This is a genomic window from Streptomyces sp. NPDC051664, assembly GCF_044453545.1.
In the GTDB taxonomy this organism is placed as follows: Bacteria; Actinomycetota; Actinomycetes; order Streptomycetales; family Streptomycetaceae; genus Streptomyces.
Genome location: NZ_JBITCU010000002.1, coordinates 1 through 115343 on the forward strand (window position 1 = coordinate 1; position 115343 = coordinate 115343).

The 115343-nt window shown below is 69.1% G+C and carries 96 protein-coding genes and 4 pseudogenes (1 of these 100 running past the window's edge); 65 read left to right on the top strand and 35 right to left on the bottom strand.

The window, feature by feature from the left end:
- Nucleotides 1–557: 557 nt before the first annotated feature.
- Nucleotides 558–1493, top strand: coding sequence for a hydroxymethylbilane synthase (gene hemC / locus ACIA8E_RS03315; protein WP_399293844.1), 936 nt, complete (start codon nucleotides 558–560; stop codon nucleotides 1491–1493).
- Between the two features lie 76 nt (nucleotides 1494–1569).
- Here hemC and ACIA8E_RS03320 read toward each other — a convergent pair whose 3' ends face one another.
- Nucleotides 1570–2547 (bottom strand): hypothetical protein, encoded by a 978-nt coding sequence (locus ACIA8E_RS03320; protein ID WP_399293847.1) that lies wholly within the window; start codon nucleotides 2545–2547, stop codon nucleotides 1570–1572.
- Nucleotides 2548–2794: 247 nt separating this feature from the next.
- On the opposite strand from ACIA8E_RS03320, the gene ACIA8E_RS03325 reads away from it, so the two are divergent.
- Nucleotides 2795–3442, top strand: a complete 648-nt coding sequence (locus ACIA8E_RS03325; RefSeq protein ID WP_399293849.1) for a histidine phosphatase family protein — start codon at nucleotides 2795–2797, stop codon at nucleotides 3440–3442.
- 148 nt (nucleotides 3443–3590) lie between these two features.
- On the opposite strand, the gene ACIA8E_RS03330 is transcribed toward ACIA8E_RS03325, so the two are convergent.
- Entirely contained in the window at nucleotides 3591–7439 is a 3849-nt protein-coding gene (locus tag ACIA8E_RS03330) for a GH92 family glycosyl hydrolase (protein WP_399293852.1), read from the bottom strand.
- A gap of 501 nt (nucleotides 7440–7940) precedes the next feature.
- Between ACIA8E_RS03330 and ngcE the strand changes: the two genes are divergently transcribed.
- The 9 genes from ngcE to ACIA8E_RS03375 all read left to right on the top strand — a co-directional run bounded on the left by ngcE (nucleotide 7941) and on the right by ACIA8E_RS03375 (nucleotide 19991).
- Nucleotides 7941–9389: an N-acetylglucosamine/diacetylchitobiose ABC transporter substrate-binding protein gene (gene ngcE / locus ACIA8E_RS03335; RefSeq protein WP_030979341.1), complete on the top strand. Its 1449-nt coding sequence runs from the start codon at nucleotides 7941–7943 to the stop codon at nucleotides 9387–9389.
- Between the two features lie 50 nt (nucleotides 9390–9439).
- The gene (locus tag ACIA8E_RS03340; protein WP_399293855.1) at nucleotides 9440–10363 is read left to right on the top strand and encodes a carbohydrate ABC transporter permease; all 924 of its coding nucleotides are present in this window, start codon (nucleotides 9440–9442) and stop codon (nucleotides 10361–10363) included.
- A complete protein-coding gene (locus tag ACIA8E_RS03345; RefSeq protein ID WP_399293858.1) occupies nucleotides 10363–11280 on the top strand; it encodes a carbohydrate ABC transporter permease in 918 nt (305 codons plus the stop codon). Before ACIA8E_RS03340 ends, ACIA8E_RS03345 begins: the two co-directional genes overlap by 1 nt.
- A 199-nt stretch (nucleotides 11281–11479) precedes the next feature.
- Nucleotides 11480–12679, top strand: coding sequence for an ROK family protein (locus ACIA8E_RS03350; RefSeq protein ID WP_399293861.1), 1200 nt, complete (start codon nucleotides 11480–11482; stop codon nucleotides 12677–12679).
- A gap of 123 nt (nucleotides 12680–12802) precedes the next feature.
- Nucleotides 12803–13870 carry a sugar ABC transporter substrate-binding protein gene (locus tag ACIA8E_RS03355; protein ID WP_399293863.1) on the top strand — a complete coding sequence of 356 codons (1068 nt, stop codon included), beginning with the start codon at nucleotides 12803–12805 and terminating at the stop codon, nucleotides 13868–13870.
- A gap of 231 nt (nucleotides 13871–14101) precedes the next feature.
- A complete protein-coding gene (locus ACIA8E_RS03360; RefSeq protein ID WP_250967024.1) occupies nucleotides 14102–14890 on the top strand; it encodes an ATP-binding cassette domain-containing protein in 789 nt (262 codons plus the stop codon).
- Nucleotides 14887–16185: a sugar ABC transporter permease gene (locus ACIA8E_RS03365; protein WP_399293865.1), complete on the top strand. Its 1299-nt coding sequence runs from the start codon at nucleotides 14887–14889 to the stop codon at nucleotides 16183–16185. The genes ACIA8E_RS03360 and ACIA8E_RS03365 overlap by 4 nt, the downstream gene beginning before the upstream one ends.
- A gap of 175 nt (nucleotides 16186–16360) precedes the next feature.
- Complete coding sequence (gene dxs / locus ACIA8E_RS03370) at nucleotides 16361–18289, top strand: 1-deoxy-D-xylulose-5-phosphate synthase (RefSeq protein ID WP_399293868.1); 1929 nt, start codon at nucleotides 16361–16363, stop codon at nucleotides 18287–18289.
- 190 nt (nucleotides 18290–18479) lie between these two features.
- Complete coding sequence (locus tag ACIA8E_RS03375) at nucleotides 18480–19991, top strand: amino acid permease (RefSeq protein ID WP_399293870.1); 1512 nt, start codon at nucleotides 18480–18482, stop codon at nucleotides 19989–19991.
- 1 nt (nucleotide 19992) lies between these two features.
- Here the strand turns inward: ACIA8E_RS03375 and ACIA8E_RS03380 are convergent, their stop codons facing one another.
- Both ACIA8E_RS03380 and ACIA8E_RS03385 read right to left on the bottom strand, forming a co-directional pair.
- Nucleotides 19993–20400: an NTP pyrophosphohydrolase gene (locus ACIA8E_RS03380; protein ID WP_376255874.1), complete on the bottom strand. Its 408-nt coding sequence runs from the start codon at nucleotides 20398–20400 to the stop codon at nucleotides 19993–19995.
- A 38-nt stretch (nucleotides 20401–20438) separates the two neighbouring features.
- Nucleotides 20439–21539 (bottom strand): LCP family protein, encoded by a 1101-nt coding sequence (locus ACIA8E_RS03385; RefSeq protein ID WP_399293873.1) that lies wholly within the window; start codon nucleotides 21537–21539, stop codon nucleotides 20439–20441.
- Between the two features lie 394 nt (nucleotides 21540–21933).
- On the opposite strand from ACIA8E_RS03385, the gene ACIA8E_RS03390 reads away from it, so the two are divergent.
- From ACIA8E_RS03390 to ACIA8E_RS03400, 3 genes are all read left to right on the top strand, one after another.
- A complete protein-coding gene (locus ACIA8E_RS03390) occupies nucleotides 21934–22917 on the top strand; it encodes a hypothetical protein (RefSeq protein WP_399293876.1) in 984 nt (327 codons plus the stop codon).
- A 326-nt stretch (nucleotides 22918–23243) separates the two neighbouring features.
- The gene (locus ACIA8E_RS03395) at nucleotides 23244–27035 is read left to right on the top strand and encodes a CDP-glycerol glycerophosphotransferase family protein (RefSeq protein ID WP_399293878.1); all 3792 of its coding nucleotides are present in this window, start codon (nucleotides 23244–23246) and stop codon (nucleotides 27033–27035) included.
- The gene (locus ACIA8E_RS03400) at nucleotides 27028–28545 is read left to right on the top strand and encodes a hypothetical protein (protein WP_399293881.1); all 1518 of its coding nucleotides are present in this window, start codon (nucleotides 27028–27030) and stop codon (nucleotides 28543–28545) included. Before ACIA8E_RS03395 ends, ACIA8E_RS03400 begins: the two co-directional genes overlap by 8 nt.
- A 31-nt stretch (nucleotides 28546–28576) precedes the next feature.
- On the opposite strand, the gene ACIA8E_RS03405 is transcribed toward ACIA8E_RS03400, so the two are convergent.
- The 6 genes from ACIA8E_RS03405 to ACIA8E_RS03430 all read right to left on the bottom strand — a co-directional run bounded on the left by ACIA8E_RS03405 (nucleotide 28577) and on the right by ACIA8E_RS03430 (nucleotide 36335).
- On the bottom strand, nucleotides 28577–29500 hold the full coding sequence (locus ACIA8E_RS03405; protein WP_399293884.1) for an endonuclease/exonuclease/phosphatase family protein: 924 nt from the start codon (nucleotides 29498–29500) through the stop codon (nucleotides 28577–28579).
- A 139-nt stretch (nucleotides 29501–29639) separates the two neighbouring features.
- On the bottom strand, nucleotides 29640–31769 hold the full coding sequence (locus ACIA8E_RS03410; RefSeq protein ID WP_399293887.1) for a 3-hydroxyacyl-CoA dehydrogenase NAD-binding domain-containing protein: 2130 nt from the start codon (nucleotides 31767–31769) through the stop codon (nucleotides 29640–29642).
- A gap of 73 nt (nucleotides 31770–31842) precedes the next feature.
- Nucleotides 31843–33063 (bottom strand): acetyl-CoA C-acyltransferase, encoded by a 1221-nt coding sequence (locus tag ACIA8E_RS03415; RefSeq protein ID WP_030917752.1) that lies wholly within the window; start codon nucleotides 33061–33063, stop codon nucleotides 31843–31845.
- 295 nt (nucleotides 33064–33358) lie between these two features.
- Nucleotides 33359–34636: an HRDC domain-containing protein gene (locus tag ACIA8E_RS03420; RefSeq protein WP_399293891.1), complete on the bottom strand. Its 1278-nt coding sequence runs from the start codon at nucleotides 34634–34636 to the stop codon at nucleotides 33359–33361.
- Between the two features lie 117 nt (nucleotides 34637–34753).
- Nucleotides 34754–35416 carry a response regulator transcription factor gene (locus ACIA8E_RS03425; RefSeq protein ID WP_024488613.1) on the bottom strand — a complete coding sequence of 221 codons (663 nt, stop codon included), beginning with the start codon at nucleotides 35414–35416 and terminating at the stop codon, nucleotides 34754–34756.
- A gap of 259 nt (nucleotides 35417–35675) precedes the next feature.
- Entirely contained in the window at nucleotides 35676–36335 is a 660-nt protein-coding gene (locus ACIA8E_RS03430; protein WP_030917737.1) for a DUF3000 domain-containing protein, read from the bottom strand.
- A 92-nt stretch (nucleotides 36336–36427) separates the two neighbouring features.
- Here ACIA8E_RS03430 and hemE point away from each other — a divergent pair, with 92 nt between their 5' ends.
- Nucleotides 36428–37501 carry a uroporphyrinogen decarboxylase gene (hemE, locus tag ACIA8E_RS03435; protein WP_399293895.1) on the top strand — a complete coding sequence of 358 codons (1074 nt, stop codon included), beginning with the start codon at nucleotides 36428–36430 and terminating at the stop codon, nucleotides 37499–37501.
- A 52-nt stretch (nucleotides 37502–37553) separates the two neighbouring features.
- Here the strand turns inward: hemE and ACIA8E_RS03440 are convergent, their stop codons facing one another.
- The 3 genes from ACIA8E_RS03440 to ACIA8E_RS03450 form a co-directional block, all read right to left on the bottom strand.
- Complete coding sequence (locus ACIA8E_RS03440; protein ID WP_399293897.1) at nucleotides 37554–37778, bottom strand: hypothetical protein; 225 nt, start codon at nucleotides 37776–37778, stop codon at nucleotides 37554–37556.
- 75 nt (nucleotides 37779–37853) lie between these two features.
- Nucleotides 37854–39236 (bottom strand): FAD-dependent oxidoreductase, encoded by a 1383-nt coding sequence (locus ACIA8E_RS03445; protein ID WP_399293900.1) that lies wholly within the window; start codon nucleotides 39234–39236, stop codon nucleotides 37854–37856.
- 46 nt (nucleotides 39237–39282) lie between these two features.
- The gene (locus ACIA8E_RS03450; protein WP_399293902.1) at nucleotides 39283–40275 is read right to left on the bottom strand and encodes a DUF4349 domain-containing protein; all 993 of its coding nucleotides are present in this window, start codon (nucleotides 40273–40275) and stop codon (nucleotides 39283–39285) included.
- Between the two features lie 127 nt (nucleotides 40276–40402).
- On the opposite strand from ACIA8E_RS03450, the gene hemG reads away from it, so the two are divergent.
- Together hemG and hemQ are read left to right on the top strand one after the other, a co-directional pair.
- Nucleotides 40403–41878 carry a protoporphyrinogen oxidase gene (gene hemG / locus ACIA8E_RS03455; protein WP_399293905.1) on the top strand — a complete coding sequence of 492 codons (1476 nt, stop codon included), beginning with the start codon at nucleotides 40403–40405 and terminating at the stop codon, nucleotides 41876–41878.
- A 4-nt stretch (nucleotides 41879–41882) separates the two neighbouring features.
- Nucleotides 41883–42596, top strand: a complete 714-nt coding sequence (hemQ, locus tag ACIA8E_RS03460; RefSeq protein WP_399293907.1) for a hydrogen peroxide-dependent heme synthase — start codon at nucleotides 41883–41885, stop codon at nucleotides 42594–42596.
- Between the two features lie 320 nt (nucleotides 42597–42916).
- Here hemQ and ACIA8E_RS03465 read toward each other — a convergent pair whose 3' ends face one another.
- From ACIA8E_RS03465 to ACIA8E_RS03485, 5 genes are all read right to left on the bottom strand, one after another.
- On the bottom strand, nucleotides 42917–43705 hold the full coding sequence (locus ACIA8E_RS03465; RefSeq protein WP_399293910.1) for a TIGR04222 domain-containing membrane protein: 789 nt from the start codon (nucleotides 43703–43705) through the stop codon (nucleotides 42917–42919).
- 112 nt (nucleotides 43706–43817) lie between these two features.
- A complete protein-coding gene (locus ACIA8E_RS03470; RefSeq protein ID WP_399293913.1) occupies nucleotides 43818–44861 on the bottom strand; it encodes a TIGR04222 domain-containing membrane protein in 1044 nt (347 codons plus the stop codon).
- 5 nt (nucleotides 44862–44866) lie between these two features.
- Complete coding sequence (locus ACIA8E_RS03475; protein WP_399293915.1) at nucleotides 44867–46234, bottom strand: DUF692 domain-containing protein; 1368 nt, start codon at nucleotides 46232–46234, stop codon at nucleotides 44867–44869.
- Between the two features lie 114 nt (nucleotides 46235–46348).
- Nucleotides 46349–47092: a DUF4142 domain-containing protein gene (locus ACIA8E_RS03480; protein ID WP_399295032.1), complete on the bottom strand. Its 744-nt coding sequence runs from the start codon at nucleotides 47090–47092 to the stop codon at nucleotides 46349–46351.
- Nucleotides 47093–47255: 163 nt separating this feature from the next.
- Nucleotides 47256–48023, bottom strand: coding sequence for a peptidyl-tRNA hydrolase (locus tag ACIA8E_RS03485; protein WP_399293918.1), 768 nt, complete (start codon nucleotides 48021–48023; stop codon nucleotides 47256–47258).
- Nucleotides 48024–48106: 83 nt separating this feature from the next.
- Here ACIA8E_RS03485 and ACIA8E_RS03490 point away from each other — a divergent pair, with 83 nt between their 5' ends.
- The 4 genes from ACIA8E_RS03490 to ACIA8E_RS03505 are packed head-to-tail and all read left to right on the top strand — an operon-like array spanning nucleotide 48107 to nucleotide 50533.
- Complete coding sequence (locus ACIA8E_RS03490; protein ID WP_399293920.1) at nucleotides 48107–48784, top strand: AIM24 family protein; 678 nt, start codon at nucleotides 48107–48109, stop codon at nucleotides 48782–48784.
- Between the two features lie 11 nt (nucleotides 48785–48795).
- Nucleotides 48796–49659: an ATP-binding cassette domain-containing protein gene (locus tag ACIA8E_RS03495; RefSeq protein ID WP_399293923.1), complete on the top strand. Its 864-nt coding sequence runs from the start codon at nucleotides 48796–48798 to the stop codon at nucleotides 49657–49659.
- On the top strand, nucleotides 49656–50324 hold the full coding sequence (locus tag ACIA8E_RS03500; protein WP_399293926.1) for an ABC transporter: 669 nt from the start codon (nucleotides 49656–49658) through the stop codon (nucleotides 50322–50324). Before ACIA8E_RS03495 ends, ACIA8E_RS03500 begins: the two co-directional genes overlap by 4 nt.
- A 14-nt stretch (nucleotides 50325–50338) precedes the next feature.
- Nucleotides 50339–50533 carry a hypothetical protein gene (locus tag ACIA8E_RS03505; protein WP_399293929.1) on the top strand — a complete coding sequence of 65 codons (195 nt, stop codon included), beginning with the start codon at nucleotides 50339–50341 and terminating at the stop codon, nucleotides 50531–50533.
- 298 nt (nucleotides 50534–50831) lie between these two features.
- On the opposite strand, the gene ACIA8E_RS03510 is transcribed toward ACIA8E_RS03505, so the two are convergent.
- From ACIA8E_RS03510 to zapE, 3 genes are all read right to left on the bottom strand, one after another.
- Entirely contained in the window at nucleotides 50832–52211 is a 1380-nt protein-coding gene (locus ACIA8E_RS03510; RefSeq protein WP_399293932.1) for an alkaline phosphatase PhoX, read from the bottom strand.
- 126 nt (nucleotides 52212–52337) lie between these two features.
- Nucleotides 52338–52763 carry an OsmC family protein gene (locus ACIA8E_RS03515; RefSeq protein ID WP_345514065.1) on the bottom strand — a complete coding sequence of 142 codons (426 nt, stop codon included), beginning with the start codon at nucleotides 52761–52763 and terminating at the stop codon, nucleotides 52338–52340.
- 39 nt (nucleotides 52764–52802) lie between these two features.
- A complete protein-coding gene (zapE, locus tag ACIA8E_RS03520; RefSeq protein WP_399293936.1) occupies nucleotides 52803–53894 on the bottom strand; it encodes a cell division protein ZapE in 1092 nt (363 codons plus the stop codon).
- A gap of 36 nt (nucleotides 53895–53930) precedes the next feature.
- On the opposite strand from zapE, the gene ACIA8E_RS03525 reads away from it, so the two are divergent.
- The 4 genes from ACIA8E_RS03525 (at nucleotide 53931) to msrB (ending at nucleotide 57149) form a co-directional block, all read left to right on the top strand.
- Nucleotides 53931–54695, top strand: a complete 765-nt coding sequence (locus tag ACIA8E_RS03525; RefSeq protein ID WP_399293939.1) for a pyrimidine reductase family protein — start codon at nucleotides 53931–53933, stop codon at nucleotides 54693–54695.
- Between the two features lie 149 nt (nucleotides 54696–54844).
- Nucleotides 54845–55297, top strand: coding sequence for an indole-3-glycerol phosphate synthase (locus ACIA8E_RS03530; RefSeq protein WP_352264800.1), 453 nt, complete (start codon nucleotides 54845–54847; stop codon nucleotides 55295–55297).
- A 39-nt stretch (nucleotides 55298–55336) separates the two neighbouring features.
- Nucleotides 55337–56731, top strand: coding sequence for a UDP-N-acetylmuramate--L-alanine ligase (gene murC / locus ACIA8E_RS03535; RefSeq protein WP_399293942.1), 1395 nt, complete (start codon nucleotides 55337–55339; stop codon nucleotides 56729–56731).
- A 10-nt stretch (nucleotides 56732–56741) separates the two neighbouring features.
- Nucleotides 56742–57149: a peptide-methionine (R)-S-oxide reductase MsrB gene (msrB, locus tag ACIA8E_RS03540; RefSeq protein ID WP_030979272.1), complete on the top strand. Its 408-nt coding sequence runs from the start codon at nucleotides 56742–56744 to the stop codon at nucleotides 57147–57149.
- A 39-nt stretch (nucleotides 57150–57188) separates the two neighbouring features.
- Here the strand turns inward: msrB and ACIA8E_RS03545 are convergent, their stop codons facing one another.
- A complete protein-coding gene (locus ACIA8E_RS03545; RefSeq protein ID WP_399293945.1) occupies nucleotides 57189–57650 on the bottom strand; it encodes a hypothetical protein in 462 nt (153 codons plus the stop codon).
- Nucleotides 57651–58156: 506 nt separating this feature from the next.
- Here ACIA8E_RS03545 and ACIA8E_RS03550 point away from each other — a divergent pair.
- The 20 genes from ACIA8E_RS03550 to ACIA8E_RS03645 are packed head-to-tail and all read left to right on the top strand — an operon-like array spanning nucleotide 58157 to nucleotide 87623.
- Entirely contained in the window at nucleotides 58157–60007 is a 1851-nt protein-coding gene (locus ACIA8E_RS03550) for a phage tail sheath family protein (RefSeq protein WP_399293948.1), read from the top strand.
- A gap of 28 nt (nucleotides 60008–60035) precedes the next feature.
- A complete protein-coding gene (locus ACIA8E_RS03555) occupies nucleotides 60036–60560 on the top strand; it encodes a phage tail protein (RefSeq protein WP_399293951.1) in 525 nt (174 codons plus the stop codon).
- A 29-nt stretch (nucleotides 60561–60589) separates the two neighbouring features.
- Nucleotides 60590–61336 (top strand): hypothetical protein, encoded by a 747-nt coding sequence (locus tag ACIA8E_RS03560; RefSeq protein ID WP_399293954.1) that lies wholly within the window; start codon nucleotides 60590–60592, stop codon nucleotides 61334–61336.
- Complete coding sequence (locus ACIA8E_RS03565; protein WP_399293957.1) at nucleotides 61329–62051, top strand: hypothetical protein; 723 nt, start codon at nucleotides 61329–61331, stop codon at nucleotides 62049–62051. Before ACIA8E_RS03560 ends, ACIA8E_RS03565 begins: the two co-directional genes overlap by 8 nt.
- A gap of 4 nt (nucleotides 62052–62055) precedes the next feature.
- A complete protein-coding gene (locus tag ACIA8E_RS03570; protein WP_399293960.1) occupies nucleotides 62056–62898 on the top strand; it encodes a DUF4255 domain-containing protein in 843 nt (280 codons plus the stop codon).
- 33 nt (nucleotides 62899–62931) lie between these two features.
- Complete coding sequence (locus ACIA8E_RS03575) at nucleotides 62932–65094, top strand: ATP-binding protein (protein ID WP_399295034.1); 2163 nt, start codon at nucleotides 62932–62934, stop codon at nucleotides 65092–65094.
- Entirely contained in the window at nucleotides 65085–65381 is a 297-nt protein-coding gene (locus tag ACIA8E_RS03580; RefSeq protein WP_399293963.1) for a hypothetical protein, read from the top strand. The genes ACIA8E_RS03575 and ACIA8E_RS03580 overlap by 10 nt, the downstream gene beginning before the upstream one ends.
- Entirely contained in the window at nucleotides 65378–71803 is a 6426-nt protein-coding gene (locus tag ACIA8E_RS03585) for a DUF4157 domain-containing protein (protein WP_399293966.1), read from the top strand. The genes ACIA8E_RS03580 and ACIA8E_RS03585 overlap by 4 nt, the downstream gene beginning before the upstream one ends.
- Before the next feature lie 45 nt (nucleotides 71804–71848).
- Nucleotides 71849–72550, top strand: a complete 702-nt coding sequence (locus ACIA8E_RS03590) for a hypothetical protein (protein WP_399293971.1) — start codon at nucleotides 71849–71851, stop codon at nucleotides 72548–72550.
- Nucleotides 72547–73212, top strand: a complete 666-nt coding sequence (locus ACIA8E_RS03595) for a hypothetical protein (protein WP_399293973.1) — start codon at nucleotides 72547–72549, stop codon at nucleotides 73210–73212. The genes ACIA8E_RS03590 and ACIA8E_RS03595 overlap by 4 nt, the downstream gene beginning before the upstream one ends.
- A gap of 27 nt (nucleotides 73213–73239) precedes the next feature.
- Entirely contained in the window at nucleotides 73240–73566 is a 327-nt protein-coding gene (locus ACIA8E_RS03600) for a hypothetical protein (protein ID WP_399293976.1), read from the top strand.
- Nucleotides 73559–74698, top strand: coding sequence for a hypothetical protein (locus tag ACIA8E_RS03605; protein WP_399293979.1), 1140 nt, complete (start codon nucleotides 73559–73561; stop codon nucleotides 74696–74698). Before ACIA8E_RS03600 ends, ACIA8E_RS03605 begins: the two co-directional genes overlap by 8 nt.
- 40 nt (nucleotides 74699–74738) lie before the next feature.
- Nucleotides 74739–75266 (top strand): phage baseplate assembly protein V, encoded by a 528-nt coding sequence (locus ACIA8E_RS03610; protein WP_399293982.1) that lies wholly within the window; start codon nucleotides 74739–74741, stop codon nucleotides 75264–75266.
- 38 nt (nucleotides 75267–75304) lie between these two features.
- Entirely contained in the window at nucleotides 75305–75640 is a 336-nt protein-coding gene (locus ACIA8E_RS03615) for a hypothetical protein (RefSeq protein ID WP_399293985.1), read from the top strand.
- Nucleotides 75637–76014, top strand: a complete 378-nt coding sequence (locus ACIA8E_RS03620) for a GPW/gp25 family protein (protein ID WP_399293988.1) — start codon at nucleotides 75637–75639, stop codon at nucleotides 76012–76014. The genes ACIA8E_RS03615 and ACIA8E_RS03620 overlap by 4 nt, the downstream gene beginning before the upstream one ends.
- A complete protein-coding gene (locus ACIA8E_RS03625) occupies nucleotides 76011–79178 on the top strand; it encodes a putative baseplate assembly protein (RefSeq protein WP_399293991.1) in 3168 nt (1055 codons plus the stop codon). Before ACIA8E_RS03620 ends, ACIA8E_RS03625 begins: the two co-directional genes overlap by 4 nt.
- Nucleotides 79175–82927, top strand: a complete 3753-nt coding sequence (locus tag ACIA8E_RS03630) for a putative baseplate assembly protein (RefSeq protein WP_399293994.1) — start codon at nucleotides 79175–79177, stop codon at nucleotides 82925–82927. The genes ACIA8E_RS03625 and ACIA8E_RS03630 overlap by 4 nt, the downstream gene beginning before the upstream one ends.
- Nucleotides 82924–85083 carry a hypothetical protein gene (locus ACIA8E_RS03635; RefSeq protein ID WP_399293997.1) on the top strand — a complete coding sequence of 720 codons (2160 nt, stop codon included), beginning with the start codon at nucleotides 82924–82926 and terminating at the stop codon, nucleotides 85081–85083. Before ACIA8E_RS03630 ends, ACIA8E_RS03635 begins: the two co-directional genes overlap by 4 nt.
- 46 nt (nucleotides 85084–85129) lie before the next feature.
- Nucleotides 85130–86710, top strand: coding sequence for a DUF6519 domain-containing protein (locus tag ACIA8E_RS03640; protein ID WP_399294000.1), 1581 nt, complete (start codon nucleotides 85130–85132; stop codon nucleotides 86708–86710).
- Nucleotides 86711–86738: 28 nt separating this feature from the next.
- The gene (locus ACIA8E_RS03645) at nucleotides 86739–87623 is read left to right on the top strand and encodes a peptidoglycan-binding protein (RefSeq protein WP_399294003.1); all 885 of its coding nucleotides are present in this window, start codon (nucleotides 86739–86741) and stop codon (nucleotides 87621–87623) included.
- Between the two features lie 63 nt (nucleotides 87624–87686).
- Here the strand turns inward: ACIA8E_RS03645 and ACIA8E_RS03650 are convergent, their stop codons facing one another.
- From ACIA8E_RS03650 to ACIA8E_RS03665, 4 genes are all read right to left on the bottom strand, one after another.
- The gene (locus tag ACIA8E_RS03650) at nucleotides 87687–88454 is read right to left on the bottom strand and encodes an SDR family NAD(P)-dependent oxidoreductase (RefSeq protein WP_399294005.1); all 768 of its coding nucleotides are present in this window, start codon (nucleotides 88452–88454) and stop codon (nucleotides 87687–87689) included.
- Nucleotides 88455–88670: 216 nt separating this feature from the next.
- Entirely contained in the window at nucleotides 88671–91091 is a 2421-nt protein-coding gene (locus tag ACIA8E_RS03655) for a GTPase-associated protein 1-related protein (protein WP_399295036.1), read from the bottom strand.
- A gap of 243 nt (nucleotides 91092–91334) precedes the next feature.
- The gene (locus ACIA8E_RS03660) at nucleotides 91335–91520 is read right to left on the bottom strand and encodes a DUF397 domain-containing protein (protein WP_399294008.1); all 186 of its coding nucleotides are present in this window, start codon (nucleotides 91518–91520) and stop codon (nucleotides 91335–91337) included.
- A complete protein-coding gene (locus ACIA8E_RS03665; protein ID WP_399294011.1) occupies nucleotides 91517–92371 on the bottom strand; it encodes a Scr1 family TA system antitoxin-like transcriptional regulator in 855 nt (284 codons plus the stop codon). The genes ACIA8E_RS03660 and ACIA8E_RS03665 overlap by 4 nt, the downstream gene beginning before the upstream one ends.
- A gap of 160 nt (nucleotides 92372–92531) precedes the next feature.
- Between ACIA8E_RS03665 and ACIA8E_RS03670 the strand changes: the two genes are divergently transcribed.
- From ACIA8E_RS03670 to ACIA8E_RS03720, 11 genes and pseudogenes are all read left to right on the top strand, one after another.
- Nucleotides 92532–92996, top strand: coding sequence for an ATP-binding protein (locus ACIA8E_RS03670; RefSeq protein ID WP_399294013.1), 465 nt, complete (start codon nucleotides 92532–92534; stop codon nucleotides 92994–92996).
- A 20-nt stretch (nucleotides 92997–93016) separates the two neighbouring features.
- Nucleotides 93017–93180 (top strand): annotated as a pseudogene (locus ACIA8E_RS03675) (Uma2 family endonuclease); the annotation flags it as partial.
- A gap of 225 nt (nucleotides 93181–93405) precedes the next feature.
- A pseudogene (locus ACIA8E_RS03680) lies at nucleotides 93406–93828 on the top strand (SseB family protein); the annotation flags it as partial.
- 30 nt (nucleotides 93829–93858) lie between these two features.
- Nucleotides 93859–94749: a putative T7SS-secreted protein gene (locus ACIA8E_RS03685; RefSeq protein WP_399295038.1), complete on the top strand. Its 891-nt coding sequence runs from the start codon at nucleotides 93859–93861 to the stop codon at nucleotides 94747–94749.
- A gap of 131 nt (nucleotides 94750–94880) precedes the next feature.
- Nucleotides 94881–95297 carry a hypothetical protein gene (locus ACIA8E_RS03690; RefSeq protein WP_399294016.1) on the top strand — a complete coding sequence of 139 codons (417 nt, stop codon included), beginning with the start codon at nucleotides 94881–94883 and terminating at the stop codon, nucleotides 95295–95297.
- A 241-nt stretch (nucleotides 95298–95538) separates the two neighbouring features.
- The gene (locus ACIA8E_RS03695; RefSeq protein ID WP_399294019.1) at nucleotides 95539–96042 is read left to right on the top strand and encodes an Imm50 family immunity protein; all 504 of its coding nucleotides are present in this window, start codon (nucleotides 95539–95541) and stop codon (nucleotides 96040–96042) included.
- Nucleotides 96029–96436, top strand: coding sequence for an Imm50 family immunity protein (locus ACIA8E_RS03700; protein WP_399294022.1), 408 nt, complete (start codon nucleotides 96029–96031; stop codon nucleotides 96434–96436). Before ACIA8E_RS03695 ends, ACIA8E_RS03700 begins: the two co-directional genes overlap by 14 nt.
- Nucleotides 96437–96670: 234 nt before the next feature.
- Entirely contained in the window at nucleotides 96671–96961 is a 291-nt protein-coding gene (locus tag ACIA8E_RS03705; RefSeq protein ID WP_399294025.1) for a hypothetical protein, read from the top strand.
- Nucleotides 96962–97309: 348 nt separating this feature from the next.
- Nucleotides 97310–97660 carry a hypothetical protein gene (locus ACIA8E_RS03710; RefSeq protein WP_399294028.1) on the top strand — a complete coding sequence of 117 codons (351 nt, stop codon included), beginning with the start codon at nucleotides 97310–97312 and terminating at the stop codon, nucleotides 97658–97660.
- 227 nt (nucleotides 97661–97887) lie between these two features.
- Entirely contained in the window at nucleotides 97888–98328 is a 441-nt protein-coding gene (locus tag ACIA8E_RS03715; RefSeq protein WP_399294031.1) for a hypothetical protein, read from the top strand.
- A 413-nt stretch (nucleotides 98329–98741) separates the two neighbouring features.
- A pseudogene (locus ACIA8E_RS03720) lies at nucleotides 98742–99153 on the top strand (Tn3 family transposase); the annotation flags it as partial.
- Nucleotides 99154–99240: 87 nt separating this feature from the next.
- Here the strand turns inward: ACIA8E_RS03720 and ACIA8E_RS03725 are convergent.
- The gene (locus tag ACIA8E_RS03725; protein WP_399294034.1) at nucleotides 99241–100236 is read right to left on the bottom strand and encodes an alpha/beta fold hydrolase; all 996 of its coding nucleotides are present in this window, start codon (nucleotides 100234–100236) and stop codon (nucleotides 99241–99243) included.
- A 143-nt stretch (nucleotides 100237–100379) separates the two neighbouring features.
- Between ACIA8E_RS03725 and ACIA8E_RS03730 the strand changes: the two genes are divergently transcribed.
- Nucleotides 100380–101012 (top strand): helix-turn-helix domain-containing protein, encoded by a 633-nt coding sequence (locus tag ACIA8E_RS03730; protein WP_399294037.1) that lies wholly within the window; start codon nucleotides 100380–100382, stop codon nucleotides 101010–101012.
- Between the two features lie 284 nt (nucleotides 101013–101296).
- Here ACIA8E_RS03730 and ACIA8E_RS03735 read toward each other — a convergent pair.
- Nucleotides 101297–101506, bottom strand: a pseudogene (locus tag ACIA8E_RS03735) (hypothetical protein); the annotation flags it as partial.
- A 113-nt stretch (nucleotides 101507–101619) separates the two neighbouring features.
- Here ACIA8E_RS03735 and ACIA8E_RS03740 point away from each other — a divergent pair.
- Nucleotides 101620–102918 carry an MFS transporter gene (locus tag ACIA8E_RS03740; RefSeq protein WP_399294040.1) on the top strand — a complete coding sequence of 433 codons (1299 nt, stop codon included), beginning with the start codon at nucleotides 101620–101622 and terminating at the stop codon, nucleotides 102916–102918.
- 96 nt (nucleotides 102919–103014) lie between these two features.
- On the opposite strand, the gene ACIA8E_RS03745 is transcribed toward ACIA8E_RS03740, so the two are convergent.
- Nucleotides 103015–103764 (bottom strand): TioE family transcriptional regulator, encoded by a 750-nt coding sequence (locus tag ACIA8E_RS03745; RefSeq protein WP_399294043.1) that lies wholly within the window; start codon nucleotides 103762–103764, stop codon nucleotides 103015–103017.
- Nucleotides 103765–103822: 58 nt separating this feature from the next.
- On the opposite strand from ACIA8E_RS03745, the gene ACIA8E_RS03750 reads away from it, so the two are divergent.
- Nucleotides 103823–105040, top strand: coding sequence for an erythromycin esterase family protein (locus ACIA8E_RS03750; protein ID WP_399294046.1), 1218 nt, complete (start codon nucleotides 103823–103825; stop codon nucleotides 105038–105040).
- 389 nt (nucleotides 105041–105429) lie between these two features.
- Here ACIA8E_RS03750 and gap read toward each other — a convergent pair whose 3' ends face one another.
- Nucleotides 105430–106428, bottom strand: coding sequence for a type I glyceraldehyde-3-phosphate dehydrogenase (gene gap / locus ACIA8E_RS03755; protein ID WP_399294049.1), 999 nt, complete (start codon nucleotides 106426–106428; stop codon nucleotides 105430–105432).
- A gap of 101 nt (nucleotides 106429–106529) precedes the next feature.
- A complete protein-coding gene (locus ACIA8E_RS03760) occupies nucleotides 106530–107486 on the bottom strand; it encodes a GlxA family transcriptional regulator (RefSeq protein WP_399294052.1) in 957 nt (318 codons plus the stop codon).
- 463 nt (nucleotides 107487–107949) lie between these two features.
- Here ACIA8E_RS03760 and tdh point away from each other — a divergent pair, with 463 nt between their 5' ends.
- From tdh to ACIA8E_RS03775, 3 genes are all read left to right on the top strand, one after another.
- On the top strand, nucleotides 107950–108978 hold the full coding sequence (gene tdh / locus ACIA8E_RS03765; protein WP_399294054.1) for an L-threonine 3-dehydrogenase: 1029 nt from the start codon (nucleotides 107950–107952) through the stop codon (nucleotides 108976–108978).
- Between the two features lie 38 nt (nucleotides 108979–109016).
- The gene (locus ACIA8E_RS03770) at nucleotides 109017–110210 is read left to right on the top strand and encodes a glycine C-acetyltransferase (RefSeq protein ID WP_399294056.1); all 1194 of its coding nucleotides are present in this window, start codon (nucleotides 109017–109019) and stop codon (nucleotides 110208–110210) included.
- Between the two features lie 109 nt (nucleotides 110211–110319).
- Entirely contained in the window at nucleotides 110320–111234 is a 915-nt protein-coding gene (locus ACIA8E_RS03775; RefSeq protein WP_326817986.1) for a LysR family transcriptional regulator, read from the top strand.
- A 155-nt stretch (nucleotides 111235–111389) separates the two neighbouring features.
- On the opposite strand, the gene ACIA8E_RS03780 is transcribed toward ACIA8E_RS03775, so the two are convergent.
- Nucleotides 111390–111884, bottom strand: a complete 495-nt coding sequence (locus tag ACIA8E_RS03780) for a PaaI family thioesterase (RefSeq protein WP_399294060.1) — start codon at nucleotides 111882–111884, stop codon at nucleotides 111390–111392.
- Nucleotides 111885–111978: 94 nt separating this feature from the next.
- On the opposite strand from ACIA8E_RS03780, the gene ACIA8E_RS03785 reads away from it, so the two are divergent.
- Nucleotides 111979–112446: a winged helix-turn-helix transcriptional regulator gene (locus tag ACIA8E_RS03785; RefSeq protein ID WP_399294063.1), complete on the top strand. Its 468-nt coding sequence runs from the start codon at nucleotides 111979–111981 to the stop codon at nucleotides 112444–112446.
- 124 nt (nucleotides 112447–112570) lie between these two features.
- Here the strand turns inward: ACIA8E_RS03785 and ACIA8E_RS03790 are convergent, their stop codons facing one another.
- Nucleotides 112571–112960 (bottom strand): VOC family protein, encoded by a 390-nt coding sequence (locus ACIA8E_RS03790; RefSeq protein WP_399294066.1) that lies wholly within the window; start codon nucleotides 112958–112960, stop codon nucleotides 112571–112573.
- Nucleotides 112961–113038: 78 nt separating this feature from the next.
- Between ACIA8E_RS03790 and ACIA8E_RS03795 the strand changes: the two genes are divergently transcribed.
- Both ACIA8E_RS03795 and ACIA8E_RS03800 read left to right on the top strand, forming a co-directional pair.
- Nucleotides 113039–113674, top strand: coding sequence for a nucleoside/nucleotide kinase family protein (locus tag ACIA8E_RS03795; RefSeq protein WP_399294069.1), 636 nt, complete (start codon nucleotides 113039–113041; stop codon nucleotides 113672–113674).
- A 71-nt stretch (nucleotides 113675–113745) separates the two neighbouring features.
- The gene (locus ACIA8E_RS03800) at nucleotides 113746–114873 is read left to right on the top strand and encodes an aminopeptidase P family protein (RefSeq protein WP_399294072.1); all 1128 of its coding nucleotides are present in this window, start codon (nucleotides 113746–113748) and stop codon (nucleotides 114871–114873) included.
- Nucleotides 114874–115003: 130 nt separating this feature from the next.
- On the opposite strand, the gene ACIA8E_RS03805 is transcribed toward ACIA8E_RS03800, so the two are convergent.
- Both ACIA8E_RS03805 and treZ read right to left on the bottom strand, forming a co-directional pair.
- Nucleotides 115004–115129 (bottom strand): hypothetical protein, encoded by a 126-nt coding sequence (locus ACIA8E_RS03805; RefSeq protein ID WP_399294075.1) that lies wholly within the window; start codon nucleotides 115127–115129, stop codon nucleotides 115004–115006.
- 121 nt (nucleotides 115130–115250) lie between these two features.
- A protein-coding gene (gene treZ / locus ACIA8E_RS03810) for a malto-oligosyltrehalose trehalohydrolase (protein WP_399294078.1) crosses the window boundary here: on the bottom strand, nucleotides 115251–115343 show its 3' portion. 1668 nt of this gene lie beyond the right edge of the window; 93 of the gene's 1761 nt are visible here — the last part of the coding sequence; its start codon lies beyond the right edge, outside the window; it ends in the stop codon at nucleotides 115251–115253.

Sequence of the window (115343 nt, forward strand, 5' to 3'; positions counted from 1 at the left end):
GCGGGACGGGTGGCGTCACCGAAGGGGTCGTTGCCGCGCCAGCCGACGGTCCAGAGACCGAAGGTGAACTTGTCCGCGGAGGTGGGGGTGAAGCGGTCCGACATGAATCTGCCTCTTGTCGACGAGGGCCCGGACGGCTGCACCGCCGACCGACCGATTTGTTTACTGACAGTACTAATACTGCATCGCGGCGCTTGTCGCCAGCCCGTCTCCGTGACACATCAGTCACATAGGGGCAACGTGACGGCTTCGTTCTTCTCCTGACGGCGCCCAAATGGGGCATACCGGCGAACGACTCCGCTCATGTCTTGATAATTCCGCCAGATTTGTTTTGCGTACGATCAAAATCGAGATGCACGGGCGACGAGGCCTCCTGGAACCACTGCGGGGCTCGTGACGTCCAGCGGAGGCTTCCGGTGGACGCGGGACGGTGCGCCACGTCGCCACCGAAGCGGGTCGCACACCTGCCCGAGTGCTCCAACTGGCTTGACACTGCTACGACATGGGTACGCGCAGTGCGCCCGGGAACCTGCAGCGGACGGTCTATCGTGGGCGTCATGTCCGCCCCTGAACTCATTCGCATCGTGTCCCGCGACTCGCCCATGGCTCTCGCCCAGGTGGAGCGCGTTCGTGCCGAGCTGGCCGCCCTCCATCCCGGCACCGCCACCGAGGTCGTGGCCGTCAAGACCACCGGTGACAAGTGGATGGGTGATCTCGCCCAGGTCGAAGGGAAGGGCGCGTTCACCAAGGAGGTCGACGCCGCCCTCCTCTCGGGCCAGGCGGACCTCGCAGTGCACTGCGTCAAGGACATCCCGGCCGACCGGCCGCTGCCCGCCGGAACCACCTTCGCGGCCTTCCTCCAACGGGACGACATCCGCGACGCCCTCGTACACCCCGGAGGTCTCACCCTCGACCAGCTCCCCGACGGAGCCAGGATCGGCACCTCCTCCGTACGGCGCAGGGCCCAGCTCGCCGCCTCGCACCCGCAGCTCCAGTGCGTGCCGATGCGTGGCAACGCCAACCGCCGACTGGACAAGCTCGCCGCAGGAGAAGCGGACGCGCTGCTTCTGGCCGTCTCCGGACTGGAACGCATCGACCGCACGGATGTGATCACCGAAGTCCTCTCGGTCGAGGTGATGTGCCCGCCGATCGGAGCCGGGATCCTTGCCCTCCAGTGCCGTGAGGGCGACAGGGAACTGATCGACGCGATCAGCGGCCTCGGCCACCCCGCCACCCATCGCGAGGCCACCGCCGAGCGCATGTTCCTGCACGTGCTGCAGGGCCACTGCAACAGCCCCATCGCCGGATACGCCCGTACCGAGGGCAGCGGCGAACTGTCGCTACGGGCGAAGGTGTTCACGCCCGACGGGAAGGTGATCCTCAACGCCCACGAGTGGGCGGGCCGCCTCGACCCGGCCACGCTCGGCACGTCCGTCGCCGTCGCCCTCCTGCGCCAGGGCGCCCGCGAACTCATCGACGGAATCCCGCACTGACCCGGGCCGGCGCACCGGCCGGTGCCCCTGAGCGCCGGCCCGCCCTGGCCCCGCGCCGGACCGAGGGGCAGTTTGATCAGGTCCGCGAGGGCACGATGCAGACCCGGTCGTCGGCGATGTCCTTGCCCGAGTCGTACGGGTCGACGACAGGCCACGGCCGGTCTGCCCGCGCCGCCTCCCTGGAGAAGTACGGGTGGACGAAGCCGTCGGTCGTGCGGCAGTCATGGTTGCCGAGCAGTCGCCGGTACTCGAGCGGAACGAGTTTTCCGGGTGCCGCTCGCTCGTCGAGGTCCAGGACCAGTTGCCGCCGCACAACTGCGCGCGCCACCTCCTCCGTGCCCCCCCACGGCCCCGGCTCGGCGCCCGGGGCCGCACGTCCCACCGCGTACACGAAGGTGTAGTCGGCTCGTACACGCAACCGACCCGGCTCGTTGCCTGCCTCGAAGGTCATTCGGCCGTGCACCCTGACGCCGTCCTCGACCACACGGAGTTCTGCCGGGTCGAAGCGGGTGAACATCTCGGTGGGATCACCGCCCTGTGCACCCGGTTCGCGCAGATGGCGGATCAGCCGGGCGCGGGCGGAGTCCTGCGCGTCAAGCATTTTCAGGGCCTTGGTGGGCCATCCGCCATGGAGCACGGCCTGATCCAGATTGGCCGCGATCAAGAAATCCTTGGTCCGATTCAGCGCGTCGAAAACCCGCTCCTCCGGTATCCCGTTCACGGCTTTGACATCCGGCACCTGGATACCGCTGTCATCGGTCGCCCAGTCGGCGGCGTGCGAACCCCGAAACGGCAGATTGGTCGTTGCCGGCCACGCGTCGGGCCACAAGCTCTCAGGCCTCGTGCCGGCGGCGAATGGCTCGTCGGCAGGCCGCTCTCCGGACGTGCTGCTGACCAGCCATACCGCGAAACCCACCAGCGCTGCGGCCGCCGTGCCTCCCACCAGCCCCCGCTTGAGCCGGCGCCGGGACCGGTCCCTCCGCAACGTCTCCTCCCGGCCCGCGTCCTCGCGCTCCGCGCGCAGCCGCGCAACATAGTCCACCGGATCCGGCATGCCCCGCCCTACTCTCGTCCACTGTCGTAGACATCTCACGAGCCATGCCCCTCCAGCACAAGACGCCCCATCAATACGTGATGATCACGTAATCGGCGCACGGCGGGATACGGGGCCGCCGCGCTGCGAAACGACCTGCCGGCCACCCCTGCGTGGACGGTCTGGAATGCGACCGTGGATCAGCGAGTTTCGAAGCTACGCAGCAGGCGGCGCGAACGGCGCGGAGAACAGAGAGCGGACGGCACCCATGGGCGAGTTGATTCTGATCCGGCACGGCGAGACCGAGTGGTCCCGGTCCGGGCGGCACACGAGCCATACCGATCTGCCACTGACCGCCCTCGGTGAGCGGCAGGCCCGTGCTCTCGTGCCGCTGATCGCCGACCGGAAGATCGGGCTCACCCTGGTCAGCCCGGCCCTGCGGGCCCGGCGCACAGCAGAACTTGCCGGGCTTGCCTCGCCCCGTATCACCCCTGACCTGCGTGAATGGGACTACGGCGGCTATGAGGGCGTGACCACCGTCGAGATCCACCGCACCCGGCCGTCCTGGAACCTGTGGACCGACGGGGTCGCCCCGGGCCCGGAGGCGCATCCCGGGGAGACGCCGGCTCAGGTGGGGGAGCGGGCCGACCGGATGCTCACCGAGATCCGGGCGGCGGCCGAATCACTGGGGGACGCGGACATCGCCCTCGTCGCGCACTCCCACTTCCTTCGCGTGTTCACCGCTCGCTATCTCGGGCTGACGCCGTCCGGCGGCACACTGTTCCAGCTCGCCACAGGGGCCGTCTCCCGCCTCGGCACCGAGCACGGGAAGCCGGTCATCACCGCCTGGAATGTGGCCCTTCCCGAGAGTCTCTTCCGCGCGGCAGCGCCGGAGCCGGCGCAGTCGCCGGAGTGAGACGGGGCCGGTGCGCGCCGCTCCTGGCGGCGATGCCGCAGGGGCGCGGTCGCGAACGCCACGCCGCGAACGAGTCCGTCCGCACCGTGGAATGAATGAACGGCCGGTACCTCGCCCGAGGTACCGGCCGTTCACAGGAGCTCAGAGGTCAGGAGATCAGCTCCACCTCCGCCAGCGTCCCTTCACCCTCGGGCACGAGGCGGTAGTGCTCGTACGTTCCCGTCCTGCTCACCGAGAACACCCGCGTCTGCTTGTCCCACGCGAACGACTGCGCCGATCGCTTGTCGAGGTCCTTCCAGGTCGTGCCGTCCGACGAGCCCTGCAGGACCCAGCCCTTCGGGGCCTGCGCCGCCGCGCCCGATGTCAGCGTGTACTGGACCGCCTTCGTCGATGCGGGCACCGGCAGCTCCACCGGGCCGTTCACCGTCGCCGTCGTGGCCGACGTGTTGTCGTACAGGGCGCCCTCGCCCTTCAGCACGTCCTTCTTCGGCGACGGCACCTGGTCGTCCTTGGTGATCGACGTCGGCGCCGCGTCCTTGCCCGTGCCCCACGCCGACGGCTTGGCGCCCATGTCGAACTCCAGGACACCGCCCTTGGCGAGCAGGTCGTGCGGCAGCGACGTGGACGTCCACTTCTTGCCGTTGACCTTCAGGCCCTGCACATAGATGTTCTTCGCGCTGTTCTTCGGCGCCTTGACCACCAGGTCGTGGCCGTTCTCCAGGTGGACGGTCGTCTTCGTGAAGAGCGGCGAGCCGATCGCGTACTCGCCACTGCCCATCACCAGCGGGTAGAAGCCGAGCGAGGAGAAGAGGTACCAGGCCGACTGCTCGCCGTTGTCCTCGTCGCCGTGGTACCCCTGGCCGATCTCGCTGCCCGTGTAGAGACGGCCGAGGACCTCGCGGACCTTCTCCTGGGTCTTCCAGGGCTGAGACGCCGCGTCGTACATGTACGTGACGTGGTGCGCGACCTGGTTGCTGTGGCCGTACATGCCCATCCGCACGTCACGCGCCTCCGTCATCTCGTGGATGACACCGCCGTAGGAGCCGACGAACTCCGGGCCCGCCGTCTCGGGAGTGGAGAAGTACGTGTCGAGCTTCTTGGCCAGGCCGTCGCGGCCGCCGTACAGGTTCGCCAGACCGCGGCTGTCCTGCGGGGCCGTGAACGCGTAGCCCCAGCCGTTCGTCTCCGTGTAGTCGTAGCCCCAGATCCGCGGGTCGTACTTGTCGGAGGCGACCCGCCAGTCACCCTTGGCGTCCTTGCCCTGGAAGAAGCCGGCCTTGGAGTCGAACAGCTCGACATAGTTGCGGGCCCGGTTCAGGAAGTACTCCGACTCCTCCTTGTACCGCTCCTTCTTCGTCTTCTTGTAGAGCGCCTGGCCCATCTGCGCGAGGCCGTAGTCGTTGAGGTAGCCCTCCAGCGACCAGGACAGACCCTCGTGCGTCGACGTGTTCGCGTAACCCGCGAACGGGGATGTCTCCATCCCCTTCCGGCCGACGCCGGACATCGGCGGCACCACCGTGGCGTTCTTCAGGGCCGCCTCGTAGGCCGCCTCGCCGTCGAACTTCACGCCCTTGACATAGGCGTCCGCGAACGCGACGTCCGACGAGGTGCCGGTCATCAGGTCGGCATAGCCGGGGGAGGACCAGCGCGAGATCCAGCCGCCGTCCTTGTACTGCTGGACGAAGCCGTCGACCATCTCGCCGGCCTTCTTCGGCGTGAGGAAGGAGTACGCGGGCCAGGTCGTCCGGTACGTGTCCCAGAAGCCGTTGTTGACGTACACCTTGCCGTCGACGATCTTCGCACCCGTGTGGGTGGGGGTGTCGGAGCCGATCTGCGGCGAGAACGGGCTGGCGTACCGGTCCTTGCCACCGACCTGCTCGAAGCCCGAGTTCGGGTAGAGGTACAGGCGGTACAGGCTGGAGTAGAGCGTCGTCAGCTGGTCGGCGTCCGCGCCCTCGACCTCCACCTTGCCCAGGATGTCGTCCCAGGCGTGCTGCGCCTGGTCCTCGACGCGGCCGAAGGAGCGGGTGGCGGGGATCTCCGCAGCGAGGTTCTGCTTCGCCTGGTCGATGCTGATCAGCGACGTGGCCAGGCGGAGGTTGACCGTACGGTCCTTGCCGGCGTCGAAGCGGAGGTAGCCCGTGACATCGTCACCGCCGCCGCCCTTGAGCTTGCCGCTCGCGGTGACCGGGGCGTCGAAGACGCCGTAGACGAAGAGCCGGGTGGCGCCGGTGGAGAGGCCGCTCTTCACGTCGGAGAAACCGGTGAAGGAGCTGGTCCCCGGGTCGAGGGTGAGCCCGCCGTCGTTCGAGATGTTGTCGAAGACGACGGACGCGTCGTCACCGGGGTAGGTGAACCGCATCCGCGCCGCATGGTCGGTCGGCGTCATCTCGGCCTTGAGGCCGTTCTCGAACGTCACACCGTAGTAGTGCGGCTTCGCCGTCTCGTTCTCGTGCTTGAACGGCAGCGCACGCGCCGTGCGGGAGGCGTCCGGCTCGTCCTTGGCCACCGACGGCATCAGCTGGAACGTCTGCCGGTCGCCCATCCAGGGGCTCGGCTCATGGCTCGCGCTGAACGCCTGGAGCGTAGGCAGGTTGTCGTCGTTGTTGGCGCGCTGGTAGTCGTACAGCCAGCTCGTCGAGCCGGCGTTGGTGACCGGCGTCCAGAAGTTGAAGCCGTTCGGGACCGCGGTGGCGGGGAAGTTGTTGCCCCGCGAGAAACCGCCGCTGGAGTTGGTGCCGCGGACCGTCGACGCGTAGTCGGACAGGTGCGCCCGGCGCTTCTCGGCAGCCTTCGGGGCGAGCTTGATGTCGTCGATCCAGCCCTGGAACTTCGCCGGGCCCTTGGGGGAGTCGTACGCCACCAGGATCCGGTCGACGGTCTTTCCTGCCGCGACCGTACCGATGCGCGAGGCGACCTTGTTCCACTGGTTGACGTACAGCCGCTTGGCGTCGGCCTGGCCCTGCGGGGTCAGCAGACCGCCATGGCTGTCGGTGGCGCCTAGATCGCTCAGATACGTACCGTCGGTGAAGGCCAGATCGACCGAGACATGGGTGGCGGGGTACGAGAGGTCCGTCTCGCCCATCTGCGGGTAGAGGAGGTAGGAGAGCTCGGTGTCCCGGGTGACGGCCGTGTCGACGTCGAAGATCTTGTTGTACGAGTACGCGCGGCCGTCCGGCTTGTGCGTGCCCGCGTACCGCAGGGCCTTCTTTCCGGTGAAGCCCGCGCCGGCCTTGGCCGTGGGCGAGCCGGAGGGGCCGCGGTCGATCTGGCTGCGCATCTCGTCGGGGGCGGGGGTGCTGGTGTTGCCGTCGGAGAACTGGACGTCGGCGAGCTGGAGCGCGTCCGAGGCGCCGTTGTTCTTGGTGACGTCCAGGCGGTAGTGCTGGTAAGCCGTGTCGTTCGAGAAGTCGTACGACTTCGTCTGGAAGCGCTCGGAGAAGGACTGGTCGGTCCGGGAGTCGAGGTCCTTCCAGGTCTTGCCGTCGGCGGAGCCCTGAAGAGTCCAGTCCTTCGGGTCGCGCTCGTCGTGGTCATTGGCCGAAGTGAGCGCGTATGTCAGGACCTTGACCGGTTCGTCGAGATCGAACTCGATCCACCCGGTGGGCTCGAAGGTCAGCCACTTCGAGGAGGACTCCCCGTCGACGAGGTTCTCCTTCACTTCGCCGCCGCCGGTGTTCTCGCCGCTGGCGCGCAGATCCGTGACCTTGTCGGTGACATTGCCCGGTATTCCGGCGGAGAAGCCGCCGTCGATACCCGATGCCCGCTTCTTCCCGTCCGGACCCTCTTCCACGGTATTGCGCCAGTCCGGCTGCTTTTCGTTCGCTTCGAACGATGAGCTGAATGTCTGGTCGCCCGTGGGCTTTTCACCCTTTTCGGCAAAACTCGCCGACTGTGCGGCGGCCGTGGTGGGGGCGGTCACCACCAGGACCAGTGAAGCCGCGATGAGTGCGGCCGTACGGTTTTGTCTCTTACGAGAACCATGTCGGGGCTGCATGCCGAGCCATTCCTCCCGAGGAAGCACACTGGACAACGTTGTCAGGGCGATGTGCAGGATCCAGTAGGGAGGCAAGTGGCGTGATGTGTCAAGGGTGTTGGACGGGGACGCACGGGTGAATCGACCGTATTGCGGAAATCGTTACACCCGGACGAGGGCGCGCGGGGCCCATGTATCCGCGAGGTCTCAACTCGGGAAAGACTGCCGCTCAAACCTGCATTCGATCTTGCTCAGTTGGCTGCAAGTGGACTATACCTGTCGGCGTCTGCACCGCCGTTTCTACGCGGACGCGGACAAGGGGGGCCGGGGGGAACGGCCGGGGGGCGCCATCGCTGCATCCATCGGTTCGATCTCCGGAATCCCCCACTGCATCTGGCTAGCCTGCAAATCAGCACGACCCAAGCGCAACTGACCGCGGTGGCGGGGCCCTTCGCCTGAGGCGAATTTCGACGGGCGACCGGTACACACCGCCTGAGTCCTGGAGAAGGCGAGGACTTGAGCATGGGATCCACCTCCGCCCACAAGAATGAGGGCCTTGGCCGTCGCGACGTGATCAAGCGGTCTGCCGCACTCGGTCTGATCACCGTTCCGACAATGAGCTTCCTGTCGGCGTGTGCGAGTAGCGACAGCGGCACTGACGACTCGGTCAAGAAGGGCAAGACGAGCGCCAAGAACCCGCTCGGCGTCAACGAGACCGCTGCCCTCGATGTCGTCATCTTCGATGGCGGTTTCGGTCAGCAGTACGCGATCGACGCGGAGAAGAAGTACAACGCGGCCTTCCCGAAGGCCCCGAAGGTCAAGCACACCGCGACCCAGAAGATCCAGTCGCAGCTGCAGCCGCGCTTCAACGGCGGCACCCCGCCGGACCTGATCGACAACTCGGGCGCCGAGCAGATGGACATGGGTGTCCTCGTCGGCAAGAAGCAGCTGCTCGACCTGACGCCGCTGATGGACGCCCCGTCCATCGACGACCCGAGCAAGAAGGTCCGCGACACGCTGCGCCCCGGTGTCCTGGAGATGGGCCAGTTCGACGGCGACCCGGTATGGATCATGTACTACGCGTACACGGTCTACGGCGTCTGGTACTCGCAGACCGCGCTCGACAACCTCGACGCGCAGTACCCCGAGAACTGGGACGACATGCTCGCCCTCTGCGAGAAGGCGAAGAAGAAGGGCATCGCCGGCTGGACCTACGCCGGTAAGTACCCCTACTACCTGCCGTTCTCGCTCTACCCGTTCATCGCCAAGATCGGCGGCCGGGAGGTTCTCGACAAGATCGACAACCTGGAGCCGAACGCCTGGAAGGACCCTGCGGTCAAGGCGGCGTTCGAGGCGTACTACGAGCTGTACAAGAAGGGGTACATCCTCAAGGGCACCCCGGGTCTGACCCACATTCAGTCGCAGACCGAGTGGACCAAGGGCAAGGCGCTCTTCATCCCGAACGGTTCGTGGGTGGAGAACGAGGCGGCGCCCACCACGCCCAAGGACTTCAAGATGATGGTCTCGGCGCCGTCCAGCCTGGACTCGTCCGACAAGATGCCGTTCGGCACCATCTGGGCCTCCGGCGGAGAGCCCTTCGTCGTCCCGGCCAAGGCGAAGAACCCCGAGGGCGGCATGGAGCAGCTGCGCATCATGCTCTCCGAGGAGTCCTCGAAGAACTTCACCAAGCAGGTCAAGTCCCTGAGCGCCTTCAACGGTGGCACTGACGGCCTGACCCTGTCCACGGCCATGCAGGCCGGCGTCGACGCGCTGAAGAAGGCCGGCGACAACGTGGTGAACCCGCGTCTGCAGGACTGGTACGTCAAGCTCCAGAAGGAGCAGATCGGTGTCGCCGGCATCGGCGAGATGATGGCGGGCCGCGCGACCCCGGCGGAGGCCATCAAGAAGATCCAGGCCTTCGCGGACGCGGCGGCCAAGGACCAGTCCATCAAGCACTACAAGCACCAGTGAGCAACCGTCACCAGCGGCGGCACCCGCGGAAAGATCGGGGTCGGTAAACGATGCAGCACGGCAAGTACCGCTTCATTGTGGGGTTCTTGATCGCCCCACTGGCGTTGTACGCGGTCTTCGTCATTTGGCCGTTCATCCAGTCCATCTACTACTCGTTCACGGACTGGACGGGTCTGAGCCCGGACTTCAAGATGGTCGGGTTCGACAACTACACCAGGATGCTGAAGGACGACATCTTCTGGAAGTCCTTGCAGCACAGCGTGTTGCTTGTGCTGCTGCTGCCGCTGGTGACGCTGGGTCTGGCGCTTTTCTTCGCCTTCATGCTCAATGTCGGCGGCCGGCGGCGCAAGAACGCCACGGTCGCCGGCGTGCGGGGCTCGGGCTTCTACAAGATCGCCTATTTCTTCCCTCAGGTGCTCTCGATCGTCATTGTCGCCCTGCTCTTCCAGTTTGCTTTCAACCCCCGCGACGGGATGCTGAATGCGACGCTGAAGGGGATCGGTCTCGGCTCCATCCAGCCGGACTGGCTGGGGGATCCGAGTCTCGCGCTCGTCTGCGTCATGTCGGTACTGATCTGGTCGACGGTCGGATTCTTCGTCGTGCTGTTCTCCGCCGGAATGGCGTCCATTCCGAAGGACTTCTACGAGGCGGCGCTCCTCGACGGGGCCAACCGTTTCACGACGTTCTTCCGGATCACCCTGCCGCTGCTCTGGGACACGGTGCAGTCGGGCTGGGTCTACATGGGAATCCTGGCGCTCGGCGTGGAGGCGTTCACTGCCGTACAGGTCATGACCGTGGGTCCCGGTGGTCCCGACTACTCGACCACGGTCCTGCCCCTGTACGTGTACCAGACCGCTTTCCGTGACGGCCAGGCAGGATACGCAACAACGATCGGTGTCGGACTGCTCATTGTCACCATGGTCTTCGCCGCCATCGTGATGCGACTGGGCCGGCGCGAGCGGCTGGAGTTCTGATGAAGACCACTGATACCCCTCCCGCGCCTGCGGCGGACCGCGTGCCCGTGTCCAAGGTGACCGTGCCCGGCGGCAAGAAGGAGACGAGCAGCGAGGGCACCGTCCTCAACGTCTTCTCGCATGGTGTGCTGATCATCTGGGCGATCCTGGTCGTCATGCCGCTGCTCTGGGCGGTGATGGCGTCCTTCAAGACGGACGACTCGATCCTGTCGACGCCGTGGGCGCTGCCCGACAAGCTTCACTTCGAGAACTGGTCGCGCGCCTGGAGCCAGGCGCACATGAGCGAATACTTCTTCAACACGGTCGTCGTGGTGGGCGGTTCGCTCATCGGCACGCTGCTGCTCGGTTCCATGGCGGCGTACGTACTGGCCCGGTTCGACTTCCCCGGGAACCGCTTCCTGTACTACCTGTTCATCGGCGGCATGAGCTTCCCGATCATCCTGGCGCTGGTCCCGCTGTTCTTCGTGATGAACAACATGGGCCTCCTGAACACGCGACACGGACTGATCTTGGTCTACATCGCGTATTCGCTGCCGTTCACCGTCTTCTTCCTCACCTCGTTCTTCCGGACGCTGCCGAGCTCGGTGGCGGAAGCGGCGATGATCGACGGGGCCTCGCACACCCGGACGTTCTTCCAGGTGATGCTGCCGATGGCGAAGCCCGGCCTGATCAGCGTCGGTATCTTCAACTTCCTCGGACAGTGGAACCAGTACATGCTGCCCACGGTGCTCAACACCGACCCGAAATACCGGGTGCTCTCCCAGGGGTTGGTCGAACTGGCCAACAGCCAGGGGTACAAGGGTGACTGGTCCGGTCTCTTCGCCGGTCTGGTGATGGCGATGCTGCCGGTCCTTGCGGCCTACATCGTCTTCCAGCGTCAGGTTGTCGCGGGCCTGACCGCGGGAGCGGTGAAGTAGCGGCCCCGCCCTCGTACACAGACGAAACCGCCCGCCGGCCCTGTGCCGGCGGGCGGTTTCGTCTGTTTTCCGCGTTCGTCCCGTCCGGGGCAGCCCGCTCATCCGAGGCTCCCACTGCTCAAGGTCTTGACGGGGAGTGCCCCAAAACGTTCAGCTTAGAGTTCACATGTTGGAGAAACTGGCAGGAGTGAGAGAGTCGATGGAGACTCCGGGGTCGCAGACATCTCTGCATCGCGCCAACCTTGAGCGGGTCGTGCGTGCCGTGCGTATGGCGGGTTCGCTCACCCAGGCGGAGATCGCCAGAAGCACGGGCCTCTCCGCGGCAACGGTCTCCAATATCGTTCGCGAACTGAAGGACGGCGGCACCGTAGAGGTGACCCCCACCTCGGCGGGCGGCCGCCGGGCCCGCAGCGTCTCGCTCAGCGGTGACGCGGGCATCGTGATCGGAGTCGACTTCGGCCATACGCATCTGCGGGTGGCGGTCGGCAACCTCGCCCACCAGGTGCTCGCCGAGGAGTCCGAGCCGCTGGACGTCGACGCCTCGTCGGCGCAGGGCTTCGGACGGGCGGAACAGCTGGTCAAGCGGCTGATCGAGTCGACCGGGATCAGCCCGGGCAAGGTGATCGGCGTGGGCCTCGGCGTTCCCGGCCCGATCGATGTGGAGTCCGGCACGCTGGGCTCCACATCGATCCTGCCGGGCTGGACGGGCATCAACCCGAGCGAGGAGCTCGCCGCGCGGCTCGGCGTGCCGGTGTACGTCGACAACGACGCCAACCTCGGGGCGCTGGGCGAGCTGGTCTGGGGTAGCGGCCGGGGCGTCAAGGACCTGGCGTACATCAAGGTCGCGAGCGGTGTCGGCGCCGGTCTGGTGATCGACGGGCACATCTACCGGGGGCCGGGCGGCACGGCCGGCGAGATCGGGCACATCACGCTCGACGAATCGGGCCCGGTGTGCCGCTGCGGCAACCGGGGCTGCCTGGAGACCTTCACGGCCGCGCGGTACGTCCTGCCCCTGCTCCAGCCGAGCCACGGGCCCGATCTCACGATGGAACGCGTGGTCCAGCTGGCGCGGGAGGGCGATCCGGGCTGCCGCCGGGTGATCGGGGACGTCGGACGGCACATCGGCAGCGGTGTCGCCAACCTGTGCAACCTGCTCAACCCGAGCCGAGTGGTCCTCGGCGGGTCCCTCGCCGAGGCCGGCGAGCTGGTGCTCGCGCCGATCCGCGACTCGGTGTCGCGCTACGCCATTCCCAGTGCCGGAAGGCAGCTCTCGGTGCTTCCCGGAGCGCTGGGAGCCCGGGCGGAGGTACTGGGTGCGCTGGCCCTCGTGCTGAGTGAAATGGGGGATTCATCCCTTTTGGAGAGCACTCTCCCGACGACGACCCCTGCCTTCACTTAGATAACGAATGGCACCGTTGTCATCTCGTTAAGGATTTACTCCTTGACGTCGGCTTCGCGGCCGAGTTGACTTCCAGCCACCTCGGCCGCAACGCTGCGGCCTCGTCAGGGAGGCACACCCGCAATGAACGCAATGACGCGACGCATCGTCATAGGCACGGCCGCAGTTTCGATGGCGGTCTCCCTCGCAGCCTGTGGCAAGGCGGGCGACGACAAGAAGGGCTCGGCGGACTCGGGCAGCAAGACCAAGATCGGTCTGCTGCTCCCGGAGAACAAGACCGCTCGCTACGAGACGCTGGACAAGCCGCTGTTCATCGAAGCGGTCAAGAAGGACTGCGCGGACTGCGAGGTTGTCTACAACAACGCGGCCGGTGATGTCGGCCAGCAGAAGCAGCAGTTCGAGCAGCAGATAGCCGACGGCATCAAGGTCATCGCGATCTCCTCGGTCGACGCCGAGAAGTCCGCCGCGTGGGTTGCCGACGCACACAAGAAGGGCGTCAAGGTCGTCGCGTACGACCGCGCCATCGTCGGTGCCGACGCCTACGTCAGCCACGACAACGAGAAGATCGGCAAGCTCCAGGGCCAGGCCGTCCTCGACGCCCTCGGCTCCAAGGCGGCCGGCTCCAACCTCGTCATGATCAACGGTGACGAGAAGGACCCGAACGCCGGCCTGTTCAAGAAGGGTGCTCACGAGGCCCTCGACGGCAAGGTCAAGATTGCCTACGAGGCGTCCGGCGAGTGGGACCCGAAGATCGCCGGCGAGAAGATGACCGCCGCGATCTCCTCGGTCGGCAAGGGCAAGATCAACGCGGTCTACTCCGCCAACGACGGCATGGCGGGCGGCATCATCACGTCCCTGAGCAACGCCGGCATCAAGGACATCCCGGTGGGTGGCCAGGACGCCGAGCTCCCCGGTATCCAGCGGATCATCGCCGGTACGCAGACCTTCACGATCTACAAGTCGCCGAAGCAGCTCGCCCCGACGGCCGCCCAGTTCGCTGTCAACCTGCTCCAGGGCAAGGACATCGGCGCCTCGGGCAAGACGGACGGCGTTCCCTCCACGCTGCTCGAGCCGACCGTGGTGAACAAGGACAACATCGAGTCCACCGTGGTCAAGGACGGCATCTACCAGGCCTCCGCGATCTGCGTCAAGGACATCGCCGCCAAGTGCACCGCACTGGGCATCAAGTAGTCCCTCCTCGCGCCAGGGCCAACAGGCCCTGGCGCGTACGGGTTTGATCCGCGCCGCACGGCGGAGTCCGCCCGCCCCATGACTGTCCGGCCCCGGCCGGCCCACACCCCGCTGCCGGCCGGGTGCCGGACATTCTTCCCCCAGTACTTCCAGTACATCGACGCTGCCCCTCGTGGCGCGGCGTCTCCGCCGGTCAGGCGGCACATCCCCGCCGGTCAGGCGGCGAAGGAGATGGTTCACGTGTCACAGACGCCCGTGCTGGCGTTGCGTGGAGTCTTCAAGCGATTCGGAGCGGTCCAGGTCCTCTCCGGTGTCGATCTCGAAGTCCACGCCGGAGAAGTGGTCGCCCTGGTCGGCGACAACGGTGCAGGAAAGTCCACGCTGGTCAAGACGATCGCCGGCGTGCACCCCATCGATGAGGGCGTCATCGAGTGGGAGGGCGAGAAGGTGGACATCAACCGTCCGCACGACGCCCAGAACCTCGGCGTCGCCACCGTCTACCAGGACCTTGCGCTCTGCGACAACCTGGATGTCGTCGCCAACCTCTTCCTCGGTCGCGAGATCAAGAAGGGTGGCGTCCTCGACGAGGTCGCCATGGAGAAGCGGGCACAGGACCTCCTGTCCACGCTCTCCATCCGTATCCCCAGCGTCCGTATCCCGGTTGCCGCGCTCTCCGGCGGCCAGCGCCAGGTCGTGGCCATCGCCCGTGCCCTGGTCGGCAACCCCAAGATCGTGATCCTGGACGAGCCCACCGCGGCCCTCGGCGTCGAGCAGACCGCACAGGTCCTCGACCTGGTGGAGCGGCTGCGCGAGCAGAACCTCGGCGTCATCCTCATCAGCCACAACATGGCCGATGTGAAGGCTGTCGCCGACAAGGTCGCCGTGCTGCGACTCGGCCACAACAACGGCATCTTCCCTGTGGCGACGACCAGCCACGAAGAAATCATCGCCGCGATCACGGGCGCCACGGACAACGCCGTGACCCGTCGTAAGTCCCGCAGCGCGGAGGCATCCAAGTGAGCAAGATCAGCAAGACTTCGGCCGAGGTCCCGGCCCAGGCAAAGGCCACCGAGGCTCCCGTAGCAGCGGCCGGCGCAGTAAAGGTCGTCGACCCCCGCCTGCTCATCCGTGAGCAGGGCTTCAAGGGCTACTGGACCGAGTTCAAGCGCAAGGTGCGCTCGGGCGAGATCGGCTCGCTGCCTGTCGTGGTGGGCCTGATCGTCATCGGGATCGTCTTCCAGGTCGAGACCGGCAACTTCCTCACCTCGTACAACCTCGACCAGATCACGCTGTACGCGGCGGGCCCCGGCATCATGGCCGTGGGCATCGTCTTCGTACTGCTGCTCGGCGAGATCGACCTCGCGGTCGGTTCCGTCGCGGGTCTCGCGGGTTCGGTGTGGGCCGTGCTCGGCACGGACATGCCCGACTCCCTCGCCATCGTGGTCGGCATCCTGTCCGGCACGGTCATCGGCGCCTTCCACGGCATCGTCTTCGCCAAGATCGGCGTGCCCGCGTTCGTCGTGACGCTGGCAGGCTTCCTGGGCTGGGCCGGTCTGCAGACCTGGGTGATGGGCGACAAGTCCACCATCACCACCCCGCTCGGCAGCTTCGTCCGCGACCTGACCAGCTACTACTTCGCCGACGTCGCCGCCGCCTACGGTCTCGCCGTGGTCGTGATCGTCGCCTTCTACCTCGCGCAGCTGCGCGACTCGAGCCGCCGCAAGGCCGCAGAGCTGCCGCACCGCCCGCAGAGCGAGATCATCGTGCGCACCGCGCTGATCGCCGTCCTGTGCCTCCTCGCCGCGTACGCGTTCAACCAGGAGCAGGGCCTCCCGCTCTCCCTGGTGATCTTCCTCGCGATCCTGGTCATCACCGACTTCGTTCTGCGCCGCACCCCCTACGGCCGTCAGATCTTCGCGGTCGGCGGTGGCATCGAGGCAGCGCGTCGTGCCGGTATCAACGTGTCCTGGATCCGCATCTCGGTGTTCATGATCTCCGGCACGCTCGGTGCGGTCGGCGGTCTCTTCCTGGCCTCCGCGACCGGCGGCGCCGACCGTTCGCTCGGTGGCGGCAACCAGCTCATGATGTGCATCGCCGCAGCCGTCATCGGCGGTACGTCCCTGTTCGGCGGACGCGGCAAGGTCTGGTCCGCGCTGCTGGGCATCCTGGTCATCCAGTCGATCGTCCAGGGCCTCAACCAGATGAACCTGTCGTCGAACGCGATCCAGTACATGATCACCGGTGGAGTACTCCTCATCGCCGTGATCATCGACTCGGTCTCGCGCAAGACCCAGAAGACCGCGGGCCGCGCCTGACCGCGGTACCCGCGCCTGTGCCCGGCACCCTTCGTGGTGCCGGGCACCTGCGTGTTCGTATGTACGCACGCACCGATCCGCACCGGAAAACACCGCCCGATGACCTCGGTCCCGGACGGAACATTAGACTCAGCGGATCGGCACGCTCGACGAGCTCAAACGCAAGGAGGCACGGGTGGCCCTGCTGACCCGCATCGGGGGACCGCGCGACCTGGACCGGCTCAGTCCTGAGCAGCTGGAACAGCTCGCCGAGGAGATCCGGACCTTCCTCGTCGACGCAGTCTCCAAGACCGGCGGCCACCTCGGCCCCAACCTGGGTGTGGTCGAGCTGACCATCGCCCTGCACCGGGTCTTCGATTCGCCGAAGGACAAGGTGCTCTTCGACACCGGCCACCAGAGCTACGTACACAAGCTCCTCACCGGTCGCCAGGACTTCTCGAAGCTCAAGAGCAAGGGCGGCCTGTCCGGCTACCCCTCGCGCGCGGAGTCCGACCACGACATCATCGAGAACTCGCACGCCTCCACCGTCCTCGGCTGGGCCGACGGCCTCGCCAAGGCCAACGAGGTGCTGAAGAAGGACGACCATGTCGTCGCGGTCATCGGTGACGGCGCTCTCACCGGCGGTATGGCCTGGGAGGCGCTGAACAACATCGCCGCCGCCAAGGACCGCCCGCTCGTCATCGTCGTCAACGACAACGAGCGCTCCTACGCCCCGACCATCGGAGGCCTCGCCAACCACCTCGCCACCCTGCGCACCACGGACGGCTACGAGCGCTTCCTGGCCCGTGGCAAGGACATCCTGGAGCGCACCCCCGTCGTCGGGAAGCCGCTGTACGAGACGCTGCACGGCGCCAAGAAGGGGCTGAAGGACTTCATCGCCCCGCAGGGCATGTTCGAGGACCTCGGCCTGAAGTACGTCGGCCCGATCGACGGCCACGACATCGAGGCCCTGGAATCCGCGCTGCAGCGGGCCAAGCGTTTCGGCGGGCCGGTCATCGTGCACTGCCTCACCGAGAAGGGCCGCGGCTACACCCCCGCCCTCCTCGACGAGGCCGACCGCTTCCACGCCGTCGGTAAGATCCACCCCGACACCGGCCTCCCCGTCGCCACCTCCGGCCTCGACTGGACCTCGGTCTTCGGTGAGGAGATGGTCAAGCTCGGCAAGGAGCGCAAGGACATCGTCGCGATCACCGCGGCCATGCTCCAGCCGGTCGGCCTCAGCCAGTTCGAGAAGGAATTCCCGGACCGGATCTACGACGTCGGCATCGCCGAGCAGCACGGCGCGGTCTCCGCGGCGGGTCTCGCCACCGGCGGACTGCACCCCGTCTTCGCGGTGTATGCCACGTTCCTCAACCGGGCCTTCGACCAGGTCCTGATGGATGTCGCCCTGCACAAGTGCGGTGTCACGTTCGTCCTGGACCGGGCGGGGATCACCGGCACCGACGGCGCCTCGCACAACGGCATGTGGGACATGTCGATCCTGCAGTGCGTGCCGGACCTGCGGATCGCCGCCCCGCGCGACGCCGACCAGGTCCGTGCCCAGCTTCGTGAGGCCGTCGAGGTCGACGACGCCCCGACGGTGGTCCGCTTCTCCAAGGGTGCGGTCGGCCCGTCCGTCAAGGCCGTCGGCAGGGTCGGTGGCATGGACGTGCTCCGCAGGGCCGACACCGCCCGCCCGGACGTCCTCCTGGTCTCCGTCGGCGCGCTGGCTCCGATGTGCCTGGAGATCGCCGATCTGCTGGACGCCCAGGGCATCACGACGACGGTCGTCGACCCGCGCTGGGTCAAGCCGGTCGACGAGGCCATGGCCCCGCTCGCCGAACAGCACCGTGTCGTCGTCACCGTCGAGGACAACAGCCGGGCCGGCGGTGTCGGCTCCGCCGTCGCCCAGGCGCTGCGCGACGCAGGAGTCGACGTACCGCTGCGCGACTTCGGTATCCCGCCGCGCTTCCTCGACCACGCCTCCCGCAAGGAGGTGATGGCGGAGATCGGGCTGACTGCGCCGGACATCGCCCGCCAGGTCACCGGTCTTGTCGCCAAGCTGGACGGCCGCTACGACAGGGACGCCGGCACGCCCTCCGTGATCGAGCCCGCCCGGGACTGACCTGCCCGACACGGACCCTTGCCCGCACGGGTCCGAACGAGCGACGAGCGATACGGCCAATGGGACGGTCGGACCACCCTGTACGAGTGGTCCGACCGGCCCATTCGCGTGAAATCGCTCGACGTGCAGCCCTGCGCCGCCGGTGATGTCCCAATCATGGCGTTCACGACGAGTGCGTGGAGGTACGCCGGTGACTGCGCAGCAGGACACACCACCCACCAAAGGCGGGCTGTTCCGGACCAAGACGGTGGAACAGTCCATCCGTGACACCGAGGAGCCGGAGCACGCTCTCAAGAAGTCCCTCTCCGCGCTGGACCTCACGGTCTTCGGAGTGGGCGTCATCATCGGCACCGGCATCTTCGTCCTCACCGGCAAGGTCGCGAAGGAATCGGCGGGGCCTGCCACCGCACTCGCCTTCGTAGCCGCCGCCATCGTCTGCGCCCTTGCCGCACTCTGTTACGCCGAGTTCGCCTCCACCGTTCCGGTCGCCGGGTCCGCGTACACCTTCGCGTACGCCTCACTTGGTGAACTGATCGCCTGGATCATCGGTTGGGACCTCGTGCTGGAATTCGCCCTGGGCACGGCGGTGGTGGCCGTCGGCTGGTCCGGCTACGTCCGTTCGCTGATGGACAACGTCGGCTGGGACATGCCCGACGTGCTCGCCGGGCCGGATGCGGGGCCAGGCTTCGGCTTCGACGTCCTGGCCTTCCTCCTGGTACTCGTCCTGACCGTAATCCTGGTGCTCGGCATGAAGCTCTCCGCCCGGGTCACGACTGTTGTGGTCGCCATCAAGGTGGTCGTCGTCCTGATCGTGATCATCGCGGGGCTCTTCTTCATCAAGGCCGCCAACTACTCACCCTTCATCCCGCCGGCTGAGCCGCAGATGTCCGGCTCAGGACTGAACGCGCCGCTGATCCAGCTGATGTTCGGCTACGAACCGACCAACTTCGGCGTCCTGGGCATCTTCACCGCCGCCTCCATCGTCTTCTTCGCCTTCATCGGCTTCGATGTCGTGGCCACCGCCGCCGAGGAGACCAAGCTCCCGCAGCGCGACATGCCGCGGGGCATCCTCGCCTCGCTCTTCATCTGCACGGTGCTCTACGTCGCCGTGTCGCTGGTGGTCACCGGCATGCAGCACTACACCGAACTGTCCGTGAGCGCCCCGCTGGCCGACGCCTTCAAGGCCGTCGGGCATCCCTTCTACGCGGGCGTCATCAGCTTCGGAGCCGCGGTCGGCCTCACGACGGTATGCATGATCCTGCTGCTGGGGCAGACCCGGGTGTTCTTCGCGATGAGCCGTGACGGGCTGCTTCCGCGGTTCTTCTCCAAGACGCACCCGAAGTTCGGCACCCCGTACCGCCCGACCATCCTGCTCGGCGTGATCATCGCGATCGTGGCCGGTTTCACCAGCATCAACGAGCTGGCGACGCTGGTGAACATCGGCACGCTCTTCGCGTTCGTGGTGGTCGCCCTGGGGGTTCTCGTGCTGCGCCGCACCCGTCCTGATCTGCACCGCGCGTTCCGCACCCCGTGGGTGCCGCTGATCCCGGTCCTCTCGGTGGCCGCCTCGGTGTGGCTGATGCTCAACCTGCCGGCGGAGACATGGCTCCGGTTCGCCATCTGGATGGCCGTCGGGGCGATCATCTACTTCTCGTACGGGCGTCGGCACAGCCGCATCAATGACGCCGTCGGCCGGCCGTAGATCAGTCCTTGTGAGGCGGCAGCGGCCGTACGGCACGGGGGCCTGCGCACTGCGCCCCGTACGCCTCGACCCGCCGCCGCAGCTCCCGGTCGGCCGTCACCACGACACAGTCGCGGTTCGCGGGCGGAGCCGCCTCGGCGGCGACGAGGTCGACGATCCGGTCGTCCCCACTGCCGGGCGCGGACTCCACCCGTACCCCCGGCACCGATGCGATGCCACGGGCCGCGCCCTCGACGACCAGCACCAGTTCGACGGGGCCGGGATGCCCGGGCAGTCCGGCCGCGGCGAACGGGACCAGGGAGTCCCGCAGCCGTTCGGCCGCCCCGAGCCGGTCCCGCCACCAGCCGTCCGGCACCGACCCGACCACATTGGCCGCGTCCACGATCACCAGGGTCCGTTCGGTCAGCATCCCAAAAGGGTGTCACGCACCGGCCGCCGCACGGTCCGTCAGCCGCCGGTGGCGGGGGACTTCTTCGCCGACTCCGGGATCGTGCCGTCCTTGCGGATCGCCTTCCAGAGGTCACCGGCCTGCGGCTGGGCCGCCACCACCCGGTTCGGGTCCTGTTTGTCGTACGCGACCGGAAGCATGATCGTTTCCATCGTGCTCGGGTCCACGCCGTTCATCGACCGGGCGAACTCCGCGAGGGACTTCAGCGAGGCGAGCCCGGAGTCTGTGGTCAGCGACTTGGTGGCCGAGTTGGCGATCTTGTAGGAGTTCGTCGGGCTGCCCAGCAGATCCTGCGACTTGACCTCGCTCAGCAGCGCGAGGAGGAACTGCTGCTGGAGCCCGATCCGGCCCAGGTCGCTGCCGTCGCCGATGCCGTGCCGGGTGCGGACGTACGCGAGGGACTGGGTGCCGTCGAGCTTGTGCGGGCCTGCCGTGAGGTCGAGACCGGACGACGTGTCGCGGATGTCCTGCGGGACATCGACCGTGACCCCGCCGATGGCGTCCACCAGGTCCTTGAACCCGGCGAAGTTGATCTCCAGGTAGTGGTCGATCCGGACCCCGGACATCTTCTCGACAGTCTTGACCACACAGGCCGGACCGATCTGGGAGTAGACGGAGTTGAACATCACGCGGTTCGCGGACGGTGTCGTCGAACCGTCGGCCTTGGTGCACTCGGGCCGGGTGACGAGGGTGTCGCGCGGAATGGACACGGCGACGGCCTTCTGCCGGCCCTCGGGTATGTGCACCACCATCGCGGTGTCGGACCGGGCGCCGCTGACGCTGCCGCCGCCCCCCAGCTCCTTGTTCTCGGCACCGGCCCGTGAGTCGGAGCCGAGCACCAGCAGATTCTGACCGCTGGTGGGCAGCTTTTCCGGGCGGTCGTCCCCGAGCGCCTTGTTGATGTCGACGCCCTTGATGTTCCCGTCGAGCTGGCTGTACATCCAGTAGAGGGTGCCGCCGGCGGCGAGCAGCAGCACGAGCACAATGCCGAGGGTGATCTTGAGGCCGCGGTGGCGCTTGCGGCCCTTCTTACGGCCCTGCTGCGGAGTTCCTGTTCGTCGGGAGGCGCGCGGGCCCGGGGGCATGGCGTCGTGGCTCATCCTGCTCGAGTCCCTTGTCTCGTCGCCCGGAAGGGCTGGGTGGGGTGGACTCGGGTGGGGGGAGGAGCCGGTCCGTCTTTTCCTGGTGACTGTGAACTATAGACAGTCGATCGGATGTGCGTACGAGTGGCGTGAAGCGGTGTGCGGTGGACCGGCGACTTCCGGATCTCGGCGAGGCTTCGTTGTGACAGGCCACAGCTTTGGAACGCCTTTGGATACGGGGGTTTAAGATGTGGCAGATTCGAAATACTGCGCGAGTCGTCGGATGTCAGTTCTGGAAGGTGGCTGTAGACCCATGCTGGAGCACGGCACTCGTGAGACCTCAAGGGCTTCCATCGGCTCTCGTGTACTTCGGGGCGCATGGCTCACCCGGGGCAAGGATGGCCGGCTCACGGTGTACGCCTCGGCTGAGGGCGGTCTGCAGCGATGGACCGAACAGCGCCCCGGTGGTCCAGGGTGGACTCGTCCCGAGTTCTTCGCGGCGCCGCATCTGACCGACCTGTCTCTCGTGCAGGACAGCAACGGCTATGTGCATTTCATCGCCCGCCGCGAGCGGCGGGCTGCCGGCAAGTCGGCGGTGGCCGACATCATGTACGCCATCCAGTACCAGACGGGCCGCCCGGTCTCGCAGTGGCGCTCCCTCGGCAACCCGCACAAGGACGCGGAATCGTCCCGTGGGATCGGGGTGCCGGTCGGCGTGGTGACGCCGTCGGGCGTAGTGCACATCTGTCTGCCGAACGCTCATGGCGGTCTCGCTCTCCGCCGTGAACAGCCCGACGGTAAGTGGCGGGCCTGGGAGGACCTCGGGGGCAGTGGCATCGAGTCCGCTCCGACGATCGTCGCTCTCTCGACGGACCGGGTCGAGATCTTCGCGTCGACGCAGCTGGGTACCGCGCACTGGAGCCAGCAGAAGCCCGGCGGGCCATGGGGCGAAGCGCAGCCCTCACGGTTCGCGGTGTGCCCCGGCACGGCGGCCGGTCTGGAGACGGGTCCCGACCGGACCACCTACTACTGGACCGATCCCGGAGGCCTCGGTGTGGTGGCGTACCGGGCCGGAGGATGGCCGATGCCGCTCGGTGGGGCTCCGGGCGACGGTCCCCATTCGACCGTGCGTGCGTTCGTGGACGGCTACGACTGCACCTTGCTGGCTCACCGGGGGGCGAACGGCACAGCGGTGATCGGTGTGGGAGTGACCGAGGGCGAGAGCAACGGCATGTGGTGGTCGGACACCGGAATGTCCTGTTCGGGCTCGCCGGCGCTGGCTGAGGACGCCTTCGGGAGGGTGGTCATGGCCGTGATCGACGACAGTGGGGAACCCCGAGTGGCCCGGCAGACGGACGGCCCGGGACTCACGCTCGCCGAGTGGCAGACCCTCTGAGAAGAGCCGACCGGACTCTCTTTCACACTCGGTAGGCAATCTACGGCGCATTCATGACACCCCGTAAGGGTTGTACGGCGAGCGCCATGACTTCAATCACTCTCACATGTCCAGAGCGTTTCGTGGACCCTCGCGGAACCTGCACATTGACATCCTTTAATGTTCACTTAAGCTTTGCGTCTGACGCAACAGTTTCAAGAGTTGAGCGACCAGCGGTCGGTTCGGTCCGACCCTGGGCCCCCCATGGCTCGGCGAAGGCGGTGCGCAGAGTTGGATGTTGGTGGTGGCGCTGGCGCGCTCCGCCGCCGTGAACTGGAGTGTGAAGCATGGCCGACGGGCCGCGCCTGAGTGTCATCGTCCCGTTTCAGGATGTTGAGATCTATCTTGCCGAGTGCCTGGAGTCGATCGCACGCCAGACGTTCCGTGAGTTCGAAGTCATCATGGTTGATGACGGCTCGACCGATCAGTCCACCCAGATCGCTCAGGAATTCTGCGCACGGGACCCCCGCTTCCGGCTGATACGCCAGGAGTCGCACGGCCCCGGCCACGCTCGCAATACAGGTCTTCGTGCCATGCATCCGGCAGGTGAGTTCCTGGTCTTCGCCGATGGCGACGACGTCATTCCGGAATACGCCTATGAGTTGCTCATCCGCACTCTCACGGAGTCCGGTTCGGATTTCGTTTCGGGCAATGTCCAGATGATGAACTCCACCACGAAGTGGCAGTCTCCTCTTCACAAGGGGCCGATGCAGCGTGACCGCCGTGGAACACACATCACCCGGTTCGAGGCACTGATCTACGACCGAACCGTCTGGAACAAGGTGTTCCGCCGTTCTTTCTGGGACTATCATTTCATTCAGTTCCCCGAAGGAGTCATGTACGAGGACTCCTGGGTGAACATGTTCGCCCACTTCCGGGCCCAGAAGGTCGATGTCATCACCGACATCGTGTACTTCTGGCGCCGGCGGGAAGGCGGAGCCGCCCCTTCCATCACCCAGCGGCACACCGAGCTCAGCAATCTGCGTGACCGGGTCGCCGCCGTGCAGTCCGTGAGCCGCTTCCTCGGGCAGCACCGGTCGCGGTCGTTCAGGGACCACAAGCGCAAGTACGACCTCGCCTGCCTCAAGTCGGACCTCATGCTCCATCTGAAGGTGCTTCCCGACGCCGACGAGGAATATCGCGATGCCTTCATGCACTGGGCCCAGGAGTTTCTGAGCGAGGCGGACGAGGGCATCATCGAAGAGCTTCCCGCGGACGCCCGCATCAAGTGGCTCCTTGTCCACCAGGGTCAGCTCGATGAACTGCTCGACGTCGTCGAGTTCGAGCGCAAGGGTGGGCCGCTTCCGGTACGCCGCCGACTGCACCGGTACCTGAACTATCCGCATCTGGGGAACCGCAAGACGGGTCTCTACAAGCGTGACTACCGGCTCGACAAGGAACTGTCGCCCTACAGCTCGGCCACCGGGGTGCAGTGGAACGGCGAGTGGCTGACGCTGACCGGTTCCGCCTATGTGCGTTTCATCAATGTGCACAAGCGGCACATGTCAACGAAAATGCTGGCACTGCGCAACAAGAAGACCGGAAGCACCCTCGTCAACCTGGCCAAAACGACGTATTACCCCCAGGCGACCGAGCATTCCAACCAGAACCGCTACTGCTACGACTGGGCGGGCTTCGAGAGCCGCTTCGACACGACCCGGCTGAAAAAGAAGGGTGAGTGGGTCGAGGGAACCTGGGATGTTGCAGCCGGTGTGTTCAGTCGCGGGCTGTTCCGTTACAAGAGCATCGGCCGCGGTGGCGCCGGCACGGCGGCTAACCCGCCGTACCGGTACGTCGACAAGAACACCCGCATTGTTCCGTTGTTCGTGCAGGGCAGTCTGAAGCTCCGGGTGGAGGTCGTCCGGTGCCGCATCACGAGGCACCGTGTCGTCGGCGAGCATCTGGAAATCGGCGGTGTCTATCTCGGTCCGACGATTCCCGAGTGGGGCAAGTTCCGTGTCACCAGCATGAATGGTGCGGGCCGCCATGATTCCTGGCTGAGTTTCCAGCCCGGCGGCGAGGGCTGGTGCACGTTCGTCACCCGTGTCCCACTGGCCAACGTGGTGCCCGGCTCGCGGGCCACGGGCGATGCGGTGCCTCAGGCGTGGACCATGGGCAGCAACGGCTGGAAGGTCACCGTGCACGTGGAGGGGCGCAAGGCGCCTCTCTACCCGGTGATGGCAGAGGAGGCCCAGGACGGCCACTACCGCATGCCGGCACCTCTGCAGACGGAGGATGGCGACCGCGAGATCGTCGTTCACCGGAACGGTTCGGGGTATGTGGTGCTGTTCGAACGCGCTGCCCTGCCCCTCCTCTCGGATGGTGCCTGGCTCGAGGGTGGTGCGCTGGAGCTCGTCTGTGGCTACTCGTGTGCCGACCTGCTCGGTCCTGCCGAGCGGGTCGCCGCCCACGTGGTCGTCCGCTCCCGTGCTCATGGCGCCGAACGGGCCGTACCGATCCAGTGGGACGGAAACAGGTTCCGCTGTGTCCTCACCCCCGCCGCGATGAGGACGCTGGCGGGTGACATCCCTCTCGCCGCGGGCCGCTGGGACTTCTTCCTGCGCCGTCAGGACCCCTCCGTCGTAGCCCTGGACGACCGCTCGCCGGACCTCATGATCAAGATCGAGCAGGAGCTCATCGCCTCCATGCCGCAGAACGTGGAGCAAGGCGACCGGGGATACGAACTCCAGGCCGAGGCGTACGACAGGCTCTCGATGCTCGTGCAGTCCGCGATGCCCGAGGAGGCTCGGGGGCCGTACCGGCAGAAGCTCCTGCGGACCAGGGAGTACCCGCAGGCTCGACGTCAGCACATCCGGCCGGCCGTGCTCTTCGACGCCTTCAAGGGGACGCAGTACTCGGACAGTCCCCGGGCAGTGCACGAGGAGATGGTCCGGCGCGGGGTCGCGCTGGAGCATCTCTGGGTGGTGCGCGACGACCAGGTCGAGGTGCCTCCGACCGCCAGACCTGTGCGCATGTGGTCGCCGGAGTGGTACGAGGCCCTGGCGACTTCGCGCTATGTGGTCGCCAACAACCACCTCCCGGACTGGTTCCAGAAGCGTCCGGATCAGGTCGTCGTCCAGACCTGGCACGGAACGCCGCTCAAGCGCATCGGCCACGACATCGAGTCCGTGCACTTCGCGGACCAGCGGTATCTGGAGCGGGTCGAGAAGGAAGTCCAGAACTGGGACATGCTCGTATCGCCCAACAGTTTCTCCACTCCGATCCTCCAGAGGGCCTTCAGGTTCCCCGGAGAAATGGTCGAGTGCGGCTACCCGCGCAACGACATCCTGAGGCGTCACGACACAGGCCGCAGGGCGATGGAGATCCGTCGGCGCATCGGGCTGCCGCCGGGCAAGCGCGTCATCATGTACGCCCCCACATGGCGCGACGACCAGTTCTACGCACCCGGGAAGTACAAGTTCGACTTCCGTATCGATCTCGACGACGCGCGAGAGCGGCTCGGTGCGGACCATGTGCTGATGGTGCGTCGCCATCCGAATGTGGTGGACCCGGTTCCTGGCGCCGGGGACGGCTTCGTCTATGACGTCTCCGACTATCCGGATATGGCCGACCTCTCGCTCATAGCCGATGTGATGATCACGGACTACTCGTCCCTGATGTTCGACTTCGTCAACACGGGGCGCCCGATCCTGTTCTTCACCTACGACCTGGACCACTACCGCGACACACTGCGTGGCTTCTATTTCGACTTCGAGGAGAGTGCCCCGGGGCCGCTGGTCTTCGAATCCGCCGAACTGATATCCGCGATCCGGGACATCGACCGGATCCAGGAGGGCTACGCGGACCGATACCGGTGGTTCCAGGAGGAGTTCTGCGACCTGGACGACGGCTACGCCTCGGCCAGACTCGCCGACCGGATTCTGGTCGCCGGCGGGGACCTGGAGGCTGCGCAGGCGATGGCACCGGCCGTCGGGACGGTGACGCCCTACAGCTCCGGCTACAACTCCGCCCAGGCGAGGGAGCGGGCCCTCCGTGGCGGCGGAGTGGTGCCCAGGCAGCTGATGAACAGCCCTACAGCCGAGCCGGACCGGCAGGAAGTGGATTCCCTACATGTCTAATGCAGCCCCGGCCGGACGTGCCGTGTTCAGCGGTGTCGAAGCCTCCGGGTCAGTTCCCATCGAGTACAGGTTCTCCCACGCGAAGAACGGAAACCGGCATCTGCTCGTCGTTTTCGCCAACCTCGGTGCCCCAGGTGAGTGGGGATGGGCGAACGGGGTACTCGACAAGACCCGTGCGAACATATTGTGGATCCGTGACCAATTCGACGGCCAGAACAGCTATTACCTGTGTAAAGGGATGGACTTTTCGCTGGAGAGGTCTGTCATCGAACTAATCTCGCGCGTCATGAACGCACTTTCCCTGACACCGGACGACTGCACCATGTTCGGCAGCTCCAAGGGCGGCACGGCAGCACTGTACTTCGGATTGAAGTACGGCTTCCGGAACGTGGTGGCGAGTGTGCCTCAGTTCAGGGTCGGCACCTATGTCAAGGAATCGATGCCGGGCGCGGCCCGGTTGATGATGGGCGAAGTGACGGACGAGAAGGTGCACATCCTCGACTCCGTGCTCCCCAACGTGGTGGGGTCGGGAACGTATCGCGATGCCAATATTTATCTCATCTCGTCACCCCAGGACGAGCAGTACACGCGCCATGTCGAACCTTTCCTCGGGCTCTTCCAGGGATACACGAACTTCAATTTCGTCTACAACGACTCTCCTCTGATCGCGAGTCATGGAAAAGTCACTCTGCGGAATCTCCCGACCATTATGGGGCTCTTGAATCTCCTTGTCGACGGAATCACTCCCCGCATAGGCGTGGTCAGCAACGGCCAGGAGCAGCCGGAGTGCGACACATCCGCCATCGACTCATATCTCTCGTCCACTTCCCAGATGCGCGGTGATAGGTTCCCCGCGCCCGTGGTTTCTACGCCGGTGCCCCATCAGGAGGTGCCGGGAAACGCCGTACGTTTCGTCGGAAGCGCTCCGGGTGCTGTGCGCATCAGCCTGTGGGAGAACGGCAAGTACCTAGGCTCGTCGCAGGTGCTCCCCGACGGCAGCTGGAGCTGGGCACCGGACAGGACCTGGGCCGAGGGTAAGCACGTCATCAGGCTCTTCGCAGTGGACGCCAACAAATTCCACAGCGCGCGCACCGAAGCGGTCTTCACCGTCCAGGCGCAGAGCTCCCCGTCCGCGGGCCCGCACGCGGCGTCCGGCGGACAGCTCCCGGTGCAGCAGACGGCCGGTCCCTTGGCCCCCGCCCCTGTCATCTCGGTGCCGGCTCCGGGTCAGCAGGTGCCGGGCCCGGTCATCGGCTTCATGGGGTATGCGCAGGGCGCGGTGCACGTGGAGTTCGTGGAGGAGGGCATGCCGCTCGGCATGGCACCGGTGGCCCCGGACAGCAGCTGGTCGTGGGAATCGGGCTGGTCCTGGACCGAGGGGCCGCACACCGTTGAGTGCCACGCGGTGGACATGGGCGGCAACAAGTCTCAGCGGACCGCGGTCACCTTCAGCGTGGTGAACGCCTACGCCTCACCGGCCCCGGCGCAGCACTTGGCTCCCGGCTACTGACGCTGCGCCCGCAGGGGGACCGACCGCTTCGTCAGTCGGCCCTGACCCCCATGACGAGCGCCAGGTGGTCCGATGCCGCGGTCGCCCGTACCGAGCAGTGCGTTCGTGGCAGTGCGGTGAACAGGTAGTCCACCTTGTGACCGGTGAGATGAGTGGCCCGGCCGCTGCGCGAGGAGGCCGGCCCCTGGTCACACTCCCGGTAGCTGCGGTACATGTCGTACGGCCAGATCCAGCTGTCCTGGCTCCCGGCTGAAGGCGGCGCGCTGTTCAGGTCCCCGCCAAATACCGTGCGTGCGTCCGCCGCGCCCACCAGCGACGAGAGCTGGTCGTCACGGTATTCCCAGTCCGGGTGCGCCCGGTCGCTGCCGGGCAGAGTCAGGTGTGCATTGCACACCTGGACGCCGTGGGAGGCGACCGTGGCACAGAGGACGCCCCTGCGCAGTCCGACGGCCGGTTGCCGCGTGGGCACCACCGCGACACGGGACAGCGGCGACGAGGCGAGGATCGCGAAGCCCGCTTGTCCCTGACGCCGCTCTGCGCACCTCACCTCGGTCTGCCGCCCCCGCGCGTCGCGGTAGGCGTACGCCCGGAAGGTGCTGCGCCAGCCCTGGCCCAGTTCTTTCCGCGCCGAGGCGAGATCTCCGGCGCAGACCTCCTGCAGCATGATCACCCGTGCGCCGTCGACGGTGGCCAGCCGCTTCAGCGCCTGGATCTTCCGTCGGCTGCTCCCCGTGTCCTCGCAGTTCCATTGCCGTACGCCGCACATGTTCCAGGTCGCGATCCGCAGCTCCGCCGGTACGGCGTCCGACAGCGGCGCGCGCGTGGCGCCGGGCCGGTCGGACAGCGCGACCACGACGAGTGCGACCAGGGCCGTGGCCACCAGAGTCAGCCAGGGGGCTCGCGAGCGTGGCGCCGCGGAGGAGACCCTTGGCAGCAGCCCGGGACGACGCGGCATGACGCGGCCTCTCCCTCTGCCCGGATTCTTCCCGCCGGACTCTTCGTCAGCCCGAATGCGAACGGACCGTACGGGACATGATCCCGTACGGTCCATCCAGCCGTGCGACCGGCCTGTCACGCAGGCAGGCCTGCCGGACTTACGCCGGAACGCTCGCCACGCCCTGCGCCAGGAACTTCTTGCCGTTCACCCGCTCCGAGACGCCCTCACGGTCCAGGTACGGCGTGATGCCGCCCAGGTGGAAGGGCCAGCCCGCGCCGGTGATCAGGCAGAGGTCGATGTCCTGGGCCTCGGCGACGACGTCCTCGTCCAGCATCAGACCGATTTCCTGCGCCACCGCGTCCAGGACACGGTCGCGGACCTGCTCCTCGGACAGGACGACATCGCCCTGCTTGAGGAGAGCGGCGACCTCCGGGTCGAGCTCCGGCTTGCCGGAGTCGTATACGTAGAAGCCGCGCTTGCCGGCCTTGACGACGGCCGCCAGGTTCTCGGAGACGGTGAAACGCTCCGGGAAGGCGCGGTTCAGGGTCTCGGAGACATGCAGACCGATGGCCGGGCCGACCAGCTCGAGGAGGACCAGCGGGGACATCGGCAGGCCGAGGGGCTCGATGGCCTTTTCGGCGACCTCGACCGGGGTGCCCTCGTCGATGACGTTCTGGATCTCGCCCATGAAGCGGGTGAGGATGCGGTTGACGACGAACGCCGGGGCGTCCTTCACCAGCACCGCGGTCTTCTTCAGCTTCCGCGCCACACCGAACGCCGTGGCCAGCGAGGCGTCGTCGGTCTTCTCGCCGCGCACGATCTCCAGCAGCGGGAGGATCGCGACCGGGTTGAAGAAGTGGAAGCCGACGACCCGCTCGGGGTGCTGCAGCTTCGACGCCATCTCGGTGACCGAGAGGGACGAGGTGTTGGTGGCGAGGATCGCGTGCGCCGGGGCGACCGCCTCGACCTCCGCGAACACCTGCTGCTTGACGCCGATCTCCTCGAAGACGGCCTCGATGATGAAGTCGGCGTCGGAGAAGCCCTCGGCCTTGTCCAGCACACCGGAGACCAGGGCCTTGAGGCGGTTGGCCTTGTCCTGGTTGATCCGGCCCTTGCCCAGCAGCTTCTCGATCTCGGCGTGGACGTAGCCCACACCCTTGTCGACGCGCTCCTGGTCGATGTCGGTCAGGACGACCGGCACCTCCAGGCGTCGCAGGAAGAGCAGCGCCAGCTGCGAGGCCATCAGACCGGCGCCGACGACGCCGACCTTGGTGACCGGGCGGGCCAGGCTCTTGTCCGGGGCACCGGCCGGGCGCTTGGCGCGCTTCTGGACCAGGTTGAAGGCGTAGATCCCGGAGCGCAGCTCGCCGCCCATGATCAGGTCCGCGAGGGCCTGGTCCTCGGCGTCGAAGCCGGCGCTCAGGTCGCCGTCCTTCGCCGCGGCGATGATCTCCAGCGCGCGGTACGCGGCCGGGGCGGCGCCGTGCACCTTGGAGTCGGCGATGGCCTTGCCACGGGCGACGGCCTGGTCCCAGGCGTCACCGCGGTCGACCTCGGGGCGCTCCACCGTGACCGTGCCGTTCAGCACGTTCGCGGTCCAGATCAGCGACTGCTCCAGGAAGTCCGCGCCTTCGAAGAGGGCATCGGCGATCCCGAGCTCGAAGACCTGCTTGCCCTTGAGCTGACGGTTCTGGTTCAGCGAGTTCTCGATGATCACCGAGACCGCGCGGTCGGCGCCGATCAGGTTGGGCAGCAGGGCGCAGCCGCCCCAGCCGGGGACCAGACCGAGGAAGACCTCGGGCAGCGAGAACGCGGGCAGCGCCTTGGAGACGGTGCGGTACGAGCAGTGCAGACCGACCTCGACACCGCCGCCCATCGCCGCGCCGTTGTAGTACGCGAACGTCGGGACCGCGAGGCCGGAGAGGCGGCGGAAGACGTCGTGGCCGCCCTTGCCGATGGCGAGCGCGTCGTCGTGCTTCTTCAGCAGCTCGACGCCCTTGAGGTCGGCGCCGACCGCGAAGATGAACGGCTTGCCGGTGATGCCGATACCGACGATCGCACCCTCTGCGGCCTCCTTCTCGACCTGGTCGATGGCGGCGTCCAGGTTCGCCAGCGACTGCGGTCCGAAGGTGGTCGGCTTGGTGTGGTCCAGGCCGTTGTCCAGCGTGATGAGGGCGAACCTGCCCGCGCCCGCCGGCAGGTCGAGGTGGCGCACGTGCGCCTGCGTGACGACCTCGCCCGGGAACAGCTCGGCTGCGCCCTTCAGAAGCTCAGTGGTGGAGCTCATGCCTGACCCTCGCTTCGCTCGGCCCAGCATTCGCTCAGGCTGCACCTCTTGTCTGTTCGCTCGCTGCGCTCGCTCACGCGTTGCCTCCGTCGAAGTTCGGGTTCTCCCAGATGACCGTCGCGCCCATGCCGAAGCCGACGCACATGGTGGTCAGGCCGTAGCGGACCTGCGGCTGCTCCTCGAACTGCCGGGCCAGCTGCGTCATCAGACGCACACCGGACGAGGCCAGCGGGTGACCGTACGCGATGGCGCCGCCGTACTGGTTGACGCGCGCGTCGTCGTCGGCGATGCCGTAGTGGTCGAGGAAGGCGAGCACCTGGACGGCGAACGCCTCGTTGATCTCGAACAGGCCGATGTCACCGATCGACAGACCGGCCTTGGCGAGGGCCTTCTCCGTCGACGGGATCGGGCCGTACCCCATGACCTCGGGCTCGACACCGGCGAAGGCGTACGAGACGAGGCGCATCTTGACCGGGAGGCCGAGCTCGCGGGCGACGTCCTCGGCGGCGAGCAGCGAGGCGGTGGCGCCGTCGTTGAGACCCGCGGCGTTACCGGCGGTGACGCGGCCGTGGGGGCGGAACGGGGTCTTCAGACCGGCCAGGGACTCCAGCGTGGTGCCCGGACGCATCGGCTCATCGGCGGTGACCAGGCCCCAGCCCGTCTCGCCGGCCTCGGCGTTGGTGCGGCGCACGGAGACCGGCACCAGGTCCTGCTGGATCTTGCCGTTGGCGTACGCCTTGGCGGCCTTCTCCTGCGAGCGGACCGCGTACTCGTCGGCGCGGAGCTTGGTGATCTGCGGGTAACGGTCGTGCAGGTTCTCCGCGGTCATGCCCATGAACAGGGCGGACTCGTCGACCAGCTTCTCCGATACGAAGCGCGGGTTCGGGTCCACGCCCTCGCCCATCGGGTGGCGGCCCATGTGCTCGACACCGCCGGCGACGACGACGTCGTACGCGCCGAAGGCGATGGAGCCGGCCGTCGACGTGACGGCGGTCAGGGCGCCCGCACACATGCGGTCGATGGAGTAACCGGGGACGGACTGCGGCAGGCCGGCCAGGATTCCGGCGGTCCGGCCCAGCGTCAGACCCTGGTCGCCGATCTGGGTGGTCGCGGCGATGGCGACCTCGTCGATACGGGCCGGGTCGAGGTCCGGGTTGCGGCGCAGCAGCTCCCGGATGGCCTTCACGACGAGATCGTCGGCGCGGGTCTCGTGGTAGATGCCCTTCGGGCCCGCTTTGCCGAACGGGGTGCGGACGCCGTCGACGAAGACGACGTCCCGGATGGTACGAGGCACGATGGCTCTCCTCCAGGGTGCGGGATGGCACTGCTGCGCGGCACGCCCGGAAGCGCGCCGCCACCATCATGCTACTTGCGGGTAACCAGACTGCCCACCCCCCACGGCGGGAGCGGCGAACGTCACATGGCGGGTCGGGGGCAAGCTGGCGTGATTCCGATCGTCCCCGACCGCCCCGCGGCCGCACTCCAGCAGACGAAAACGCCCTCGGCCGGTCGGCCGGGGGCGTTTTCGTCGCACGACGTCGTGGAGCCTCGTCCAGGCGCATTCGTGCGGAAAGGGGAGGTGCGAGAGGTCAGGCCGTCGCCGTCGTCAGGGCCTGCAGCAGGAGCGGTGCGACCTGTTCGATCTGCCAGCGTCGGGCCCCGTACGTGGTGAGTGCGTCCTCGACCGCGTCCGGCGTCAGGTTCTTCGGCGGCTCCCAGCAGACCCGGCGCACGGTGTCCGGCGTGATCAGGTTCTCCTGCGGCATGTGCAGCCGCTCGGCCAGCTCCGACACCGCGGCGCGGGCCGCCGAGAGCCGGGCCGCGGCCGCGGGGTCCTTGTCCGCCCAGGAGCGCGGCGGCGGCGGGCCCAGGAGGGGCTGGCCGGGCTGCGGGAGCTCGGCCTCGGGGAGCGCCTTGGCCCGGTCGATGGCCGCCTGCCACTGCTCCAGCTGACGCCGGCCCATGCGGTGGCCGAAGCCCGGCAGGGTGGTCAGCGCCTGGGTGTTCGGCGGGAGGGAGAGGGCCGCCTCGATGATCGCGCCGTCACCGAGGACCTTTCCGGGCGAGATGTCCCGGCGCTGCGCGACCTGGTCACGGGCGTTCCACAGCTCCCGTACGACCGCCATCTGACGACGGCGGCGCACCTTGTGCATACCGGACGTGCGGCGCCACGGGTCCTTGCGCGGGGGAGCGGGCGGTGCCGAGGCGATCGCGTCGAACTCCTCCTGCGCCCACTCCAGCTTGCCCTGCCGGTCGAGCTCCTCCTCCAGGGCGTTGCGCAGATCGATCAGCAGCTCGACATCGAGCGCGGCATAGCGCAGCCAGGGATCGGGCAGTGGACGGGTGGACCAGTCGACGGCGGAGTGCCCCTTCTCCAGCGCGTAGCCGAGCACGTTCTCGACCATCGCGCCGAGGCCGACCCGCGGGAAGCCCGCCAGCCGTCCGGCGAGCTCCGTGTCGAAGAGTTCGGTGGGAGCCATCCCTATTTCGCGCAGGCAGGGGAGGTCCTGGGTGGCGGCGTGCAGGATCCACTCGCTGCCGCGCAGTGCCTCGCCGAGTGACGTCAGGTCGGGGCAGCCGACCGGGTCGATGAGGGCGCTGCCCGCGCCGTCGCGCCGCAGCTGTACGAGATAGGCGCGCTGGCCGTAGCGGTAGCCGGATGCACGCTCGGCATCGACGGCGACGGGGCCGGTGCCCGCGGCGAAGGCCGCGACCACCTGGGCGAGGGCGTCGTCGGAGGCCACCACCGGGGGAATGCCCTCGCGAGGTTCGAGCAAGGGGATCGGCGCCGGGGCGACGTCGTCCGGGGGAGCGCCCCCGGTGGTTCGCAGTGAAGTGTCTGCTGCGGTCTCTTGGGCGTCGGTCACGTGTCAAGGGTATCTGTGTATGCACGGCGCCCGTCGACGGAACGTTCCGTCGACGGGCGCCGATGAATGTAAACCAGCCGGTCCGCAACGTTCTGTCGGCCGGCCGGGGTGTGCGGGTCAGTGGATGATGCCCGTGCGCAGGGCCACGGCGACCATTCCGGCGCGGTCTCCGGTGCCGAGCTTGCGGGCGATGCGGGCGAGGTGGCTCTTGACGGTCAGGGCGGACAGCCCCATGGAGACACCGATGGCCTTGTTGGACTGCCCTTCGGCGACCAGCCGGAGGACCTCCACCTCGCGGCCGGACAGTTCGCGGTAGCCGCCCGGGTGGCTCGGGGTGCCGGGGGGCCGGCGGTGCATACGGGCGGCATTGGCGCCGATGGGAGCGACGCCGGGGCGGGTGGGGTGACCGATATTGGTGCGTGTGCCGGTGACGACATAGCCCTTCACGCCGCCCGCGAGGGCATTGCGTACGGCGCCGATGTCATCGGCGGCGGAGAGGGCGAGGCCGTTCGGCCAGCCGGCGGCTCGGGTTTCGGACAGCAGGGTCAGCCCGGAACCGTCGGGCAGATGGACGTCGGCAACACAGATGTCGCGCGGGTTGCCGACGCGGGGACGGGCCTCCGCGATGGACGACGCCTCGATGACGTCACGTACTCCGAGTGCCCACAGATGGCGGGTGACGGTGGAACGGACGCGCGGGTCGGCCACGACGACCATGGCCGTCGGCTTGTTCGGGCGGTAGGCGACCAGGCTTGCGGGCTGCTCGAGGAGAACGGACACCAGGCCTCCTGGGGAGTGGCGGGACGGGCCGGCTCGGGGATGAAGCCGGGGCGAACCGTGCTTGAAGGGTCATTGACCTCTTCGGCAGCAGACCCGTCCTCCTTTAGAGGAAGATCACGATTTAGTGAGTAACAATTCGGACAAATCGGACGGACGATCGATTGTACGAAAAGAATCCCGGTGGCCGAGTGAAACCTGTGACGGATTGTTACCGATATGTTTCGGCCCGAACCAAAAGGTGTAGTAGCGGAACGGCCGGCTACGGAACCTGCGGGCCGCGCCGCTGAGGCAGCGTCACCACCGCCGCGTCGGCCGGACCCGACGGCGGCAGACCGGCGATCTGGCACAGCAGATCCCCCCACGCCACCAGATGCGCCGCCGTGTCCGGTGCTCCGCCTCGCCCCTCGCGCGGGGTCCAGGACGCCCGGATCTCGATCTGCGTCGCCGGGCGCCGCTCGGAGAGCGCACCGAAGTAGTGCGAACCTGCCCGGGTGACCGTGCCGCCCGCCTCCCCGTACGACAGACCGCGCGCCTCCAGCGCACCGGTCAGCCAGGACCAGCACACCTCCGGCAGCAGCGGGTCGGAAGCCATCTCCGGTTCCAGCTCGGCGCGGACCAGCGTCACCAGACGGAACGTGCCGTGCCACGCTTCGTGCCCGGCCGGATCGTGCAGCAGCACAAGGCGGCCGTCCGCGAGATCGTCCTCGCCGTCGACGACCGCCGCCTCCACGGCGTACGCGTACGGAGCGAGACGCTGAGGCGGCCGAGTCGGCTCCACTTCCAGCTCGGGGCGGAGCCGCGCCGAGCGCAACGCTTCCACCGCCGACCGGAACGCGGGCGGGACGGAACTGCCCTCCGCACTGTCCTTGCTGTCAGCGCCATCGGATTGTTCGGAAAATTGTCCCTGAGCCGGAGCCATGCGGGGAAGAGTAGGCGGAACCGGAGCCTCGTGCAGGGAGGGACACCCGGCGCGGACCCGGCTCCTTACCGCTTCGTGCGAAGATTCTGTGCGTGAGCGCCAACGATCGCCCCTCGGGCCAGCAGACGAAGACCTCCGCCACCCATGAGTCGGCGTTCCTGAAGGCATGCCGCCGCGAGCCGGTGCCGCACACGCCGGTCTGGTTCATGCGTCAGGCTGGGCGGTCGCTGCCCGAGTACCTCAAGGTGCGCGAGGGCATCGCCATGCTCGACTCCTGCATGATGCCGGAGCTGGTCACCGAGATCACGTTGCAGCCCGTCCGCCGCCACAAGGTCGACGCGGCGATCTACTTCAGCGACATCGTCGTCCCGCTCAAGGCCATCGGGATCGACCTCGACATCAAGCCCGGTGTCGGCCCGGTCATCGCCGACCCGATCCGGACCCGCGCCGATCTGGCCCGGCTGCGCGACCTCACGCCGGAGGACGTCCACTACGTCACCGAAGCCATCGGCATGCTCACCGCCGAGCTCGGCCCGACGCCGCTGATCGGATTCGCCGGTGCGCCGTTCACTCTCGCGAGCTACCTCGTGGAGGGCGGTCCGTCCCGCAACCACGAGCGCACCAAGGCCATGATGTACGGCGAGCCGGAGCTCTGGGCCGAACTCCTCGACCGGCTGGCCGAGATCACCGGCGCGTTCCTGAAGGTGCAGATCGAGGCCGGCGCCTCGGCCGTGCAGCTCTTCGACTCCTGGGTCGGTGCGCTCGCCCCCGCCGACTACCGCCGCTCCGTGATGCCGGCCTCGGCGAAGGTCTTCGACGCCGTCGCCCCGTACGGTGTCCCGCGCATCCACTTCGGTGTCGGCACCGGCGAACTGCTCGGGCTGATGGGCGAGGCGGGCGCGGATGTCGTCGGCGTCGACTGGCGGGTCCCGATGGACGAGGGCGCGCGTCGGGTCGGACCAGGCAAGGCGCTTCAGGGCAACCTCGACCCGGCGGTGCTGTTCGCGCCGACGGCGACGGTGGAGGCGAAGGCGCGCGAGGTGCTGGACGCGGCCCACGGTCTGGAGGGCCATGTCTTCAACCTGGGCCACGGTGTGATGCCGACGACCGATCCGGATGCGCTGACACGGCTCGTCGACTACGTACACACGCAGACCGCTCGCTGAAGGACTGTCCCGTACGGTCTTTCCGGCCCCGGGGCGCGTGCCTGGTCGGGGCTCAGCCCCCGGCGGGGTTCACGGACCACACGAAGTGACAGGCGCGGCACTCCAGCATGCCGGTCAGCCGGTTGCCGGAGCCGACTGCCCGTATCCGCGGGTCCCCGCAGTCCGGGCAGGACCGGTCGGACCGGCGGGGGCGCGGGCGCCAGTCCTGCAGGGCGATGCCGATGGCCAGCGCGCCGACCCCCACCACGGCCGACAGCAGGATCCCGGCCATGGACATGGCGCCTCCCCGTTCTACGATGCGGGCATCGTAGAACGGGGAGGCGCAGGCGTTGCCGCCGGTGCCGGACGAACGTCAGGCGGTGCCGGCCCGCCGTACCGCCGTGACCGCCTTCCGCGCCGCCACCAGGACGGGGTCCCAGACCGGCGAGAACGGCGGGGCGTACCCGAGGTCGAGCGCCGTCATCTGTTCCACAGTCATCCCTGCGGTGAGCGCGACCGCGGCGATGTCCACCCGCTTCGCCGCCCCGTCCCGGCCCACGATCTGCACCCCGAGCAGCCGGCCCGTGCGGTACTCCGCGAGCATCTTCACCGTCATCGGCCGGGCGCCCGGGTAGTAACCTGCCCGGCCCGTCGACTCGATCGTCGCCGTGACGAACCGCAGCCCCACCGCGCGGGCGTCCTTCTCGCGCAGCCCCGTTCGGGCGATCTCCAGATCGCAGACCTTGCTGACCGCGGTGCCCACCACCCCCGGGAACGTCCCGTAGCCGCCGCCGACATTGGCCCCGATGATCTGGCCGTGTTTGTTGGCATGGGTGCCCAGCGCGATATGGCGGGTGCGGCCCGCCACCAGGTCGAGGACCTCGACGCAGTCGCCGCCCGCCCAGATGTTGTCGTGTCCGACGACCCGCATCGACAGATCGGTGAGCAGACCGCCGTGCGGGCCGACCGGCAGGCCGGCCGCGCGGGCCAGTGTCGTCTCCGGTTCGACACCGATGCCGAGCACCACCACATCCGCCGGGTGGCTCGCGTCGTTCGTGGCGACCGCGGTCACGCGGCCGTCCGCTCCGGTGAGGATCTTGGTGACCTCGGCCCGGTTCACCGTCGTGATGCCCAGCCCGTCCATCGCGTCGTGGACCAGGCGCCCCATGTCGGGGTCGAGCGTCGCCATCGGCTGCTCACCGCGGTTGAGGACTGTCACCTGGAAGCCGTGCTTCAGCAGCGCCTCCGCCATCTCGACACCGATGTATCCGGCGCCGACGACGACCGCGCGCCTCCCCTGCGCCCGGTCCAGGGAGTCCAGCAGCGCCTGGCCGTCGTCCAGGGTCTGCACGCCGTGCACCCCCGCCGCGTCCATGCCGGGCAGGGCCGGACGCACCGGCCGGGCCCCCGTCGCGATCACCAGCTTGTCGAAGCCGGTCCAGTAGGTCTCCCCGCTCTCCCGGTCGAGCGCCCGCACCCGCTGCCCGGCGACATCGATCTCCGTCACCTCGGTGCGCATCCGCAGGTCGATGGCGCGGGCCCGGTGCTCCTCGGGCGAACGGGCGATGAGGTCGTCCCGTTCCGCTACGTCGCCGCTGACCCAGTACGGGATGCCGCAGGCTGAGTACGAGGTGAAGTGGCCCCGCTCGAAGGCGACGATGCTCAGCTCCTCCGGTCCCTTGAGCCTGCGGGCCTGGGACGCGGCGGACATGCCCGCCGCGTCCCCGCCGATGACCACCAGTCGCTCCGCTGTCATGCCGGGTCCCTTCGAGCGTCAACTCCGAAGGTCCACGCTACGACGCTCAGGGGGCGGTCGGAGCCTCCGGTGCTGCGGGAGCCTGCTCATCCGGCTGGGATGCCTGGGGTTCCTGGGACACCCTGCGTCGGGCGAGCCAGGTGCGCAGCAGCCGCCCGAGCAGCAGCAGACCCGCGGCCGCGGCCAGGAACGGCGCCGCAGCACCCACGGCCATCGCGATCCACCGCACCATCGTCACGAACGCGTGCCAGCCGCCGCCGAGCGCGTCCATGAACCCCGGATCGTCGTCGTCCTTGCTGTTCGACGGGGACTCCGGCTCGGAGAGACTGAGTGTGATCGTCGCCAGGGTGGTGCGGTCCTGCAGCGACTTCTGTTGGGCGAGCAGCGACTCCAGCTCGGCCTGACGGTTGCTCAGTTCCCCTTCCAGGGTGACCACATCGGCGAGTTTGTCGGCCCGGTCCATCAGCTTCCGCACCCGGGTGACGCTCGCCCGCTGGGTGGCTATCCGGCTCTCCACGTCGACGACCTGATCGGTGACGTCCTTCGCCTCCGAGGTCCGCGACAGCAGCTTTCCGCCGCCGGACAGCTCCCGCAGCACGGCGTCGTACTCACCCTGCGGCACCCGCAGCACGATGTGCGACACCTCGTGCGTGGCGTCGAGCCGCTCGGTGTTCTCGCTCGCCACCAGACCGCCCGCACCCTCCGTCGCCGCACGGGCCGCCGCGACCGCCTTCGGCACACTCTTCACCTCCACGGAGAGCGAGGCCTTGCGGATGACATGGGGGGTGGACAGCGCGGAGGGCTTCTTCTTCTCCGCCGAGCCGCTCTCGGCGGATCCCTGGTCCGCCGCCCCGGCGGCGGCGCCGCGTTCCGCGCGGGGAGCCGCGTACTTGGCGCTGTCTCCCGCCGCGCCCTTGCTGTCCGCGCTGTCGCCCGCCCCGCAGCCGCTCAGCGCGAGGAGTGCGGCGAGCGTCCCAGCGGCGAGAACGGTGCGCGAACGGTGGGCGGACGAGCGGTCCGGATGGCGTCCTGGCTGCATAACTACTCCCCCTGGGCGGGTGGTTGGTGGTGTCGGTTCGACGTTCGGGACGGGGGTTCGGGTTGCCCGTCACCGGTTTCGAAGCGGTCACGTTCGGGACTCGGAAGAGGTTTGAGAGAGTGGAGGCATGCAGCGTTCAACAAACCGCGTGGACACAGGTACGGGTCATGTCGTCGTCATCGGCGGCGGCATCGCCGGACTCGCAGCCGCCCACCGGCTCCTGGCCACCGGGCTGCGGGTCACCCTCCTGGAGGCGACCGAGCGGCTCGGCGGCAAACTCATGACCGGTGAGATCGCGGGCACCCAGGTCGATCTGGGCGCGGAGTCGATGCTGGCCAGACGGCCGGAGGCGGTCGACCTGGCGCGGGCCGTCGGGCTCGGTGACCGGCTGCAGCCGCCGGCCACGGCCGCGGCGGCGGTCTGGACGCGCGGCGAACTGCGGCCGATGCCCAAGGGCCATGTGATGGGCGTGCCGGGCGACCCGGCCGCGCTCGGCGGGGTGCTGTCGCCGGAGGGTATCGCCCGCATCGCGCAGGAGCGGGACCTCACCCCGACCGCGGTCGGCGACGACGTCGCGGTCGGTGCGTACGTCGCCGACAGGCTGGGCCGCGAGGTCGTCGACCGGCTCGTGGAACCGCTGCTCGGCGGGGTGTACGCGGGTGACGCCTACCGGCTGTCGATGCGCGCCGCCGTGCCGCAGCTCTTCGAGCTCGCCCAGCAGGGTGGCTCGCTGCTCGACGGCGTACAGCGCATCCAGCGGCAGGCGGCGGCACGGCAGCAGACCGGCCCGGTCTTCCAGGGCATCGACGGCGGCATCGGCACCCTGCCGGACGCGGTCGCCGACGCCGTGCGCGCGGCGGGCGGCGAGATCCTCACCGCCACGCCCGTGCTGGGTCTGACCCGTACCAGCGACGGCTGGGACATCCGCACCGACACCCGGGTGATCACCGCCGGCGGCATCGTCCTCGCCGCCCCTGCCTGGTCCGCTTCCACACTGCTCGCCGCCGAGTCCCCGGCCGCATCCGTCGAGCTGGCGGGCGTCGAGTACGCGTCGATGGCGCTGGTCACCCTGGCGTTCCGGCGCTCCGACGTGGCTGCCACGGGCGCCTTCGACGGGCGCTCCGGCTTTCTCGTACCGCCGGTCGACGGCCGCACCATCAAGGCCTCCACCTTCTCCACCCACAAGTGGCAGTGGGTCGCCGACGCAGCGCCCGGCCTGTTCGTCCTGCGCACCTCCGTCGGCCGGTACGGCGAGGAGGACCATCTGCACCGCGAGGACACCGAACTCGTCGACGTCTCGCTGCGCGACCTCGCCGCGGCGACCGGACTCGCCGCGAAGCCGGTGGACACCGAGGTCACCCGGTGGATCGGCGGCCTGCCCCAGTACCCCGTCGGTCATCTGAAGCGGGTAGCCCGGATCCGCGACGAGGTCGCCAAGCTGCCTGCGCTGCGGGTCTGCGGAGCGGTGTACGACGGTGTCGGCATCCCTGCGTGCATCGCCAGTGCCCACCGGGCCGCGGACGAGATCGCCGCCGATCTCGCGGGAGAGATCATTGCCACTCCCACCCTGGTTCAGGGCACACGGAGCGAGGCGGGACAATAGCCGTATGAGTGCGCCTGAGAAGATCCCCAACGCCGGCAAGAAGGCCAAGGACCTCAACGAGGTCATCCGCTACACGCTGTGGTCCGTCTTCAAGCTTCGTGATGTGCTCCCCGCCGACCGCGCCGGTTACGCCGACGAGGTCCAGGAGCTCTTCGACCAGCTCGCCGCCAAGGACATCACCGTCCGTGGCACCTATGACGTCTCCGGCCTGCGCGCCGACGCCGACGTCATGATCTGGTGGCACGCCGAGACGGCGGACGAGCTGCAGGAGGCGTACAACCTCTTCCGGCGCACCAAGCTGGGCCTGGCGCTGGAGCCGGTCTGGTCGAACATGGCGCTGCACCGCCCCGCCGAGTTCAACAAGGCGCACATCCCGGCGTTCCTGGCCGACGAGACGCCGCGCAACTACATCAGCGTCTACCCCTTCGTGCGCAGCTACGACTGGTACCTGCTGCCCGACGAGGACCGCCGCCGGATGCTCGCGGACCACGGCAAGATGGCCCGTGGCTACCCCGACGTCCGCGCCAACACCGTCGCCTCCTTCTCGCTCGGCGACTACGAGTGGGTCCTCGCCTTCGAGGCCGACGAGCTCTACCGCATCGTCGACCTCATGCGTCACCTGCGGGGCTCCGAGGCGCGGATGCACGTCCGCGAGGAGGTCCCCTTCTACACGGGCCGCAGGAAGTCCGTCGCAGACCTGGTGGCCGGGCTCGCGTAGCGAGCGGGCTCGGACCACCCCAACCCGGAAGATCAGACGGCGGGCGCCGGCGCGCGGCTGTGCGCTGCCCGCCGCTCCAGCGACACCGGGTTCGGCTCCGGGTGCGCCGTAGGTCCTGACCTGCGGCGTTCCCGGGACGGGCGGGGGAGTGGCACGTCCTTCCCCGCTCGTCCTCGGCCCGCCCAGGCGCGGGCCGCTCACGTGCTCCCGTGGGGGCACAGCAGGCCCGGCCTCTCGAAAGGCCGGGCCCGTCAGGGTCTCTGCCCGCTACCCGAGCGCATGCGGCCGGGGCGCAGAAGTTCGCGTCGTGCACGGCACATTCAATGCCCCTGATGTGCCGGATGCGCCGGGTGGCCGCCAGCCGAGAGCGCGGCGCGCAGCGCCGGATCGTCGACGGCACGGACACCTCGTACGGCGACCGCCGCCAGAACGTCACGATCCGAGCCGCCCGTCGGGACGGCCACCGAATTCAACAGCCGCTGCCCGGTGGGGGAGGCCCAGGAGCTGTACGGATGGATCTCCATCCGGGCGATGGCCAGAGCGCCGAGCGTCAGGACGAGCGGCAGCCCGAACCAGACGAGTTCGGCCGCCTCCGGGCTGCCGATTTCCCGCCCCTGGCCGGGAAGCAGGAGTGCGGCACCCGCCATCACGGCCGCCAGCAGGGCCGATCCGCGCACCGCGCGCACCGCTGAGGCGATGTCCGTCCGTTCGCCGCCGGGCAGGGCCAGACCAGCCCTGACGAGGCGGTCGGCGAGGGCGCGTACGGCATCGGCGGCAGCCGCCGCCGAACGCACCGGAGGGATCGGCGACTGCCCGTCCGGGCCGATGGCACGGATCACCGTGCGTTCGACCTCGTCCCGGCCCTCGGGATCGACGACCGTTGCCCAGCCGGTGTGGGCAAGCAGCAGACGGCGGCGCAGATGCATGGTGACGAGGGCGAGGTCGGCGACCCGGTGCGGGCCGCCCGTCAGGAACGCGGTCTCGTACAGGGTCAGTTCGACGTCTCCGGGGTCCCGCGCCCGGTCGACGGACGCGGCGGCCAGACAGAGCCGGAGACAGGACACGGCCGCCGCACCCCATGCGACCAGCAGAAACAGAACCCAGAGCATGTCGGGATTTCTATGCGAGGCGGACGGCGGAGCGCCACGGCTTTCCACCATGCGGACGGTGGACCGAGGTGACCGAGGTGACCGGGGCGGCCGCGGAGGCCGCCCCGCCCTCTCACGAACTGCTGCTGCAGCTCGAACCACTGCTGCTGGAGCAGCTGGAGCCGGAGCTGCTGGAGCAACTGGAGCCGGAGCAACTGGATCCGGAGCTGCAGCTGCTTCCCGAACTGCACCCGCCGCCACCTCCGCACGTGCTGCCTCCGCCGCCGCCGCCCGGGGATCCGCTGGAGCTTCCGCAGCCGGAGTCGGCCTGGCCCGAACCGGCGCACCACGCCGTCGCCATGAGGTAGTCGCCACTGCCGGAGGAGGACGAGGAGAGGTGCGAGGGCGACATGGGCCGCCGTCCGGCGGTCGTCCGCATCCGCGCAGCTGTCACCAGTTGCGTCCGCAGTACGGGATCCGGCAGCGCACGCAGTCCGAGCGTCGCCACCAGATGGGCCGGCTCCGCGGTGCCGGCATGGGCGGCACGGTACTGCTGGGCCGCCTGCCGGCCCGCGCCGGTGATCCGGGCACGGGCGATGCCCGCGCATACGAGCCCGATCGGGACGCCCACGACCAGGGCGGGAAGCACCTTGACGATGAAGGGGACGGAGAAGCCGGTCGGGCCGCTCTCCGCCACGAACTGAGCCACCGTCACTGCGAACGAGGCCGGAAGGGCCAGGAGGCAGCCGAGCCCCTGGATCACGCCCCAGCGGCGCCACTTCCGGGTGGTCTCCGGCGCGGCCAGCAGCCCGCGGGCCGCGAGTCCGTCGCCGACCTCCTGCACGGCAGGGTGCCGCATCGCGGCGTCCCGCAGGGTGTGCAGCGCGCCGCTGGGGGCGGCGGCGTGCGCCTCGAGCACGGCCCTCTCCACCGGGTCGTGGGCGACCGGCCGTGTGATGGCGACGATGCCGGGGCCGCCGACCACCAGGCGTCCGTCCGCGTGCAGCGCGGCGAGCGCGGTGTCCACCACTCTGCCGGGCCCGCCGTTCAGGAAGGCCACCTCGTAGAAGTCGTGCGCGGGGCCACCGGGTCCGCGCCGGGCCTTGGCGAGCCCCACGATCAGGAGCGTCGAGGAGACGACGACGCCCAGCGTCACCAGCAGAGCGACGACGTTCATGGCGCTCACCTTCCGATCAGCGTGGCGCGGGCGGCCCGTACCAGCCGGGTCGTGCGACGCGGTGGCCTGGCGGCCGCACGGTCCTGCCACCAGTGGGTCAGACGACGCCGGGCGGCGTCGTCCGCGGGCCGGCCGGTGATCAGCAGCTGTTCGGCGAAGTCCAGTGCGTCGCGCCGGTATCCGGCGGACATGGGGCGGGTTCTGGCGTACGCGAGGAAGGCGTCCCGGTAGCCGTCTCCGAGGATCCCGGGTAGCTCGGGCGCCACCTTGGCGACGACGTCGGCCCGCTTGGCGGCCAGGGCACGGCTCTGCACGCCCAGGCGACGGTGGTCGAATCCCTCGGGGGCGGGGGTGCCTGCCACGAGTGCGGAGAGCAAGGCGGTCTGTGCGACGGCGGCGCGATCGCGCGCTCCATCGGTGCCGAGCCCGGTGGCGGCAGCGCTGGTGGCAGTGGCAGTCGCGCGTCCTGCGGGCTCGACCGGCGAGGCGACCGGGGCGACGCCGCCGGAGCCGTGCGCCCCCGCCTCGGACCCGGAGCCCGACCGGGCCTTCCCCGCCGCTGCCAACGTGGCGCGGATCGCCGTCAGTTCGCCCGCCAGTTCCTCCACCGGCGGGAAGTCGTCGTCGCGCTCCAGCAGCACACCGGGCGGGGCGATCCGGGAGCGGAGTTCGGCGAGCACGTCCAGAACGGGCCGGGTCACCGGGTGGGCGTGCGTGTCGTGCCAGACGCCGTCCTTCTCGAGGCCGCCCGCCACATGGACGTAGGCGATCGCCTCCACGGGCAGTTCGTCGAGCGCCTTCGCGGGGTCCTCGCCCCGGTTGACGTGGTTGGTGTGCAGGTTGGCGACATCGATCAGCAGCCGGACCCCGGTGCGCTCGACGAGTTCGGCCAGGAACTGGCCCTCGGTCAGCTCCTCGCCGGGCCAGGCGATCAGCGCCGCGATGTTCTCCAGCGCCAGCGGCACCGGCAGCGAGTCCTGTGCGATCCGCACGTTCTCGCACAGGACGTCCAGTGCTTCCCAGGTCCTCGGTACGGGCAGCAGGTGGCCCGCTTCGAGCCTCGGCGACGCGGTGCGTGGCCCCCCGGCCCGCACGAACGCGATGTGCTCCGTGACCAGCGGCGTCTCCAGCAGCACGGCCCGGGCGGCGAGGTCGGCGAGCCGGCCGGGGTCGGGGCGGTCGGCCCCGCCGAGCCCCAGCGAGACGCCGTGCGGGACGACGGTCACGCCGCGCGCGCGGAGCCGTACCAGGGATTCGGGCAGATGGTCGGTGCAGAGGTTCTCCGCGACCGCCTCCACCCAGTCGATCCCCGGCAGTGCCTCCACCGCCTCAGCGATCTCCGGCCGCCAGCCGATACCGATGCCCAGCTCCATGGTGTCCCCCTCCTCCGCTCCGTGCAGGGGTAATGGCCCCGTCGGGCGGGGGCCAATCCGAAGAGGGGGACGTTCAGAGCAGGATTTGAGGTTCCGGCCCCGGGGCGGGCCGGATCACGGCATCGGCATCGGCATGGTGGACGGACGCGAAGTGAACGACTGGTCCCCGGTGGGCTCCGCGGGCGCCGGCGGGGGCGGCACCGCCCCGCCGGCCGGCGGGGGCGGCCCGGTCGGACTGGCCGTCGCCGTGGCCGCCGCATCGCGGGCGATCGCGTCGTAGTCGACGAAGCCGGTGCCCTCCAGCATGGTGATGTGGTCCAGCACGGTCTGGTTGGCGTCGGTCGCCAGCTGACGGATCAGCGAATTGCGGGTGGTGGCCCGGACCTGGGCGACCAGTGCGAAGACCTTGCCGTGCGCGGCCCGCAGCAGATTGGCGAACTTGCGCTCGTAGTCCTCGCCGCTCGCCGCCGTCAGCTCGCGCAGCCAGCCCTGCTGCTGCTCGGTCGGCTGGTTCGGCAGCTCCACACCGAGCTTGGCGGCCACGTCCCGGGCCCGGCGGTCCAGATCCGTGTGCCCGACCACCAGATGGTCCCCGGCGGCCTTGACCGCCTCGCTCGGCGCACGCTCGATGGCCTGCTGCCCGGCGGGAAGCTCCCAGAGCCCGGCCAGGCGCACCCTCACGAGGAAGTCCCGGTCGGTCGCGGAGAGCGGACCCCACTGCGTGGCGACGGACGACGCGTCGAGATTGGCCTGACCGGTGCCGGAACGGTCGGCGTAGGACCAGACGGGGTAGGCGAGCGCGCCGAGCGTGGCGACAAGTGCCGCGATGATGAGGGCCGTTCCGTTGATGCGTCGCAACAAGATTTCTCCCGGGCCGAGGCGTGACGGCGTCGAATCGACTGCCGGTTCCAACGACCGGCGCCTGACTGGTCGCTCAAGATACTGGTCAGTAGTGCCGGTGGGGCAGTATCGGGAGATACGCAGCGGCGCACCGGAGCGTTCAACGGCGCATGCCGGACGCTCAGCGACGCAGCGCCGGATGTTCGGCGACCACCGTGCAGGATCCCGGGGCGATCTCCGTGAAGCCGGCGTCGCGCACCACCGGAAGTCCGCTCACGGTGAGTTCCGCCCAGCGAGCGGCGTCCGGGGTGGCGACGGAGAGCGGGAACCCGGCCTCGCGCCATGCCTTGCGCTCCGTCTCCGACAGCTCCCACCAGGCGAGCTGTGCCCCGTGCCCGGCCTGCGCCATCTCCTTGCCCGCGGACATGCCGAGCTCCGGGTTCAGCCACAGCACCGGGTCGGACGGGTCGGGTGCGGCGGGCGGCTCGGGGTCGTCCAGGTCCGTGCCCGACACCTGGAGCTTGGCCAGTTCCTTCGGCCAGGCGTCCAGCGGCACCGGCGGGAACACCCGCACCTCGGCGCTCTCGCCCGTGACCGTGATGCCGGGAAGGGCGGACGCCTTGCGCCACTCCGCGCCGCGCGCCCGGCGCACGACCTTGCGGATCCGGGCGTCCTGCCAGTCGTGGATGGCCTGCGCCCACTCGCCCTCGCCGACGGACCGCTCGTCGGAGAGCATCACGAGGACGGCGCGGGCGGCGGTGCGCAGTGCGTCGGTGCGGGCCGGGGGGTCGGTCTTCTCGATGTGCACGACCAGCGGCAGTACGTACTGCGGGGCGTCGTCCCGGCTGTTCCGCTCGGACTGGAAAGGGGAGACGGACGTGGACGTGGCGCCCGACCGGGCCGAGGAGTCCGGCTGGGACAGGGGAGGGGAGGTGTCGTTGCTGCTCACCCGTCCAAGTCTGCCAGCCGTCCCTCTCCCCGGGTTTCCCGGCTCCTTGGCGGAATGAACCGCTCCGGGTGAGGATGCACCGCATGAAGAGCGATCTCTTTTCCAGCGAGAACATGGTCAAGCCGGCAACCGCCCCGGGAATGACCCTGCAGAACACCAAGTCCATCAAGTACGCCGTGAACGGCGAGATGCACGCACGCCAGGGATCGATGGTCGCCTTCCGCGGCGATCTGCAGTTCGAGCGCAAGGGCCAGGGCCTCGGCGGCATGCTCAAGCGCGCCGTCACCGGAGAGGGCCTGCCGCTGATGGCGGTCCGCGGCCAGGGTGAGGCGTGGTTCGCCCACGAGGCCGCCAACTGCTTCATCGTGGAGATGGAGCAGGGCGACGTCCTCACCATCAACGGTCGCAACGTCCTGTGTTTCGACGCCACCCTCTCGTACGAGATCAAGACGGTGAAGGGTGCCGGAATGACCGGCGGCGGAATCTTCAACAGCGTCTTCAGTGGCTACGGCAAGCTCGGCCTGATGTGTGAAGGGCATCCCATAGTGATCCCGGTCACGGCTCATCAGCCGGTGTGCGTCGACACCGACGCCGTGGTCGGCTGGAGCAGTCAACTGGTCACGTCGCTGCACCGCTCGCAGAGCTTCGGCTCGATGATCCGCGGCGGCTCCGGGGAGGCCGTCCAACTGAGGCTGGACGGCGAGGGGTTCGTGATCGTACGGCCCAGTGAGCTCAAGCCCGAGAAGGCATCGGCCAACTGAACCTGACCGGGGTGGGCCGTCGCTACGGCCTCGGCGGACCGTGGGTGCTGCGCGGGGTCGACCTCGACCTGCCCGCGCACACCCTGATCCGGATCGAGGGCGCCAACGGTTCGGGCAAATCAACCCTGCTGAGGCTGCTCGCGGGGATCGACGCCCCGACCGAGGGGCGGATCACCGGCCGCAGGCCGCGTACGGCCTATGTTCCCGAGCGTTTCCCGGCGGCGCTGCCCTTCACTGCGGCCGGGTACCTCGTCCACCTGGGCCGGATCCACGGCCTGCGCAGCGCCGAGGCGACCGGGCGGGCGCAGGCATGGCTGGCCCGGTTCGGGGCCGCCGACCACGCCCGTACACCGCTGTCGGAACTCTCCAAGGGCACCAGCCAGAAGGTCGCCGTGGCCCAGGCCCTCCTTGCCGAACCGGAACTCCTCGTCCTGGACGAGGCATGGACCGGCCTGGACGCCGCGGCCCGCGACGAACTGGACCGCGCCGTCGCGGAACGGGTCACGGCCGGAGCCACCGTTGTTTTCGTCGACCACGACCCGCGCCGGCTCGTGGGCGTGATCGACACCACGCACCGGGTCGAGGGGCTCGGGCTCGTCCACGTAGCGGCGCGGGAGGCGCCGTACGAGACCGGGCCGCGGGTACGGATCGAGGTCACCGGTGCGTCCGGGGCCACCCTTCCGGCTGGGCTGCCGGGCGCCCCCGCGCAGGAGCAAGGACCCGACGGCACCCTGCGTCTCACGGTCGCGGCCGTGCACTCGGACGCACTCCTGCGCGCCCTGCTGACGGCCCGCCCGCCGTGGCACATCCGGCAGCTGTCGGCAGCGGCAGCACCGGAACCGACACCCCGGACCGAACCGTCCCAGATCCCATGACCGCGCTGCTCCGCTACCAGGCCGCCCTGCTGCTCCGCTCCCAGCGCTGGCTCGCCCCCGTCCTGCTGTACGCGGTCTTCCTCGCCGTGGGAGTCCGGTCGGGGCAGCCCGTGCTCGACTCGCTCGGTTACGCCGCCGCTGCGCTCCTGCCCGTCACCGCCTGGCTCGTCCAGCTCTGCGCCACCCAGGAACCGGCCGCTGCCCGGACCGTCGCCGCCGCCGTGACCGGGCCGGCGAGGGTCCATCTGGCGTCGCTGCTCACCGCTGTGGGCAGCGCCGCGCTGCTGGGCACGGTGGCCACTGTGGTGGTGCTGCTGATCAGCGATCCGGCCGACGCCGACCACACCGTCCGCGTTCCGCTGCTGCCCGCCGGACTCGCCGGCCTGCTCGCCGCCGCCTGCTGCGCGTTGCTCGGAGCGGCGGTCGGCGCGCTGTGCACGCGCCCGGTGCTGCACCGCCGCGGCTGGTCGATCGCGACCACCGCGCTCGCCGCCCTGCTGTCCCTGGTGACCAGCGGCTCGCCTGCGAAGTACGCGGTCACGGGGCTGGTCACCGGTTCGCTGACCGGGGCGGTCCGCATCCCTGTCGTGCCGCTGATCTGCGCTGCTGCCGTGGCCGCCGCGGTCGGGACGATCGTCTGCCGGCTCACTTCGCTGCGCGGGTGAGTAGGCTCGTGCGCATGGACGAGTCGTACTGCGGGACGCCCGGCGTGAGGCCGGTGGCGGTGGCTCCGGGCGCACCGGAATCGGAACCGGCGTACGCGGAGTGCGTGCTGTGCCGGAAGCCGACCGAATATCCGGAGTCGGTCAAGGGGATCACCCTCTGCCCGGTCTGCGAGTGGCAGGAGGCCCAGCGCACGGCCTGCTCGGGCTGACGAGTCACCGGACGCGCACGGAGGACGCCGAGCCGAGTCATCAGCTGCTGCCCTTCCTGGAGTTGATGTGGCCCCAGCCGCGTTCACCGGCCCACGGCGGTCCTGACCACGGTGGTTACCCTCGCCCCGGGTACCCCCAGGACGGCCCCCGGAAGTACCAGGCATCCGCGGCCGAGCGACCGCACCTGCGCACCACGGACAGGGCCTTCACCAACTGGTTGGCGCCGCGGGCCGATCCGGTCCGGGGGCGGCGGACGGTGCGGCCCGCCGCCCCCGGACTGCTCAGCGCATCAACGGATCAGCGCCAAGGGCCCGTCACGGCGAACGTCGTCCCGGGCGTGTAGCAGTTCACGAACATCGTTCCGCCGTCGGGCGCGAACGTGACCCCGGCGAACTCGCCCCACTCCGGCTCCTGCGGCGTACCGATGTTCTGTCGGCCGCGCGCCATCGCGTACACCTCGCCGCTCCGCGTCACACCGAACACATGCTGGGCGCCGTTGCCGTCCTCGCACACCATCAGCCCGCCGTCGGACGCCAGGCAGATGTTGTCGGGGGACTCACCGGGCAGCTGGACATCCGTACCCGGGCCGAAGACGACCACCAGGGTGAGGCGGCGGCGCTTCGGTTCGTACCGCCACACCTGGCCGAAGTGGTCGGCCGCCGACCCCGCCGCACTCTGCGCGAAGCTGGAGACGAAGTAGACCGACGAGCCGCCCCAGTAGCAGCCCTCCAGCTTCTGGGCGTGTGTGATGCCCTTCGGACCGAAGTCCTGCAGCCGGATGGGCGTCCCCGCGGCCTGCGGATCCGGTACGGGGACCCACTCGATCCGGTCGAAGCTCGCGCCGGTCTCCTGGATGACGGACAGGTCGGGGACGTCGGGCACCCGCATGGCCTGAAGTTCGCCGCCGGCCCGCAAGGAGCCCGTGCCGCCCAGTGGTTTCTCCGGCAGGAAGCGGTAGAAGAGCCCGAACGGCTTCTCGAACGCGTCCTCCGTCTCGTAGACGATCCCGTTGTTCGGATCGATCGCGATCGCCTCGTGCTGGAACCGGCCCATCGCGGTGAGCGGCACAGCTCCGGTGCGGTGCGGGTCGGCGCCGTCCACCTCGAAGATGAAGCCGTGGTCCTTGGTGTAGCCGTTGGTGCCGGCCCGGTCCTCGGTCTCCTCGCAGGTCAGCCAGGTGTTCCAAGGGGTGCGGCCGCCCGCGCAGTTCACCGCGGTGCCGGCGATGGCCACGCGTTCGCCGAGGACGGCGCCGCGGCTGTCGAGCTCCAGTGCTGTGCAGCCGCCCTTGCCCATCGGGTCGTAGGTGAGGCCGTCGACGGCCGGGACCGCGATCTTCGCGGTGACCCGGTTCTCGTGGTTGCGGACGAGGTGGACGCGGCCCCGGTGGCCGGCGAAGGCGGCCATGCCGTCGTGGTTGCTGGGGACCGGGCCCTCGCCGGAGCGGAGTCGGTCGCCCTCCCGGGACAGCACCCGGTAGCGGAACCCCTTCGGCAGATCGAGCAGGCCGTCCGGGTCGGGGACCAGCGGTCCGTAGCCGCTGTGGCCACGGGCGGCCGCGGTGCCCGCGAAGAGTTCGGAGAAGGCCCCGGCGAAGGCGATCGAGGCAGCGGTCGCACCGCTGCCGGCCAGGACCTGTCGGCGTGTTGCGAGTCGTCGTGCTGGTGCAGTTGACATGAGGCAACTCCCTGCTGGCGGACAGGAGAAGTGACCCGCATGTGTGTACCACGCGTATCGCCGCGCGTGAACCATGCGGGTCACTCTGCCTGGTGACGCGTCGCGGGCTTGCCGTGGCCCGTGGGATCAGACGAGCGAAGCGGTCAGGGTGATCGTCGTGCCAGTGAGCGCCTGGCTGACCGGGCAGTTCGCCTTGGCGTCCTCGGCCGCCTTGATGAAGCCCGCCTCGTCGAGACCGGGCACCTCGCCCTGCACGGTGAGGTGGATGCCGGTGATGCCCGTGCCGGGCTGGAAGGTGACCTCGGCCTGGGTGTTCAGCCGGGTCGGCGCGTTGCCGGCCGTGGTCAGACCGTTGGACAGCGCCATCGAGAAGCAGCTGGAGTGCGCCGCCGCGATGAGCTCCTCCGGGCTGGTCTTGCCGTTCGCCTTTTCGGCGCGGGACGGCCACGACACCGCGTAGTCCCCGATGCCGGAGGAGTCGAAGGTGACAACGCCCTCGCCCTCGATCAGGTTGCCTTCCCAGACCGTGTGCGCCTGACGCGTGGTTGCCATGCTGGTTCCCTTCGGATGATGGAGTTACCGCAGCCGAACCTACTGCGCCACCAGTCCCTTTGCGTCGCGCGCCAGCGCCGTCAGCCGGGAGATCGCCCGGAAGTACTTCTTCCGGTATCCCCCGTTCAGCATCTCGTCGCTGAACAGTCGGTCGAACGGGAGCCCGGAGGCGAGCACCGGTATCTCCCGGTCGTACAGCCGGTCGGCGAGTACCACGAGCCGCAGCGCCGTCGACTGGTCCGGCACCGGCTGCACGTCGGTGAGGCAGACCGCCCCGACGCCGTCCGTCAGCGCGCCGTACCGGCTCGGATGGACACGGGCCAGATGGTCGAGCAGCGACGGGAAGTCGTCCAGGCTCGCGCCCGTGGTGGCGTACGCCGCCCTGGTGACCTGCTCGTCGGAGTACGGCGCGGGGGCCTCGGGCAGCCCGCGGTGCCGGTAGTCCTCGCCGTCGATCCGCAGCGGGCGGAAGTGCGAGGACAAACCCTGGATCTCCCGCAGGAAGTCGGCGGCGGCGAAGCGCCCCTCGCCGAGCTTGCCGGGCAGCGTGTTGGAGGTGGCGGCCAGCGCGACCCCCGCCTCGACCAGCCTGCTGAGCAGCGACGACACCAGGACGGTGTCGCCCGGGTCGTCGAGTTCGAACTCGTCGATGCAGAGGAGCCGGTGCCCGCTGAGTGTCTGCACGGTCTGCTGGAAGCCCAGGGCGCCGACCAGATGTGTCAGCTCCACGAAGGTGCCGAACGCCTTGAGCGACGGGGCGGCGGGCGTGGCGTGCCAGAGCGAGGCCAGCAGGTGTGTCTTGCCGACGCCGTAACCGCCGTCGAGATACACGCCGAGCGGTCCGGCCACCGGCGCAGCCTTCCTGCCGAACCACTTGCGCTTGCCGGTACCGGTCGCGTGCGCACCGCCGAGCCCGGTCGCGAACCCGCTGAGGACCTTGACCGCCTCGACCTGACTGGGCTGGTCGGGGTCGGGGACGTACGTGTCGAAGCGCACCGAGTCGAAGCGCGGCGGCGGCACCATCTCGGCGACCAGACGGTCGGCAGGGACGTGCGGCTGAAGGGCGCACAGGGACAGCGGGGCCGTTTCGGCTATGGGACTCTGCCCAGGCACGGCGGTGGAGGACGACACAGCTGTCAAGCTTAAGCGCCGTGCGAGACTGCACGAATGCGACGCCTCTTCCCTGTGACCGACCAGACACCGGCTGCCGAAGCGGGGGAGTGGAGTCTGGACGAGCTGGCCGGCGCCTATGCGTACCCCGGAGGGGACGGCCCGTGGCTGCGCGCCAACATGGTCTCCACGCTCGACGGCGCCGCCCAGCACGACGGCCGTTCGCAGCCGATCTCCTGCGAGACGGACATGCGGATCTTCGGTACGTTGCGCGGGCTGGCCGATGTCGTCGTGGTGGGTGCGGAGACCGTACGCATGGAGGGTTACCGGCCGGCCCGGGCCCGGGAGGCCTTCGCGGCACGGCGGGCGGCGGCCGGGCAGGGGCCCGCACCGGCGATCGCCGTGGTCAGCGGCAGCCTGGATCTGGACTTTTCGCTTCCGCTGTTCGTCTCGCCGCTCGTCCCGACCCTCGTCCTCACCGGCAACGGTGCGCCGCCGGCTCGGATCGAAGCGGCCCGGAAGGCGGGCGCCGAGGTGGTGACCGCGGGGGAAGGCTCCAGGGTGGACCCCGCCAGGGCCGTACGGGAACTCGCGGACCGCGGGCTCAAGCGGCAGCTGGCGGAGGGCGGACCCCGGCTGCTCGGTCAGTTCATCGCTGCCGGGGTACTGGACGAGCTGTGTCTGACCCTCTCGCCGATGCTGACCGCCGGGGACGCCCAGCGGATCGCCGGAGGTCCGGCGGTGGCGGTGCCGGAACGATTCACCCTGGCGTCGCTGCTGGAGGAGGCCGGGTTCCTCTTCACTCGGTACCGTCGGATCTGACAATCATCGGAATATCCCGTTCCGGTTAGCTTCCGGTGGGCACAATAGCTCTCGCAGTCCCCGTGCCGGCACGGGGAAGGACGGTTTCGGCAGCGGCCTGCGACGGTCGATGGAACAGAAGGGCGCCTGTGGTGTTCACCAGCGTTTTGATGATCGAGAAGCCCCTCACTTCCGAGGACGTCGAGTTCGTCACCACACTCCACGGGGACGAGGGGACCTCGTTCGTCGTACTGATGCAGCCGCGCGGTGACCAGGCCGACGTACTGCTGCGCGCCATCGACGACGTGGCGATCGGCGAGCTGAAGGAAGCGGCCCGCGAGATCGGGGAGCCCGAGGGCAAGGACGCCAGGCAGTCCGCCGAGCTGGCCCTCGAGGTCTCGCTCGCCGCGCTGCGCAAGGCGGGCTCCGAAGCGGTCGGACAGGTGGTCGAGGACCACCCGCTGGACAAGCTGAAGTCCGTGGTCGACGAGGCGGGGGCCGACGAGGTCATCGTGCTGACCGCCCCGCACTACGTGGAGGAGTTCTTCCACCGCGACTGGGCGTCCAGGGCCCGGCACAAGGTCGGCGTACCTGTGCTCAAACTCTTCGCGCACAGCGAATAGGCTGGGGGCGTCGCACCACAACTTTTGGGAGATACGCGCATGGCACCCGGTATTCCTGCCGCCATGGAACGACCGCACTTCATCGGCATCGGGGGCGCCGGGATGTCGGGCATCGCGAAAATCCTCGCCCGGCGCGGCGCGAAGGTCGCGGGCAGCGACGCCAAGGAGTCCGGTACGGCCGAGGCCCTGCGGGCACTGGGCGCGACCGTCCACGTCGGCCACGCCGCCGGTCATCTGGCGGACGACGCGTCCTGCGTGGTCGTCTCCAGCGCCATCCGCGCCGACAACCCGGAGCTGCTGCGCGCCGCCGAGCTGTCGATCCCCGTCGTGCACCGATCGGACGCGCTCGCCTCGCTGATGCAGGGCCTGCGCGCCATCGCCGTCGCCGGCACCCACGGCAAGACGACCACCACGTCGATGCTGGCCGTCGCCCTCTCCGAGCTGGGCCTCGACCCGTCGTACGCCATCGGCGGGGACCTGGCCGGCCCGGGCACCAACGCGACGCACGGCGAGGGCGACATCTTCGTCGCCGAGGCCGACGAGAGCGACCGCAGCTTCCAGAAGTACGACCCCGAGGTCGCAATCGTTCTCAACGTGGAGCTGGACCACCACGCGAATTACGCCTCGATGGACGAGATCTACGACTCCTTCGAGACGTTCGTCGGGAAGATCGTCCCCGGCGGCACCCTGGTCGTCTCCGCGGACCAGTCCGGCGCGGTCGAGCTGACGAGGCGTGTGCGCGACCTCTCCTCCCTGAACATCGTCACGTACGGCGAGTCCGAGACCGCCGACGTACGCGTCCACAAGATCACCCCGCGCGGACTGACCAGCGAAGTCACGGTCGTCCTGAACGGCAAGTTCCTCACGTTCACGGTCTCCGTCCCGGGCAGCCACTACGCCCACAACGCGGTCGCCGCCCTGGCCGCCGGTGTCGCACTGGGCATCCCGGCCCACAACCTGGCCTCCGCGCTCGGCAAGTACACCGGGGTCAAGCGCCGCCTCCAGCTCAAGGGCGAGGCGGCGGGCGTCCAGGTCATCGACTCGTACGCGCACCACCCGACGGAGATGACCGCCGACCTCGAAGCGATGCGCGGCGCCGCTTCCGATGCGCGCCTCCTGGTCGTCTTCCAGCCGCATCTCTTCTCCCGCACCCAGGAGCTCGGTACGGAGATGGGCCAGGCGCTCGCCCTCGCCGACGCCTCCGTGATCCTGGACATCTACCCGGCCCGTGAGGACCCGATCCCCGGCGTCACCAGCACCCTGATCATCGACGCGGCGAAGGCGGCCGGCGCCGACGTCACCGCCGTCCACGACAAGGCGGCGGTCCCCGGGGTCATCACGGGAATGGCGAAGCCCGGCGACCTCGTTCTCACCATGGGGGCGGGCGACGTCACGGACCTCGGCCCGCAGATCCTGGATCACCTGTCGAGCTGAGGGAGCCACCGTGTCGTACGACATCGAGAAGCCGGACGAGGAATGGCGGGCGGAGCTGACGCCCGCCGAGTACGCGGTCCTGCGCCAGGCCGGCACCGAACCGGCCTTCGTCGGTGAGTACACCGACACCAAGACGGCCGGCGTCTACTCCTGCCGGGCCTGTGGCGCCGAGCTGTTCCGCTCGGACACAAAGTTCGAGTCACACTGCGGCTGGCCGTCCTTCTACGACCCGAAGGACACGGACGCGGTCGAGCTGATCCAGGACCGCAGCCTCGGCATGGTCCGCACCGAGGTGCGGTGCGCGCGCTGCGGCTCGCACCTGGGGCACGTCTTCGAGGGCGAGGGGTACCCCACGCCGACCGACCAGCGGTACTGCATCAACTCGATCTCGCTGCGCCTGGCACCGGACGAGAGCTGACGCGACGCCCGGCTGCGCTGTGCATCCGCCCGCAGCCGGTCAGTCGTTCTCGGGGGTCTCGGGGCGCAGCAGCGGGTGGGCGACGCCGGGGAACACCCGTGCCCTGACCACCGGCTCCGCCGCCCCGCCCTGAACCACCGTCGTGGCGACGCCCCAGGGGCGGCCGCGCAGGACGACGGTCAGCGTGTACGAGGCCGGGCAGCCCAGGCAGTCGTACCGGTCCACCCACGTCTCCACGTCGGTGACGCTGCCGGGGTAGCGCGCCACGTGCCGGTGCCGGGCGTGACAGCGCTCGCACGTCTCGCCCGGCTCGCACGTCCCGCCGCAGGGGCACGGCACATCGAGCGAGTCCGCCGGGTGCCAGCGCTGGGTGAGGACGGCGTCACGGGTGGCGCCCATGTCCTTCATCGCCTTGAGATTGCGGGCGGCGACGTTGTACGACTCGCCGGTGGCGGCCATCCGGTCGCGGATGACGTCCTTGCGTCCGCGGTTCGTCGTCATGAGTTCCTCCTGGGTATACGCAGCCCGCCAGGAGGCCCACGAAATCGTTCTTCTACGGTACCTGCCGCCGACACCGCTGTGCCCCCCACCTGCCCCGGCTCCGGCGGAATGGAAGGCGGCGCGCCGTCATCGAGCCCATTCGGCTTGATTCCCTCCCAGGTGCTGACCTTCCTGTGAAGCGGTCGTGAATTCAATCTTCATATTCCGCCGGTGAAATGCTCTGACCACGCAAAATCGTCCGTGGTCGATTCCTCTGACGACCATCGCCGGATGGCCTATTCACTCTCTTGACCCGTCCTTGGGGCGCGTAACAGACTCCCCTGAGGAACTCATGCATCAGGAGCCACCGGCGCATGCGCAAGCGGATGGCCCTGCGAGACCGATATCGCACGGGGTGAACGACGGGGGAAACAAAAGGGGATCGTGTATGCGGCTGGGTGCGCGCGTTCACATTTCCTTCACTTCCTGTCGTCGTTGCTCGGTGCGCGAAGGGAAATGGAGGGGGAATGCCGACGCACATGGGCTATCCCGGCGTTTACATCGAGGAACTTCCCAGCAGCATCCGCACCATCGCATCGGTCACCACTTCGGTGACCGCGTTCGTGGGGCACACCCGCCGGGGTCCGCTCAATCAACCGGTGCGGGTCAGTAGCTTCGCGGACTTCGAGCGTCGCTTCGGCGGACTCACCTCACAGAGTGCGGTCGGCTATGCGGTGCATCAGTTCTTCGGCAATGGCGGCACGGTCGCGGTCGTCGTCCGGGTGGCCAAGGGCGGTACCGGTGAGGATGCCTGTGTCACCCTCCACTCCACCGAGGGCCGCAGCGAGTGCCCGGTGCTGGAGGTGCACGCCAAGGAGCCCGGCATCTGGGGCTCCGGCCTGCGGGTGGCCGTCGACCACGACACCCCGGATCCGGACGAAACGTTCAATCTCCAGATACTCGATGCCCGCGGCGGTGCCCGCGAGTCCTTCACCGGGCTCTCGATGAACGCAGGCCACGGCCGCTTCGTGGAGACGGTCGTCGACGCGGGTTCCTCCCTCGTCCGGGTGAAGGTCCTCGACGACGGAAGGCCCGACCCGTCCGGCACGGTATCCAAGCCCTTCGCGGCGGAACTGCCCGACTTGAACGTCGAGTTGAAAGTCAAGTTCGGAGATGTGGAGCGCGAGTTCACGCTCTACGAACCGGACCGCGACGGTGAACCGCCGAGCAACGTGACCGAGCTGGCCCTGCTGCTGGAGCGCAAGCTGCGCGCACTGCCGGACGCTCCGGGGAAGCACGCTTTCGCCGGGGCCGAGGTCACTGCCTTCGGCCGGCGTCTCCAGGTCGTCGCCGGGTCCGTCGATCCCGACGACGTGGTGCGCTTCGTCGGCGAGTGCGCCAACGACCTGGGCCTCGAAGCCTCGGTCAACCCGCCCGTCTTCCCGCTGCAGGGCGGCAAGGACGGTGACCCACCCGGGCCGCGCGACCTGATCGGCAGCGAGGTGCGCAAGACAGGCGTCCAGGCACTGCGTGACGTGGACGACGTCAACCTGCTGTCTCTGCCGGAGCTTTCGGCGTACGAATCCACCGAGGACATGGTCACCGTGCTCTCCGCGGCCGAGCAGCTGTGCCGGGAGCGGCGGATCTTCCTGCTCGTCGACTCGCCGTCGACCTGGGGCAGCGTGGACGCCGCGCGGGCCGGTATCGGCGCGTTCGAGCCCGTACGCAGCAATCACGCGGGGCTGTACTACCCGCATCTGCAGCTCAACGACCCGCTGACCGGGCGACTGCGTTCCTTCCCGCCCTCGGGCGCCATCGCAGGTGTCATCGCCCGGACCGACGGCGAGCGCGGTGTCTGGAAGGCGCCGGCCGGGACCGAGGCGCGGCTCGCCGGCGTGCGGTCGCTGACGGTCAAGCTCACCGACCGCGAGAACGGGCTGCTCAATCCGCTGGGCATCAACTGTTTGCGCACCTTCCCCGTGGTGGGCCCGCTGGTGTGGGGTGCCCGCACGCTCGAGGGCGCTGACGCCCTCGACAGCGCGTGGAAGTACGTGCCGGTGCGCCGACTCGCGCTGCATGTCGAGGAGAGCCTGCACCGCGGACTGCAGTGGGTCGTCTTCGAGCCCAACGCCGAGCAGCTCTGGCAGCAGATCCGGCTCAAGGCGTCCGCGTACCTCAACGACCTGTTCCGGCAGGGTGCGTTCAAGGGCGGCACTCCGCGCGAGGCGTACTTCGTCAAGTGCGACAAGGACACCACCACGGACGCGGATATCGACGCCGGTGTCGTCAACGTCGTCATCGGCATCGCACCGGTGAAGCCCGCGGAGTTCGTCATCGTGAAGATCCAGCAGATGGCCGGGCAGTTCGACCTCTCGTAACCAAGAAAAAGGAACACGAAGGAAACCGATGGCTGAGTTCCAGATAAACGCCCATCGCTTCGACCCCTACAAGAATTTCAAGTTCCTGGTCCTCTGGGACGGTCGAACGGTCGCGGGCATCAGCAAGATCAGTCCCCTGAAGCGCACCACCGAGGTGGTCAAGCACCGCCACGGCGGTGACCCGAGTTCACCGCGCAAGTCGCCGGGCCGCTCCGAGTTCGAGGGTGTCACGCTCGAACGCGGTGTCACCCACGACCCCGAATTCGACCGGTGGGCCAACAAGGTCTGGCAGGTCGGTGCCGGGCTCGGCTCGGAGGTGTCGCTCCGGGACTTCCGCAAGGACATCATCATCCAGGTCCTCAACGAGGCCGGGCAGGTGGCCGTCTCGCACAAGCTCTACCGGGCCTGGGTCAGCGAATACCAGGTGCTCGGCGAGCTGGACGCCAACGCCAACGCCGTCGCCATCCAGAGCGTGAAGCTCGAATGCGAGGGCTGGGAGCGGGACTACGAGGTGGAGGAGCCGGCCGAGCCCTCGTTCACCCATCCCGCCTGAGCGGCGTCTTTGCACCGGAGGAATGAGGGATGACGCCGACGGGGCCGGCCGAGCTGCTCGCCACCTGGGAGGCCGGGCTGGCGCAGCACGACTCGGGAAGGTCTCTGCTGCTGCACCGGGCGGCCCGCCCGGAGGCCGGCACCGATGCGTTGCTGTCGATGCCGGTCGGCGAGCGGGAGGCGGATCTGTTCGCGCTGCGCCGGGCGCTGTTCGGCGAGCGCATGCAGGTGCGGGTCGAGTGCGCGGAGTGCGGCGAGGCCATGGAATTCGACCTCGACGCGACGCTGTTCGGCACCCGGACGCAGACGCCGGGCGGGCCGCTGCGAGTGGAGGAGGACGGGTGGACGATCGAGTTCCGGCTGCCCACCGTCGCCGACCTCGCGGCGGCCGGCGCTGTGACCGATCCGGACGAGGCCCGTCGGCTGCTCATGGCGCGCTGCACTGTGTCGGCCGTACGGGACGGCGAGGCGGTCTCGCCCGAGCGGCTGGCCGCCCTGCTGCCCGAGCGCGTACAGCGACAGCTCGCGCAGACGGCGGCTTCGGCGGACCCGGCGTCCGACGTGACGCTGAACGTCGCCTGCCCCGAGTGCGGTGATGCCACCCCGGCCGAGCTGGACATCACCTCCTATCTGTGGACCGAACTAGACACCTGGGCACGGGACTTGATGCTCGACGTCCATCTGCTCGCCACCGCCTACGGGTGGAGCGAGCCGGAGATTCTGGCGCTCAGCCCGCTGCGGCGTCGCTACTACCTGGAGCTGTGCGCAGATGCCTGACTACTTCGACCGGCTGCTCGCCCGGTACACACCGGTGCCCGCGGCCGGCGGTGGCGCGGCGCGGGTCCGGCCGCGGTTGCCCGGCCCGTTCGAACGGGTCGAGGCGCTGCGGAGCGGGCCGCCGGAGCCGGACGAGCCGGCGGCACTGATCCCGTCGGCGCCCCAGCCTGCCTTCGGACCGGCCCAGTCGGTACGGCACGAGCGCGAGGTACGGACGGGTCGCGAGACCGTCGTACGGACCGAGGCGGCGGCCGTTCCGGGTGAGCCCGAGCGGCGGGCGGCGCAGGCCGCGCCGGTCACGGGCCCGCTGTTGCGACCGGCCGTTGCCGCGCCCTTGGCGACCCGCCCGGCAGCCCCGGATGCTCCTCGGGCGGCACGGCGGGGTGCCGCCGCACCGGTGGCCGATGCGCCGCGGACGCCGGCCGCTGCCGTGCCGCGCGCGGCGGACACGGCTGCCCGGGCCGCCTCCGCACCTGCCCGGCCGCGCGGCGTCGACACGGCCGCGGCACGGGGTGCGGCGCTGAACGGAGTCGGGCGGCGCCCGCCGCGGCCCACCGAACGCGTCGTACACGTACAGATCGGCCGCCTGGAGGTGAGCGCGGCCCCACTGCCCGGTGCGAGCCGTCCCGCCGGCGGCCACCCCGACCACACCGGACGGCGCGCGCCCGCGCTGACGCTGGACGACTACCTGTCACGCGGCGAGAAGAGGGACTGAGGTCATGAGCAACGCACTCGCCATCGCGACGGTCACCCAGGCACTGGCCCTGCTGATCGAGAACAACCTGAGCCCCGAGATGGACATCGCGGTCAAGGTCGAGACCCGTAAACCGCCGGCCGAGCCGCCGGCCGAGCCGACCATCAACGTCTTCCTGTACCAGGTCACCCCGAACCCCTCGATGCGCCACACCGACCTGCCGACGCGCGCATCGGACGGCACGCTGCTCAAACGGCCCGTCACCGCGCTGGATCTGCACTTTCTGATCAGTGCGTACGGGGAGGAGGCGGAGCTGGTCGGGCATCGGCTGATCGGCTGTGTGGTGCGGACGCTGCACGAAATCCCGGTGCTGCCGCATGAGTTGATCGAACTCGCGGCGGAGCGGCCGTATCTCGCGGGCAGTGATCTGGCCGACTCGCCGCAGAAGGTGCGGTTCACGCCGACGGTGATGGACATCGACGAGACGTCGAAGCTGTGGGGGATGCTCCACCAGACCCCGTACACCCTGTCGGTGGCGTACCAGGCGTCGCTGGTCCTGATCGAGGGCCGCGAGAGGCCGGTCCCGGCGAAGCCGGTTGAGCGGCGGACGGTGAAGGTGCTGCCGTTCGGGGCACCAGGCGCGCCGGTGCCGCCGGGCCGGCCGGAGGCCGCGGAATCCGATTCCTCGCCCGAGGCGTCGCTGGAACCGGAGGCCGTGCCTGACGTGGCCCCGAAGGCGGCCGCTCCCGCGCGAAAGCGCACCGCGGCCAAGACCGCGAAGGCTGCCTCGAAGCCCGTGGCGAAACGGGCCGCGCCCGCTCGTGCCCGGAAAGGCACCGAAGCGGGCGCGGACGACAAGGAGAGCTGAGACACGGTGCGCGACACGGGGGCGGGTGAGGGTATGGGGACGTACGAGTCAACTGGTGCGTCGGCGAACGCCGGTGCGGACGGACGGGCGCTGTTCGCGGCCGTACGATCCGTGCTCGCCCGAGTGGACGCCCACGCGGCCCGGGCACAGGGCCGCCCCGGGGGGCCCGGCTCCGGACAGGGCGCCGAGGACCAGCCGGACGCGAGGGCCGCACCCCCGGACGGTGCCGTTCCGGGCGTCGGTGCGGACCGCCCCGCCGCGAAGGCTGCGGCCGAGCCCGTCCGGCGAGACGCCGACGCGGGCGCCGCAGCGCCCCCGCGACAGAGTGAACTCACCGCCGGAGGCAGCACCCCCACCGCCCCGGCCGGAGGCGGACCGGCCGCCCCCGGTGTGCGCGCGCCCGCCACGCTCGGCGCGCTCGTCGCCTGCTTCGGGCTCAGCCCCTTCGAGCGCGACGTCGTCCTGCTCGCCGCCGCCGCGGAGCTCGACCCCACCACCGGTGGGCGCTGTGCCGCCGCGAGTGGGGACCCCGAGCGCGCCCACCCCACATTCTCGCTCGCCCTCGCCGCCCTCGACGGTGCCCACTGGAGCGCGCTGACCCCCGTCGCCCCGCTGCGCCGCTGGCGGCTCGTCGAGCTCGATGACGAGACCCGGCTGACCACCTCACGGCTGCGCCTCGACGAGCGCATCCTGCACTTCCTCGTCGGCTCGCCCTATCTGGACTCCCGGCTGCACGGACTGCTGCGCCGTGCGCCCGTACCGGAGTCGCTGCCCGCCTCGTACGACCTGGCGGCGAGCCAGGTCGCCGCTGGCTGGGCGGGTGCCGGGCCGCATGCGCCGCTCCGGATCGAGCTCGTCGGCGGCGATCTGCGGACCCGAACCGACATCGCCGCGGCGGCGGCACGCCGTTCGGGGCTCGGTCTGTACGCCATGGCCGCCGACGACATGCCCACCGATCCGGCCGAGCGCGACCGGCTGGCGCGGCTGTGGCAGCGCGAGGCCATCATGCTGCCCGCCGCGCTGCTCGTCGAGGTCGGCGAGCTCGACCGCGACCAGGCGGCGGCCACGGACGCGTTCATCGAGAGCGCGGCCGTTCCGCTCGTCGTCTCCAGCCCCGATCCCCGGCAGACCGCCCGGCCGCGCGGCGAGCGCGTGACCGTGCCGCCGCTGGACACGGAGGAGCAACTGAGCGTATGGGCCGACGCGTTCGCGGACGTACCCGAGGTGAGCGAGGAGGATCTGCGGGATCTCGTCGCGCAGTTCTCGCTGCCGCCGCACCTGATCGAGTCCGCCGGAGCGACGGTCGTACGCGATCTGCCCGGCGAGGACGAGCTGGACGCGACCGGGCTGGCCTGGCGGGCCGGGCTCACCGAGGCCCGGATGGGCATGGACGAGCTGGGCCGGCGGATCGAGCCGCAGGCGGCGTGGTGCGATCTGGTGCTGGCCGAGCGGCAGCTGCGGATTCTGCGCGAGATCGTCGCGCACGTGCGTCAGCGCTCGACCGTGTACCAGGAGTGGGGCTTCGCCGAGACGCTGCGCCGCGGACTCGGCGTCACCGCACTCTTCGCCGGCGGCTCCGGCACCGGAAAGACCCTGGCCGCCGAGGTGATGGCCAAGGAGCTCGGCCTGGATCTGTTCGTCATCGATCTCTCGCAGGTGGTCAGCAAGTACATCGGCGAGACCGAGAAGAATCTGCGCAAGGTCTTCGACGCGGCCGAACGAGGCGGCGCGCTGCTGCTGTTCGACGAGGCCGACGCCCTGTTCGGCAAGCGCAGCGAGGTCAAGGACAGCCATGACCGGTACGCCAACCTCGAGGTCAGCTATCTGCTGATGCGGATGGAGGCGTACCGGGGGCTCGCGATCCTCACGACGAACATGAAGCAGGCGCTGGACACGGCGTTCATGCGGCGTATCCGTTTCGTCGTCGACTTCCCCTTCCCCGGCGAGAGCGAGCGCGCCGAGATCTGGCGGCGGGTGCTGCCCGCGCGCGCCCCGATGAAGGGCATAGATCCCGAGCAGCTGGCCCGGCTGACCGTGGCGGGCGGCTCGATTCGCAACATCGCGCTGTCGGGCGCCTTCCTCGCGGCGGAGGAGGGCGACCGGCTCCAGATGTGTCACATGCTGGAGGCGGCGCGTACCGAATACCTCAAGCTGGACCGCTCCTTGACGCCCTCGGAGGTGCACGGATGGGTCTGAACGAGGCACCGCGCCCCGCGGAGCGCACGATCCGCGTGGACATCGGCGAGCTGGTGCTCGACGGTTTCGAGCGGCTCGACCCCGACCGGGTCTCGGCCGCTTTCGAGGCGGAGCTGTCCCGGCTCGTGCGGGAGCGTGGCGTGCCGCTGGCCGCTGACGGGGGCCGGGCCCTGGACGCCCTGTCCGGACTGCCGCCGCTGCCCTCGACCACCTCGCCGGGGCGGCTCGGCGAGGCGCTGGCGCGTGCGGTGCACGCGGGACTTTCGGGGCGGGGTGAGTCTCGATGAGTACGTCACATACCCAGGACGCGCAGGCGGCCCAGGCCGAACGGCGGCGCAAGCGCAAGCAGCGCGCCACCTCCCGGACGCCGGAGCCGAAGAACATCGTCAGCGGAGCAGGCCAGCCGCTCGACCTGAGCGTCCGGCGTGAGCTGGAGGAGCAGCTCGGCCACGACTTCAGCCGGGTGCGCCTGCACACCGACCGCGACGCGGGCACGCTGACGGAACTGCTGGGCGCGGACGCGGTCGCGGTCGGCCAGGACATCTTCTTCCGCGAGGGTGCCTATCGCCCGGGTACGGCGGACGGGCAACGGCTGCTCGCCCATGAGCTGCTGCACACGGTGCAGAACCCGGACGGTCTGGGCGCGTTGCGCGCGGGTCGCGATCTGGGGGCGGTGAGCCTTCCGCAGCAGGCGATGGAGCGCGAGGCGGAGTCGGCGGCGCAGGCTCTCGTACGGGACGAGGAGCAGGCCCCCGAAGTGGACCCGGAGCAGTCGACGCCCGGCTGGCTGCGGTACGCGACGGTCGACGCCGACCGCTCCCGTATGGAACAGCTGGATCCGGCAACGCTGGTGGACCGTCTTGCGAACGGAGTGCTGCGCTCGCTGCGCGGCGACCCGGCGGACCTGTCAGGACGCGTACGCCTCCAACTGGCACGGATGTCACCGCAGTTGCAGGACTCGGTGCTGGACCGGCTGGAAGTGCGGCTGCTCTCCGACGAGTACGACCGGCTCCTCGGCCTCGCCGAGGAGTCCGAGACCGGGCCGGTGGACCTCCAACCGGCCGAGGTGCCCGAGCCGGAGACGGACCTCTTCGAGCTGCTGGGTGTCGAGCGCACCCGGTGGAAGCGGCAGGAGGAGAGCGAGCGGAGTTCGAAGGACAAGCAGGCCGAGGACTCGCGCTTGGAGCGGAAGGACGCCGCGGCGCGGGACGAGAAGCGCAGCGGCGACCGGAGCAGGGCGCGCTCCGACGCGACGGCCGAGGACCAGGAGGCTGCCCGGCGCAAGGAGCAGGAGGAGGAGCGGACCCAGTCCCGGCAGCAGGCCGCGCAGGAGCAGCGGCAGGAAGAGGAGAAGCAGGGCCAGGACCGTCAACGGGTCGACGAGGCCGCGGACGAGCGCGCGCAGGGCCAGGCGTACGGCGCCGAGCAGACCAAGGAGGAGCGCAAGGAGCAGCGCGACCGGGAGGAGCAGGACCCGGAGCAGGCCAACGCCCCCGGCGCCGACAAGCGCAAACGCAAGGACGACGCGAAGAAGCCGGCGGACGGCTCGAAGCAGGAGAACCTCGACCCGAAGGCGAAGGGCCGGCCCGGTCCCGTACGCCCCGAAAAGGTGGACGAGCGGGCTGAGCAGCGGGACAGTGCGCTGTCCGAGCACGGCCTGCACGAGAAGGACGAGGACGAGGACGATCCGCGCGAGGAGGAGAGGCCGCTCGGGCTCGAGGCGGGCGCGGACCGGGAGATCGGCGGTGAGGAGGGCGACCGGGCCAAGGGCGGCGGCGGCGCCGAGCCCGAGCTCAAGCCCGAGGACTATCTGCCGGAGACCGATCTCGACGTCTCGTCCGTTCCGACCGCCGACAACCCTACGGCCGCGGTGCCGACCTTCCCCACTCCTCCGCCGACGAAGGCCGAACAGGTCCAGGATCAGAGGGAGAACGACGCCGAGGAGGAAGAGGACGAGGACGCCCCGGAGGCGGAGGCCAAGCCGCCGGGCGCCGAAATGGGTCCGGTCGAGGGCGAGGCGCCGCAGCCCGAGGGAGGACCGGCGGCCGAGGCCGGTGACCGTAGCGAGAAGGACCTCCAGCCGGAGAAGCCGGTGGACCAGGAGGTCGGCCCGGATCCGGAGACCGACGGCAGGCAGGAGCCGGAGCCCGAGGCGGAGAAGCAGGATCAGCAGCAGGACAGGGACGAGAGCGACTCGGGCTCCGCCGACGGCGAGGAGCAGCCCGACGCCAAGAGCGCCGAGGATCAGCAGGAGGAGCGCAAGGAGCAGCAGGAACAGGACGCCAAACCTCGGCCGGGGGCTGCCGGATCCCCGGTGGCCGCGTCGGACACGGGCGCTGCCACCGGCACCGCGTCGTCCGCGACCCCGCCCGCCGGTGCGCACACGGAGCGGACCTCGGCCGAGGACGCCCGGCCATCCCCTGCCGCGCGCCGGGTCGCCGACTCGTCGAAGAGCGACCATGAGGCATCCGCTCCCAAGAGCACGGTGCCGAAGGAGAGCGGACCCAGTGCCGCGCCGAGCGGTGTGGTCGGCGGCAGCAGTACGGCGGGGCCGAGCGCCGCGACCGGACCCGGCGGTGCGCCGTCGGTGGCGCAGGCTGCGGTGAGCCCTGCGGCCGAACAGGCTGAGAGCCCCGGGCAGACGGGCGCGCCCGCGCCGGAGGCGTCGCTGGAGAAGGACGGCGGCGGCTGCGCCCCGCCGGAGCCCGCGGCGGAGAAGGAAGAGGGCGGCGGCAGCTGCGGCGGAGGCGGCGGTGGAGCGGCTCCCGAGGAGAAGCAGGAGGAGCCGCCGGACGTCTCGGGCCAGGACCCGAAGGCCGCCATCGGGACGGTCAGCAAGCTGGCGCCGGACCAGGCCGCAGCCGCCATGCCCGGTGTGGACGCCGCGGCGGACAAGAAGGTCGGCGAGGAGCAACGGCGGCTGGACGCCAACCCGCCGAAGCGGGAACGTCCTTCGGGTGCCCCACGCACCCGGTCGGGCCCGCCCGAGGCGGCCCCTCCGGCAGCCCAGGTGACCGGCAAGGTCGAGAAGCTCGGGCCCGAGGACCGGGTCGAGAAGCAGAAGGCCAAGGGCAGCGAGAAGGCGGAGGGCGCGAAGCCCACGGACAGCACGCCACCGCCGCCGGCGCCCGTCGCGGACAAGCTGACCGCGGACGAGGCCAAGAACGTCGACGCTGCGGCCGACGCGGTCCCGACCGTGGACCCGGAACTGCGGAACAAGACGGTCGGCCCCGCCCCCAAGATCCGGCTGGAGGGCGAGAGCGACCCCAAGCGCACGGACGACCAGGCCAAGGCGCTCAAGGAGAAGCAGTCCGACATCCAGAGCACAGGCCGTGAGGACGCGGCCAAGCGGATGGGCGAGGACCAGATCTTCCCCGATGCGCCCAAGGAACAACTGGTCGGTAAGGCGACGGCAGGCGGAAAGCCGGGCGGCGGAGGCGATCTGAAGGCCGGGTCCGCACCCAAGCCGGGCGTCGGTGCGGTCGCCAAGCAGGAGCGCGGCAGCGAGATCCAGGGAGCTGCGGGCCAGGCCCAGGGCGACCTCGTCGCCAAGGAGAAGGAACAGCAGCAGGGCGAGCAGCAGGCCAAGCAGGAGAAGCAGACCGAGATCGACCGCGAGGTCACCCGGAACGCGGAGAAGCAGACGGGCGAGCGCGGCCGCGCGGCGGAGGATGCCCAGCGCGAGCGCGAGAGCTGGCGCACCGAGCAGGACCAGAAGATCGAGGACGCGGACAGGAAGTCCGAGAGGGAACACACCGACAAGAACAAGGAAATCGTCAAGGCCCGCGACGGCAAGGACAAGGAGGTCAGCGACCGCAAGGACAAGGACAACGCGCAGATCGACACCGAGCGCGAGAAGGCGGAGAAGGAGGCCGAGAAGAAGAAGGAGGAGGAGAAGCCCTCCGGAGGCTTCTTCGGCTGGGTCGCCGACAAGGTGAAGAGCGCCTTCAACGCGATCCTCGATGCGGTCACCAAGGTCTTCGACGCCGCGCGCAAGGCTGTCAACGGCATCATCGACACGTTCAAGGACTGGGCCGACAAGGCCATCGACTTCGTACGTGATCTCGCCATCAAGGCGATCAATGTGCTGGCGGATGCGCTGATCGCCATCGGTGACGTGCTGTTGGCGGCCTTCCCCGAGCTACGGGACAAGTTCCGTAAGGCGATCGAGGGCCTGCGGGACAAGGCGATCGCGGCGGTCAACGCGCTGGCGGACGGTCTGAAGAAGGCCGTGAACGCCCTGCTCGACGCCCTGGCGGCGGGCCTGAACGCGCTGCTGGACGTGCTGGAGGCGGGCATCAAGGCCGTCATCAAGATCTACCAGGCGGTCATCCTCGGCGCGATCAAGTTCGCCCAGGCGGCGATCGAGGCGCTGGGCAAGTTCGCGGCACTGGTGGCGGACATTGCGCCGGACCCGGGCGGCTGGCTGAGCAAGGCCGGGAGCTCAGCGAAGTCCGGTATCCAGGACCACCTTTGGGGTGCGATCAAGACCGGCGTGAAGCGCTGGTTCGACACGAAGGTCGAGGGGATTCTCGGCCTGGGCAAGGCCGTGATCAATGTCCTGGTGAAGGGCTGCGTCTCGATCAAACAGATCGGGAAGATGGCGTGGGACGCGATCATCGCGTCGCTGCCGATGATGATCGCCTCGATTGTGATCGAGAAGGTCGTCTCGATGCTGGTGCCGGCGGCCGGCGCGATCCTCACCATCGTGCAGGGTCTGATGGCGGCATGGCAGAGCCTCAGTTCGATCCTGAATGCCTTCAGCAAGTTCTGGGCGTACTTGAAGGCGGTCAAGGCGGGCCCGGCGGCGTGCCTGTTCGCGGAGGCGGTCGCGGCGGGGATCGTCGCCCTGCTGGACTTCATCGCCAACTTCCTGATGATCCGCCTGTCTTCGGCGACGAAGGGCGTCGGCAAACGCCTCAAGGCGATGTCCGAGAAGATCATGAAGGGCCTCAAGAAGACGGGCAAGGGAGCGAAGGAGGCGGCGGGCAACGCGGTGAACAGGGCGCGGGGCGCGGTGCGCAACGCGGTGGAGTCCTTGAGAAAGCCGGCGGGCCCGTCGAAGCCGAAGGGACCGCGGGTCCCGAAGAACCGGTCGACGTCGACGGACCGGGGTCCGGGCCGCAGTGCCCCGAAGGACACGGCGCACGACCGCCCGACGAGCAAGACGCCGGACAAGGAGCGCACTCGGAGCCGGGACGAGTACCAGGACAGGCTGCACAAGGACAAGGAGTCGACGAAAACCCAGCAGGAAGGCGGCCACGAATCCACAACCGCCAAGGACCGCACACCTGACCAGAAGCCGGACCTGACCAAGGACAAGACACCCACCCTGCCCAAGAAGAAGAAAGAAACCGAGGCTCCGAAGCGGGCGAAGCCGCGCAAGCCGAAGTCCCCATTGGGTCAGGCGCTTCAGAAAATAAGGGGCAAGGTCAAGTCGGCGCTGAAGAAGGTACGCAACGCGGGCAAGGTGCTTGGCAAGAAGCTACGCATGAGCAAGATCGGCCAGGCGCTCAAGAACAGCGGCAAGAGGATGCGCGACCTCTTCAAGAAGAAGCGCGATCGTCTGCGCGACGACAAGAAGCGGCGTGTGAACCACAAGAAGCGAAGCCGCGACGAGCGCAGGAAGAAGGAGAATTCTCCCGAGACGAAGCAGGCGCGCCTGGCGAAGGCGGTTGCCAGGATCCGCCCCATCGAGGAGCGAAAACTGCGGCCGGGCATGCAACGCATGACGCATCTCGGACTACTTGCGGGGCTACGCCGCTGGTTCCGGCTCACCGAGCTCTCAAGGCTGCATCCACCGCATTTCCAGGTGATGGCCAAACTGAACCCGACTCTGCCGGTAATTCCGGGAGAGTTCGATCAGGGAGACGGTGTCGACTACCTCGACACCGAGCAGCCGGACAAGAAGCTCCCGCCGGTCAAGGCTCCGAGCTTCAGGGACAACAAGCTGATCTCCAGCTTCACAGCGGAGTACCTGAACAAGGAGTTCGGCCGGAAAGGACAGGAGGCGAGGCAACGCACTCCCGACGCCATCGGATTCAGGCACATCAACGACCACATCGACAACACGGGCAACGACAACGAGCGATGGAGCCGTACGCATCTGCTGCCACGCGAGCTGGGCGGAACCATCGAGAACGAGAACCTTGTGCCCGCCAGGCAGTACAAGAACATGGCGCTTCGGCCGGTTGAGGCCCCAGCTGCCGCGGAGATCAGCAGCGGCAAGGACATTGCCTGGTACTCGATAAACATCCAGTACTGGAGCGAGAAGGGCGGAGACAGCCGCTACCCCGGTGACACGCGTCCGCCCGGATTCCCGAGTGCGATCGGCGCGAGTTGGGGCCGGTACAAGCGCAAGCCCGGGAAGCGGGGCGACAGCCGCAGCGACTGGAACAAAATCGACATACCAGTGAACACCGTTTCGATCGGCCCGCTGGAGGAGCCGCCTGTCCCTGACGAGGTGTCGGAGATCGACATCAACAGCGAGACCGACCTCTACCGCATGCGGCTTGTCCTGCAGGTGGACGAACCTTACGTGAACGCCATCGTGGCGCTGCGCGAGGAGGCGGACTTCACCGACATCAACAGCGTGATCAGCAGGCTGAAGGCATCACGCAGAGGAAAGCCGGGCCGACCGTTCGCTAATCTCGAAACACTCCGCAAACGGCTGGAGAAGTTGAAAAGAGAGGGGCGACTGGAGTTCTAGCCTTGCAGCGGAAGCGACGGTCCGGCACCGGGAAAGAGAGCCCACATGAAACCTTTGACGGCGAACGAGGAACTACACCAGGAGTCCCTCGCCGAGCTACGCCGCAGCGAAGCATTCGATGTATTGTTCGATGAGCAGCAGAAGCTGTGGTTCGCCCTGGACGAGTTTATTCCTCTGTCCGAGACGAAGGCAGAGTGGGCGGACCTGACGCTGAGTCCGGAGCTGCTGAGGTGCTCTCTGCGCTTCAAGCGGATCTCCGGCCAATGGCGACTGGTCGGGTCCCGTCGTGAGCTCGCAGGGGAATTCAGCCTCCCGCATTTCTATAAAGCCCTGATCGGCGCGGCACCACGCCCCACATTCGATGCTTCGGAGAGCGATAGCCAACTGTTCTCGGAGTTGCGCATCATCGATTCCACGCCGCGCGACGCAACCGGTCAGGCCGCCTTTGTGCGCATTCAGTCAGGCAAGGATCATTTGGAGATCTGGTATCAGGACCGGGACCTGTACGATCCCGTTGCCAACCCGCAGGCGTGCGTGAGGACCAGTCTCAGCTACTGCGATTATCTGGATGCACTGCGGCTGACCAAAGGAACCTTCGGCTGGCAACTCCTGTTCGCCGACGTGACTCTCCGGGACGCGCTTCAGTATCGCGCGGAAAAGCTCTCCGAAATGATCGATGCTTTTCCCGCCGCGTTTCCCTCCCACGACTACACCGCGCTCACTGAGCGTTTGGAGGCCCGACTGTGACCCGCTACGCAGACATACCCAAGCCCATCCGCTCCGGCATCGTCGTCGTCGACCCCGAGCGCGGCACCCCCCAGCGCATCATCGTCCTCCAGTTCAACCCCGACACCCTCGAACGCTCCCTCGCCCCTCAGTCCGCCGGCGGAAGCGGTGACGCCGGCGGAGGCGGAAGTGGAGGGGACCGTAACGAGGCCCTCCGGCTCAAGGGCCCCGCCGAGGAGAGTTGGAAGTTCACCGCCGAGATCGATGCCACCGATCAGTTCGAGGTCGCCGCGCCCGACGGGATTCATCCGCAGCTTGCGACGCTGGAGATGCTGGTGCAGCCCACGAGCGTGCAGCTCCGCGAGGCCTCCCGGCGAACCCGGAAGGGCACCATCGAGATCAGCCCGATCGAGATGCCGCTGACTCTCTTCACCTGGGGGAGCAAGCGCGTCATGCCGGTGCGGCTGACCGAACTGTCCATCAACGAGTCGGCGTTCGACGTCAATCTGAATCCGATCAGGGCGAGTCTCGGCATCGGCATGAAGGTCCTCAGCGTGAGCGATCTGCCCGCCGGGCACCGTGGGGCCGACCTGTATCTCGCACATCTGGCGCAGAAGGAACGGCTCGCCGCCGCCGCGCTGGGCGGCCGGCTGGCCGAACTCGGGCTGGGACGGGGGCTGTAGGACGTGATTGATCCTTATGAGAGTGCATTGGACGCGATCCCGGGGGCACATCCGTACCCCCGCACCAGCCGGTACCACGACGCGGAGATCGGCGTGCACCGCCTCCCGGACGGCACCGAAGTGCGGTACACCAAGCGGCGTTTGCTGCCTCCGCTCAGCGAGGCCGCCGGCGAGACCGCCCCGCACACGGTCAGCAGTGGCGAGCGGCCCGACCATCTGGGACAGCGCTATTTCGGCGACCCCGGGCAGTGGTGGCAGATCGCGGACGCCAATCCCGTGCTGGATCCGCAGGAGCTGACCGCAGAGCCGGGGCGGACGATCGACATTCCTCTGCCGGGTGGGTTCCATGGCTGATGAGCCCATCGGGAGCGGGCCCGTCCATCTCACCCTGCACATGGGGCCCAAGCTCACCCGCCCGGTGCCTGCCGAGGTGGCCGAGGCTCTGTTATCCGCGCAGATCACCATGACCGCCGGGGAACGGAGCGGGTTCCAGCTCGCCTTCGACCTGACCAAGCAGGGGCTGATCACACAAAGGCTGCTGCCCGAGGGGTTCTTCGACCCGAAGACCAGGGTGATCGTCGCGACCTCCGTCAAGGGGACGCCGACCGTGATCCTGGACGGGCTGATCGTGCGGCAGGAGGTCGGTGCCAGCAATCAGCCGGGGCAGAGCACACTCACCGTCACAGGTGAGGATCTGACGCTGCTGATGGACCTCGAAGAGCGCACCGACCGGTATCCGAATCTCGGCCCGGCCCAGCGGGTCGAGCGGATTCTGCGGCGGTACGCCGACTACGGAATCGATCCCTGGATCATCCGTGAGCAGATCCATCAGCCACCCCGCGAGCAGCTGCGCGTGGACTACCAGACCGGCACCGATCTGCAGTATCTGAACGAGCTGGCGCGGGCGAACGGGTACACCTTCTATCTGGAGCCGGGCCCGGGCCTCGGCCGGTCCATCGCCTTCTGGGGTCCCGAGCAGCGGCTCGGTCAGCGTCAGCACGCGCTTAACGTCAACATGGACAACAACTCCACCGTCGACCAGCTGACTTTCGCGTATGACGGGACAGCCAGGGAAGAGCCCCAGGCCCGCGTCCAGGACCCGCGCACCCGCGACGTGCGGCTGCTGGCGCAGCCCGACATCAGCCCGCTGCGGCCGCCCCTCGGCCTGCGGGCCTCGCCCGCTCTGAAGCGCAGGACGCTGTCCGGTACGGCGAAGAAGGAGCTCGGGCAGGCCGAGGCCGAGACGCTGGCCAGGGCAGCTACCTCCGCGGACGCGATCTCCGGGTCAGGGTCGCTGGATGTCAATCGGCATGGATACGTCCTGCGGCCACGGGAGTTGGTGGGGGTTCGCGGCTCGGGCGTGACGTACGACGGGGACTACTACGTCAAGAGCGTGACGCACAACCTCAGGCCCGGCTCGTACCAGCAGAACTTCACGCTCTCCCGCGAGGGCCTCATCGCCCGCAGCAGGACAGTGCGTCCGTAATGACGCGTCGGTAAAGACGTAAGGACCAGGAGAACTTCGCATGGCTGCAGGACCGAACAACCGGTTTCTCGGCAAGTTCCGGGGGCGGGTGATCGACAACAGGGACCCGCTCAAGCTCGGCCGGATCACGGCTCAGGTGCCGGATGTGCTCGGCGACGAGGCCTCCACCTGGGCGCTGCCCTGTCTGCCGTTCACCGGACGGCACGCGGGTCAGTACGTCGTGCCCGAGATCGGCGCCGGTGTGTGGATGGAGTTCGAGCAGGGGGACCCCAGCTTCCCCATCTGGACGGGGAGTTGGTACGGGGACGCCTCCGAGCTGCCGCCCCGGGCAAGCGCGGAACTGCCCGGCTCGCAGCCGGTGGTGATCCAGACGCCGGGCGATCACAAGCTGGTGATGTCGGACGTGCCCGGTGGCACGGGGATTCTGCTGGAGGCCAGGGGCGGCGCCTACATCCAGATAGATGAGAAGGGCGTGACCATCGGCACCGGCAAGGGTGCGTCGATCGTGCTGACCGGCGACGAGGTCAACATCAACGAGGGCCGGCTGATCGTGCCGAAGAAGCGATGACCACAGCGACGAGTACGACAAGAACGGGGAGATACGTGGTGTCCGGGAATCTCGTGAACAGCGGCTCGGCGATCAGCTGCCCGCACGGCGGCCGTGTCACGCCCGCCTCCGCCCCGTCGTCCGGAGTCCGGATCGACGGGCTGTCCGTGCCCACCTCGACGGATGTCTTCGCGGTGAGCGGCTGCCGGCACACGGTCGACGGCGTACTGCATCCGTGCGTGACGGTCCGCTGGACGCCGGAGCGCGGCGGTGTGCTGATCGACGGCCGGCCCGTGCTGCTGGAGAGGTCGTCCGCGCTCTGCTTCAGCGCCGCGCTCGTGCCGCAGGGCCCGCCGGTCGTGACCGCATCCGCACGGGGGGTGTCCTCCCGATGACGCGGACCAGGAGCGATATCGCCTTCCCCTTCCGGACCGACCGGCGGGGACGCACCGCGCACGCGACTCATGACGAGCATGTACGCGACCTGATCGAGCAGTTGCTGTTCACCAGCCCCGGCGAGCGTGTGATGCGTCCCGACTTCGGCTGTGGGCTGCTCGATCTGGTCTTCACGCCCAACAGCCCCGAGCTGGCCTCCGCGCTGGAGCTGTCGGTGCAGGCATCCCTGCAGCGCCGGCTGGGTGAGCTGATCGAGGTGGAGTCCCTGGACGTGGTCAGCGAGGAGAACGTGGTCCGGGTGTATCTGCGCTACGTGGTGCGCTCCACCGCGAGCCGGCGCGACGACGTGTTCGAGGGGAGCGGCCCGGCATGAACGGTACGAGCAACGAGTTGGTCTGCCGTACGGACGGCAGGCGCGTCGAGGTAAGGGCTGCGGAGCTCGGCGGCGTGGACGCCGTCGAGGTCGGTGACGACGGGCTGACCCTCACCGTCACCTTCCTCGGCAAGGTGCCGCACGGGCTGTGCCCGGAGAACATACGCATCGACGGCGGCCGGCGGATCACCGGCATCGAGGCCGTCGAGGTGTCCGTCGAGCGCGAGGAGGATCCGGAGCTCGACGACCGGCTGTTCGTCACGCTGGACCACACCGGCGACACGTCCCGGTACACGCTCTCCGTCGTGGACACCGATCCGTACGGACGGCCGGGCACCGAGCCCTTTCCCGGCTTCGACCAGCGGTACTTCTCCGCCGGGTTCGACTTCCGGCCTGACTGCCCGACCCCCTTCGACTGCAAGGACGAGCAGCCCGACTGCCCGCCTGCCTTCCCTGCCGCGCCGGTCATCGACTACACCGCGCGCGACTACGACACGATCCGCCGCCTGATCCTGGACCGGCTGGCGCTGACCACGCCGGACTGGGTGGAGCGCAACGCTGCCGACCTCGGCACGACGCTGGTCGAGCTGCTCGCTCACACCGCCGACCGGATCAGCTATCAGCAGGACGCGGTGGCCACGGAGGCATATCTCGACACGGCCCGCCGCCGCGTCTCCGTACGCCGCCATGTGCGGCTCATCGACTACCCGATGCACGACGGCGTCAACGCACGCGCTTTCGTCGCGGTCGAGACCGTGCGGGAGCTGACGCTGGGACCCGGCACATACCGCTTCGCGGCCGTCGACGTCCGCAGCCTGGGGCCGCGCGACAGGCCCGCGATCGGCACCGTCATCGACGACCGGGACCTGGCAGTGCTGGACGAGCGAGGATCGGTCGAGGTGTTCGAGCCGGTCGTGGCCGACGAGCCGCTGGCGCTGCGCCCCGAGCACAACACCATCCGCTTCTGGACCTGGGGCGACGAGGTGTGCTCGCTGCCCAAGGGCGCCACATCCGCGACGCTGCGGGACGCGTGGACGGACGAGGAGTGCTCGGTCAGGTCGCTGGAGCTGGCCCCGGGCGATCTGCTGCTGATCGAGGAGGTGCTGGGGGCACGCTCCGGTACGCCGGGCGACGCCGACCCCGCCCACCGTCAGGCCGTACGCCTCACCTCGGTCACGCCGGGCGTGGACCGGCTGGCCGACCGGCCGGTACTGGAGGTCACCTGGGCGCAGGAGGACGCGCTGGCCTTCCCCGTCCGTCTGTCGACGCGGGGCGGCACGGACTGCGATCCGGTCGAGGATGTGAGCGTGGCGCGTGGGAATGTCGTGCTCGTCGATCACGGGCGCTCGCTGACGTTCTGCGGCGGTACGGGGGAGACGGCCACTGTGCCTCCCGCGCCCGCCGTCCTCGGGTCCTGCGATCCGTCCGGCTTCGGCTGCTGGGACCGCAAGGAGGGGAACGCCACAGCGGATCTCATCAACGCCCGTCTGGAGCAGACCCGTCGTGGTCGGCCTCTGACTGCCGACCAGATAAGGGAGCTGTTCACCGTCGTCGGCGAGGACCAGACGGGACGCGCCGGTCTCGGCCTCGAACTCGCGGGCCGCCGACGGGAGAAGGTCGTCCCCGGTACCGCCTACGAGCAGGCCGAGGCGCTCGATAGCCTGCTGGCCCAGGTCGTCTACCCCGGTATCCCGGCGCGCTTCCGGCCGGTGCTGCAGCGTTCCCCCGTCGTCCAGTCGGTGCCGTTCCCCGACCCGCGTCATGTCTCGGCGGGACAGTCCACCCGGCTGGCCGCCATCCCCGGACGCGTCCGGCAGCGGCTGGTGGAGCTGTGGCGCAGCGCCCGGGACTGCGACGGACTCACGGAGCCCGAAATCGCCGAGCTGACGGTGCTGTTCGGGCTGCGCGTGCTGGAGCGTTTCGAGCTGCGTCGTCATCCGGTGCGCGCGCTACGGGAGTTGCTGCACCGCAGCGAACGGCTGCTGGCCGCGAAGCTGCGCCGTGCGGAGGTGCTGGCGGCCCGGGCGCGGGCCGGTGCGGTACTGGACGATTCCATCGCCTGGGAGATCACCCACACCTGGGGCGCCGAGTACGCGGCGGGTATCGATCCGGACGAGCCGGTGCTGCGAGGTCCCGCGGCCGCACTCGTACAGGATCCGCGGACCGCGCTTCCCGCCGTGACGGTCGCGGACGGCGAGAAGTGGTGGACCGCGAAGCGGGATCTCCTCGACTCGGGTGCGCGCGAGCGGCACTTCGTCGGTGAGCTGGAGGACGACGGCCGGATCGCGCTGCGGTTCGGGGACGGGCGCCACGGCGCCCGCCCGCAGCCGGGCGCGCGGCTGGTGCTGCACTACCGGCTCGGCGGCGGCACCGCAGGCAATGTCGGCGCGGAGGCCATCAACCATCTGGTGTTGTGCCGTGATCCCGAGGACGTCGACGCGGGTGACCCGATGCCCGTCGCGGGCGTACGCAATCCGCTGCCGGCCGTCGGTGGCACGGAGCCCGAGCCGGTCGAGCAGGTGCGTCAGCTCGCCCCGCTCGACCTGAAGCGCACGCGGCTGCGGGCCGTCACCGCCAAGGACTACGCGGCACTGGCATCTCAGCTGCCCGGAGTGCAGCGCGCGGCCGCCGAGATCCGCTGGACCGGCAGTGTGCAGGAGACGCATGTCGCCGTCGACGCGCTGGGCAGCGGGGACGCGTCCCCGGAGCTGCTCGACTCGGTGGCGTACGCGCTGGAGAGCTACCGCCGGATCGGGCACGACCTGGTGGTGGGGCCCGCGCGGTCCGTGCCGCTGGACATCGCGCTGGCGGTGTGCGCGGCGCCCGGTCATCAGCACGGCCAGATCCTCGCCGAGCTGTACCGACTCCTCGGCAACCGCCCGCTGACCGGCGGACGTCTCGGCTTCTTCCATCCCGACGCGCTGACCTTCGGTGAACCGGTGCGGCTCAGCCGTCTGGTGGCGGTGGCCGCGGCGGTGCACGGCGTGGAGAGCGTCCGGGTGACCCGGCTGTGCCGGCTGTTCCACGAAGATCCACTCGATGACACGGCACTGGAGGCAGGCGTGCTGCGGCTCGGCCCGCTGGAGATCGCGCGTTGCGACAACGACCCCGACCGGCCCGAGCTGGGCCGGCTTTCGATCGAGCTCGGTGGAGGTACGCGATGAGCGGCTCCTGCGGTTGCGGCTGCGGCGGGCACGACGAACGCCACGCGCCCAAGGCCCTGTACAACGCGCCGGGCCGGACTGTCCTCAACTACCGGGTCGGCGAGTACGGCTCGTTCCTGGCGGCCATGCTCGACCGGCTCGCCTCACCCGCCTATCCGGCGCTGCGCGGGCTGACCGTCCGCACCCCGGACGATCCGTCGATCGGACTGCTCGACGCGTGGGCGGTCGTGGGTGATCTGCTCACCTTCCACTCCGAGCGCATCGCCGACGAGGGATATCTGCGCACGGCCGACGAGCACCGCTCGCTGGCTCTGCTGGGGCGTCTCGTGGGACACCGGCCACGGCCGGGCATCGCCGCCGACGCCCATCTCGCGTACACGCTGGACAGGGATCCGCGGGCCGACGACGTTCCGGTGCTGATCCCGCGCGGCGCGCGCGCCAACAGCGTGCCCAGTACTTCCGAGGAGGAGTCGCAGGCCTTCGAGACCAGCGCGGACCTCATCGCGCGCTGGGCGTGGAACGAGCTGGCGGTGCGCCGGCGGCGGCCGGCGCTGCTCACGCCGGACGATCTGCGCAAGCGCCCGGAGATCTTCGTCTCCGGGACCGACATCTCCCTGCAGACCGGGGACAGGCTGCTCTTCGTCTTCGGCGGGGACAAGGACACCCCCGGGCAGCGGGTGCTGCTTCCGGTGGCGCGTGTCCGCATCGACCGGGACGACGCGGTCACGGCGATCGGGCTGGAGCAGTCCGCCCAGCCCTCGCTGTCCGAGCTGGTGGCCGAGCTGCGCGAGTGGATCACCGAGGACGAGCGGGAAGTCGAGGAGGGTGAGCCCACCCCCGACAACCCCAACCCGCGCCCTGTCAGCCGGATCATCGAGGACTTCGACGCTCAGGTGCTCGCGCCGCTGCGTGCGGATCTGGCCGGCGTCAAGACGCCTGCGCAGTTCGCGGCTCGGCTCGTCGAGCCGGACGATCGGCTCGCGGAGGCGCAGGCGATAGCCGCACCGTACGAGGAAGTTGCCTCCTGGTTCGAGCAGTTGGAGGCCGTGGTCGGCGAACTGATCGAACGTGCGGCCGATCTGGAGCCTTCCCGCCCGGATACGCCTGTGGCCGCCTCCGGCTCGCCGGCCATGCGGGCACTGGGGGCCGTACTTCCCGCGCTGCGCACCCGTGTGGTGCGGCCGGCGTCGGGGGCGCGCACGCTCTCCCCCGATCCTGGCCGGTACTTCGCGCCGGGTTCCGATCTCGGGGCTCAGCTGCTGTCGGCGCTCGATCCGCGGGTTGCCGACGGCCTGTACGCGGCGTGGCGGCGGGCGGCGCCTGCCGTGCCCGCGCTGCTGCGGGAGCTTCAGGCGATGCGGGTGACCGCCGCGCCTTTCGGGGCGACGGCGCCGCTCAAGCCCGTGCAGGACGAGCGTGGGCGGGTGATCCGGCAGACGGACTGGCCCGTGAGCGGCGGGGAACTCACCACGATGCGGATCGTGTACGACACGGGCGGACGGGTTCCGTTGCGCGCCGAGTTCCAGCACATCGAGACAGGGTCGTCCTGGCAGCGTTCGGAGAATCTGCCCGCGGACACGAGCTTCGGTCTGGGGCCAGGCAGGGTCTCGCTGCAGACCCGGGTGGGCCAGGACCACGATCTGAGCTGGCTGACCAGGCGCCCCGCGGATTCCCAGGAGCCCGGTGTGACGGCCGAGTTCTCCCAAGGGCTGCCGGAACGGACGCTGTTCGTGTCGAGGCCCGCCGAGGACGGGCGGGTACATGTGGCCGTGCAGAACGGCCAGCCGCTCAACTGGCTACTGGCTCCCGGTGAGCACAAGCAGGTCACCCACGGCGCTGTGGAGGTGACGGTGCGGTACACGGTCGGCAGCGAGCCCGCGAATGTCGAGATCGGCATCGCGACCGTGCCGGAGCAGGCGAACCGTCATGTGCTTCCGCTGGACTCCGTACAGGACGGGATCACCGTCGGCAGCTGGGTCGCGATCGAGCGTCCCCGCAAGGGTTCCGGGGAACCCGACGGCATCCCGGGCGACAAGAAGCTCGCGTTCGTGACCACCCGTGTCACCGCCGTGCGCACGGCCGCGTACACCAATTACGGGATCACCGGCCGCGGCACCGAGCTGACGCTCACCGATCCGTGGCTGGACGAGCACGACGTGCTGCTCTCGGCGATCCGGGACGCGACCGTCCACGCGGGGGGCGAGGCGCTGAGCCCCGCCGACGAGCCGCTGGGAGAGGACGTTCACGGCAATGAACTCGAACTGGCCGAGCTGTACGACGGGTTGCGACCCGGTCGTCATCTGGTGGTGTCGGGCGAGCGCACCGACATCCCCGACACGGCCGGGATCCGCGGCACCGAACTGGCGGTGATCGCCTCGGTGGAGCAGCGGTTCGACCCGCAGCTGCCCGGCGACCATGTCCACACAAGGCTGACGCTCACCATGGACCTGGCCTACCGCTACCGGCGCGACACGGTGCGCGTTCAGGGCAATGTCGTGCCCGCGACGCACGGCGAGAGCCGTGACGAGCCGATCGGCAGCGGCGACGCCGGCCGGACCAACCAGACGTTCACGCTCTGGCAGTCACCGCTGACCTGGCTTCCCGCCGACAACCCTCTGGGGGCCACCCCGGCACTGGAGGTGCGCGTGGACGGGCTGTTGTGGCACGAAGTGGACAGCCTGGCCGGACGCGGACCGCGCGAGCGGGTCTATGTCTCGGGCACGGCCGGGGACGGGCGCACGACCGTGACGTTCGGCGACGGGATGCACGGCGCGCGGCTGCCCACGGGGCACGAGAACGTCCGGGCCCAGTACCGCTTCGGCACCGGCCGGGCTGCCAACGTCGGGGCGGACCGGATCACCCAGGCCATCACCCGGCCGCTGGGGGTCACCGCCGTCACCAATCCACAGCCCGCCACGGGCGGCGCCGAGACCGACGGTCCGGGCCTGACCCGCCGGACGATCCCGCTCGCGGTCTCCGCGCTGGACCGACTCGTCTCCCTCACGGACTACGAGGACTTTGCCCGCTCGCGGGCCGGCATCGGCCGGGCCGCGGCGCGCGAGATCTTCGACGGGCGGCGGCGGATCCTGCACGTGACGGTCGCCGGGGTCGACGACATCGCGATCGCGGACGACTCCGAGGTGCTGCGGGCTCTGCGCTCCTCGCTCGCCGAGTACGGCGACTCGCGCCTTCCGGTCCGGGTGGACGTACGCGAACTGGTGCTGCTGCTCCTCGCGGCGAAGGTGAAGGTCGCCCCTGACCACACCTGGAGTGTCGTCGAACCGCGGCTGCGCCAGGCGCTGCTGACCCAATTCGGCAGCGGTCGACGTGAGTTGGGTCGCCCCGCGCGACTGTCCGAGGTGCTGGCGACGGCCCACGCGGTGCCCGGAGTCGACTACGTCGACGTGGATGTCTTCACCGGTGTGCCCGCGTCCGTGACACCCGATGAACTGGCCGGACTCGCGGATTCGCTCGCCCGGCCGCGCACCGCCGTCGGGGCCCGGCTCGCCGCATACGACGAGGACGTGCACCGCGTCACCGCCGACGACGGCGAGACGCTCACCCAGGTCGCCGCCAGGTACGGCATCTCGCTCGCCGAACTGCTGCGACTGAACCCGGACATCACCGATACCCGGCGGCTGGAGAAGGGCCGGGCCGTGTTCGTCTTCCGCGGCATCCGGCCGGCCCAGCTCGCCCTGCTCTCCCCGCATGTCGCGGACACGCTGATTCTGACGGAGGTCACTTCATGACCAGGGAACCGGACGGCCTCGCGGATCTGCTCCCGCAGTGGCACCGCCTGCGGGACGCCGAGGGGGGCGAGCCGCTGCGCGCGCTGCTCGCGGTGATGGCCGAGCAGGTGGACCGGGTGCGGGACGGAGTCGAGCAGGGGTACGAGGACTGGTTCGTCGAGACAGCCGCACCCTGGGTGCTTCCGTACCTGGGCGATCTGGTCGGCTACACACCCCTGCCGGGCTATGAACGCGTACAGGCACAGGGACTTGAGGGCGAGGGCGGGGACGATTCGCGGCTGCGCCTCGCCGAGGCACTGGCGCCGCGACGCGATGTGGCCGCCACGGTCGCCGACCGACGGCGTAAGGGCACCCTCGCGCTGCTCGAGGCGCTGGCGGAGGACGTGGCCGGCTGGCCATCGCGGGCCGTGGAGTTCTCCCGGCTCGTCTCGCACCAGCAGCCCGTGAAGCTGTACGGATCGGGCACGGAGGCCGCCGACAGACGCCGCCTGGAACGCGGCAGGCTCGTGGACGTACGGGAAGGGGCCGTGCTGGACCTGGCGGGCGGGCCGTTCGGCACGGTCGCGCAGTCGGTGAATGTGCGCCGGGCCGGCTCCGCGCGTACCCAGGGCGGTCACTCGCCGGTCGGGGTAGGCCTTTTCGTCTGGCGGCTGAAGCCGTATCACCTGACCGGCTCGCCCGCGTACTGCATCGACCGGGCCCGCAACCTCTACACCTTCTCGATTCTCGGCAATGACGCTCCGCTGGTGACCAAGCCGGTGCCGGAGCCGTCGGCGACCCATATAGCGACGATCGACAACGTTCCCGCGTACATCCGCCGCCGGCAGCTCGCCGACCGGCTCGCCGACTACTACGGGCCGGGCAAGAGCTTCACGATCTGGCGTGACGGCCAGGACGAGCCGGTGCCGCTGTCGGACATCGTGGTGGCGGATCTGACCCACTGGCGCTACCGGCCCAAGCGCGGCCAGGTGGTCGTCGATCCGGCGCTCGGCCGGATCGCCTTCGGTTCGCGGTCCGCGCCGCGGCAGGGCGTCTGGGTCACCCACCACTACGCGTTCGCGGACGACATGGGCGGCGGAGAGTACCCGCGCGATCGGGAGACACCGACGGCCGCCAAGCTCTACCGCGTCGGTCCCGGCCAGAGCTACCAGCGGATCATGGACGCGTACAACGACTGGCAGCGCGACCGGCGTTCCGGGCACTGCGGCCCCGACGGCATCATCGAGATCACGCACAGCGGCGCCCACCAGGAGCAGCTGGACTTCGATCTGGATCCGGACGACCGCCTGGAAGTGCGGGCCGCCGAGGGCACACGGCCGGTGATCCGGCTGCTCGACTGGTACAGCAACCGCCCCGACGCGCTCAACATCCGCGCCCAGGAGGACTGCGAGGGTGAACCTCCGCGGATCGTGCTCGACGGCCTGCTGATCACCGGTCGCGGGCTCAATGTCACCGGTCCGGTCGGCGCGGTCGTGCTGCGGCACTGCACGCTCGTACCGGGCTGGTCGCTGGAGCCGGAGTGCGACCCGCACTCGCCCGAGGAACCGAGCCTGGTCCTGGACCGGACCACCGCGTGCGTGTCCATCGAGCGCAGCATCCTGGGCACCATCGAGGTCATCGGCGACGAGGTGCGCCACGACCCGCTGCCCATCCACATCCGGGACAGCATCCTCGATGCCACCGGACACGACCGGGCGGCGCTCTCGGCGCCGGACTGCCGCCACGCGCATGCCGTTCTGTACGCGCACCGCACCACCGTCATCGGCGAGGTCCACACCCACGCGGTGGAGATCGCCGAGAACAGCATCTTCACCGGGCTGATGCGGGTGGCCCGGCGGGGCATCGGCTGCGTGCGCTTCTCGTACGTGCCGCCCGGGTCCCGTACGCCACGCCGGCACCGCTGCCAACCGGACCTTGCAGGCCACGAGGAGGCTCAGCGGGTACGGCCGCTGTTCACCAGCGAGCGGTACGGCACTCCCGCGTACGGACAGCCTGCCGCGGGCTGCGCCGACGAGATCAGGCGCGGTGCCGAGGACGGCTCCGAGATGGGCGCCTTCCACGACCTCTACCAGCCGCAGCGCGAGGACAGCCTGCGGGCCCGCCTCGCCGAGTACAGCCCGGCCGGTACCGACGCCGGGATCATCCCCGTCACCTGACACGACTTCTCACCGACGTACGAACTTCCGAGGGGGACCCCTTCCCATGCACGCAGACATCTCCCGCATCACCTTCCGGCCGGACCGGCACTACTCGGCGGTGATCGCGCAGCAGGGCCGGGTACAGCTCGACGCGGACGCCAATGAGCAGGCCGCCATGCAGCTGCTGCAGGCTCGTACGACCGCAGCCGATCTGATCGGGCAGCACGGCGGCCCGGGCGGCGCCACCGGCTTCGCGCTGGGTTTCGTGAGTGGCGGCCGGGAGCTGGACGATCTGTCCATCGGCGGCGGCCGCTACTACGTGGACGGCATTCAGGTGGATGCGACGCGTCCGCAGGCCGGAGTCCCGGTCGTCGACGACGGACACGCCACGGAGGACGGCGACAGGGACGCCCCGGGGGACGAGCAGCCTGCGGCGACCTGGACGTACTGGGACCAGCCGGACGGATACCGGGACGCGGAGCGCCCCGGTGACCGGCTGCCCGGCCAATTCCCTTATCTGGCCTACCTCAAGGTGTGGGAGCGCTCGGTCACCGCGGCCGAGGACCCGCTGCTGCGCGAGGTGGCGCTGGGCTCGGCGATGCCCGACACCGCAGCCCGGCTCAAGACCGTCTGGCAGGTGCTGCCGCTGCCCGGCACACAGCTGGACCTGGCGGACGGGGCGAGCAAGGACGAGGTCCGCGCGGCGTTTGCGCAGTGGGCGGCGGCGCAGGCGCCGACCGCGCGGATGGCGGCGCGCAGCGAGCGTCCCGAGCACGCCGACGAGGACCCCTGCCTGGTGCAGCCGGACTCCCGGTACCGGGGCCAGGAGAACCAGATGTACCGCGTGGAGATCCACGAGGGCGGAGCGGCCAAGGACGCGACCTTCAAGTGGTCGCGGGAGAACGGCTCGGTGACCTTCCCGGTCGACGGACTCGATGGTACGTGGGTGGAGCTGGCCTCCCTCGGCAGCGACGACAAGCTCGACCTGAATGTGGGCGACTGGGTGGAGGCCGTGGACACCGCCTACACCAGCCGGGGCGAACCGCTGCCGCTGCTGCGCGTCGAGGAGGTCGACCTGCCGGGGCGGCGGGTGCGGCTCTCCGGCGAGCCGGATCCTTCGGTCGGACGGCGACCCGAACTCCACCCGTTCCTGCGGCGCTGGGACCAGCGGTCCGCTTCACGGCACGGGGCAGGACCGGGCCGTACGAAGCAGGCCGCAGCCAAACTGCGAGGTGGCGCGCTCCGTATCGAGGAAGGCGGCTGGCTGCCGCTGGAGGACGGAGTGCTCGTGTATTTCGAGCCGGGCAGGACGTATCGGGCCGGTGACTTCTGGACCGTTCCGGCCCGTACGGCGACGGGGAATGTCGAATGGCCGACGGACGCGGCCCGCCGGCCGCTGCTGCAGTCACCGATGGGGATCCAGGTCCACTACGCGCCACTGGCCTGGGTACTGGGGGAGGGATCGGTCCCGGATCTGCGGATGACGTTCGGACCGCTGGCTGCCGTCATCCCCGCCGCGAACGAGGAGGAGCTGGCGGCGGAGGCTGCGGCCGAGGCGGAAGCCACGGCCGCGGAGGCTGCTGCCGCGACCGGTCCGGGCGCGCCGACGAAGGCGCCGGACGACGAGGCCCAGCACGAGAACTGACGTACTTTCAGAGAAAAGGAGCACCACGATGGCAACGCCTCTGTCCGCCGACAGACTGCTCAAGGCCCTCCGGGACGAAGGTCTGCACGTTGTCGAGCACCGGAGCTGGCGCACGCACAACCGCAACCACAAGGGTCCGTGGGGGCCCATGCACGGCGTGATGATCCATCACACCGTGACCTCGGGCACGCAGAGCTCCGTGGACATCTGCTACAACGGCCATTCGAGCCTGCCGGGTCCGCTGTGTCACGGCGTGATAGCCAAGGACGGCTCGGTCCACCTGGTCGGCAACGGCCGCGCCAATCACGCCGGACTCGGCGACGACGAAGTCCTGCGAGCGGTGATCAACGAATCGACGCTGCCCACCGACAATGAAGCCAATACCGACGGCAATCGCTCCTTCTACGGTTTCGAGTGCGTCAACCTCGGCGACGGCAAGGACCCGTGGCCGGAGGCTCAGTTGGAGGCCATCGAGAAGGCGGCAGCCGCGATCTGCCGGGCACACGGCTGGTCCCAACGCTCGGTGATCGGCCACAAGGAGTGGCAGCCGGGGAAGATCGACCCGCGCGGGTTCACCATGGACTCGATGCGAAGCCGGATCAGGGCACGTCTCGGGGGCACGCCGGACGGCCCGTCGAAGCCGCCCGCACCGAAGCCACCGGCGAAGCTGGAGCCGTTCCCCGGATCCGCGTTCTTCCGGGCGGGCCGGCACAGCGCCGTCATCACAGCGATGGGAAAGAGACTGGTGGCCGAGGGCTGCGGAAAGTACGAGGTCGGCCCGGGCCCGGACTGGTCGGAGGCGGACCGCAAGTCGTACGCCGCGTGGCAGCGCAAGCTGGGCTTCTCGGGGACCGACGCGGACGGCATTCCGGGCAAGGCGAGCTGGGACAGGCTCAAGGTGCCCAACGTCTGATCCACCGCACCCGACGCCGGCCGGGCGGACCTCTCCTCGACAAGGGCCGCCCGGACGGTGATCTCAGTCCACCGGACCGCCTGCCACATAGATGACCTGGCCGGAGACGAACCCCGCCCCGGGGCTCGCAAGGTAGGACGCCGTATGGGCGATGTCCTCCGGCTGACCCACCCGTCCGACCGGAATGGACTGTGCCGCGTTGCGCTGGAACTCCTCGAAGCCGAGGCCCAGTCGGCGGGCCGAGGTCCTGGTCATGTCGCTCACGACGAAGCCCGGGGCGATGGCGTTGGCCGTGATGCCGTGCCGGCCGAGCTGCAGGGCGAGCGACTTGGTGAAGCCGAGCAGACCCGCCTTCGCGCTGGCGTAGTCGACACGGGCGGCGTCGCCGACCGCGGAGATGCTCGACATGGTGACGATCCGCCCCCAGCCGGCCGCGATCATGTGTGGGGTGACGGCCCGGGTGGCGAAGAACGGGCCGCGCAGATTGATCCCCAGGACCGTGTCCCACTGCTCCGTGGTCATCTCCACGAGGTCGGCACGGGGACCGACACCGGCGTTGTTGACCAGCACCGTCGGCGGACCCAGTTCGGTGGTGACCCGGGCGACGGCGGCGGTCACCGCGGCCTCGTCCGCGACATCGGCGGCGACCGCCACCGCCGACCCGCCGTCGCCCCTGATGGCGTCCACCGTGCCCGCGCAGTCCGCCTCGTCCAGGTCGATCACGCCGACCGCCAGGCCGTCGTGGGCCAGCTGCCTTGCCACTGCGGCACCGATGCCGCGTGCCGCGCCGGTGACAATTGCCGTGCGTCGCGTCTCAGTTGTATAGGTCATGGGCTGAAGTTCACGGCATGGGTGCGCTGTTGCCAACCGAATTGGACCCGGGCTCCACGATCAGCTCCCACAGATACGGCGAACCGCCGACCACCACTTGTGACCGGACAGCTGAAGACGAGCCGGTAACCCCGGCGAGCAGCACCTCTCCGACGAGGACGACGGGGGGACGACGAGGAGTGGGCCGGGGGGATCCGCAACGAGGCCGGGCCCCGGCTAGATCCGCCGCACCCGTGCCGCCAGCCGGCTTCCCAGGCGCCTGCCGAAGGTGCCCGGCCGGCGGCGCCAGGTCCGGAACGCCTCCGCCGTGCGGCTGCTGCCGGTCCGTTCGGCGGCCTTCTCCACCGCCGCGATCTCGCTGCCGGACAGGTCGTGCACCACTGGACGCAGCACCTCCTCCAGCAGCGCGGCCCGGGTCTCGCTCCAGGCCTGGCCCGCGTGCGGGTGGGAGGTCCAGACGGTGAAGCAGTCGGCCACGTAAGCCGGTTCGGCCCGCAGCCGCGCCAGGACGGTGTCGTGGCGGGCGGCCCTGCCGTAGGCCGCGATCAGGTCAGGGTCGTCGCTGTGCACGAATGCGTACAGCTCCGCCTCAGGGCGTTCCGGTGCGAGCAGGATGTGGGCAAGGGTGCCGTAGGCGTGCTCGAGCACAGTGGGTTCCACCGGCTCGGCGCGGGCGCGCAGAGCCTTTGCGCGGTCGGGCCAGCCGGGCGGCGACTCGCCGGACCTGACGTCGCGGGCGAACTCCAGCAGCCGCAGCGCACCGCGGGCCCGCGCGTCGATCTCCTGGGGGAAGCAGCGCAGCAGATCGTGGGCGAGTTCGGCGGCCTCCGCATCGTCGGAGGGCGCGGAGAGTGCCGCGGCGACGAGGTGTGACCACGTACCGGCCGTCCGGTGGGAGTCGGAGCCGGACTCGCCGAGCAGGAGCCGCGCCTCGCCCGCCGTCGGGGTGGCATCGCCCCAGATCAGCCCGACGGCGGTACGCAGTACCAGCGGCTCGGCGAAGGGCGAGAACCCGGCGGCGCGCAGCACCGTGTGCAGCGCCATGATGCGGTCGGAGCCCTGCTCCTTCGCGCGGGGTGCCTCTGCGCACATCCGTAGATGCGGCAGTGCCTGCGCGCCGGTGAAGGGGAGGGCGACGCGGGTGAGGAGTTCTTCGGCGGCTGAGGGGGCGGTCAGGGCGAGCTGGTCGAGTTCGCCGAGGAGCGCCGTGCGGACGTCGAACTGCTCGTCCAGGAGGTCGAGCAGTGCGGGGCCGCTGCCCGGCTCCGGAGCTGCGAGCAGAGTCCGGGCCATGTGCCGGGCGACCGAGGGAAGTTGGTCCGTCAGATCCATGTCGAGGAGCCGGGCGATCCGGAGCAACTGCACCTGGCGCCCGATGGTCTCCCCGACCGTGGATTCCGTCGTTTCCGAGGTGAGCTCGGCGAGCAGGTCCGGACCGAGCTCCTCGGCCAGCTCCTTGACGGCGGCGGGTTCGGCGAACGCCGAGCGGGGCGGGAGCGCGAGCACGGCGTCGCTGCGCCGCACCGCCTCCGTCACCAGCAGTGCCGCGAGCGGTGCCGTTACGCCGGCAGGGACACGTCCTTCGAGCGCCGCCAGCAGCCGGGCCACCGAAGCGGACTCGCCGGCGGTACGGTCGTCGGCCGGTGCCGTGAGCGCGGTGGTCAGCCGGTGCACCTGCTGTTCGTCCAGCGCGTACGGCCTCTCGGCAGCCCAATCGGCGGCTGCGGCACGCCCGTCCGGGCCGAGCGCGATGCCCGCGTGCAGTGCGGTGAAGGCGAGTGGTCCGGCGGCGAAGGGTTCGCCGGGCAGCTCTGCAGCTGCCCGGAACAGTTCCGGTGCGCGGCCGCGCCAGATCCGGGCCACCGTCTCCGCCCAGGCATCGTCCACCGGACCCTCCGGAGCGCGGCCGGCGCACGCGTGCACACGGAAGCCCGGGCCGGTCAGCTCGTGCGCGTCGTCCGGCAGTACGCCGATCACCTGGTGCGGGGAGTGCGCCGGGCGGCGGGTGTACGTGGTGAACGTCAGCCGCTGCGCGTCCTCCGGCGGGAGTACGGCCCCGGCCAGCGCGATCCACCGGGCCACGTCCGCGCTCTGCCGCTCCGCGAGGACGATCTGCGCCGACGACGGTTTCTCGCTCACCCTGCGCAGATCGGCGAAGACCGCCGCCAGCCAGGGGCTGCGGGAGACCGCGAAGTCGTTGAGAGCCTCCTGCCCGAAGGCGGCAGAGGCGGGGAGGGACGATATGCGGTCCGGTGTACCGCCGTCGGGCGTGGTCGATGCCCAGTTCGGCGACCGCCACGCCGTGATCGGGAGCGCGTCGCCCGGAAGGCGCGTGCCGGCCGGAAGATGTACCGCATGCGCGTGGAAGTGACCGGCACCGGAACCCCCTACTGCCACGGTGCGGCTCAGCAGATGGCTGCCGTCGGACAGCGCACTGAAGCTGAACGTCTCCGGAAACGACCGGAGTTCAGCAGCGGTCGGATGGTACGGCGCCCCGGCCGGAGGCTCGTAACCGAGCAGCTGCTCCGCCTCGGTCAGCACCGGCGTGGGTATTCCGCCACCCACCGCCGTGAACCGCGCGCCGACCCCGTCTTCCTCTGCCGAGGCCGAGGTGTAGTGCAACTGCGCGAGGCTCATGCGTCGGCCCTCTTCGTCCTTGCCACGTACGTCCCCGTGCGTCAGCACGCCCCGCCCTCGTCGGCCGTCCGTCATGGACCGGCCGTACGGGCGCGGCGACGACCCCGGCGGGGAACGGTCCGCAATCGCGGGAGCGACGCTATCAAGGTGCGGCGGGGCCGCAGGCACGCTGCCGAAACGTGATCTGGGCAACAATCCCGGGCCGGTCGGTCCAGCGGGACGAGGTACCTGTCGTACGTAACCTCAGGCTTGGGCGGCGTAGGCGACGAAGCCGGTCCAGGAGGCGGGGGAGAGGGTGAGCTGGGGGCCCTCTTCGATCTTGGAATCCCGGACGTGGACGGTGTCGGGGCAGGTGGCGACCTCTACGCAGGAGTCGCCGTCGGAGCCGCTGTAGGTGCTTTTGAACCAGGCCAGTTCGGATGTACTCATTGCGCTCCTCGCATTCGCTCGAGCAGGCTCCTGGAGTCGACGGGGGTGAGTGCCTGCGAGCGCAGTTTCGCATACCGCTGAAGCGTGATGCTGACCTCCTTTGGGTCGGAGATCAGCATTCCACCACGCTGTCCCTCTGCGTAGCCGAACCACTTGTTGTCCTCGGTCTCAAGTACCTGCAGCGGTCCGTCAAATCCTGCGTGGTCCGGCTGCAGCAACGGCATGATCTGCAGTTCGATGTTGAACCGTGTGGCTTGCTTCAGCAGATGGTCGATGAGTTCCCGAGTCACTGCGACACCGCCGGTGCCGCGCTCAATTAGTGCTTGTTCGATGATGAAGCTGAAGGCGATGGGCGGCTTGCGCTGGAACAGTTCTTGTCGCCGCAGCCGAGCTGCTACTTGATGGTCGACCTGCTCCTCATCCTTGACCGGTGGGACGCTCGCGGTCACCGCCCGGGCGTACGACTCCGGCTGCAACAGGCCTGGGATCACTCGGCATTCATAGGTGCCCAGGCTGGTCGCAATCTGTTCCAGCTGCGCCCAATGCCGGAACCAGCTCGCCAGACCCCGCTGCCGCGACAAGTGCTTCGCCGCAGCCTTGATCACGCCGAACGCATCCAGTACCTCCTCCGCCCGGTCCACGAACGCGGGCGGTGGGAACCGGCGCCCCTGTTCGATCGAGGCGACCGTCGGCACCGAGTACCGCACCCTGGGGGCGAACTCCTCCTGCGTGAGCCGCGCCCGCTTACGGAAGACCTTGATCACCTCGCCGAACGCCTTCAGACCGTCCGAAGGCTCCGGCTCCCCGTCCGCACCCGTCGTGCCGCCCGTGCCACCCGCGCCGTCCGTCATGTCCGGCCACCTCCCGTGCCCGCCTGCCCTGCCCCGGTCCGTAACTCACCTATAGTCACTGACTGTTACGCGTACTGTCGACCCGCTGTACTCGTACGGTGACTCAGCGTACGAGTTCGTTAGCTGGTGGAAGGGGTTTGACGTCCGTCACGGTGGGCGCATGGAAGCACCCTCCGCCCCTCAATTGGCCGTCACCGTGCGTGTGTTCGTTCAGCGATTCAGCTCCACGCCGCGCGGCGCCCGGCTCGCCAGAAAGCTTGCCCTGCACCAACTGAACGACTGGGGCGTCCCGTACGGCGGTGACGCGTCCGAGGCCGCCGCGCTGATCGTCGCCGAACTGGCGGCGAACGCGGTGACGCACGGCCGGGTGCCGGGGCGGGACTTCGAGTTGAGGATCGTCCATGCGCCGGGCGACGTGCGCACGCTCGGCGTCCTGCGGATCGAGGTCACGGACACCCGGGGCGAGCGGCGCCCGCCGGGGCCGGGGGAGCTGGTGGCGCCACCGCCCGGTTCCGGCAGCGGGCACGGGTTGATCCTGGTCGAGGCGCTGGCCGACCGGTGGGCGGTGCTGGACCACGTACAGCCGGGCAAGACGGTCCGCGCCGAGCTGGACCTGCTGTACTGATTGCGGTGACCGCTCTCACCGGGGCGCCGCTGTACCTGCTGGTCGACCGGGTGGAACAGAGCGTCACCCTGTTTGCCGGCCCGGACGGCTGGGCTACACACGGGTGGACGGACCGCATCCGTTCGGGACCGTGTTGCACCTTCCGGGGCCGGTCGATCTGGACCGGGATACCGGCGAGTTGTGAGCGTAGAGGTCCAGGGGCGGTGACCCGAGCACGCCATGGGCGTTAGCTTCAGGCCTTGAGCACCGGGCCTGTCGGTACGAGTCCCGATCACCATGTGTCCGGGCAGGGCGAACCGAGTTCTCGGGACCAGGTATCGCGGAGAGGGTCACGGTCACAGCCACTGCATTCGGTCTGTACGTCACCTCACATTGCAGCTGTAAATTGGACTGTGTGATGATCTCCCCCATGACCATGGGTGGGGATGGAATGCCGGGGCAGCAACGACCGCTTCGTCTGGCCGACTTGGCGGCCCCGACACCGGTTTCGTGGGTAGCGGACGAGGCGTCAGGTGTTGACGCTCGCAGAGAGTTCGCGGTGCTGCTGGGCGAGTTCCGGCGTACGTCGGTGTTGGTTCCCCTCGATGCCTCCGGGAGTCTGTGGTCGGCCGACCACAACGGCGTGCGGTGGATCTGCGCGTTCTCCGACGAGCAAGCACTGGCCGGATTTGCCCGCGCACAGGGCGCCGCCGATCGGGAGTGGACGTACCGGACGATTTTGGGCGCGCGACTGCTGGACGTGATGGTGCCGCTGCTGCCGGGGCCGGCCGGGGTGGCACTGGACGCGGGCAGTACGGACGGGATGCTGTTCCCGCCCGTGGCCGGGATTGTGGAGAAGTTCACGACACTCCCCACCGACTGGATGCGGGCCGCGGACGCCTTCGACGACGCGGCCAGGGCCCTGGAGGCGTATGCCACGACTGTGACCTGGGCGCAGGGCAAGGCGCAGGAGGCGATCGCCCTCTACAAGCAGGGCAACGAGACGTCGAAGTCGGCGGCCACCGCGTACAACAAGGAGGTCGACGCCTACAAGGACGCGTACGACAGCAAGGACCCGCTTCCTGAGCCGGGCGCGTTCGTGGACCCGGGCACGGCCCAGCGGGATCGCGCGCAGGAGATCCTGGCGGATGCCCGCAGCCAGCGCGACGAGGCGGCCGGCGCGGCGCAGAGGGCGGTCTCGGCGGCCCTCGCCCATGCACCGGCGGAGCCCTCCGCGACGGACCGGGCGAAGTTCGACCTGGCGGACTACGGCACCGGTCAGGGTGTGGAGCTCATGCACTTCGGCGGCGGCATCGTGAAGGGCACCGTCGGCATCACGAACTTCGTCCGCTCGATTTACCCGCTCGACCCGTACAACGTCTCCCACCCGGCCGAGTACTACAAGAGCGTCAACATGACCCTCGCCGGACTGGCCTCCACCGCAGCCCACCCCGACCGCGCTCTGAAGGGCGCGTGGGAGTCCGCCAAGGGGGATCCCAGCGAGTTCCTCGGCCGGCTGGTACCCGAACTCCTCACCACCAAGGGCGCCGGAGGGTTCAAGTCGTTCCTCCGTGCGGGGCTGAAGGACGGCGTCAAGGAAGGTGCCGAATCCGCTGCCCGAAGAGGTGTTCACGACCCTGCCAAGTCCTCGAAACCCGACAAGGGTGTGGAGACGGACCCGACGGACCCGGTCGACCTCGCCACCGGCACGATGTATCTGCCGCAGACGGACATAGCCCTGCCGGGCGCGCTGCCGCTGGTCTTCCGCAAATGAGCAACACCCCAATCTCCTGTGGAGATTACGAGCGCGCAATTCGGCTTACGAATCCAGGAAAAAAGATTGTCATTTCAGATGGTGGATACTCGGGCCCTCTCTGGTGAAATTAGCTCAGGATTGGAACTGGAATGCCATCACTGGCACGGCGCTCCATGCAGGTTCTCAGCGAGCTCGGTGAGCTCGCCTGGTTCAAACTCACCTCAGAGCGGCACCCGCTCTACGGATACCAACAGCTCCCGTTTCTCGGATGGCGTTTCAGATCTCCACAGGAAGGGGTCGAGGGGGTAATTCAAACCGAAGTGGATGCCACGCGAACGCGAGTTGACTGGGCATTTGTCACATCCGAAAGAAATTGGTATCTAACACCTTCTCGCCTCGTTAGCGAAGTCGAAAGCAGAGGTAATGGAAAATTCCATGAGATCATGTATGAAATCGCCGTGGAAGACCAAGAGTTTTGCGTGAACGCTCTCGCCGATCTCGAAGGCATTGTTCACCGCCTGGAGAGCCGATTTCGTACGATCCCGAAATCTGGTTCCTCTGAATGACATAAAAAAGGATGCAATTCGATGCCCGACAGTCGGGCTCGGGACTGGCGAATCTCCCTTCAATTATGCGGTCCAGCGATTCTCGAAAGAAAGGCCCCTTCGTCGGCTCCATCCCCTCTGATGGCCATCCGTGCCGTGGCAGGCGTCGATGCGCAGCCGAATGTCACGATCCAAGAGTCATGATCTGAAGCCACCGAACAGATCGACCGCCAGATTCCTGGTGCAGAGGAACACTATTGCTATGTCAAGTCCCTGGGTTAGCCTCTTGCGCAACCCCTCTCCACTCTCTTCGCTTTACTCAATAATTCCACCACTTCGCGCCGTCAGGCTGAGATCAATCCACCTCAACTGGCGGGGCCCCGCTTTGACATTGCGAATCGATCTGCCCGCCTTCCCAGAGAAGGCGCCGGCTAATTGGCTGACAAAAGGCCACGACGCAGTGCAACTCCATCTGCAATTTTTGGCCGTCAGTGATATTTCAATAAATGGCTGGATTCCGCCCGTACAAGCAGATATTGCGATCTCCCCCGTGGAAGATCATCGAATCCTTGTAGAAATTGAGGGAACCGAAATAAAATCTTCCTTCATTAGTAGCGACTCCATCATCATCGGACACATCGGCGCGTTCACTACCTCTGCTGATGGATTCGACGGGGGTGATCGTAGCTTTCTCAGGCCGCTCGATTCGCGCCGATTTGATTCGCTCCCTGACGTCTGCGAAGGGACGTACTATGAGCGCATCTAGTTGGTTGGAATTCGTGGATAACCCACAAGTAATCCAGGAATTGTATGACAGTGAACCGGATCTGAGCTCAAGCGATCTGTTCCATGTTCTTGTGGATGAGCGCGGTACCAGCATCACTCTAGGATTCCAAACGGATCAGACCCCTGTGCGCCACGGGCTCGATTGGGATCCCAGCGACGTCAATTCGTTCGAGTTCTACCTGACATTCTTCGACGTTCAGGAATTCACCGTCAAGGGGTGGGGTGCGCCCGCCCAAAAAGAAATTACCTATTCACGCAGCGCCACCGGGAATCTCTCGGTGACGATCGTTTCCGTAGGTACCTTCCTTGAGTTTCAGGCACGGGCCGTTTCTGTCACTAATATGCGGATGGGCTTGGTCTCACGGGGTGAGTAGGCGAATGATTTCTCTACCCCGCCACCGCACGTCGGTGACCACTACGCGGTGTTGATCACGGTGGCATGGACCGCGCGTGGACTGGCTAAGCGCCCTGCAATCATGTGGTCTAGCGATTTGGGAATCCATGCCCTGGGTTGAATCGCTATGAGGGGATCAGTGATGTGCTCGGATGGGATGTCTCGAAGTTTTCATCGGACCAGATATCGCACTTCCTCAAGGAGGCGTGCAGGCGTGGCGGATTCTAATCGGCTGCAGATTTACTCCGAAGAGGAAGTCGATGCTCTGGGTGGAATTTACGTAGCCCGGTGCGTGGGCGGCGTCGTGCGCGTGGGGCAGATCTTTACCGTTGAAGGCATTTCTGAATTCGCAAGCCCGAGTCCTCGGTATACTCTGACGAAAATAGAGCGGTACGGTAGGTTCATCGACTTCTTCGACCCTCCTCACGCCGCAAAAGTCTACCTTTCTGCCGAGTCTGTATCAATGCTTGAAAGAGGATCCATTCTTTCCGCTGTCCCGGAATGAGAGTAGGGGCAAGGGGCCTGCGCTTCACGCCATCTCTCGGTGACGATCGTTTCCGTAGACACCTTCCTTGAGTTTCAGGCACGAGCCGTTTCTGTCACTAATATGCAGGTGGGCTTGGTCTCACGGGGCGAGTGGACGATTGAATTCTCTCCCGCCACCGCATGCGTGGCCGCGACGCGGTGTTGATCACGGTCACACCGGCCGCGCCCTGGGTGACGAGGTGGAAGCGGACACGGTCGTTCAGTTCTATTTGGCGTAGAAAGCGTTTGGCAGATGATGCCAAACGGGGTCCTCGGGCTTTCTGCGGTGATCTGCGGCAGATAATCACATCTCCTTCAAGGGAATTTCGTGCAGAAAGAATTCGTTACTCCGGACCCTCGGGACTTCGTCAACGCCTTGGGGGTGGAGCCTGAGATTACCGGCGACACTCAATGGACCTTGAAGTTGTTCGACGTCACTAGCGAAGACCTGACCTTCTCGTTCGACTCGGTCGGCCAGTCGGTCAGCGTTTCCTGGTGTACCTCAACGGGCAGGGATATATTGAAACTGTTCAGGGAGGGTGCGACGCTTTTGCGTATAGTTGAAGAGGGTGGAGAGACGCAGCTTGTGACTGAATTCGAAACGCAGGACACTGCTGGTGAGCTCAGGGTGTGCATCTTTCCCGAAGTGAGCATTACCGATAATTCACTCTTCTCTTGATCTGCTTGCTGTCCCCTTCCCTCTTTTGCTGGAAATGGCTGGAGTCTCTCGTCGGTGAGTGTGTAATCAAAGACCTGAGTAGCCACCAAAGAAATATTGGGATGAAAAATTCCCGACATTCGGCTTCGGCCGAATACCCTACGGGGAGGCTAAATCATGACCGCCCTGGAATCCGTGAAACCTGTCGCTGGCGGGTAATCGCAAACGATGCGAGAGGGGCTGTGGGCATGAATCCTGGTGGCAGCGACATTCGTGCTGCTTTGAAGAAGCAAGGAATGCTGGTTATTGAGGGGGAAATTCCGGCGACTGCACCTCCCCGCTTGTCTGCCATCCTCGCGGTGACCGGTTTCTACGTCCAAGCGACAGTTTCAATTCCTCAGTCAGTCTCAGCTGTTGAGGGCCAAGTCGATCGACACTGGCACGAACAGGCAAATAGGATCCGTCTGTATGACGATGACGGGAAGCTCCTCCTTCGACTCTCGGATCCAAATAGTGAAGCCCGAGGGTGGATTCAAGTAAAGGATCTCGTCAATGAAAGACTCCCCTCCCGGGTGGAGATGGCCACCGGGTATCGTGAATTCATTGCGGTCTCGTTGGATGGAAAAGAACTCTGCGCAGTATCGATCGAAGACGAAGAGGACTGGATCGTTACACACCATTTTTCGTGACATGCGCGACCGGGCTGAATGATTGTCGTCCGCCGAAAGGATTTCGGCAGCACGCCCCGATCATCGGGGCAAGAAAGGGACTTGCGGCGCTCAACGAGGGGTTAACGGCCGCCACTCCCTCGCGCGGAAGATCTCCCACGGCACGAATGGGCAGTTGTACCAGCGCTACCAGGACGGCGTGGAGAGCCTGCTGACCGAACTACTGAGAGAAGGCCAGCCACCCGCCCGGGAGATCGACGCGCGGTGACGAAGTCGACCACCGATCGAGGTACGGCGGCCCGGAAGCTCCAGCCTTGCGATGGTCAGCCCCTCGTTCTCCGTGGGCGGTGCGGTTGCCGATGTCACACATCGGCCTGAGCCGACCGTCCCCGGAAGAGGCGGTTCGACGTCCGCCCTCCTCCGCATTCGTCAGGCTCAACGTTGCCCGGACAGTGGAGTCGCGGCACAAGCCCGCCCGCGACGTCTCCCACGGCAGGCGCGGGCAGATCATGCAGGCGTACCGCGAGGGCCAGGAGGACCAGCTCGGAGCTCTCGGACCGGTCCTGAACGCCTCGGTGCTGTGGACCACCCGCCACCTGGACGCCGCCGTCGAGCAGCTGCGTGCGCTGCCCGCCGATCAGAGCGAGCACCAGCTCCTGGAAGGAGGATGTCGCCCGGCTCTCCCCGCTGCGCCACGCCAACCTGAACGTGCTCGGCCGCCACACCTTCCGTGACTCCGTCCCCGTCGGCGGGCAGCTGCGGCCCCTGCGCGACCGGGACACGGCCGGTCTGAACGAGGACGACGACGGGGAGCGCCTGGCACCAGAAGCCGGCCAGGGGCGCTGATCAGCGTCCGGGCCGCCCGCTCCGTGAGCCGTGGCGGCGGCAGGAAGTCACGACGGAAGAAGACGCCACCTCGGGGGCGGGGGCGGGTCATGCGGTGGGGTGCAGGGAATCGAGCCAGCCGATCAGGAGGCGGTTGACCTCGTCGGGGCGTTCCTGCTGGAGCCAGTGGCCGCAGCCGTCGAGGATGTGCGAGTCGGACAGGCCGGGGAGTGTTGCCGGGTAGGCGTTGATCGCGTCGGCCATCCAGGTCGTGGAGGCGTCCAGGCCGCCGCCGATGAACAGGGAGGGCTGCTTGACGGGGGCGCCGCTGTACGGGGCGAGGTCTTCCCAGTCGCGGTCCATGTTGCGGTAGCGGTTGAGTGCCCCGGTCATGCCGGTGCGCTCGAATTCCCCGGCGTACACGTCGAGGTCGCCCTCGGTCAGCCAGGAGGGCAGTCGGCCGCCGGGGAAGCGGTCGCGCAGCTGTCCGCCGGTGCGGTTCACGAAGTGCGGGTCGGACTCGGCCTGCGTCGGCATGGTGTCGGCGGACAGGGCCGCGTAGAAGCCCGCGAGCCAACCCCGGACGTCGGGCTCGATCTCGGCCTCGGCACGGCCGGGCTCCTGGAAGTACGAGACGTAGAACTCCTGGGCGCCGCCCATCTGCGCGAAGACGTCGGTGGGGCGGGGCCCGCCGGGCGGGGCGTAGGGGACGCTCAGCAGCCCGACGGCACGGAAGACCTCGGAGTGGAGCAGGGCTGAGGTCGCCGCGATGTTCGAGCCCCAGTCGTGCCCGATGATCACCGCTGTCTCCTCACCCAGGGCGCGCACGAGCGCGACGTTGTCCTCGACCAGGGCGAGCATCCGGTACGCGTCCGTCGCGGCCGGCTTGGAGGAGCGGCCGTAGCCGCGCACGTCGAGAGCGACGGCCCGGTACCCCGCCGCAGCGAGTACCGGGAGCTGCCGGCGCCAGGAGTACCAGGACTCGGGGAAGCCGTGGACGAGCACGACCAGCGGCCCGGTGCCCTGCTCGACCAGGTGCAGCCGCCCGGCGGGTGCCTCGATGGTGCGGTGGCGCAGGTCGGCGGACGGCGTGGGCTGGTGCATCGCTTCTCCTCGGTTCACGGGCGGCCGCGGTTACGCACCGATCATGCGGTGCGGCGGCCGAGAGACGCGACTCTCCTTGCCATTCGGGCAAACTTGCAGGACAGGGCGGTGGACGCGGCCCGGCTGGAAGGAGCGGGGCGACGATGACGGACGACGGCACAGCCGACACGCTGGCGACGGTGGGCCCCCGGCTGCGGGCCGTGCGCGAGCGGCACGGTGCCACGCTCACCGGCGTCAGCCGTGCGACCGGCATCTCCCTGAGCACGCTGTCGCGGATCGAGACCGGCCGGCGCAAGCCGACCTTGGAGGCGCTGCTGCATCTGGCGAAGGCGTACGGCGTCTCGCTGGACGAACTGGCCGGCACCGCACCCGCCACGTCGGCCGTAGCGCGTACCTCCGCGGCGCGGCGGCCGGGGGAGGACAAGACGGTCTTGCCGCTGACCCGGTACGTCGGCGGGCTGCACGCCCACAAGCACGTCCTGCCCGCCACCGGCGAGCAGCCCCTGCGGCCGCGGCAGGTGTCCCACGAAGGGTACGAATGGCTGTGCGTGCTGTACGGACGGCTATGGCTGGCCCTCGGCGAACGCGACCTCGTCCTCACCGCCGGGGAAGTCGTCGAATTCGACACCCGCACCCCTCACGGAGTCGCGAACGCCGGACCTGACGGACCGGTCGAATACCTGGTCATGTTCGGGCCCCAGGGTGAACGCCTGCGACCGCACACCGACGTCGACGCCATCGCACCAGGCCGACCGGAACCGGGTGCGAGTAGGTGAGGCAGAGGATCGGACCGGATTTCGGCGGTAGCGGTCAGCTTGAAGTGAGCTGCTCCGGGCACGGCCGGAGGCGCGGAGTTCCTGCAGGTCGGGGATGTGGTTGTAGTGGGTGCCGGGACTGAGCCGAGGAGCCTGGCGAGGTGATCGCGTTCTCGGGGTCGGGGAGCATGTCCCGGGCGGCCCGGATGCTCTCGGGGGTGGCGACGGGTGGGCCGGCCGGCGACCCGGCCACGGACACGGGCGGTGTCCAGTCCCTCGCGGGTGCCGGAAACGATCAGCCCGCGGATGAACTCGGCGAGCGTGGCGAAGACGTGGAAGACGAGCCGGCCGCCAGGGGTGGTGTCCAGGCTCTCGTGCAGCGGGCAGAAGCCGATACCGCGGACGCGCAGCTCGCCGACCATGTTCAGCGACCGTGAACCGTCACTCGGCGTGCCGCCCATGGAAGTTGAGCCAGAACCTGAAGGCAGGGAGCGGGTGTCGGTGAGTGCCGGCATCGGTTCTCGATCGAGACGCCGGGAGATGCCGGTGAGAACCGGGAGCACGGTGTCGGCGTGTTGGTGGTCAGCGGCATGGTCCGGGCCGTGGATCTGGGAGCGGAGTTGGAGCTGTGACGGAAGTAGCGAAGGATCTACAGGATGCCGAGCCGGAACTCGACGGTCCGGGCCTGTGGCGTCAGCGAGATTTCATGCTGCTGTGGAGCGGCCAGACGGTCAGCGAGATGGGCTCGGCGGTCACCCAGATCGCGCTGCCGCTGCTCGCGGTCGTCGCGCTCAAGGCGAGCACGCTCGAGGTCGGGCTCCTGACCGCCGCCACCACGGCGGCGTTCGCGCTGATCGCGCTGCCCGCGGGTGCGCTGGTGGACCGTGGCGCCAAGCGTTCCATCATGATCGTCTGCAATGTTCTCCGCCTGGTGATCGTAGGCTCGGTCCCGGTGGCGGCGGCGTTCGGCGTCCTGACGATGGCTCAGCTGTACGTGGTCGCGGTGGCCGCGGGTGTGTGCACGGTGTTCTTCGACGTCTCTTACCAGAGTTATGTGCCGTCGCTGATCCGCACCGAGGAGCTGATGGCCGCCAACGGCAAGCTCGGGACGACCCAGGCGTTCGCGCAGTTCGGAGGACCGAGCCTGGGCGGTGGACTGGTCGGGGTGTTCGGCGCGGCGGGGGCGATGACGGCCGACGCGGTCTCCTACGCGATCTCGGTGCTGTCGATCCTCGGGATCAGGAAGCGGGAGGAGCCGCCACCGGCGCGGACGGCGGACGAGCCGCTGCGGCGCCGGATCGCCGAGGGGCTGAGGTTCGTCGTCGGGCACCGGATCCTGCGGAGGGTCGTGGCGTGCACGGGCACGGCGAATCTGTTCTCCGGGATGAGCTCGGCGCTGGCGATGGTCTTCCTCGTACGGGCGCTGCACGTGCGCCCCGCGCTGACCGGGCTGATCGTGGCGGGCGCGGCCATCGGCGGGATGGCCGGGGGCGCGTTCGCCGGCCGGCTCGCCAAGAAGATCGGCTCGGCGCGGATCATCTGGGTGTCGATACTGGTCCTCAGCGCGCCGCAGGTCATCGCGGCGGCCGCTTGGCGAGGCCGGGGAGTGCTGCTGTTCCCGCTGGGCTGGGGCATCGCGTACTTCGCCGCGATGGTCTACAACGTCGCACAGCTCAGCTACCGGCAGTCGGTGACACCGCCGGAGCTGATGGGCCGGATGAACGCGGCCGTCCGCTGGATCGTGTGGGGCACGTTGCCGCTCGGCGGCATCCTCGGCGGAGTACTCGGCACGCTGATCGGCATACGGCCCACACTCTGGCTGGCGTTCATCGGCTCCTGGGCGGCCGGCTGGTTCGTGTTCTTCTCCCCACTCCGCCACATGCGCGATGTTCCCCAACCCGCGCCTGCCCCCGCTGTCACGAGTTGACGGTGAGCGCGGGGTCGTCGCCGAGGCCTACGAAAACGGCATGGCCGAGGAGCCGGATCGCCCTGCTCGCCGGCTCCTCGGCCGGCGACCGAAGTCTCATCCGCGCTCGCGGAGGTACGCCTCCAGCTCTGCGGCCCCGGTCAGCATCGCCCGCCCGCGGGCGGACAGCCGGCCGTGCCAGTCGCGCAGTGCGGCCTCCAGCGGCTCCAGCCCGCCGGCCGCCCGTACCTGGGCGATCAGCGGGGCGATCTGCTCCAGCAGGTAGCCGCCCCGCCTGAGTTGGTGGGCCAGCCGGGCGTCCCGTACGTCGGCCTCGTCGTAGACGCGGTACCCGGTCCGCGGGTCGCGGTGCGGGCGCATCAGCCCGGCGCGCTCCCATTTGCGCAGTGTCGCGGGCCGGATTCCGAGCTTGTCCGCCAGCGGCCCGATGAACGTGCCGCCGGGCCCGGACACCGCGGCCGGCTCGGACCCCACACCGGGCTCGGGCGCCGTGGTGGGCTCCAGGTCGCGGAGGGCGCTCTCCACGGCCTGGAGGGTCTGCCGGTCGTCGAGGAGCTGGGCGTGGCTCTCGTCGATGAGGCGGAACGCCCCATCCACCGCGCCCTGGTTCACGGCCCGCATGATCGACGTCGCTGTCCGGTGGCCGTGGCCGGGCACCAGGGCAAGAAACACGCGCAGGGCTCTCGCGTGCAGCGAGGTATAGGTGCGGTAGCCGTGGGGTGTGCGACCGGCGGCCGGAAGGATGCCGGCCCCTTCGTAGTTCCTGATCGCCTGCGTGGACAGACCGTGCCCGCGCGCCAGATCAACCGGCCTGAGCCGACCACTGCTTTGAAGGTTTCTCCCCATGAAGCCGACGATATCGCGGAGAAGTTTCAACCGGAGGTTCAACGATACCGTTGAAGCCATGGCTACCGACATCAAGGACACCGCCCATGCCGTCGAGGCTGCCGCTGTCATGAGGCTGCTCCCGGCCCGGCCACTGCTGCTCGCCCTGGGCGAGCCCACCCACGGCGAGGACGCACTGCTCGACCTGCGCAACGAGCTCTTCCGTCAGCTCGTGGAGCAGGAGGACTACCGGACGATCGCGATCGAGAGCGATTGCATGATGGGCCTGGTCGTGGACGACTACGTCACCTCGGGCACGGGCACTCTCGACGAGGTCATGGAATGGGGAATCAGCCACGGCTGGGGCATCTCCGCGGCCAACCGCGAGCTCGTGCGCTGGATGCGCGCCTACAACGTCCGCGCCGACAACGACGGCCGGCCCGTGTCCGAGCGGCTCCGCTTCGCCGGTTTCGACGGCCCGCTGGAGATCACCCACGCCGCGAGCCCCCGTCAGGCCTTCACCGCACTCCACGACTACCTCGCGGCCCGGGTGGACGCGGACCTGCTCCCATGCACCGCGGGCACACTCGACCGCCTGCTCGGCACCGAAGAGCGGTGGACCGATCCTGCCGCGATGATGGACCCGTCCCGGTCCACGGGGCAGTCGGCCGAGGCCGGCCGACTGCGGCTGCTCGCCGACGATCTGGTGGCACTGCTCGACGCGCAGACGCCGCACCTGATCACGGTGACCTCGCGGGACGACCGGGACCGGGCGCGACTGTACGGGCGCACCGCCCTCGGTCTGCTGCGCTACCACCACTGGATGGCCGACACCTCACCGGCCCGCATGACCCGGCTGGTGGGCGTGCGGGACCAGATGATGGCCCACAACCTCCTCGCCGTCGCCGCTCGGGGCCCGGCACTCGTCCACGCCCACAACTCCCATCTCCAGCGGGAGAAGAGCACGATGCGGATGGGCGGGATGCCGCTGGAGTGGTGGAGCGCCGGTGCGCTGGTGAGCGCCCAACTCGGCGAGGAGTACGCCTTCGTGGCCACGGCCCTCGGCACGATCCGGCACCAGGGAGTGGACACGCCGCCGCCGGACACCGTCGAAGGACTCCTGTACGCGCTCCCGGAGGACCGCTGCGTCATCGACGCCCCGCGGCTGGCCACCGCCCTCGGCGACACGCGGCCCGCGCCCCGCGTGTCCCCCTGGTTCGGCTACGCCCCGTTCGACCCGGCCCACCTGCCGGACAGCGACGGCATCGTGTTCGTCAAGGACGTCCCGCAGAGCTAAGGGCTGTCACTAATCCCTGGCGGGCGCACGACGACAGCTACGGCACCTCGCTGCGTTGTCGGAACGCCCGAATACGCCCAGTAGGAGGACGCCCCTCCGCCTTGCGATGCACCGCATCCGACGCCGCGCGCTGATCCACCAGGGATCACGGGACAGCCCTTAGCTTGCGCCGTAACCTCTAGCTCCGTCCCATGCGCTGGAAGGGCATCGAATCCAGTGGTACGAGTGCCGTCGTCGCAACCCTTTGAGTCCAGTCGGCCGGTCCTGCCCATCGCCCACGGGAGCCGGCCCCAGGGCGGGGCGGCGCTGCGCAGGTCCGTGGGTGGAGCGCGTCTTGACCTGTCGGGTACCGAGGCGCTCCTGGCCCGCAGCGGCCGGACACGCTCCGGTCAGCGGGTGGCGAGCAGCTCGAGTGTGTCGATCACACGGTTCGAGAAGCCCCACTCGTTGTCGTACCAGGCGACCACCTTCACGTGCCGGCCGTCGACCCGGGTGAGGGCCGAGTCGAAGATCGACGAGGCCGGATTGCCCGTAATGTCGGAGGATACGAGCGGGAAGTCCGAGTACTCGAGGATGCCGGCGAGCGGCCCGTCCGCCGCGGCGCGGTACGCCGCCAGCACGTCTTCGCGCGTCACGTCACGGGCGACGGTCGTGTTGAGCTCGACGATCGAGCCCACCGGAACCGGCACACGGATCGAGTCGCCCGACAGCTTGCCTTCCAGGTTCGGCAGGACCAGACCGATCGCCTTGGCGGCGCCCGTCGTGGTCGGAACGATGTTGACCGCTGCAGCCCGGGCGCGACGGGCGTCACGGTGCGGACCGTCCTGAAGATTCTGCTCCTGCGTGTAGGCGTGCACGGTGGTCATGAAGCCGTGCTCGATCCCGGCGAGCTCGTCGAGTACCGCGGCCAGCGGTGCAAGCGCATTGGTCGTGCACGAAGCGTTGGAGACGATCGTGTGCACGGCCGGGTCGTACACGTCGGTGTTGACCCCGAATGCGAGCGTGACATCGGCACCGTCCGACGGAGCACTGACCAGCACCTTCTTCGCGCCCGCATCGAGGTGGGCGCGTGCGGCCTTGGCGGACGTGAAGCGGCCGGTCGCTTCGAGGACGACGTCGACACCGAGTTCGGCCCACGGCAGCTGCGCCGGTTCACGCTCGGCGAGCACCTTGATGCGACGGCCGTCGACAACGAGGGCGTCCCCGTCGGCGGTCACCGGGCGACCGAGCCGGCCGGCCGTCGTGTCGTAGGCGAGCAGCCGTGCGAGGGTGGCGGGCTCCGTGAGGTCGTTGACGGCGACGACCTCGAGGGTGCTGTCACGTTCGAGCAGCGCGCGCAGCACGTTGCGTCCGATGCGGCCGAATCCGTTGATGGCGATGCGAGTCATAAGTGATGTCCCTTCGGTTCGCCACCAGGCTCGCTCGCGACACCCGCCGGTGACAGTGGCGGGATCGCCACGGTTCAAAAGGATCGCGCCAGGCGGCGGGGCTACTCGCCCTGGGCGAAGGTGCGCCGGTACTCGCTCGGCGTGGTGCCGAGGATGCGATGGAAGTGCAGCCGCAGATTCGCACCGGTGCCGAGACCGACGTCGGCGGCGATCTGCTCGACGCTGCGCTGCGAACGCTCGAGCAGCTCGCGGGCCATGTCGATGCGGGCTCGCATGACCCACTGCATCGGTGTGTACCCGGTCTCCTCCACGAAGCGCCGTGAGAACGTGCGCGGCGAGACCGCTGCCTGCCGCGCCAGTACATCGAGGGTGAGGGGCTCATCGAGCCGGTGCAGCGCCCACTCGCGGGTGTCGGCGAACCGCTCACCGAGCGGCTCGGGCACACTGCGCGGCACATACTGCGCCTGACCGCCGCTGCGGTAGGGGGCTGCGACCAGTCGCCGCGCCGCGTGGTTCGATGCGGCCACCCCGAGGTCGCCGCGCAGAATGTGCAGGCACAGGTCGATGCCCGAGGCGGCGCCGGCCGACGTCAGCACTCCGCCCTCGTCGACGAACAGAACGTTCTCGTCGACCTGAACGAGCGGATGCTTCGCCGCCAGGGCCCGTGTGTAGTGCCAGTGCGTCGTGGCACGCCTGCCGTCGAGCAGGCCCGTCGCGGCGAGCGCGAAGGCGCCCGTCGAGATGGCGGCGAGCCGCGCGCCCCGGTCGTGGGCAGCGATCAGCGCGTCGACGACGGACTGCGGCGGATCGTCACGGTCCGGGAACCGATAGCCGGGGATGAAGACGATGTCGGCCCACGCAAGTGCGTCGAGGCCATGGGCGACGTGGTACGAAAGGCCGTCGCCACCGGTCACGAGACCAGGTGCCGCGCCGCACAACCGCACCTCGTACGGCATGCTCGCGCGCGTCGTGAACACCTGCGCGGGGATTCCGACATCGAGCGGCTTCGCACCCTCGAGCACAAGAACGGCGACGCGACGCAGGCGGGGGGCTGACACGGAGACAGGGTACGCAGGGGCGCGGGCCCGGTCAGGGTCGGGGACAGGGCGTCGGCGGCTTCGTTTCACCTGGTACGCGTCCACCGGATGGGCCAAGCCGTACCCGGGTGACGACCGGGTCCTCTCACCCGATGAGGTGCCGGGTCGCGACAACCCGCCGAAGGTGATCGGCGACTGATCGCCCGCTCGGTTCCAGGGGGCCGGTCGCCGGTTCCGGAGGGCGGCCGGCAACTCCGTCCGGTGCGGCATGAAGCGGAGCTGCGGCTGCGCTTAAGAAAACCTCGATGGACCTGGGGCGCGGGGTACGGCAGATTTCTCCGTGACGGCAGAGGATGGTGCGCGGCAGCCGATCACCGCGCGCGCTGCCCATGCCGTCCCCCCTTCTTCCCCGGGCCGCAGGCTGCCTCAGGCATGCCCCCGGCCCGGGGCAATCACCACGTACCACGTACAGGGAGCCGCAGCCGTGAAGGCACTCGTGAAGCACAAGGCCGAGCCCGGGCTCTGGCTGATGGACGTTCCCGAGCCGGAGATCGGCTCCTCGGACGTGCTGATCAAGGTGCTCCGTACCGGTATCTGCGGGACCGACCTGCACATCCGCAACTATGACGGCTGGGCCCAGCAGGCCGTGAAGACGCCGCTCGTCCTCGGCCACGAGTTCGTCGGCGAGGTCGCCGCGATCGGCGCCGACGTCGTCGACATCACCGTCGGCGACCTGGTCAGCGGCGAAGGCCACCTGGTCTGCGGAAAGTGCCGCAACTGTCTGGCCGGACGCCGCCACCTGTGCCGCTCCACCCTGGGACTCGGCGTCGGCCGCGACGGGGCATTCGCCGAGTACGTTGCGCTGCCCGCCTCCAACGTGTGGGTTCACCGGGTCCCCGTCGACCTCGACATCGCCGCGATCTTCGACCCGTTCGGCAACGCCGTGCACACCGCGCTGTCGTTCCCGCTGGTCGGCGAGGACGTCCTGATCACCGGCGCCGGACCGATCGGCATCATGGCCGCGGCCGTCGCCAAGCACGCGGGCGCCCGCAACGTCGTGATCACCGACGTCAGCGAGGCCCGGCTCGACCTGGCCCGGAAGGTCGGCGTCAGCCTCGCCCTCAACGTCGGCGAGCAGACCATCGCCGACGGTCAGCAGAAGCTCGGCCTGCGCGAGGGCTTCGACATCGGCCTGGAGATGTCCGGCCGCCCCGAGGCCATGCGCGACATGATCGCCAACATGACGCACGGCGGACGGATCGCCATGCTCGGACTGCCGTCCGAGGAGTTCGCCGTCGACTGGTCGCGCATCGTCACCTCGATGATCACGATCAAGGGGATCTACGGGCGCGAGATGTACGAGACCTGGTACGCCATGTCCGTACTGCTGGAGGGCGGCCTCGACCTCCACCCGGTGATCACCGGACGGTACGGCTACCGCGACTTCGAGGCGGCCTTCGACGACGCGGCGAGCGGACGCGGCGGCAAGGTCATCCTCGACTGGACCTCCTGACCACCCGTATCCAGCTATCGAGCCGGGAGACACCCCTCATGTTCGACTCCGTACGCGATGACATGCGCACCACCCTCGACGAGATCAAGGCCGCCGGACTCCACAAGCCCGAGCGCGTGATCGGCACCCCGCAGTCCGCGACCGTCGCCGTCACCGCGGGTGGCCGCCCCGGTGAGGTGCTCAACTTCTGCGCCAACAACTACCTGGGCCTCGCCGACCACCCCGACGTGATCGCCGCCGCCCACGAGGCGCTGGACCGCTGGGGCTACGGGATGGCCTCGGTCCGCTTCATCTGCGGCACCCAGGAGGTCCACAAGGAGCTGGAGCAGCGGCTCTCGTCGTTCCTCGGCCAGGAGGGCACGATCCTCTACTCCTCCTGCTTCGATGCCAACGGCGGCGTCTTCGAGACCGTCCTCGGCCCGGAGGACGCGGTCATCTCCGACGCCCTCAACCACGCCTCCATCATCGACGGCATCCGCCTCTCCAAGGCCAAGCGGTTCCGCTACGCGAACCGCGACATGGACGACCTGGAGAAGCAGCTCAAGGAGGCGTCCGGCGCCCGTCGCCGGCTCATCGTCACCGACGGCGTGTTCTCCATGGACGGCTACGTCGCCCCGCTGCGCGAGATCTGCGACCTGGCCGACCGGTACGACGCCATGGTCATGGTCGACGACTCGCACGCCGTCGGCTTCGTCGGCCCCGGCGGCCGCGGCACCCCCGAGCTGCACGACGTCATGGACCGTGTCGACATCATCACCGGGACCCTCGGCAAGGCGCTCGGCGGTGCGTCCGGCGGTTACGTCGCGGCCCGTGCCGAGATCGTCGCGCTGCTGCGCCAGCGGTCCCGCCCGTACCTCTTCTCCAACTCCCTCGCCCCGGTCATCGCGGCGGCCTCGCTGAAGGTCATCGACCTGCTGGAGTCCGCCGGTGACCTGCGCGAGCGGCTCAACGCCAACACCGCGCTCTTCCGTACCAGGATGACCGAGGAAGGCTTCGACATCCTGCCCGGCGACCACGCCATCGCCCCCGTCATGATCGGGGACGCGGCGAAGGCAGGCCGGATGGCGGAGCTGCTCCTGGAGCGCGGTGTGTACGTGATCGGGTTCTCGTACCCGGTGGTCCCGCAGGGCGCGGCACGCATCCGTGTGCAACTGTCCGCCGCGCACTCCACGGACGATGTGAACCGTGCAGTGGACGCGTTCGTCGACGCGCGGGCCGCGCTGACCGAGTAGGACCCCGCCGGAGGCCCGGGACCGGACGGTCCCGGGCCTCCGGCGATCCCGGCCTCCCCGCCCGGTCCCAGGACCCGGACATCCCGCGGGACCTGGGACAATGGATCGCATGATCGATGCACGGCGGCTGCGTATTCTCCGTGCGGTGGCCGACCACCGCACCGTGACCGCGGCAGCCGCCGCGCTGTATCTGACCCCTTCGGCCGTCTCCCAGCAGCTCGCCGCGCTGGAACAGGAGACCGGCCACCGGCTGGTCGACCGCAGCGCCCGGGGCGTCCGGCTCACCGCCGCCGGCGAGATCCTGCTGACCCACACCAACGCCGTCCTCGCCCAACTGGAACGGGCGGAGGCCGAGCTCGCCGCGTACAGCGCGGGGGACGCCGGCACGGTCACGGTCGCCGCGTTCGCCACCGGCATCGGTCTGGTGCTCGCCCCCGCGATCGCCGAGCTGACGCTCACCGCCCCCGGCATCCGGGTCCGGGTCCAGGACGCCGAGGGCGACGCGAGCGTGCCGATGGTGCTCGACCGGCAGGTGGATGTGGCGGTCGCCGTCGAATACCGGGGCGCGCCCGACGAGGACGACCGGCGGCTGACCCGGGTACCGCTCTACTCGGAGCCGTTCGACGCGGTGCTGCCGGTCGGCCACCGGCTGGCCGACCAGGACCAGGTGACGATCGCGGATCTGGAGAAGGACCCGTGGATCGGTCAGTATCCCGGCAACCCGTGCCATGACGTGGTGGTCCTGGCCTGCGAGTTCGCCGGCTTCCAGCCGAGACTCGAGCACTCCTCGGACGACTTCCGGGCGGTGGTGGCGCTGGCCGGGGCAGGGGCCGGCGTGGCACTGGTGCCGAGGTGGGCGCTGCGCGGCATGGACCTTGCGGGCGTGGTGGTCCGGCCGGTGGAGGGCAGCGCACCGACCCGACGGGTGTTCGCAGCGGTACGGCACGGTGCGGAGGGCCACCCACTGATCAGACCGGTGCTCGATGCTTTGCGGGGCGCGGCGGTGCGGTTGCCGGCGGGCTGACTCGGCGTGTGCTGTCCTCGATCGCCGGATGGGCTTGCACCGCTTCGTACGCGTAGTCGGCCACCGGCGTGCCGGCCCGCCACTTCGCGCGCTTCATCAAAGTCTTCGCCTCGCCACGTAGGACTCGGCCCAGGGTCTTTGAAGCCCTCAGGGGGTCAGGGCGCCGGCAGCGGAAGCAGCATGCATGTACTGGTGGCGTGAGCGAGCAGGCGGTCCTTCTCGTCGAGCAGTCGGGCCTCGGCGAGGGCGGTGCGGCGGCCGCCGCTGATGACCGTGCCGACGGCGCGGATCCTGCCGGTGTCGACGGTGACGGGGCGCAGGAACTTCACGGTCAGGTCGAGTGAGGTGTACCCCATGCCCGGCGGCAGGGTGGACTGCACTGCGCAGCCGGCGGCCGAGTCCAGCAGTGTGGCGTAGACCCCGCCGTGCACGCTGCCGATGGGGTTGTAGTGCTCCTCGCCCGGGACCAGCGAGAACACCACACGCCCGTGCTCGGCTTCGTCAAGAGTGATGTCCAGGGTGGCGGCGATCGGAGGGCCGGGCAGCCGTCCGGTGGCGATCTCGCGCAGGAACTCCAGACCCGTGGTCTGTCCGACGGCGGCCGCCGAGACCGCCGGGTCATCCCATTCGTATGTACGTGACCGTCCCATGCGGCTGATGCTCCTCATCTGGCTTTGTCCGATGAAGCTAGCTGTCGCTGCAGCTCACTGTCAATATCGAAGTCAGGCGGGCTACAATGACGGGATGAAGTGGCTGGAGATGAGCACGGAGAACTGCACGGTCCAGCGCACCCTCGACGTGGTCGGCGAGAAGTGGACGCTGCTGATCCTGCGTGACGCCTTCAACGGGGTGCGCCGCTTCGACGACTTCCGCCGGCATGTGGGGCTCTCGGAGGCGGTCCTGGCCGGCCGGCTCCGCAAGCTGGTCGCGGCCGGGGTCCTGCGGACCGTCCCGTATCAGGAGCAGGGCAGCCGGACCCGGCACGAATATCGCCTGACCCGCAAGGGCCGGGATCTGTGGCCCGTTCTCGTGGCGCTCAGGCAGTGGGGTGAGACCTACGTCGCCGATGCCGAGGGGCCGGTCCTGGACATCCGGCACAGTGATTGCGGCGCCCCGGTGCAGGTCGTGGTCGAGTGCTCCGGTGAGCATGCCGCGCTCACCCCGGCCGAGGTCACGGTCCTGCCCGGACCTGCGGCCAGGCCCCACGGCTGAGTGGCTGCAGGCGAGTTGATCCCTTCGTGGCGGTAGTCGGCACCTGCATTCCGATCCCCGGCCGCAACGACGGATTGATCCCGACTCGCCGGTGTCCGCGGCGGCGGCAGCATCTCGGGCCGGCTCACGCGGGCTGCAGCAGGTCCCAGCGGTTGCCGTACAGGTCCTCGAAGACCGCGACCGAGCCGTACGGTTCGTGGCGCGGTTCCTCCAGGAAGCGCACTCCCGCTGCCTGCATCCGCGCATGGTCGGCCGCGAAGTCCTCGGTGTGCAGGAAGAAGCCGACCCGGCCGCCGGTCTGTGCGCCGACGCGGCTCCGCTGGTCGTCGTCCTTCGCGCGGGCCAGCAGGAGCCCTGTTCCCTCTGCCGCGCCGCGCGGCCGGACGACGACCCAGCGGGAGCCGTCCTCGCGGTCGGTGTCCTCCAGGAGCTCGAAGCCGAGCGCGTCCGTGTAGAAGGAGATGGCCTCGTCGTAGTCGCGGACGACCAGGGTGACCAGGGCGATGTGTGACATGGCGGTTCCTCGAGGGTACGGAGTCTGGTTATACGTAACACTACCGAGGATGCCGCTCGTGCCGGAACAATGCGCCGCATGCAGACGAGTGACGTCGGTGAACTGCCGGCCCGCGCCCGCCGGCTCGCCGTCCCCGGCCGCCGCCGCATCCTCGGCATCGCGGGGCCGCCCGGCGCCGGGAAGTCGACGCTCGCCGAGCGGCTGGTCGACGGGCTCGGCGGGCTCGCCGTCCTCGTCCCGATGGACGGCTTCCATCTCGCGCAGGCCGAACTGGAGCGCCTCGGCCGCGCCGGCCGCAAGGGCGCCCCGGACACCTTCGACGCCGCCGGATACGCCGCCCTGCTCCGACGCCTGCGCACGCCCGGGGATCAGGGGCCCGTCTACGCCCCCGCCTTCGACCGCGCCCTGGAGGAGCCGATCGCCGGGGCCATTCCCGTACTCCCGGACATCCCGCTCGTCGTCACCGAAGGCAACTACCTCCTCCATGACGACGGGCCGTGGGCTCCGGTGCGGCGGCTGCTCGACGAGGTCTGGTTCCTGGATCTCGACCCGGACCTCCGGGTCCGCAGGCTCGTCGACCGCCATGTGCGGTTCGGCAAGCCCCGGTCGTACGCCGAGCGCTGGGTCGCCGAGTCGGACGAGTCCAATGCCCGGCTCGTCGACCGTGGCCGGGACCGCGCCGACCTCGTCGTACGACTGCGACCCGCCGTCTGACCCGCACTCGCGCCTGTCCCCGCCGCCGGGCAGGATGCTGTGTGCCGTATCGCTTCGCCAGGAGGTTCCGCATGTCCAGCCCGAACCAGCCCGTGCCGTTCATCGCCGACGACTACCGGGCGAGGATGGCGCGGGCCGCCGAGTCCGCCGCCGAAGCCGGGCTCGCAGGAGTCCTCGTCGCACCGGGCCCGGACCTCGTCCACCTCACCGGCTACCGGCCCGTGAACACCGAACGCCTCACTCTCCTCGTCCTCAGGGCGGGCGAGGACCCGGTGCTCGTCGTCCCCACCCTGGAGGCGCCGGACGCCGAGCAGGCCGTCGGCTCCCCGGCGCTGACCCTGCGCGACTGGACCGACGGCAAGGACCCGTACGCCGTGGCCGCCCCGCTGCTCGACGCGGACGGCCGGTTCGGGATCAGCGACAACGCCTGGGCGATGCATCTGCTCGGGCTGCAGCAGTTCCTCCCCGGCACCTCGTACGTCTCCCTCACCGAGGCCCTGCCGATGCTGCGGGCGGTCAAGGACGCGGCCGAGCTGGAACGGCTCGCCGCGGCGGGGGCCGCCGCCGACGCCACGTACGAGGAGATCCTGAAGGTCCGCTTCTCCGGCCGCAAGGAGACCGACGTCGCCGCCGATCTCGCCGCACTGCTCAAGCAGTTCGGGCACTCGCAGGTCGACTTCACCGTCGTCGGCTCCGGCCCGAACGGCGCCAACCCGCACCACGAGGCCGGCGACCGCACCATCGAGCGCGGCGACATGGTGGTGCTCGACTTCGGCGGCCTCAAGCACGGCTACGGCTCCGACACCTCCCGCACGGTCCATGTCGGCGAACCCACCGCCGAGGAGCAGCGGGTGCACGACATCGTGCGGGAGGCGCAGGAGGTCGGCTGCCGCGCCGTCCGGCCCGGCATCGCGTGCCAGGAGATCGACCGGGCGGCCCGCGCCGTCATCACCGAATTCGGTTACGGCGAGCGCTTCATCCACCGCACCGGCCACGGCATCGGCGTCACCACCCATGAACCCCCGTACATGATCGAGGGCGAGGAGCAGCTGCTGGTGCCCGGGATGTGCTTCTCCGTGGAGCCCGGGATCTATCTGCCGGGCCGGTTCGGCGTGCGCATCGAGGACATCGTGACCGTCACGGACGACGGTGGGCGGCGGCTGAACACCACCGCGCGCGAGCTGGCAGTCGTCGAGTAGCTCACGAGCCGCGCGGTTGCTGAGTCGCTCCAGGATCGCGTACGGATCGGCAGCGGGCGCGCGCTCGCCCCGTCGAGCCGCGCCGTCTGCTCGGCCGTCAGTTCCCGGCCCACGGCGCCGAGGTTGTCGGTCAGCTGCTCGACGGTACGGGCCCCGATGATCGGGGGGCGACCCCCGGACGTCCGAGCAGCCGGCGCAGCGCGACCGGGGCGGGTGTGCGACCGGCCTCCTCGGCGACGGCGACGACGGCGTCCACGACACCCCGGGTCTCCTCGTTGTCCCGGAGCCGCCAGTCGTCGCTCCCGTTCTCCTGCCGGACGGCGGCGCGGGGTCTCGACGCCCCACGTGTCCCGTTCCGTGTCCTGTGCCACGCCGCGTCAGTCGTCGGCGAGTACCACGCTCGACTCCGGCGGCAGATGCAGCAGCCCGTCCGCGTCCGGCGCCGCCACCGGTTCCCAGGCGGCGAGCAC

Coding starts and splice junctions, on each gene's coding strand:
- hemC (WP_399293844.1), top strand. CDS start 558: ATGTCCGCCCCTGAACTCATTCGCATCGTGTCCCGCGACTCGCCCATG.
- ACIA8E_RS03320 (WP_399293847.1), bottom strand. CDS start 2,547: ATGCCGGATCCGGTGGACTATGTTGCGCGGCTGCGCGCGGAGCGCGAG.
- ACIA8E_RS03325 (WP_399293849.1), top strand. CDS start 2,795: ATGGGCGAGTTGATTCTGATCCGGCACGGCGAGACCGAGTGGTCCCGG.
- ACIA8E_RS03330 (WP_399293852.1), bottom strand. CDS start 7,439: ATGCAGCCCCGACATGGTTCTCGTAAGAGACAAAACCGTACGGCCGCA.
- ngcE (WP_030979341.1), top strand. CDS start 7,941: ATGGGATCCACCTCCGCCCACAAGAATGAGGGCCTTGGCCGTCGCGAC.
- ACIA8E_RS03340 (WP_399293855.1), top strand. CDS start 9,440: ATGCAGCACGGCAAGTACCGCTTCATTGTGGGGTTCTTGATCGCCCCA.
- ACIA8E_RS03345 (WP_399293858.1), top strand. CDS start 10,363: ATGAAGACCACTGATACCCCTCCCGCGCCTGCGGCGGACCGCGTGCCC.
- ACIA8E_RS03350 (WP_399293861.1), top strand. CDS start 11,480: ATGGAGACTCCGGGGTCGCAGACATCTCTGCATCGCGCCAACCTTGAG.
- ACIA8E_RS03355 (WP_399293863.1), top strand. CDS start 12,803: ATGAACGCAATGACGCGACGCATCGTCATAGGCACGGCCGCAGTTTCG.
- ACIA8E_RS03360 (WP_250967024.1), top strand. CDS start 14,102: ATGGTTCACGTGTCACAGACGCCCGTGCTGGCGTTGCGTGGAGTCTTC.
- ACIA8E_RS03380 (WP_376255874.1), bottom strand. CDS start 20,400: ATGCTGACCGAACGGACCCTGGTGATCGTGGACGCGGCCAATGTGGTC.
- ACIA8E_RS03385 (WP_399293873.1), bottom strand. CDS start 21,539: ATGAGCCACGACGCCATGCCCCCGGGCCCGCGCGCCTCCCGACGAACA.
- ACIA8E_RS03395 (WP_399293878.1), top strand. CDS start 23,244: ATGGCCGACGGGCCGCGCCTGAGTGTCATCGTCCCGTTTCAGGATGTT.
- ACIA8E_RS03400 (WP_399293881.1), top strand. CDS start 27,028: ATGTCTAATGCAGCCCCGGCCGGACGTGCCGTGTTCAGCGGTGTCGAA.
- ACIA8E_RS03405 (WP_399293884.1), bottom strand. CDS start 29,500: ATGCCGCGTCGTCCCGGGCTGCTGCCAAGGGTCTCCTCCGCGGCGCCA.
- ACIA8E_RS03410 (WP_399293887.1), bottom strand. CDS start 31,769: ATGAGCTCCACCACTGAGCTTCTGAAGGGCGCAGCCGAGCTGTTCCCG.
- ACIA8E_RS03430 (WP_030917737.1), bottom strand. CDS start 36,335: ATGGCTCCGGCTCAGGGACAATTTTCCGAACAATCCGATGGCGCTGAC.
- ACIA8E_RS03440 (WP_399293897.1), bottom strand. CDS start 37,778: ATGTCCATGGCCGGGATCCTGCTGTCGGCCGTGGTGGGGGTCGGCGCG.
- ACIA8E_RS03445 (WP_399293900.1), bottom strand. CDS start 39,236: ATGACAGCGGAGCGACTGGTGGTCATCGGCGGGGACGCGGCGGGCATG.
- ACIA8E_RS03450 (WP_399293902.1), bottom strand. CDS start 40,275: ATGCAGCCAGGACGCCATCCGGACCGCTCGTCCGCCCACCGTTCGCGC.
- hemG (WP_399293905.1), top strand. CDS start 40,403: ATGCAGCGTTCAACAAACCGCGTGGACACAGGTACGGGTCATGTCGTC.
- hemQ (WP_399293907.1), top strand. CDS start 41,883: ATGAGTGCGCCTGAGAAGATCCCCAACGCCGGCAAGAAGGCCAAGGAC.
- ACIA8E_RS03465 (WP_399293910.1), bottom strand. CDS start 43,705: ATGCTCTGGGTTCTGTTTCTGCTGGTCGCATGGGGTGCGGCGGCCGTG.
- ACIA8E_RS03470 (WP_399293913.1), bottom strand. CDS start 44,861: ATGAACGTCGTCGCTCTGCTGGTGACGCTGGGCGTCGTCGTCTCCTCG.
- ACIA8E_RS03475 (WP_399293915.1), bottom strand. CDS start 46,234: ATGGAGCTGGGCATCGGTATCGGCTGGCGGCCGGAGATCGCTGAGGCG.
- ACIA8E_RS03490 (WP_399293920.1), top strand. CDS start 48,107: ATGAAGAGCGATCTCTTTTCCAGCGAGAACATGGTCAAGCCGGCAACC.
- ACIA8E_RS03500 (WP_399293926.1), top strand. CDS start 49,656: ATGACCGCGCTGCTCCGCTACCAGGCCGCCCTGCTGCTCCGCTCCCAG.
- ACIA8E_RS03505 (WP_399293929.1), top strand. CDS start 50,339: ATGGACGAGTCGTACTGCGGGACGCCCGGCGTGAGGCCGGTGGCGGTG.
- ACIA8E_RS03510 (WP_399293932.1), bottom strand. CDS start 52,211: ATGTCAACTGCACCAGCACGACGACTCGCAACACGCCGACAGGTCCTG.
- ACIA8E_RS03515 (WP_345514065.1), bottom strand. CDS start 52,763: ATGGCAACCACGCGTCAGGCGCACACGGTCTGGGAAGGCAACCTGATC.
- ACIA8E_RS03525 (WP_399293939.1), top strand. CDS start 53,931: ATGCGACGCCTCTTCCCTGTGACCGACCAGACACCGGCTGCCGAAGCG.
- ACIA8E_RS03530 (WP_352264800.1), top strand. CDS start 54,845: ATGATCGAGAAGCCCCTCACTTCCGAGGACGTCGAGTTCGTCACCACA.
- murC (WP_399293942.1), top strand. CDS start 55,337: ATGGCACCCGGTATTCCTGCCGCCATGGAACGACCGCACTTCATCGGC.
- ACIA8E_RS03545 (WP_399293945.1), bottom strand. CDS start 57,650: ATGACGACGAACCGCGGACGCAAGGACGTCATCCGCGACCGGATGGCC.
- ACIA8E_RS03550 (WP_399293948.1), top strand. CDS start 58,157: ATGCCGACGCACATGGGCTATCCCGGCGTTTACATCGAGGAACTTCCC.
- ACIA8E_RS03555 (WP_399293951.1), top strand. CDS start 60,036: ATGGCTGAGTTCCAGATAAACGCCCATCGCTTCGACCCCTACAAGAAT.
- ACIA8E_RS03560 (WP_399293954.1), top strand. CDS start 60,590: ATGACGCCGACGGGGCCGGCCGAGCTGCTCGCCACCTGGGAGGCCGGG.
- ACIA8E_RS03565 (WP_399293957.1), top strand. CDS start 61,329: ATGCCTGACTACTTCGACCGGCTGCTCGCCCGGTACACACCGGTGCCC.
- ACIA8E_RS03570 (WP_399293960.1), top strand. CDS start 62,056: ATGAGCAACGCACTCGCCATCGCGACGGTCACCCAGGCACTGGCCCTG.
- ACIA8E_RS03575 (WP_399295034.1), top strand. CDS start 62,932: ATGGGGACGTACGAGTCAACTGGTGCGTCGGCGAACGCCGGTGCGGAC.
- ACIA8E_RS03580 (WP_399293963.1), top strand. CDS start 65,085: ATGGGTCTGAACGAGGCACCGCGCCCCGCGGAGCGCACGATCCGCGTG.
- ACIA8E_RS03585 (WP_399293966.1), top strand. CDS start 65,378: ATGAGTACGTCACATACCCAGGACGCGCAGGCGGCCCAGGCCGAACGG.
- ACIA8E_RS03590 (WP_399293971.1), top strand. CDS start 71,849: ATGAAACCTTTGACGGCGAACGAGGAACTACACCAGGAGTCCCTCGCC.
- ACIA8E_RS03605 (WP_399293979.1), top strand. CDS start 73,559: ATGGCTGATGAGCCCATCGGGAGCGGGCCCGTCCATCTCACCCTGCAC.
- ACIA8E_RS03610 (WP_399293982.1), top strand. CDS start 74,739: ATGGCTGCAGGACCGAACAACCGGTTTCTCGGCAAGTTCCGGGGGCGG.
- ACIA8E_RS03620 (WP_399293988.1), top strand. CDS start 75,637: ATGACGCGGACCAGGAGCGATATCGCCTTCCCCTTCCGGACCGACCGG.
- ACIA8E_RS03625 (WP_399293991.1), top strand. CDS start 76,011: ATGAACGGTACGAGCAACGAGTTGGTCTGCCGTACGGACGGCAGGCGC.
- ACIA8E_RS03630 (WP_399293994.1), top strand. CDS start 79,175: ATGAGCGGCTCCTGCGGTTGCGGCTGCGGCGGGCACGACGAACGCCAC.
- ACIA8E_RS03635 (WP_399293997.1), top strand. CDS start 82,924: ATGACCAGGGAACCGGACGGCCTCGCGGATCTGCTCCCGCAGTGGCAC.
- ACIA8E_RS03640 (WP_399294000.1), top strand. CDS start 85,130: ATGCACGCAGACATCTCCCGCATCACCTTCCGGCCGGACCGGCACTAC.
- ACIA8E_RS03645 (WP_399294003.1), top strand. CDS start 86,739: ATGGCAACGCCTCTGTCCGCCGACAGACTGCTCAAGGCCCTCCGGGAC.
- ACIA8E_RS03650 (WP_399294005.1), bottom strand. CDS start 88,454: ATGACCTATACAACTGAGACGCGACGCACGGCAATTGTCACCGGCGCG.
- ACIA8E_RS03655 (WP_399295036.1), bottom strand. CDS start 91,091: ATGAGCCTCGCGCAGTTGCACTACACCTCGGCCTCGGCAGAGGAAGAC.
- ACIA8E_RS03660 (WP_399294008.1), bottom strand. CDS start 91,520: ATGAGTACATCCGAACTGGCCTGGTTCAAAAGCACCTACAGCGGCTCC.
- ACIA8E_RS03665 (WP_399294011.1), bottom strand. CDS start 92,371: ATGACGGACGGCGCGGGTGGCACGGGCGGCACGACGGGTGCGGACGGG.
- ACIA8E_RS03670 (WP_399294013.1), top strand. CDS start 92,532: ATGGAAGCACCCTCCGCCCCTCAATTGGCCGTCACCGTGCGTGTGTTC.
- ACIA8E_RS03685 (WP_399295038.1), top strand. CDS start 93,859: ATGCGGGCCGCGGACGCCTTCGACGACGCGGCCAGGGCCCTGGAGGCG.
- ACIA8E_RS03690 (WP_399294016.1), top strand. CDS start 94,881: ATGCCATCACTGGCACGGCGCTCCATGCAGGTTCTCAGCGAGCTCGGT.
- ACIA8E_RS03695 (WP_399294019.1), top strand. CDS start 95,539: ATGTCAAGTCCCTGGGTTAGCCTCTTGCGCAACCCCTCTCCACTCTCT.
- ACIA8E_RS03700 (WP_399294022.1), top strand. CDS start 96,029: ATGAGCGCATCTAGTTGGTTGGAATTCGTGGATAACCCACAAGTAATC.
- ACIA8E_RS03715 (WP_399294031.1), top strand. CDS start 97,888: ATGAATCCTGGTGGCAGCGACATTCGTGCTGCTTTGAAGAAGCAAGGA.
- ACIA8E_RS03725 (WP_399294034.1), bottom strand. CDS start 100,236: ATGCACCAGCCCACGCCGTCCGCCGACCTGCGCCACCGCACCATCGAG.
- ACIA8E_RS03730 (WP_399294037.1), top strand. CDS start 100,380: ATGACGGACGACGGCACAGCCGACACGCTGGCGACGGTGGGCCCCCGG.
- ACIA8E_RS03745 (WP_399294043.1), bottom strand. CDS start 103,764: ATGGGGAGAAACCTTCAAAGCAGTGGTCGGCTCAGGCCGGTTGATCTG.
- ACIA8E_RS03750 (WP_399294046.1), top strand. CDS start 103,823: ATGGCTACCGACATCAAGGACACCGCCCATGCCGTCGAGGCTGCCGCT.
- gap (WP_399294049.1), bottom strand. CDS start 106,428: ATGACTCGCATCGCCATCAACGGATTCGGCCGCATCGGACGCAACGTG.
- ACIA8E_RS03770 (WP_399294056.1), top strand. CDS start 109,017: ATGTTCGACTCCGTACGCGATGACATGCGCACCACCCTCGACGAGATC.
- ACIA8E_RS03775 (WP_326817986.1), top strand. CDS start 110,320: ATGATCGATGCACGGCGGCTGCGTATTCTCCGTGCGGTGGCCGACCAC.
- ACIA8E_RS03780 (WP_399294060.1), bottom strand. CDS start 111,884: ATGGGACGGTCACGTACATACGAATGGGATGACCCGGCGGTCTCGGCG.
- ACIA8E_RS03785 (WP_399294063.1), top strand. CDS start 111,979: ATGAAGTGGCTGGAGATGAGCACGGAGAACTGCACGGTCCAGCGCACC.
- ACIA8E_RS03790 (WP_399294066.1), bottom strand. CDS start 112,960: ATGTCACACATCGCCCTGGTCACCCTGGTCGTCCGCGACTACGACGAG.
- ACIA8E_RS03795 (WP_399294069.1), top strand. CDS start 113,039: ATGCAGACGAGTGACGTCGGTGAACTGCCGGCCCGCGCCCGCCGGCTC.
- ACIA8E_RS03800 (WP_399294072.1), top strand. CDS start 113,746: ATGTCCAGCCCGAACCAGCCCGTGCCGTTCATCGCCGACGACTACCGG.